This window comes from Proteus sp. PR00224 (assembly GCF_016238105.1).
Lineage (GTDB): Bacteria > Pseudomonadota > Gammaproteobacteria > Enterobacterales > Enterobacteriaceae > Proteus.
Window position 1 is genome coordinate 173,015 of record NZ_JAEHQU010000003.1, and the last position, 115,343, is coordinate 288,357.

Annotated in this window: 90 protein-coding genes and 1 other annotated feature (2 of these 91 running past the window's edge); of the genes, 59 read left to right on the forward strand and 31 right to left on the reverse strand. The window is 38.1% G+C overall.

Translation table 11 applies throughout. The features are described from left to right. Both sltY and trpR read left to right on the forward strand, forming a co-directional pair. Window positions 1-1,192, forward strand: the 3' portion of a protein-coding gene (gene sltY / locus JEP71_RS06830) for a murein transglycosylase (protein ID WP_198625962.1). It extends 728 nt beyond the left edge of the window; 1,192 of the gene's 1,920 nt are visible here — the last part of the coding sequence; its start codon lies off the left edge, out of view; its stop codon occupies window positions 1,190-1,192. A gap of 100 nt (window positions 1,193-1,292) precedes the next feature. Next, window positions 1,293-1,604 carry a trp operon repressor gene (gene trpR / locus JEP71_RS06835; protein WP_036911763.1) on the forward strand — a complete coding sequence of 104 codons (312 nt, stop codon included), beginning with the start codon at window positions 1,293-1,295 and terminating at the stop codon, window positions 1,602-1,604. 138 nt (window positions 1,605-1,742) lie between these two features. Here trpR and yjjX read toward each other — a convergent pair whose 3' ends face one another. Next, on the reverse strand, window positions 1,743-2,279 hold the full coding sequence (yjjX, locus tag JEP71_RS06840; protein ID WP_023580954.1) for an inosine/xanthosine triphosphatase: 537 nt from the start codon (window positions 2,277-2,279) through the stop codon (window positions 1,743-1,745). 51 nt (window positions 2,280-2,330) lie between these two features. Here yjjX and gpmB point away from each other — a divergent pair, with 51 nt between their 5' ends. Next, on the forward strand, window positions 2,331-2,978 hold the full coding sequence (gene gpmB, locus JEP71_RS06845; protein ID WP_109371869.1) for a 2,3-diphosphoglycerate-dependent phosphoglycerate mutase GpmB: 648 nt from the start codon (window positions 2,331-2,333) through the stop codon (window positions 2,976-2,978). A 43-nt stretch (window positions 2,979-3,021) separates the two neighbouring features. On the opposite strand, the gene robA is transcribed toward gpmB, so the two are convergent. Continuing rightward, on the reverse strand, window positions 3,022-3,930 hold the full coding sequence (gene robA / locus JEP71_RS06850; RefSeq protein ID WP_198619302.1) for an MDR efflux pump AcrAB transcriptional activator RobA: 909 nt from the start codon (window positions 3,928-3,930) through the stop codon (window positions 3,022-3,024). Between the two features lie 227 nt (window positions 3,931-4,157). Here robA and creA point away from each other — a divergent pair, with 227 nt between their 5' ends. After that, window positions 4,158-4,616 (forward strand): protein CreA, encoded by a 459-nt coding sequence (gene creA / locus JEP71_RS06855; protein ID WP_198619446.1) that lies wholly within the window; start codon window positions 4,158-4,160, stop codon window positions 4,614-4,616. 211 nt (window positions 4,617-4,827) lie between these two features. Here creA and arcA read toward each other — a convergent pair whose 3' ends face one another. Continuing rightward, window positions 4,828-5,544: a two-component system response regulator ArcA gene (gene arcA / locus JEP71_RS06860; RefSeq protein ID WP_006535263.1), complete on the reverse strand. Its 717-nt coding sequence runs from the start codon at window positions 5,542-5,544 to the stop codon at window positions 4,828-4,830. Window positions 5,545-6,207: 663 nt separating this feature from the next. Next, window positions 6,208-6,328: a sequence feature (Thr leader region), on the forward strand. A gap of 22 nt (window positions 6,329-6,350) precedes the next feature. Between arcA and thrA the strand changes: the two genes are divergently transcribed. From thrA to JEP71_RS17535, 5 genes are all read left to right on the forward strand, one after another. Beyond that, complete coding sequence (thrA, locus tag JEP71_RS06865; protein WP_198619303.1) at window positions 6,351-8,810, forward strand: bifunctional aspartate kinase/homoserine dehydrogenase I; 2,460 nt, start codon at window positions 6,351-6,353, stop codon at window positions 8,808-8,810. Then, window positions 8,792-9,742, forward strand: coding sequence for a homoserine kinase (gene thrB, locus JEP71_RS06870; RefSeq protein ID WP_198619304.1), 951 nt, complete (start codon window positions 8,792-8,794; stop codon window positions 9,740-9,742). The genes thrA and thrB overlap by 19 nt, the downstream gene beginning before the upstream one ends. A gap of 3 nt (window positions 9,743-9,745) precedes the next feature. Beyond that, the gene (thrC, locus tag JEP71_RS06875) at window positions 9,746-11,038 is read left to right on the forward strand and encodes a threonine synthase (protein WP_198625963.1); all 1,293 of its coding nucleotides are present in this window, start codon (window positions 9,746-9,748) and stop codon (window positions 11,036-11,038) included. 189 nt (window positions 11,039-11,227) lie between these two features. Beyond that, on the forward strand, window positions 11,228-15,136 hold the full coding sequence (locus JEP71_RS17530; protein WP_232797547.1) for a hypothetical protein: 3,909 nt from the start codon (window positions 11,228-11,230) through the stop codon (window positions 15,134-15,136). 59 nt (window positions 15,137-15,195) lie between these two features. Further along, complete coding sequence (locus JEP71_RS17535) at window positions 15,196-19,413, forward strand: calcium-binding protein (RefSeq protein ID WP_232797548.1); 4,218 nt, start codon at window positions 15,196-15,198, stop codon at window positions 19,411-19,413. Window positions 19,414-19,479: 66 nt separating this feature from the next. Here JEP71_RS17535 and yaaA read toward each other — a convergent pair whose 3' ends face one another. After that, complete coding sequence (gene yaaA, locus JEP71_RS06885) at window positions 19,480-20,262, reverse strand: peroxide stress protein YaaA (protein WP_109371857.1); 783 nt, start codon at window positions 20,260-20,262, stop codon at window positions 19,480-19,482. Between the two features lie 304 nt (window positions 20,263-20,566). Between yaaA and tal the strand changes: the two genes are divergently transcribed. From tal to dnaJ, 5 genes are all read left to right on the forward strand, one after another. Further along, window positions 20,567-21,520, forward strand: a complete 954-nt coding sequence (gene tal / locus JEP71_RS06890; protein WP_198619308.1) for a transaldolase — start codon at window positions 20,567-20,569, stop codon at window positions 21,518-21,520. A gap of 183 nt (window positions 21,521-21,703) precedes the next feature. Next, window positions 21,704-22,687, forward strand: a complete 984-nt coding sequence (locus tag JEP71_RS06895) for a tetratricopeptide repeat protein (RefSeq protein ID WP_109371853.1) — start codon at window positions 21,704-21,706, stop codon at window positions 22,685-22,687. A gap of 224 nt (window positions 22,688-22,911) precedes the next feature. Further along, the gene (gene mog, locus JEP71_RS06900) at window positions 22,912-23,499 is read left to right on the forward strand and encodes a molybdopterin adenylyltransferase (protein ID WP_198625964.1); all 588 of its coding nucleotides are present in this window, start codon (window positions 22,912-22,914) and stop codon (window positions 23,497-23,499) included. Window positions 23,500-23,983: 484 nt separating this feature from the next. Further along, window positions 23,984-25,909 (forward strand): molecular chaperone DnaK, encoded by a 1,926-nt coding sequence (gene dnaK / locus JEP71_RS06905; protein WP_198619310.1) that lies wholly within the window; start codon window positions 23,984-23,986, stop codon window positions 25,907-25,909. Between the two features lie 105 nt (window positions 25,910-26,014). Then, complete coding sequence (dnaJ, locus tag JEP71_RS06910; protein ID WP_196532347.1) at window positions 26,015-27,154, forward strand: molecular chaperone DnaJ; 1,140 nt, start codon at window positions 26,015-26,017, stop codon at window positions 27,152-27,154. 74 nt (window positions 27,155-27,228) lie between these two features. Here the strand turns inward: dnaJ and JEP71_RS06915 are convergent, their stop codons facing one another. Further along, entirely contained in the window at window positions 27,229-28,074 is an 846-nt protein-coding gene (locus JEP71_RS06915) for a DMT family transporter (RefSeq protein ID WP_196532346.1), read from the reverse strand. A 455-nt stretch (window positions 28,075-28,529) separates the two neighbouring features. Between JEP71_RS06915 and nhaA the strand changes: the two genes are divergently transcribed. After that, the gene (gene nhaA / locus JEP71_RS06920) at window positions 28,530-29,708 is read left to right on the forward strand and encodes a Na+/H+ antiporter NhaA (protein WP_196532345.1); all 1,179 of its coding nucleotides are present in this window, start codon (window positions 28,530-28,532) and stop codon (window positions 29,706-29,708) included. Window positions 29,709-29,898: 190 nt separating this feature from the next. Then, window positions 29,899-30,819: a transcriptional activator NhaR gene (nhaR, locus tag JEP71_RS06925; protein ID WP_196532344.1), complete on the forward strand. Its 921-nt coding sequence runs from the start codon at window positions 29,899-29,901 to the stop codon at window positions 30,817-30,819. A gap of 72 nt (window positions 30,820-30,891) precedes the next feature. On the opposite strand, the gene rpsT is transcribed toward nhaR, so the two are convergent. Then, window positions 30,892-31,152 (reverse strand): 30S ribosomal protein S20, encoded by a 261-nt coding sequence (gene rpsT, locus JEP71_RS06930; RefSeq protein WP_004248964.1) that lies wholly within the window; start codon window positions 31,150-31,152, stop codon window positions 30,892-30,894. A gap of 431 nt (window positions 31,153-31,583) precedes the next feature. On the opposite strand from rpsT, the gene ribF reads away from it, so the two are divergent. From ribF to JEP71_RS06975, 9 genes are all read left to right on the forward strand, one after another. Next, window positions 31,584-32,525 carry a bifunctional riboflavin kinase/FAD synthetase gene (ribF, locus tag JEP71_RS06935; protein ID WP_198619312.1) on the forward strand — a complete coding sequence of 314 codons (942 nt, stop codon included), beginning with the start codon at window positions 31,584-31,586 and terminating at the stop codon, window positions 32,523-32,525. Window positions 32,526-32,554: 29 nt separating this feature from the next. After that, entirely contained in the window at window positions 32,555-35,365 is a 2,811-nt protein-coding gene (gene ileS / locus JEP71_RS06940; protein WP_198625965.1) for an isoleucine--tRNA ligase, read from the forward strand. Between the two features lie 3 nt (window positions 35,366-35,368). Further along, window positions 35,369-35,884 carry a signal peptidase II gene (gene lspA / locus JEP71_RS06945; RefSeq protein ID WP_109371833.1) on the forward strand — a complete coding sequence of 172 codons (516 nt, stop codon included), beginning with the start codon at window positions 35,369-35,371 and terminating at the stop codon, window positions 35,882-35,884. A gap of 69 nt (window positions 35,885-35,953) precedes the next feature. After that, window positions 35,954-36,424 carry an FKBP-type peptidyl-prolyl cis-trans isomerase gene (fkpB, locus tag JEP71_RS06950; protein WP_075673711.1) on the forward strand — a complete coding sequence of 157 codons (471 nt, stop codon included), beginning with the start codon at window positions 35,954-35,956 and terminating at the stop codon, window positions 36,422-36,424. Next, the gene (ispH, locus tag JEP71_RS06955; protein ID WP_109371829.1) at window positions 36,405-37,358 is read left to right on the forward strand and encodes a 4-hydroxy-3-methylbut-2-enyl diphosphate reductase; all 954 of its coding nucleotides are present in this window, start codon (window positions 36,405-36,407) and stop codon (window positions 37,356-37,358) included. The genes fkpB and ispH overlap by 20 nt, the downstream gene beginning before the upstream one ends. A gap of 233 nt (window positions 37,359-37,591) precedes the next feature. Further along, a complete protein-coding gene (gene dapB, locus JEP71_RS06960) occupies window positions 37,592-38,413 on the forward strand; it encodes a 4-hydroxy-tetrahydrodipicolinate reductase (RefSeq protein WP_198619314.1) in 822 nt (273 codons plus the stop codon). A gap of 434 nt (window positions 38,414-38,847) precedes the next feature. Then, window positions 38,848-40,011, forward strand: a complete 1,164-nt coding sequence (gene carA, locus JEP71_RS06965; protein ID WP_198619315.1) for a glutamine-hydrolyzing carbamoyl-phosphate synthase small subunit — start codon at window positions 38,848-38,850, stop codon at window positions 40,009-40,011. Between the two features lie 17 nt (window positions 40,012-40,028). After that, window positions 40,029-43,256: a carbamoyl-phosphate synthase large subunit gene (carB, locus tag JEP71_RS06970; RefSeq protein WP_198625966.1), complete on the forward strand. Its 3,228-nt coding sequence runs from the start codon at window positions 40,029-40,031 to the stop codon at window positions 43,254-43,256. 478 nt (window positions 43,257-43,734) lie between these two features. Further along, window positions 43,735-43,884, forward strand: coding sequence for a Hok/Gef family protein (locus JEP71_RS06975; RefSeq protein WP_425036539.1), 150 nt, complete (start codon window positions 43,735-43,737; stop codon window positions 43,882-43,884). A gap of 227 nt (window positions 43,885-44,111) precedes the next feature. On the opposite strand, the gene JEP71_RS06980 is transcribed toward JEP71_RS06975, so the two are convergent. The 3 genes from JEP71_RS06980 to JEP71_RS06990 form a co-directional block, all read right to left on the reverse strand. Continuing rightward, window positions 44,112-51,245, reverse strand: a complete 7,134-nt coding sequence (locus JEP71_RS06980; RefSeq protein WP_198625967.1) for an Ig-like domain-containing protein — start codon at window positions 51,243-51,245, stop codon at window positions 44,112-44,114. A 170-nt stretch (window positions 51,246-51,415) separates the two neighbouring features. Further along, entirely contained in the window at window positions 51,416-52,246 is an 831-nt protein-coding gene (gene dkgA / locus JEP71_RS06985; protein ID WP_198619318.1) for a 2,5-didehydrogluconate reductase DkgA, read from the reverse strand. Window positions 52,247-52,274: 28 nt separating this feature from the next. After that, window positions 52,275-53,432: an iron-containing alcohol dehydrogenase gene (locus JEP71_RS06990; RefSeq protein ID WP_198625968.1), complete on the reverse strand. Its 1,158-nt coding sequence runs from the start codon at window positions 53,430-53,432 to the stop codon at window positions 52,275-52,277. Window positions 53,433-53,611: 179 nt separating this feature from the next. Between JEP71_RS06990 and JEP71_RS06995 the strand changes: the two genes are divergently transcribed. Then, window positions 53,612-54,394 carry a class I SAM-dependent methyltransferase gene (locus JEP71_RS06995; RefSeq protein ID WP_198625969.1) on the forward strand — a complete coding sequence of 261 codons (783 nt, stop codon included), beginning with the start codon at window positions 53,612-53,614 and terminating at the stop codon, window positions 54,392-54,394. A gap of 162 nt (window positions 54,395-54,556) precedes the next feature. Here the strand turns inward: JEP71_RS06995 and JEP71_RS07000 are convergent, their stop codons facing one another. Both JEP71_RS07000 and metC read right to left on the reverse strand, forming a co-directional pair. Beyond that, window positions 54,557-55,225 (reverse strand): DedA family protein, encoded by a 669-nt coding sequence (locus JEP71_RS07000; protein ID WP_198625970.1) that lies wholly within the window; start codon window positions 55,223-55,225, stop codon window positions 54,557-54,559. 125 nt (window positions 55,226-55,350) lie between these two features. Further along, entirely contained in the window at window positions 55,351-56,541 is a 1,191-nt protein-coding gene (gene metC / locus JEP71_RS07005) for a cystathionine beta-lyase (RefSeq protein ID WP_198625971.1), read from the reverse strand. Window positions 56,542-56,870: 329 nt separating this feature from the next. Here metC and exbB point away from each other — a divergent pair, with 329 nt between their 5' ends. The 14 genes from exbB to yedF all read left to right on the forward strand — a co-directional run bounded on the left by exbB (window position 56,871) and on the right by yedF (window position 71,549). After that, window positions 56,871-57,881 (forward strand): tonB-system energizer ExbB, encoded by a 1,011-nt coding sequence (gene exbB / locus JEP71_RS07010; RefSeq protein ID WP_198625972.1) that lies wholly within the window; start codon window positions 56,871-56,873, stop codon window positions 57,879-57,881. Window positions 57,882-57,887: 6 nt separating this feature from the next. Then, entirely contained in the window at window positions 57,888-58,316 is a 429-nt protein-coding gene (gene exbD, locus JEP71_RS07015) for a TonB system transport protein ExbD (protein WP_198625974.1), read from the forward strand. Between the two features lie 1,871 nt (window positions 58,317-60,187). After that, the gene (hybO, locus tag JEP71_RS07020) at window positions 60,188-61,312 is read left to right on the forward strand and encodes a hydrogenase 2 small subunit (protein WP_109371805.1); all 1,125 of its coding nucleotides are present in this window, start codon (window positions 60,188-60,190) and stop codon (window positions 61,310-61,312) included. Beyond that, complete coding sequence (hybA, locus tag JEP71_RS07025) at window positions 61,309-62,322, forward strand: hydrogenase 2 operon protein HybA (RefSeq protein WP_109371803.1); 1,014 nt, start codon at window positions 61,309-61,311, stop codon at window positions 62,320-62,322. Before hybO ends, hybA begins: the two co-directional genes overlap by 4 nt. Further along, window positions 62,309-63,490: a Ni/Fe-hydrogenase cytochrome b subunit gene (gene hybB, locus JEP71_RS07030; RefSeq protein WP_198625975.1), complete on the forward strand. Its 1,182-nt coding sequence runs from the start codon at window positions 62,309-62,311 to the stop codon at window positions 63,488-63,490. The genes hybA and hybB overlap by 14 nt, the downstream gene beginning before the upstream one ends. Then, window positions 63,487-65,190 (forward strand): hydrogenase 2 large subunit, encoded by a 1,704-nt coding sequence (gene hybC / locus JEP71_RS07035; RefSeq protein WP_064718974.1) that lies wholly within the window; start codon window positions 63,487-63,489, stop codon window positions 65,188-65,190. Before hybB ends, hybC begins: the two co-directional genes overlap by 4 nt. Then, a complete protein-coding gene (locus tag JEP71_RS07040) occupies window positions 65,190-65,678 on the forward strand; it encodes a HyaD/HybD family hydrogenase maturation endopeptidase (protein ID WP_023580916.1) in 489 nt (162 codons plus the stop codon). The genes hybC and JEP71_RS07040 overlap by 1 nt, the downstream gene beginning before the upstream one ends. Further along, a complete protein-coding gene (gene hybE, locus JEP71_RS07045) occupies window positions 65,675-66,169 on the forward strand; it encodes a hydrogenase-2 assembly chaperone (protein WP_196532329.1) in 495 nt (164 codons plus the stop codon). The genes JEP71_RS07040 and hybE overlap by 4 nt, the downstream gene beginning before the upstream one ends. Window positions 66,170-66,231: 62 nt before the next feature. Further along, a complete protein-coding gene (gene hypB / locus JEP71_RS07050; RefSeq protein WP_198625976.1) occupies window positions 66,232-67,479 on the forward strand; it encodes a hydrogenase nickel incorporation protein HypB in 1,248 nt (415 codons plus the stop codon). Continuing rightward, entirely contained in the window at window positions 67,470-67,736 is a 267-nt protein-coding gene (gene hybG / locus JEP71_RS07055; protein ID WP_006535180.1) for a hydrogenase maturation factor HybG, read from the forward strand. The genes hypB and hybG overlap by 10 nt, the downstream gene beginning before the upstream one ends. Then, window positions 67,723-68,859, forward strand: coding sequence for a hydrogenase formation protein HypD (hypD, locus tag JEP71_RS07060; protein ID WP_075674243.1), 1,137 nt, complete (start codon window positions 67,723-67,725; stop codon window positions 68,857-68,859). The genes hybG and hypD overlap by 14 nt, the downstream gene beginning before the upstream one ends. Next, window positions 68,856-69,875 (forward strand): hydrogenase expression/formation protein HypE, encoded by a 1,020-nt coding sequence (gene hypE / locus JEP71_RS07065; protein WP_109371795.1) that lies wholly within the window; start codon window positions 68,856-68,858, stop codon window positions 69,873-69,875. Before hypD ends, hypE begins: the two co-directional genes overlap by 4 nt. Window positions 69,876-70,083: 208 nt before the next feature. Further along, a complete protein-coding gene (gene yedE / locus JEP71_RS07070; RefSeq protein ID WP_198625978.1) occupies window positions 70,084-71,310 on the forward strand; it encodes a selenium metabolism membrane protein YedE/FdhT in 1,227 nt (408 codons plus the stop codon). Further along, window positions 71,307-71,549, forward strand: a complete 243-nt coding sequence (gene yedF / locus JEP71_RS07075) for a sulfurtransferase-like selenium metabolism protein YedF (protein WP_069368619.1) — start codon at window positions 71,307-71,309, stop codon at window positions 71,547-71,549. The genes yedE and yedF overlap by 4 nt, the downstream gene beginning before the upstream one ends. A gap of 71 nt (window positions 71,550-71,620) precedes the next feature. Here yedF and rdgC read toward each other — a convergent pair whose 3' ends face one another. Continuing rightward, on the reverse strand, window positions 71,621-72,529 hold the full coding sequence (gene rdgC / locus JEP71_RS07080) for a recombination-associated protein RdgC (RefSeq protein WP_198619327.1): 909 nt from the start codon (window positions 72,527-72,529) through the stop codon (window positions 71,621-71,623). A gap of 1,332 nt (window positions 72,530-73,861) precedes the next feature. Here rdgC and JEP71_RS07085 point away from each other — a divergent pair. The 6 genes from JEP71_RS07085 to JEP71_RS07110 all read left to right on the forward strand — a co-directional run bounded on the left by JEP71_RS07085 (window position 73,862) and on the right by JEP71_RS07110 (window position 80,463). Then, on the forward strand, window positions 73,862-75,046 hold the full coding sequence (locus JEP71_RS07085) for a porin (protein ID WP_232797549.1): 1,185 nt from the start codon (window positions 73,862-73,864) through the stop codon (window positions 75,044-75,046). Between the two features lie 87 nt (window positions 75,047-75,133). Continuing rightward, the gene (locus tag JEP71_RS07090; RefSeq protein WP_109371787.1) at window positions 75,134-77,089 is read left to right on the forward strand and encodes a bifunctional 2',3'-cyclic-nucleotide 2'-phosphodiesterase/3'-nucleotidase; all 1,956 of its coding nucleotides are present in this window, start codon (window positions 75,134-75,136) and stop codon (window positions 77,087-77,089) included. 86 nt (window positions 77,090-77,175) lie between these two features. Continuing rightward, entirely contained in the window at window positions 77,176-77,952 is a 777-nt protein-coding gene (locus tag JEP71_RS07095; RefSeq protein WP_069368615.1) for a ribonuclease T2 family protein, read from the forward strand. Window positions 77,953-77,971: 19 nt separating this feature from the next. After that, window positions 77,972-79,594 carry a bifunctional metallophosphatase/5'-nucleotidase gene (locus tag JEP71_RS07100; RefSeq protein WP_198625980.1) on the forward strand — a complete coding sequence of 541 codons (1,623 nt, stop codon included), beginning with the start codon at window positions 77,972-77,974 and terminating at the stop codon, window positions 79,592-79,594. Between the two features lie 337 nt (window positions 79,595-79,931). Beyond that, on the forward strand, window positions 79,932-80,162 hold the full coding sequence (locus JEP71_RS07105; RefSeq protein WP_198625981.1) for a ParD-like family protein: 231 nt from the start codon (window positions 79,932-79,934) through the stop codon (window positions 80,160-80,162). After that, entirely contained in the window at window positions 80,137-80,463 is a 327-nt protein-coding gene (locus tag JEP71_RS07110) for a type II toxin-antitoxin system RelE/ParE family toxin (protein ID WP_198625983.1), read from the forward strand. The genes JEP71_RS07105 and JEP71_RS07110 overlap by 26 nt, the downstream gene beginning before the upstream one ends. 144 nt (window positions 80,464-80,607) lie before the next feature. Here the strand turns inward: JEP71_RS07110 and JEP71_RS07115 are convergent, their stop codons facing one another. The 3 genes from JEP71_RS07115 to sbcD all read right to left on the reverse strand — a co-directional run bounded on the left by JEP71_RS07115 (window position 80,608) and on the right by sbcD (window position 86,296). Continuing rightward, entirely contained in the window at window positions 80,608-81,207 is a 600-nt protein-coding gene (locus tag JEP71_RS07115; protein ID WP_109371780.1) for a nitroreductase family protein, read from the reverse strand. 158 nt (window positions 81,208-81,365) lie between these two features. Then, the gene (locus JEP71_RS07120) at window positions 81,366-85,067 is read right to left on the reverse strand and encodes an AAA family ATPase (protein WP_198625985.1); all 3,702 of its coding nucleotides are present in this window, start codon (window positions 85,065-85,067) and stop codon (window positions 81,366-81,368) included. Then, window positions 85,067-86,296, reverse strand: a complete 1,230-nt coding sequence (gene sbcD / locus JEP71_RS07125; protein ID WP_196532321.1) for an exonuclease subunit SbcD — start codon at window positions 86,294-86,296, stop codon at window positions 85,067-85,069. Before sbcD ends, JEP71_RS07120 begins: the two co-directional genes overlap by 1 nt. Window positions 86,297-86,517: 221 nt before the next feature. Between sbcD and phoB the strand changes: the two genes are divergently transcribed. The 3 genes from phoB to brnQ all read left to right on the forward strand — a co-directional run bounded on the left by phoB (window position 86,518) and on the right by brnQ (window position 90,345). Further along, window positions 86,518-87,207 carry a phosphate regulon transcriptional regulator PhoB gene (gene phoB, locus JEP71_RS07130; RefSeq protein WP_075673984.1) on the forward strand — a complete coding sequence of 230 codons (690 nt, stop codon included), beginning with the start codon at window positions 86,518-86,520 and terminating at the stop codon, window positions 87,205-87,207. A 23-nt stretch (window positions 87,208-87,230) separates the two neighbouring features. Further along, entirely contained in the window at window positions 87,231-88,529 is a 1,299-nt protein-coding gene (gene phoR / locus JEP71_RS07135) for a phosphate regulon sensor histidine kinase PhoR (protein ID WP_109371774.1), read from the forward strand. 478 nt (window positions 88,530-89,007) lie between these two features. After that, window positions 89,008-90,345: a branched-chain amino acid transport system II carrier protein gene (gene brnQ, locus JEP71_RS07140; RefSeq protein ID WP_198619333.1), complete on the forward strand. Its 1,338-nt coding sequence runs from the start codon at window positions 89,008-89,010 to the stop codon at window positions 90,343-90,345. A gap of 61 nt (window positions 90,346-90,406) precedes the next feature. On the opposite strand, the gene JEP71_RS07145 is transcribed toward brnQ, so the two are convergent. The 13 genes from JEP71_RS07145 to JEP71_RS07205 form a co-directional block, all read right to left on the reverse strand. Then, the gene (locus JEP71_RS07145) at window positions 90,407-91,693 is read right to left on the reverse strand and encodes a type II toxin-antitoxin system HipA family toxin (RefSeq protein ID WP_198625987.1); all 1,287 of its coding nucleotides are present in this window, start codon (window positions 91,691-91,693) and stop codon (window positions 90,407-90,409) included. Continuing rightward, window positions 91,683-91,976 carry a helix-turn-helix domain-containing protein gene (locus tag JEP71_RS07150; RefSeq protein WP_198619335.1) on the reverse strand — a complete coding sequence of 98 codons (294 nt, stop codon included), beginning with the start codon at window positions 91,974-91,976 and terminating at the stop codon, window positions 91,683-91,685. The genes JEP71_RS07145 and JEP71_RS07150 overlap by 11 nt, the downstream gene beginning before the upstream one ends. 116 nt (window positions 91,977-92,092) lie before the next feature. Next, a complete protein-coding gene (gene ydhT / locus JEP71_RS07155) occupies window positions 92,093-93,058 on the reverse strand; it encodes a protein YdhT (RefSeq protein ID WP_198625988.1) in 966 nt (321 codons plus the stop codon). 25 nt (window positions 93,059-93,083) lie between these two features. Next, window positions 93,084-93,881 (reverse strand): thiosulfate reductase cytochrome B subunit, encoded by a 798-nt coding sequence (gene phsC / locus JEP71_RS07160; protein ID WP_109371768.1) that lies wholly within the window; start codon window positions 93,879-93,881, stop codon window positions 93,084-93,086. Continuing rightward, on the reverse strand, window positions 93,878-94,549 hold the full coding sequence (locus JEP71_RS07165; protein ID WP_109371766.1) for a 4Fe-4S dicluster domain-containing protein: 672 nt from the start codon (window positions 94,547-94,549) through the stop codon (window positions 93,878-93,880). The genes phsC and JEP71_RS07165 overlap by 4 nt, the downstream gene beginning before the upstream one ends. Before the next feature lie 66 nt (window positions 94,550-94,615). Continuing rightward, a complete protein-coding gene (locus JEP71_RS07170; protein ID WP_232797550.1) occupies window positions 94,616-95,329 on the reverse strand; it encodes a YdhW family putative oxidoreductase system protein in 714 nt (237 codons plus the stop codon). A gap of 22 nt (window positions 95,330-95,351) precedes the next feature. After that, window positions 95,352-97,454, reverse strand: coding sequence for an aldehyde ferredoxin oxidoreductase (locus JEP71_RS07175; protein WP_198625991.1), 2,103 nt, complete (start codon window positions 97,452-97,454; stop codon window positions 95,352-95,354). A 52-nt stretch (window positions 97,455-97,506) separates the two neighbouring features. Continuing rightward, the gene (locus JEP71_RS07180; protein WP_006535141.1) at window positions 97,507-98,136 is read right to left on the reverse strand and encodes a ferredoxin-like protein; all 630 of its coding nucleotides are present in this window, start codon (window positions 98,134-98,136) and stop codon (window positions 97,507-97,509) included. Window positions 98,137-98,767: 631 nt separating this feature from the next. After that, window positions 98,768-99,088: a HipA N-terminal domain-containing protein gene (locus JEP71_RS07185; RefSeq protein ID WP_198619339.1), complete on the reverse strand. Its 321-nt coding sequence runs from the start codon at window positions 99,086-99,088 to the stop codon at window positions 98,768-98,770. 3 nt (window positions 99,089-99,091) lie between these two features. Further along, a complete protein-coding gene (locus JEP71_RS07190) occupies window positions 99,092-99,343 on the reverse strand; it encodes a helix-turn-helix domain-containing protein (protein ID WP_198625993.1) in 252 nt (83 codons plus the stop codon). A gap of 298 nt (window positions 99,344-99,641) precedes the next feature. Then, complete coding sequence (ggt, locus tag JEP71_RS07195; protein ID WP_198625995.1) at window positions 99,642-101,402, reverse strand: gamma-glutamyltransferase; 1,761 nt, start codon at window positions 101,400-101,402, stop codon at window positions 99,642-99,644. Between the two features lie 358 nt (window positions 101,403-101,760). After that, entirely contained in the window at window positions 101,761-102,363 is a 603-nt protein-coding gene (locus tag JEP71_RS07200) for a peroxiredoxin C (protein ID WP_072069413.1), read from the reverse strand. A gap of 600 nt (window positions 102,364-102,963) precedes the next feature. Further along, window positions 102,964-103,551, reverse strand: coding sequence for an acyl carrier protein phosphodiesterase (locus JEP71_RS07205; RefSeq protein WP_109372071.1), 588 nt, complete (start codon window positions 103,549-103,551; stop codon window positions 102,964-102,966). A gap of 107 nt (window positions 103,552-103,658) precedes the next feature. Here JEP71_RS07205 and queA point away from each other — a divergent pair, with 107 nt between their 5' ends. The 10 genes from queA to thiL all read left to right on the forward strand — a co-directional run bounded on the left by queA (window position 103,659) and on the right by thiL (window position 113,342). Continuing rightward, the gene (gene queA / locus JEP71_RS07210) at window positions 103,659-104,732 is read left to right on the forward strand and encodes a tRNA preQ1(34) S-adenosylmethionine ribosyltransferase-isomerase QueA (protein WP_099074190.1); all 1,074 of its coding nucleotides are present in this window, start codon (window positions 103,659-103,661) and stop codon (window positions 104,730-104,732) included. 183 nt (window positions 104,733-104,915) lie between these two features. Then, on the forward strand, window positions 104,916-106,058 hold the full coding sequence (gene tgt, locus JEP71_RS07215; protein ID WP_036911729.1) for a tRNA guanosine(34) transglycosylase Tgt: 1,143 nt from the start codon (window positions 104,916-104,918) through the stop codon (window positions 106,056-106,058). An 85-nt stretch (window positions 106,059-106,143) separates the two neighbouring features. Continuing rightward, window positions 106,144-106,479, forward strand: a complete 336-nt coding sequence (gene yajC, locus JEP71_RS07220; protein ID WP_006535133.1) for a preprotein translocase subunit YajC — start codon at window positions 106,144-106,146, stop codon at window positions 106,477-106,479. Window positions 106,480-106,511: 32 nt separating this feature from the next. Continuing rightward, window positions 106,512-108,359, forward strand: coding sequence for a protein translocase subunit SecD (gene secD / locus JEP71_RS07225; RefSeq protein WP_109371754.1), 1,848 nt, complete (start codon window positions 106,512-106,514; stop codon window positions 108,357-108,359). A 10-nt stretch (window positions 108,360-108,369) separates the two neighbouring features. Then, window positions 108,370-109,338 carry a protein translocase subunit SecF gene (gene secF / locus JEP71_RS07230; protein ID WP_198619343.1) on the forward strand — a complete coding sequence of 323 codons (969 nt, stop codon included), beginning with the start codon at window positions 108,370-108,372 and terminating at the stop codon, window positions 109,336-109,338. Between the two features lie 116 nt (window positions 109,339-109,454). Continuing rightward, window positions 109,455-109,904 (forward strand): transcriptional regulator NrdR, encoded by a 450-nt coding sequence (gene nrdR, locus JEP71_RS07235; RefSeq protein WP_006535128.1) that lies wholly within the window; start codon window positions 109,455-109,457, stop codon window positions 109,902-109,904. 70 nt (window positions 109,905-109,974) lie between these two features. Then, window positions 109,975-111,129: a bifunctional diaminohydroxyphosphoribosylaminopyrimidine deaminase/5-amino-6-(5-phosphoribosylamino)uracil reductase RibD gene (ribD, locus tag JEP71_RS07240; RefSeq protein WP_198625997.1), complete on the forward strand. Its 1,155-nt coding sequence runs from the start codon at window positions 109,975-109,977 to the stop codon at window positions 111,127-111,129. A 213-nt stretch (window positions 111,130-111,342) separates the two neighbouring features. Then, complete coding sequence (gene ribH, locus JEP71_RS07245) at window positions 111,343-111,813, forward strand: 6,7-dimethyl-8-ribityllumazine synthase (protein ID WP_036932916.1); 471 nt, start codon at window positions 111,343-111,345, stop codon at window positions 111,811-111,813. Window positions 111,814-111,841: 28 nt separating this feature from the next. Further along, entirely contained in the window at window positions 111,842-112,255 is a 414-nt protein-coding gene (gene nusB / locus JEP71_RS07250) for a transcription antitermination factor NusB (protein WP_006535124.1), read from the forward strand. Window positions 112,256-112,358: 103 nt separating this feature from the next. Next, window positions 112,359-113,342 (forward strand): thiamine-phosphate kinase, encoded by a 984-nt coding sequence (gene thiL / locus JEP71_RS07255; protein WP_109371748.1) that lies wholly within the window; start codon window positions 112,359-112,361, stop codon window positions 113,340-113,342. 89 nt (window positions 113,343-113,431) lie between these two features. Here the strand turns inward: thiL and JEP71_RS07260 are convergent, their stop codons facing one another. The 3 genes from JEP71_RS07260 to rbsK all read right to left on the reverse strand — a co-directional run. Then, the gene (locus tag JEP71_RS07260) at window positions 113,432-113,767 is read right to left on the reverse strand and encodes a zinc ribbon domain-containing protein YjdM (RefSeq protein WP_109371746.1); all 336 of its coding nucleotides are present in this window, start codon (window positions 113,765-113,767) and stop codon (window positions 113,432-113,434) included. A gap of 387 nt (window positions 113,768-114,154) precedes the next feature. After that, window positions 114,155-115,162: a ribose operon transcriptional repressor RbsR gene (gene rbsR, locus JEP71_RS07265; RefSeq protein WP_196573924.1), complete on the reverse strand. Its 1,008-nt coding sequence runs from the start codon at window positions 115,160-115,162 to the stop codon at window positions 114,155-114,157. Window positions 115,163-115,166: 4 nt separating this feature from the next. Further along, window positions 115,167-115,343 carry the 3' portion of a ribokinase gene (gene rbsK / locus JEP71_RS07270; protein WP_198625999.1) on the reverse strand. The gene runs 750 nt beyond the window's last position, so only the last 177 of its 927 coding nucleotides appear in the window; its start codon lies beyond the right edge, outside the window; its stop codon occupies window positions 115,167-115,169.

Below are 115,343 nucleotides of genomic sequence, written 5' to 3' on the forward strand. Positions count from 1 at the left end.
TGCATTTTCACGTTGGGCAAGAAAAGACGCAGATGCAGCAAGAGCACAACTGGACAATATCGCGCATGCACAAAAAATGACAGCCAGTGAGCGCCAGTTAATGCGTGATACTGTGGCGTGGCAATATATGCCTTATGCGACACCAGAGCAGGTAAAATGGCGTGATAGCGTTATTCAAGATACAGCATCAGATACATTGCGTGAGCGCCGTGTACGCCTAGCATTAAGCCAAAACCAACCTGCTGAATTGGCATTGTGGTTAGAAAGGCTCTCTCCGGAAAGTAAAAATAAGGAAGAGTGGCGTTATTGGCGAGCAATGGTGTTGCAATCACAAGGTAAAAACAGTGAAGCACAAGCTATTTTAGAAGCGCTAACACAAAATCGTGGTTTTTACCCAATGGTTGCAGCTGCCAAATTAGGTAAGCCTTATGTGATGGTGATAGATAAAGCCCCAAGTGTTTCATCAAACATCCCTAATCAGCCAGAAATACAGCGTGTTCGTGAATTGATGTATTGGCAGATGGATAACTTAGCGCGATCAGAGTGGGCAAACTATGTTGCTTCACAGCCAGCGCAAATACAGTCTGAATTAGCGCGTTATGCGTATGAGCAAAAATGGGCTGATTTAGCGGTGCAAGCCACGATCACAGGGAAAATGTGGGATCATCTAGAAGAACGCTTCCCTCTTGCTTGGAAAAATGAGTTTGAGCAATATACGAAAGATAAATCGATCGACCGCAATTATGCGATGGCGATTGCTCGCCAAGAAAGTGCGTGGAATCCTCAAGCCCGTTCTTCAGCGGGTGCAACAGGTTTAATGCAGGTTATGCCAAAAACAGCAGAGTTTACGGTAAAACAAGCGGGGATTACGGGATATACAAGTAGTGCGCAATTGACAAATCCTGTGAAGAATATTGAGATTGGTACCGCTTATCTTGATTCTGTCTATCAGCGTTTTAACCAAAACCGTATTTTAGCAAGTGCTGCGTACAATGCGGGGCCTGCGCGTGTTGATCGTTGGTTATCTGATGCAAATGGTCAATTAGATGCAATTGCTTTTGTTGAAAGTATTCCTTTTGCTGAAACTCGTGGTTATGTGAAAAACGTACTCTCTTTTGCTGTTTTCTATAGCTATTTTGCGGGCGAACAGCAGCCAGTACTGACTGAAAATGAGTGGAATAGCCGATATTAAAGGATAAAAAAAGGATTTATTGTTGGAGCCTCTTTGTACATTAGCAAAGTATGATATAGTTTGTACTAGTTAATGAGTGTGGCAAAAAGAGGTTCCCACGATGCAAGATCCTGCATTATCACCTGAAGAGAATGAGCACTGGCTAAGATTTGTAGAGTTATTACAACATGCTTTTGAGCAAGATGTGCAATTTCCTATTTTACAACTTTTAATGACACCTGATGAACGTAGTGCTTTGGCAACTCGAGTTCGCATTGTGCAAGAGTTAATGCGAGGGGATTTAAGTCAGCGTGAGTTAAAAGAAGAGTTAGGCGTTGGCATTGCCACCATCACTAGAGGCTCTAATAGTTTAAAAACAGCGCCACATGATGTGAAATTATGGCTTGAAAAAGAGCTAATGACGAAAAAATAGTCGTGTTGTTACTCTCTAGACTAGAATAATAAAAAGCCATTTAATTATTTGATTAAATGGCTTTTTTTGTTTCTTTTTTATCTAACAGCAAACTTATCTAGAAGCTGGGTTATCTAAAAAAACGCATTAGATTAATTATTAATCTTCTTTTTGATTGAGTTCTTTATAGATATCATGAGTGACTGGTACTAATGCCAGCACTAATGCTTGTTGATACACAGAAGTACGACTGAGTAGGCCATCAGTAAAATAACCAATCGCACCGCCACGCTGTTTAATGTTGTCAATTTTTGTTAAGAAAGCCATTTCATCGCCAAGCTCACGACCTTCACGGATCCCTTTTAAGATCTGTTCTGGTAGCATAAGGCTTGCTGAGCGTGATTCTCCACGAATTTGACCATGTTCGACAACAATCCAAGCAAAGGTCATATCATCTTCTATACCGGCTTCGACGCCAACCCAAAAATCAGCTTCAGGGCGAACTTGACGAGCCGCCATCACACGTTGACGTGCGCCAGTTCTCGTTTCTGTATTTCCGATAGGTTGCTGTGGAACACGACTATCGACATTAATATCTTCAATATCAAAGGTATCTTTACCGAATACTTGCTCAAAGGCGAGTTTTATCGCGTTGATTTTTGCTGGATTCGTAGTGGCTGCAATGACATGATACATAATGAATTAATCATCCTTTGAAAAATTAGAGCAGTATAACGGAAAAAATGTATGTTACAGGTCTATCTTGTTCGCCACGGTGAAACTGAATGGAACGTGGCGAGACGTATTCAAGGGCAATCTGATAGCCCACTAACAGCAAATGGTGTGCGTCAAGCACAGCAAGTTGCTGAAAAAGTAAAATCAGCAGGCATTACCCACATTATCTCAAGCGATCTTGGCCGTACTCGTCAAACGGCAGAAATCATTGCACAAGCTTGTGGCTGTGAAGTGATAACTGACCCACGTTTACGTGAACTCAATATGGGCGTTCTTGAACAACGAGAGATCGCAACATTAAAGACACAAGAAGAGGCTTGGCGCAAGAGTTTGATTGATGGTACACCTGATGGACGAATTCCCCAAGGAGAATCAATGGCAGAATTAGCAAGTCGTATGCAGGCTGCGCTAAATCAATGTCTTGATTTACCCGCAAATAGCCGCCCACTCTTAGTCAGTCATGGTATTGCTTTAGGGTGCTTACTGAGTACGGTATTAGGATTACCTGCATATGCAGAACGCCGTTTAAGACTACGTAATTGCTCAATTTCACGCGTTGATTATCAAAATAGCCCTTGGCTTGCTAATGGTTGGGTGATTGAAACAGCGGGTGATGTGAGTCATCTTACTGATACTGCATTAGATGAAGTTCAGCGCTAAAAAATAAAAGCTCTCTTTCTCATATTACAAAGAGAGCTTTTTCTTATGCGGTTACATCTTCGCGTTTAATTGGAATGTAATATTCAAAACGTTCGATATGATCTTGTGGCTCAGTCACCATCTCATTGCTGTAACTCACATTTTTAAGATAGTATTTTTCAACGTCATAGCCTTTACGGCGCGTTAATCCCATATTAGGTAAGCAGACACCATAAATTAGGAATAAAAATTCCTGCATTGCACCACGTTTTGCCTCACCTTCAAAATCAAAGCGAATGTAATCACCGCCAGCAAGAGAGACTTCATTTGCTGCATCATCATCGATAAACGTTGCATAATCTGGCTCAACGGCAGTTGTGTAAAGCACACGTTGTTCGTCTTCATGCTCATCGCTATGTTGTGCGTGGTGAAGCCCATAAACTTGATGAGGGACAGCGCTTATCTTGCTCATGTAGTAACGCCAGAAGGTTTGGCGCATGTTAGAGCAGGCTTCAGCCCATTGCTCAAGGGTGTGGCTACAAGTTTGCTCAATACCAATTAATTTCTTCTCAGATAGCGTTACAAATTCCCATTTAGGTAAATTTTGAGGATCTAAGGTAATTGGTGGACAAATTCCTACCGCACACCATTCATCAGTACGACGATAAAGTGCGGGTGTTCTATCAAATTGCTTTTTAAAAGCGCGGGTAAAAGTCTGTTGAGAATCAAAACGATATTGCAAAGCAATGTCTAAAATAGGGCGGCTCGTTAAACGTAATGCAACGGCTGCACGAGATAGACGCCTTGAACGAATATAAGAACCAATCGCTTGTCCTGTAACTTCTTTAAACATGCGTTGTAGATGCCACTTGGAGTAACCCGCTTTGGTTGCGACATTATCGAGGGATAATGGCTTGTCTAGGTTATTATCAAGCCAAGCGAGCAAATCACGTATGATGTTGGTTTGATCCATACATCTCCCTTAGTCATATTCGTTTGTTTATTGCAGTAGAAGTAGATGGTAAAGAGCCTGAACATCTATAACAAGTTATATTGTTAGACAATCGTAAAATATAGTCTTTTTCATCGACTAATGTACACAAATTCTTCTATCAGTTAGTAATAGATTGTTTTATTCTAGACAAAACTATTTTCTCATCTTTTCAATGGAACTAGGTAAATATGTTAAATTTCAAAAAGATGCTAGCAATATCTATATTACTCCCTTTTTCTTTGATGGCAAAAGCAGAAGAAATTGGCTACGTGGATACGGTATTTAAGTTTTTTGGCGCTAACCATAAAATTGTGATTGAAGCATTTGATGATCCTGAAGTTAAAAATGTCACATGTTATTTAAGCCGAGCAAAAACTGGGGGCATTTCAGGGAGTTTAGGTCTTGCTGAAGATACTGCTGATGCGGCTATCTCTTGCCAGCAAGTAGGGCCTATTGAACTAAGCGAAAAGGTTATTAAAGGGAAAAATAATGGTGATGTTGTTTTCCAGAAAAGAACATCATTAGTATTTAAAAAGCTTCAAGTTGTACGTTTTTACGATAAACAGCGCCATGCTTTAGTTTATCTGACTTACTCTGATAAAGTCATTGATGGTTCGCCAAAAAATGCGATTAGTGCAGTACCTATTATGCCGTGGAAAGAGTGATTTTTATTTACTAGAGAAATTAATGGTTAATAAAATTAATACGAATAAGGTTTAAAATTTTTTTAAAAAAGAAGTTATATTTTTTATCAAAATAGTTGCTGAGATCAATTTTCACTATTTGTGATTTTATTAATCCTTCTTTAGATAAAAGAAACCCCCGAATGGTAATTCGGGGGTTTTTGTTAAGAAAGTGTTTGAGATAGAATCAAAATCACTCGTCTAAATCACCACAGAAGCGATAACCTTCACCATGAATTGTTGCAATGATTTCTGGTGTATCTGGTGTTGACTCAAAATGCTTACGAATACGACGGATAGTTACGTCAACCGTACGATCATGAGGTTTCAGTTCACGGCCTGTCATTTTCTTCAGTAATTCTGCACGAGTTTGGATTTTTCCTGGATTCTCGCAGAAATGTAGCATCGCACGAAATTCACTGCGTGGTAATTTATATTGTTCACCAGCAGGGCTGATTAGTGAGCGACTGTTAATATCAAGCTCCCAACCATTGAATTTATAGCTTTCCACTAAACGGCGTTCTTCTGTGCCATTAACTAAATTCATGGTACGTGACAGTAAGTTACGTGCACGAATCGTTAATTCACGAGGGTTAAATGGTTTAGTAATGTAATCATCGGCACCAATTTCTAGGCCTAAGATTTTATCAACTTCATTATCACGACCGGTCAGGAACATTAATGCAACACTTGCCTGTTCACGTAATTCACGAGCAAGTAACAGCCCGTTTTTACCAGGAAGGTTAATGTCCATAATGACCAGATTAATATCATGATCAGATAGAACATTGTGCATTTCGTTGCCATCAGTGGCTTCGTGTACGATATACCCTTCAGCTTCGAATATGCTTTTCAGGGTATTACGAGTAACAACTTCGTCTTCAACAATCAGAATGTGCGGGGTTTGCATATTTGCTACCTAAAATTACCAAAAATAGAAAAAGGAAATCTGTGTTTAACTTCTGTGTGCGCTTGTGTGGTTATTCATTTTTGTTATTAGCACGTAAAAACTAGACCCAGATTGAAATTCGATAAATAACCATCACGTTATTACAAAACTTGCAATTTTAATCGACAATGAACGCTAAAATCAGAATGCAAAACGCCCATAGTCTATTAACAGCAATATAACACCAGTTGTATTAAATACCATCTAAAAAGCTAACTTTTGTTGACACATATCAAAATCAAGATAACAGCTTAACCTTGATTTCAATAGTTAACTATATAATTTGATTTATGTAATGTAAAAGAAAAATATATGTTAAATATAGTGGGGGTTTATTTTTTTTCCAGTTTTGTTACACAATTTAAAGTAGCATAAAATACCTTATTCCTAATAAAAGTACAAATCCCCAAATAACTCTAAAATAGTAGCTTTATTTTCTTTGTTTATCCCTTTGTGATAGCAATATCTATACTACAATAGGAGTAAGGATCGAATAAATTTTATTTAAGTTGAGTTTATTTTTTGGTGCAAAAAAAGAAAAAATTTGACATCTCTCTCGCTTTGCTTTAACCAGTATATAGTCAAACTAAATTTGAGACAGACAGGATAGTTATGCGTATTTACAGCCCAGCTAAAATGACAATTATTACCACCACCACCGGAATCTTATATTGCGGGGCGGGCTGTCGCATATAAAAAACGAAAATCGAAAAAGCCCGCATTGAGAAATGCGGGTTTTTTTTTGGGTGAAAAATCAGGAGAGCTGTATGCGAGTGTTAAAATTTGGGGGAACTTCAGTTGCCAACGCAGAGCGTGTGCTGAATGTTGCTGATATCGCTGAGAAAAAAAGAGAGCAAGGACAAGTCGCTCTTGTATTATCAGCACCAGCCAAGATAACTAACTACTTGGTTGCAATGATTGAAAAAACGGCAGAAGGCGAAGATCCTCTCACTCAAGTACGAGAAGCCGAGCAAATTTTTGCCAACTTATTACAAGGTTTAAGAGAAAAACAACCTGGTTTTGACTATGAGCGCTTAAAAGATAAAGTTGAGCGTGAATTTGCAGAGATCAAACATATTCTTCATGGGATCTCTTTATTAGGCCAATGTCCTGATAGCATCAATGCAGCGATGATTTGTCGTGGTGAAAAGCTCTCTATCGCTATAATGGGATCCGTTTTGCAGGCTCGTGGCTATAATGTCACTGTGATCGATCCGGTCAAAAATTTACTCGCACAAGGTCATTATTTAGAATCAACAGTTGATATTCCTGAGTCTACTCGCCGCATCTTAGAACTCAATATCGCAAAAGACGATATGATTTTAATGGCAGGTTTTACTGCGGGTAATGAAAAGAATGAACTCGTGGTATTAGGTCGTAATGGTTCAGACTACTCTGCTGCTGTGTTAGCCGCTTGCTTACGTGCAGAGTGTTGTGAAATTTGGACTGATGTTGACGGTGTTTATACTTGTGATCCTCGTTTAGTTCCTGATGCACGTCTGTTAAAAGGCATGTCTTATCAAGAAGCGATGGAACTCTCTTACTTCGGCGCTAAAGTACTTCATCCTCGCACTATTGCTCCAATCGCCCAATTCCAAATTCCTTGTTTAATAAAAAACACAGGCAACCCAGATGCGCCAGGTACATTAATTGGTGATGGTCAAAAAGATGATAGTACACCAGTTAAAGGGATCACCAACCTTAATAATATGGCGATGATCAACGTATCAGGCCCTGGTATGAAAGGTATGGTGGGGATGGCCGCTCGAGTGTTCTCTGTTATGTCAAGAGCGGGTATTTCTGTTGTTCTGATTACACAATCTTCTTCTGAATACAGCATCAGCTTTTGTGTACCGCAAAAAGAACTTATTAGAGCGCAAAAAGCCTTATCAGATGAATTTTATTTAGAATTAAAAGACGGTGTACTTGATCCATTAGATATCATGGAAAACGTCGCTATCATCTCCGTTGTAGGTGATGGTATGCGTACTTTAAAAGGGATCTCAGCGCGTTTCTTCTCTGCTTTAACCCGTGGCAATATCAATATCGTTGCGATTGCTCAAGGCTCTTCAGAGCGCTCTATTTCTGCCGTTATTGCGAATGATTCTGCAACTAACGCGGTGCGTTTATGCCATCAAATGCTTTTCAACACTAATCAAATTGTTGAAGTCTTTATTGTCGGTGTTGGTGGTGTTGGCAACGCATTAATTGAACAAATCCATCGCCAGCAAGCATGGTTGAAAAATAAGCATATCGATCTTCGTGTATGTGGTATTGCTAACTCAAGAGCCATGCTGACAGATATGCAAGGTATTGATTTAGATAATTGGCAACAAGAACTTAAAGAAGCCAAAGAGCCTTTTAGCTTTAGTCAGCTTATTCGTTTAGAAAAAGAGTACCACTTCTTAAATCCAGTGATCGTTGATTGCACATCAAACGAAGAAATTGCGCGACAATACGCAAATTTCTTACAAAATGGCTTTAACGTGGTTACACCAAACAAAAAAGCGAATACGCTGTCGATGGACTATTACTACCAAATTCGACAAGCAGCGGAAGCTTCACGCCGTAAGTTCTTGTATGACACTAACGTTGGCGCAGGTTTACCGGTTATTGAAAACTTACAAAACTTGCTCAATGCGGGCGATGAGTTAGTTCAATTTAATGGTATTCTTTCAGGCTCCTTGTCATACATTTTTGGTCAACTAGATGAAGGTAAAAGCTTATCTGAAGCGACTCTTTCAGCAAAAGATAAAGGTTTTACAGAGCCTGATCCTCGAGATGATCTTTCTGGTATGGATGTTGCGCGTAAACTGCTTATTTTAGCGCGTGAAGCGGGTTATAAATTAGAACTCAGTGATATCGATGTAGAGCCTGTGCTGCCTGTTTCATTTGATAGCTCAGGTGATGTAGCCAGCTTCTTAAACCGTTTACCTCAAGTTGATGTTGAATTTGATGCAAAAGTCGAAGAAGCACAAAAAGCAGGTAAGGTATTACGTTATGTTGGCATCATCAATGAAGGAAAATGCCAAGTTAAGATAATGGCAGTTGATGCAAATGATCCTCTGTTTAAAGTGAAAAATGGTGAAAATGCTTTAGCCTTTTACACTCGCTACTATCAACCTATTCCATTGGTATTACGTGGATATGGTGCTGGTAATGATGTTACTGCTGCTGGGGTGTTTGCAGATGTATTACGTACCTTATCATGGAAATTGGGAGTTTAAGCGTGGTTAAAGTTTATGCACCGGCATCAATCGGCAACGTGAGTGTCGGATTTGATGTCCTTGGCGCGGCAGTTTCACCTATTGATGGGCAATTACTGGGTGATTGTGTCACCGTTGAAGCGGCTTCGGCATTTACACTTGAAAGTAAAGGGCACTTTGTTAGCAAATTACCTTCAGATCCTAAGCAAAACATTGTGTATCAATGTTGGCAGTTATTTTGTGAAAAATTAGGCAAAGAACTTTCTGTTGCAATGACGCTTGAGAAAAATATGCCAATTGGTTCTGGTTTAGGATCAAGTGCTTGTTCTGTTGTTGCGGCATTGGTTGCACTTAATGAATTTGCCCAAAAGCCTTTTGGTGAGAGACAATTGCTGCTGATGATGGGGGAGCTTGAAGGTCGTATTTCAGGTAGTGTGCACTATGATAATGTTGCACCTTGTTATTTAGGTGGGTTACAACTTATTTTGGAACAAAATGGCACTATTTGTCAGTCTGTACCAACATTTGATGATTGGTATTGGGTTATGGCATATCCGGGAATTAAAGTTTCTACGGCAGAAGCTAGAGCGATTTTACCAAAACAATACTCTAAAGCAGACATCATTAACCACGGTCGTTATTTATCGGGTTTTATTCATGCTTGCCATACTCAGCAATCAGGACTAGCCGCTAATTTGATGCAAGATGTGATTGCAGAGCCTTATCGTACCCAACTTCTTCCGGGGTTTGAAAAAGCCAGAGAGGCTTCGCAGAAGAAAGGTGCATTAGCTTGTGGTATTTCCGGCTCAGGCCCTACCATTTTTACGATTAGTGATTCATTAGAAATCGCACAAGAGATGGCCGAATGGCTGAAACAAAACTATGTACAAAACAGTGAAGGCTTTGTACATATCTGCCGTATAGATACGCGTGGCGCAAGACAGATAGGATAAGTCATGAAATTATATAATTTGAAAGATAATCAAGAGCAAGTCAGTTTTGCTCAAGCAGTAAAACAAGGTTTGGGTAAACAACAAGGGCTCTTTTTTCCACAAGACTTACCTTCGTTTTCTAAAGCTGAAATTGATGAATTATTAGCACTTGATTTTGCAACACGTAGTAGCCGTATTTTAACAGCCTTTATTGGTGATGAAATTCCTGCTGATGTATTAGAAAAACGTATTAGCACCGCATTTGCATTTCCTGCACCGGTAACCCAAGTTGAAGATGATGTAAGTTGTTTAGAGCTTTTCCACGGCCCGACACTGGCATTTAAAGACTTTGGTGGTCGTTTTATGGCGCAAATGTTGTCAGAAGTTGCTGGCAACCAACCTGTTACTATTTTAACAGCAACATCAGGTGATACAGGCGCTGCTGTAGCTCATGCTTTCTACAAATTAGAAAATGTACAAGTTGTTATTCTTTATCCTGAAGGCAAAATTAGCCCGTTACAGGAAAAACTGTTCTGTACATTAGGTGAAAACATTCACACTGTTGCAATTAAAGATGATTTTGATGCTTGTCAGTCATTAGTGAAACAGGCTTTTGATGATGAGTTCTTAAAGAAAACAATGTATTTGAACTCAGCGAACTCCATTAATATCAGTCGTTTGCTTGCTCAAATTTGTTATTATTTTGAGGCCGTTGCTCAAATCCCTGCGGAAAAACATGAGCAGCTAGTGATTTCAGTACCAAGTGGTAACTTTGGTGATCTAACGGCGGGTTTACTCGCTAAATCTCTGGGATTACCTGTAAAACGCTTTATTGCGGCAACAAACGTAAATGATACCGTTCCTCGCTATTTAGATAATGGTAAATGGGAACCTCATCGCACTGTGGCGACGCTTTCTAATGCGATGGATGTTAGCCAACCTAATAACTGGCCACGTATTGAAGAATTGTATCGTCGTAAAGGTTGGGATCTTTCTGATCTTGCTCATGGTTCAGTGAGTGATGAAACAACAGAAGAAACGGTGCGTGAACTCGCGAAGAAAGGCTATATTTCAGAGCCTCATGCCGCGGTTGCTTACCGTTTACTGCGTGATGAGCTGAAAGAGGGCGAATATGGTCTGTTCTTGGGGACAGCTCATCCCGCGAAATTTAAAGAGAGTGTAGAGCGTATTTTAGGTGGGGAGTTGCCATTACCTAAGGAGCTAGCCGAGCGTGCAGATAAAGAATTGCTTTCGCACTTCTTACCTGCTGATTTTGCGCAGTTACGTGAGTTTTTATTAGAACGTGCGCCTAAATAAAAATTAATAATTTTGAAATAATTAATTTCTAATTTAATTAATTATTTATCATAAAAAAAGCCCAACATTATGTTGGGCTTTTTTTATGAATGAAATTTTAAAAATAGGAAAATAAGGATTTAAAAAAGAGAATTTGAATTATATATTTTTTTTAGAGGGATATATCTATTCAATAAAAAGGAATGAAATATGATTGGATTCAGAAAGTTGATTTTTAAAGATGATATAAATAGAATTGCATTAATAATAGAAAATCATATAAAAGAGCATAGCGCAGAATTATTCTGTAAATTTGAATCCGTAAAAAGGGTATTAACTGAAAATTACACCTCGATCCTTATTTCTAAAAATGAGTATGAAGCAAATGAATTTCTTAGAAGAATAGAAAATAATTTTTCACTCTATAATAAGAATGAATTTACTAAAAATATTGATTTTGTCAGAGTAAAAATCAATTTAAGTATAGAAAATCTATTTTTAAATAGTGTTAAATTAACAGCTAGAGAGCCGATTAAAATAAAAAAAGAACGTATGAAGACTCTTCTTTTTCAGCATTCTTCGGGAACCTATTATGTGGAATTGGAGAACAAAATTTTTATTTTAGAAATAGATAATGAAAATAATATATTTAAAATAATTGATTTTGAAGGTGAATCCGTTTTTTTTTACAGTAAAGATGATTTGATTAATAGTATAGAAAATACAATTAAAAGAAATAATAATGACGATTTTTTATATTATCGCAATTATAATAAAAAAGAGTATTCTAATTACTTTAACTTAAATGAAGATTGGAATGTAAGTAATAACGATATAATAAATGAAATTATTAGTGATATAAAAATAAAAAAACAGATAGATATTGACTCACGTTTTTCGATTGAGCTTAATGAAAGCTACCCCTATAAAAATATTTTTATTATATGGGATAAGATAGAAAAAACCGAGAAAGTATTACATATCTATATTGATGATATAGAAGAGGCATTTACGATTGCGAAATCTAAATATAGCCAGATACCTGAAAATGGAGAGTATCTAATTTATAAATTGGGTACTGGCTGGTTTACGACTAAGATAAAAAATAATGTAGAAAAGCGATTTTCACAATATGAGGATCTACTTAAGCCGCTTGAGAAAATAATGAGCCGAGTTAATCTTATTGCTTCAACAGAAACTAATTATGATTTTAGTCATGTCCAATCACTTGCTGGATTATGCTATGGCTTGAGTTTGAGTTATTTATTAGAGATTAGAAATAGTGGATTAGAAGGGGGGCATAAATATTTATTTTGGCTAAAAGAAAATATTTCTTCTTATCAAAATGAAAAGGGAATTATACTAAATAAATTAGACTCTATTTTATTTAATAATATACAAGAGTATGAAGTATTAAATTTGATGAAAGAAGTAAAAAATATTATTTTTGCTCAACATTTTCAAATGGAAAGGTTATGTAATAAAGTTCAATATTTTGTTTTTGATTCGTTAAAGTCGGCTCAATATGATGAAGTATTAAATAAGAAAGGGTTGGGGAAATCAAATATTCATCAACTTGGTTTTAGTCAAGAAGAAGTCAGTCATCATATAGATCGAATTATACAAGGATATAATGATTATTATGCCATTATTGCATTCAAAGATCATGCTATAGCCATTGCATATAAAAAATATTCTGAAAACAATTACAAGTTTACATTATTTGATTCAAATAGTGAGTTATTTGAGTTTTCTGATCCTTTGCCTATAAAAGAAGTATTGGCAAGCAAAATGGATTTTTATGGAGCTCATGAAATAGAAGGTAAAAAATATATTAATTTTGATGAGTATAAAAAAACAGATTCATTAAATTATAGAAGTGTGTGGAATAATGATGATGTTGATATCAATAAAGGCATTGCTGAAAGTATAAAGAAAATAGGCTTTTCATTACCTTTTAGCGAGGGTGTTACAGGACGTGTTATTCATTATAGTGAACAGCGAGATCTTATTCTCGAGCTTAAAAAAGAGAATGTTTTAATAGAAGTTGTTGTAAAAAATTCATATGTTGATGAGGGTATTTACTTAGTTAAGCATCATATTAATGATATTCTTGGAAATAATCAGGCAAGTAAGATTATTTTGAATAAAAATGATGATAATAGTATTTATATTGACGTGGTCGAATTCAATAATTTCCAAGAGATCAAAAAAAGAAATGGATATGTTGAATTTAATGATATTTATTACAGGAATTTAATTGAAATAAATAGCTATTTAGTTAAAGGAAATAAATCAAAAGAATTAAAAGAAATCGTTTCTTTAATAGATATATTAAATGGAAATATCTATTTTGATAAATTAACGGCTAGTTTTTCTCTAATTAATAAAATAAATTTATTTAATTATAATAAGAATGTCTCACTTATTGGGGTTTTAAATAAGGTTAAAAATAAGTTAGAAGATAAATTGTTTTACGATAGATTGAGTTATGGAAAAGAAAAATTAATTACACTTGCTGAAAAAAATAGTTTAGTGGCTGCAAAGCTTTATCAATTAATGGTGAATGAAATTAATGATGGTTCTCATGGTGTTAGTAATTTTATTTATAATCAAATTATAGAGAGTCCCTATTTATTATTGGATAAAAATAGAAATGCTGGCATTGAGGGGTACGATTACACTATTGAATTTAAAAATAACTACCAATATTTAATTGAGATAATTGAACACATTGATATCCCTGAATTAAAAAACACATTTCTGATAGAGGATAATAATAAACTACATTTAAAAGAGAACTATCAAAAACTATCAAAATATAGAGATAATGAAGATATAAATAAACTGCTTGATTTAATTGAAATTGAAATAGATGTTAAAAAAGGTAATAATTTAAGCACTTATAGTGACTTATACTTTGATTACTTTAGAAATAATCAATTTTCAAATAGAATGATCGCCCATGAAATAAATCAGTTAGAAGCCTATTTTAATAATAATTATCGTGAGAGGAATTATGGTTATCATCCAAACAATTTTTATGTTAATGAAGAAAATATTCATATTCTTTTTGATAAATCATTAAATCAAAATAGAAATAAAATAGATTGTAGTTATTTATTATTTGACGATAATAAAGATAACTTTAATTTCTTATTTGATGATAAGAATTTATTTAATGGGAGGAATATTGATAACATTATTATAGATAGTATAGATGCTTACTATCAAGATGATATAATAATTTATTTTTATAATGGTGTTAAAAGTGAGGGTTTAAGTATTTACTTAAATGATAAACCAGAAATAAGCGATTTTCTTGATTATTGTTTAAAAAATAAAATAAGAATTATTGCAACAGGAAATGAAGATGATAGTTTTTTTCAGCAAGATTTTATTAGACAAAAAAATGATGTTGAAAAATTACATAATATTATTTTAGAAAATCAATTTTTTAATGAAAAAACGATTGTTTTTGCTAAAAAAGAAAAGTTATTGAGTTATCAATCGGGTGATTTTTTTATTGAGGGTATTGCTCAACGATTAAATATGCCGATCTACCAGATTATTGATAATAAGGTTTCTCTTTTAATAGACAACATTATTGTTAAGCCACTTATTGAGAGACAGTATATCGATAAACCTTTACTTGCCAGTGTGGTATCAAACAATGTAATTATATCTGAGGCGGAGTTTGATGATTTTATATCTATTTCAATAGAAGAAAAAATCAGTATTGAAAATAAAAATCACACTAAAGAGATCTATCAATTACTTTCTAACCTGTATCCTAACTATCGAGATAATGAAGAATTTAAATTAGGTTATAATAAAGATATTAAAACGGTTATTTTTGATTATTCAGATAAAATAACAATATCTGATGTTCTAGATTATATTAAACTAAATCATTACAATCTTAATATTTATCAAATTGGAACTATTGTTAATAAAGTCGATCACCTTAGTGCTGAACAGCATAGGGAAATATTAAAGGAACTTAGTCAAAAAATTATCAGTAATGATATTTCAATAAGTACCGCATGCAGAAAATATCTATATGAGCTATCTTCTTTTTTTAAAACTTCAGATGAAAATGATATAGAAAAAAATTAACACAAGTAATACATGATCCATTAGTTAATAAAAAATTCAATCAATATTTGATGAGCGAAATGACATATCAACAATGGCTATCATTGGACTCATTGTCAGAAGAAAAATTGACATTAACAAAAAAAACAAATCAAGCAATAGAAATTATTCATGCAATTTATGACAATCCAACATTAATTAAAAAATTAAGCTTACTTTCAAAAAATCTTCTGACTACATTTTTTGATAAAAACAAAAAAGGTATTTTATATCGAGTATTGCTAGAGAATGTATCAACATTTGAAAACTATAAAAAAATAATAAACAAACTTCAAAATATCATTTTTATGACTCGCAATAAAATGATACTTGAATCATCATCACCAGAAATAGCATTAAAGAAAGCAAGTGATTTAAATTCGTCAGATATTTTAGATGTGAAAGATAAGATCTTTGATTATAAAAATAAAGAGATAATAAAAATAAATGATTTCTTTTTTGATAAAAGTTTATTAGTCAGTTTAGGTGCTAAGGTAAGTGGAAAAAATATCGATGACATTGATCTCAGTAAGATAGAAAAGTGGGACTTAAAATTAACATTTGATCCTTATCACCTTAATGATTATTTTCTATCAATATCAGGTAGTGAAAAGGATAAAAAAGTCATCTCTTTGTTTCGTTATTTATTAAATAATAAAGAAGAGAAAATTAAATATCTCCTTTCTAATGATGTAAATAGAATCGACTATCTTGCTGCATCTGAACGATTAACTAAAATGATTAAGCTAGGAAATAAAGGCTACAGTGATAAAGATTGGAATTTATTAAGAAATGCATCATTAACACTTCCTCGACATATGAAAATAATTAGTAAAATTGGTTACGCTAATATTACTTATGGTATGTGGCAGTCAATTAATTCCACTTTTATGCTTGCTGAACAACTAAATAACCCATTGTTATCGCCTAAAGAGCGAAAAGAGATCATTAATAACTTAGCTATTATGTGGTCTGAGATGGCTTACAATGGTCTTTCTGAATTGATTGAAATTACATTAGCTAAAGGATTGCTAAAATATCGTCATAATCCACTTGAATATGTAAGTAAGATAAGTACAAAAGTAGGGATTGGACTTAATGTTCTTTCTATCGGATTTGATATTTATAATGCCTATGATAATTTTAGCCGAATTTCTGGTGAAAATAATGAAAAAAGGAAAATTGATTATATTGTTAATGGTTCCTTTGCTGTTGTATCTGGGTTGGTTACGCTAGGAGTTTCTATTGCAATGCTTGCAGGTTCAACGATTGCAGGCCCTATTGGTATTGTGGCGGGTGCAGTTATTGCACTTGCAACATCGATTTATAATGCAGCAAGGCTTATTGAAGAAGCAAAGATAAAGGTAAATTTTACGCCATCAGAAGAACTTAATAATGGTTTTTATGCCTTTTTAATGGGGGATTTACTGCCAAATAAAAAGAATGAAATCATCTATTTAGAAACAGAAACACAATTAGAAGAGATGATTGACAAAAATGCAGTCAATTATCTTGATGAGATAAAAAAACAAAATCATCAGAGCCGTTATTTTTATACAAATGAAAAACAGGTTTACCAAGAATATTATTATTATAAAGTCATACCAAACTTAATGGGAAAAACATTAGATTCAATTTTAAATCCATTAGGAGAATATGTTGCTCAACGGATATCTCAAAATATGAGCCAAGAAGTAGCTGAAAAAATAGCTGCACTTTCTTATCATCTTCGCTCAGAAAAAACAGAATATAAGTATTATCTTCCTAAAGAAGCAATAGCAACCCATGAGACACTGATTTTTGATGTTGATTTTTATGTTAATGAATTGAATCGCTATACAATGGATATTATTTCCGATGATGATTCTCCCATTTTTGATAATATGGTAGATAGCGATTTTTTAAAAAATATAAGAACAAATAGAGAAAATATAATTAATGTATTAGGTGTGGAAAATTTATCGGAAAGTTTAATAAAAGCTAATCAGTATGAAAAATATTATTTCTCAGATTGGAATGAGAATGAAAAATTCTATTTTAATACCTATCATGGTAATGATGTTATTGCAGCACCTTTAATTACTCAAAATACCTTTGATATTTATAATGGTACTAAACGATTAAGTGGAGGCGAAAAAAATGATATGTTCAATTTGTTTTCCTCTGAATCGCCACTTTATGCGAGTCGTTTTTATGGCAGAGAGGGAAATGACACACTTCGTATTATAAAAATAACAAACAAATATACGGGATATGAGGTTAGTTTATCTAATAACTATGTTAAATTCAGACAATCAGAAGAACAAACAAACAGTCAAAATTTTCATTCAAAGCTATTTCTTTATCAAGAGAATGGGCGTTTGTATTCAAAGCAATTAGTTGATTCTATGCCTAATATTGTCTTACAAGATCAAAATGTGATTGCCTATTTAGACAGTATTGAGAACGTAATTGGTAGCGAGGCTGGTGATGATATTATTTATGGTAACCAAGAGAATAATTATTTAGATGGTGCTGGCGGTACCGATTTATTATATGGGTTAGGAGGAAATGATACTCTGGTTTTACGAGAAGGTTATGCTGAAGGGGGGGAGGGAAATGATAGCTATGTTATTTTAAGATCTTCTTTAGAAAAAAATTATAATATTCAATTTCAAACAATTATTAATGAAGTGAGTCATATCGAGTCTAGTATTGTGCAATTAAACTATCATTTTGATGAAATTGCTGCTATTTCTCGTCAAGAAAAAGATATTATTTTTGATATAAAAGTAAATGATGGAAATGAAAATAATGAATTAATTTATCACTCTATAAAATTAAAAAATGTTTATGATGATTCTGTAAATAATACGCTTTCACATTGTTATACGTTAATAACTCAAGATGGTTTTTTACTCACGTTGGATGAAAATACTAAAGATAAAATATTATACAAATTTAGTTATTTAGAACAATATAATAAATCAAAACTCATTATTAAAGACTTTTATATTAATGAGATTGAAAAATTAATTATTACGGCTTTTAAAAGTAAGAGTAGAAATATAAAATTATTGCCTGAATTTGAATACAGTGGTTTCTTATCTGGAACAAATTTACGACTTGGTATTCACGGGAATAACCAAAATAATAATTATTTGGGTATTGATTCTAACTCATACATTAAATTGAGTCAGGGCAATGACAACTATCAAATAAAAACATTTTTAACAAAAAATAAGAATGAAAGAGTGAATATTTTACTGTCTGACTATATTGATAAACTAACTGATGATAATGTGAGCCATTTCTTTTTAACAGATATAAGTGGTTTTGATTTGACATTTAAAGATGGTCTTTTATCTCATCGCTATCTTCCAGATGATTATTTAACGCTATCTTTCGATCCAACGCTATTAAATAAAATTGTCGATACAAACGTGACTATTCGATTAATAGATAAAGACAATGTTGTTTTTACACTTCCTACAAAAGAGAGCCAACAACATTTATTAACACCAATGACGGATCTAAATTTTACTATTAGTGCAGGAAATGATGTGCTTATGATCCCTGAATCACTGACCTTAAATAAAGAGGCATTATCGACTTATTCACTTGATTCACCTTACTCTTTGTTAAGATCTATTTTAATGACTCAACAGAAACCACACAATCAATCAATTGAACACTTGCCTATTCTCGAGTTAATGGCAGGTGATGATATCGTCGTTAATCATAATAAATGTAGCTCGGTGATTGATGGCGGAGAGGGCGATGATCATATTGTGGTTAATCACGGACATCATATTTTAATTGCGGGAGAGGGGAACGATAATCTCAGTGCAGGAAGTGGAAATGATCTTTTGATCTCTGAATCAGGTCTTGATTATTTAAGTGGTGGGAGTGGTAGTAATATTTATATCGTGAACAAGCGTTATGGTGAAGTCACTATTTATGATGAAGGCGAAAATAGCCAACTTTTTATTTCAGGATTATCTGAACATGATGAATTCATTTCTTCTCAAGTGGGTGACGATTGGCAGTATAGAACAGAAGATGGTCAATTTATTTTAACCCTAAAAACAAAAGAAAATCAGACGAATAGCTCGGTTACAATTATCAAAACAGAAAACACACTTTCAATGCAATCCCTCGCTTCTATTATTCAAGAAATGGCGCAATTTAATGAACAACAATTGACAACAATGCAAGGTAGTGAATTTATTCCATCTCCAACATGGTCACCATTATCACTAGTGGCAAAACATTTGTGAGCCTCAATATAAAAAAACAGCACTGATTTTAGTGCTGTTTTTATTGATAGCTAATAGTTAATATTTTTATTTCGCCAGTGATTCTGCACGTTTAAATACGAGAGTGTTACCCTCTGATTCTGCTGAGTTAAATTGATAACCTTCAAGATCAAATTCTTTCAGTTGTGCTTTATTAGTTAGTTTTTCTTGAATAATAAAGCGACTCATTAATCCACGGGCTTTTTTAGCGTAGAAGCTGATAACTTTATATTTGCCATTTTTTTCATCAAGGAAAACAGGTTTAATAATATCAGCATTGAGTTTTTTCGGGTTGACGGATTTAAAATATTCATCAGATGCTAAATTGATTAAAACATTATCACCTTGTTCTTCAAGTGCTTTGTTTAGCGCTTCTGTAATGGTATTTCCCCAAAATTGGTATAAATCGCTTCCTTTTTTATTTTTTAGCTTTATTCCCATTTCAAGACGATAAGGTTGCATTAAATCAAGAGGGCGCAGTACGCCATATAAGCCAGAAAGCATACGTAAATGTTGTTGTGCAAATTGAAAATCATCTTCAGAAAAAAGCTCTGCTTGCATTCCGGTATAAACATCACCTTTAAATGCCAAAATAGCTTGGCGTGCATTTTCTGGTGTGAAATTAGGTTGCCATTCACCAAAACGAGCGGCATTTAATCCCGCGAGTTTATCACTTATTTTCATTAAGCTTGCGATATCGCTCGATGACAATTTTCGACATTCTTCGATAAGTTGTTGGGAATATTTTAGCAATTCAGGTTGGGTGAAGTGCGTTGTTGCTAAAGGCGATTCGAAATCCAGTGTTTTAGCTGGTGAAATGGTGATTAGCATAATTCCCTCGATACGTTATTTTAATGTTGACCAAATATAGCAAATTCTTTCGATTAAAGACTAAATTATAGTAATAGGAAAAAACAATGGTTTCTCTTATTTGTCGTAAAACTCGACGATTTAAACGATTCAGCCTGTAATTTTCTTCTGTTTTTTTCCGCTTTTGTTTTGCGAAAACGTTTGGCATTCAAATAATTGCTTTGTATGAATCTAAGCGTCTTGTAGTGTGAGCAGTCCATGTTATTATCAATAGATATCCGCAGGTGACTGCAAACAGATTTACCTAGTAGATGAGATAAACAAAATGACCAACAAATTGACTTCTTTGCGTAAGCTGACAACTGTTGTTGCTGACACTGGTGACATTGCAGCAATGAAACTGTATCAGCCACAAGATGCAACTACCAACCCATCTTTAATTTTAAATGCAGCTCAAATTCCTGAATATCGTAAATTAATTGATGAAGCGATTGAATGGGCTCGTTCACAAAGCGATTCTCGTGAACAACAAATCGTTGATGCTTGCGACAAACTGGCAGTGAATATCGGTTTAGAAATTTTAAAACTGATCCCAGGTCGTATTTCAACAGAAGTTGATGCACGTCTTTCTTACGACACACAAGCATGTATCGAAAAAGCACGTCATTTAATAAAACTTTATAATGATGCAGGTATCAGTAACGACCGTATTCTTATCAAATTAGCATCTACTTGGCAGGGGATCCGTGCCGCAGAGCAATTAGAAAAAGAAGGTATCAACTGTAACCTGACTTTACTGTTCTCTTTCGCTCAAGCGCGTGCATGTGCTGAAGCAGGTGTTTACCTGATTTCTCCATTTGTTGGTCGTATCATGGATTGGTATAAAGCCAATACAGATAAAAAAGAATTTGCTCCAGCTGAAGATCCAGGTGTGATTTCTGTTACTGAAATCTATAACTATTACAAACAACACGGTTATAACACTGTTGTTATGGGCGCAAGCTTCCGTAATATGGGTGAGATTTTAGAATTAGCAGGTTGTGACCGTTTAACTATTGCACCAGCACTGTTAAAAGAATTATCAGAAGCTGAAGGTGAAGTTGAACATAAATTATCTTACAAAGGTGAAGTGAAAGCGCGTCCAGAAGCTATCACTGAAGCTCAATTCTATTGGGAGCACAACGCTGACCCAATGGCAGTAGATAAATTATCTGACGGTATTCGCAAATTTGCTGTCGATCAGGAAAAATTAGAGAAAATGATTGCGGATTTATTATAATTCGTCGTTAAATTCTTATAAAAATCTTAAATACCCATCTTATACAGGTGGGTATTTTCATTTTTTGCTTCTCAAAATAACATTTAAGTAAATTTTAAGATTAAATTGATTGGAATATATTATTTATCCAGTAATAATTATAAAAATATATTATTAAAATACTCTATTTATTATTGGTGAATTATGAAAAAGATTGTCTTGGCAACGGTACTTGCATCGTTATTTTTTAGTGGCGCTGCAATGGCAGAAAGTAAAACGGCTTTCTCTTTACCTGCAATTGAAAAAAGTGCTGAAAGTGGAAATGCAGCATCTCAGTATCAATTGGGTGTGAAATATGAGAATGGTGAAGGTGTTGAGCAAGACTCACAAAAAGCACTAGAGTGGTATACCAAAGCGGCAGAACAAGGCCATGCTGAAGCACAGTTAAATTTAGCACTTATGTATGACATGAGTGATGATATTGACCGTGATGCAGAAAAAGCGGTTTATTGGTATAACAAAGCGGCTGTTCAAGGTGTCTCTTTAGCCCAATACAATCTTGCGGTTTCTTACGATGATGGTGATGGCGTAGCGCAAGATCATGAGAAAGCAGTGTATTGGTATACTAAAGCGGGTGAGCAAGGTGATAGTGATGCTCAATACAACCTTGGGATCTCTTATGATGAAGGTATCGGTGTAGCACAAGACCATGAAGCAGCGGTTGTTTGGTATACAAAAGCAGCAGAGCAAGGTCATGCAGACGCACAATATAACCTTGCTGTCTCTTATGATGATGGTGAAGGTGTAGAACGTAACGGCACTAAAGCGGTTTTCTGGTATACAAAAGCAGCAAACCAAGGTAATCGTGATGCGCAAAATAACTTAGGCGTAATGTACGATGAAGGCGACGGTGTCGCTAAAGATGCACGTAAAGCCGTTGAATGGTATAGAAAATCAGCTATACAAGGTAATGGTTTGGCACAAAATAACTTAGCTTTAAACTATTATTACGGTAAAGGCGTTAAACGCGATCTGAAAGAAGCTTATGCATGGTTCTCTGTTGCTGTTGAAAATGGTGATGGTGATGAAGCTATGCTAAAACGTACTGCTCGCGCATTAAATGCAGCACAATTAGCTGAAGCGAAAAAATTAGCAGCATCTTATATTACTAAATATATTGATGAGTAATATTAATTAATATTATTCAAGATTAAAGAGGGGGAGCTTATGCTCCCTTTTTTATTTTTAGCTAAAGCCAAATAAAAATAGATTATTATCATTTCTTTATTATCTATTCTCAATAATCAAATTTTAAATATCAATAATATATTGAGATTCTTTTTAATTCTCTTGTGTTCTCATGGTAATATCTGCGCGCAAGTTAGACGGTGATTGATTAATAGAGGTTTGATATGAACGAATTACGCATAGGGTTAGTTTCTGTTTCTGATCGCGCATCAAGTGGGATTTATGAAGATAAAGGCTTACCCGCTTTAGAAGCTTGGCTAAAGGCTGCATTAACAACGCCTTTTCATATCGAATCACGTTTAATACCTGACGAACAACTCATGATTGAGCAAACACTGTGTGAGCTAGTTGATGAAGTCGGCTGTCATTTAGTGTTAACAACAGGGGGAACGGGTCCCGCTCGTCGTGACGTTACTCCTGATGCTACGTTGGCTATCGCAGACAGAGAAATGCCAGGTTTTGGCGAGCAGATGCGTCAAATTAGTCTGCAGTTTGTACCCACAGCTATTTTATCTCGCCAAGTTGGTGTTATTCGTAATCAAGCGTTAATTCTAAATTTACCAGGACAACCTAAGGCTATTGCAGAAACATTAGAAGGGTTAAAAGATAACGACGGTAATGTGATTGTTAGTGGTATTTTCGCTAGTGTACCGTACTGCATTCAACTGCTTGATGGTCCTTATGTCGAAACTAATGAAGCTATTGTTGCTACTTTTAGACCTAAATCAGCCCGCCGTTCCACTTCAGTATAAATAATGTAAGAGGTTATTTTTGTCACCAAACTTCTGGCTAGGAAAAGCTTTGACTAAGTTTGGATAACGCAAAAGTAACCCTATATTTATTTGATATTTTTATTATAAAAGTTAAAAAACATTATTTTTCAAATAGTTATTCTCTTATTCTAAGCATGGTCTTAAAAATACACTTTAGATAAGTCATAATGTTATTTGTGAATGATGTAACGTAATGAAAAATAACAAGTTTTAATTCTCGTTTTATTCTCAGCTACAAAATTTTCGCATTTTTTGCATTTTTTTTCATTATTCCCCTTGATGAATGTATTTATGACCCCATCTTCTTTTTCAACTGCAATTACCACTATTGAGTTGCGTTGATTTTGTATCCGCTTGGAGATGATGTTGTTTAGTCTATTAATTTATGACTTGAAAAATGAATATTCATCCTCATATAGATTGGTAATCAAATTGATAAAGAATTCTCTTTGGAGGCGTTTAAATGGGTAAAATTATTGGTATTGACCTGGGTACAACTAACTCTTGTGTTGCTGTAATGGATGGCAAAGCTGCCCGGGTTATTGAAAACGCAGAAGGCGATCGTACTACTCCTTCAATCGTTGCTTATGCACAAGATGGTGAAATCTTAGTTGGTCAACCTGCAAAACGTCAGGCTGTGACTAACCCACAAAATACTTTGTTTGCCATCAAACGTTTAATTGGTCGTCGTTTTGAGGATGCCGAAGTTCAACGTGACGTTGCTATCATGCCTTACAAAATTGTAAAAGCAGATAACGGTGATGCTTGGGTTGAAGCACGTAACGAAAAAATGGCTCCACCACAAGTTTCTGCTGAAGTCCTGAAAAAAATGAAGAAAACAGCAGAAGACTATTTAGGTGAAGCAGTTACTGAAGCTGTTATTACTGTTCCTGCTTACTTTAACGATGCTCAACGTCAAGCAACTAAAGATGCTGGTCGTATCGCTGGTCTTGAAGTTAAACGTATTATTAACGAACCAACAGCGGCTGCTCTGGCTTACGGCTTAGATCGTGAAGTGGGTAACCGTACTATCGCAGTTTACGACTTAGGTGGTGGTACATTCGATATCTCTATCATCGAAATCGATGAAGTTGATGGCGAAAAAACCTATGAAGTTCTGTCAACCAATGGTGATACTCACTTAGGTGGTGAAGACTTCGATAGCCGTTTAATTAACTATTTAGTTGATGAATTTAAGAAAGAACAAGGCATTGATCTACGTAACGATCCATTAGCAATGCAACGTCTGAAAGAAGCAGCAGAAAAAGCGAAAATCGAATTATCTTCTGCACAACAAACAGATGTTAACTTGCCATACGTTACAGCTGATGCGACTGGTCCTAAACACTTAAATATCAAAGTCACTCGTGCAAAACTGGAATCTTTAGTTGAAGATTTAGTTAAACGTTCAATGGAACCAGTACGTGTTGCATTAGAAGATGCAGGCCTGAAAGTTAGCGAAGTTAGCGACGTTATTCTGGTTGGTGGTCAAACTCGTATGCCAATGGTTCAAAAAACCGTTGCTGATTTCTTCGGTAAAGAGCCACGTAAAGACGTTAACCCAGATGAAGCTGTTGCAATGGGTGCGGCTGTTCAAGGTGGTGTGTTAGCGGGTGATGTTAAAGACGTTCTGTTACTTGACGTAACACCACTGTCTTTAGGTATCGAAACAATGGGTGGTGTAATGACTTCCCTGATTGCGAAAAATACCACAATTCCAACTAAACATAGCCAAGTGTTCTCTACCGCAGAAGATAACCAATCTGCTGTAACTATTCACGTATTACAAGGTGAACGTAAACGTGCAAGTGATAACAAATCACTGGGTCAGTTTAACTTAGATGGTATTCAAGCTGCGCCACGCGGTATGCCACAAATCGAAGTTACTTTTGACATCGATGCTGATGGTATCTTGCATGTATCAGCGAAAGATAAAAACAGTGGTCGTGAGCAAAACATCACAATCAAAGCTTCTTCAGGTTTAAATGAAGATGAAATCCAAAAAATGGTTCGTGATGCAGAAGCAAACGCAGAAGCTGACCGTAAGTTTGAAGAATTAGTACAAACTCGTAACCAAGCTGACCAATTAGTTCACGGTACACGTAAACAAATTGAAGAAGCGGGTGATAAATTACCAGCGAACGATAAAGAAGCTATCGAAAAAGCGGTAAGCGAGTTAGAAATCGCTTCTAAAGGCGAAGATAAAGACACTATTGAAGCAAAAATTAAAGCATTAGTTGAAGCTTCTGAAAAACTGCTAGAAATCGCACAACAACAAGCTCAAGCAGGCGCCGCAGGTAATGCGACGGGTGCTGATGCAAGTGCGAAGAAAGATGACGATGTTGTCGATGCAGAATTTGAAGAAGTTGACGGCAAAGACAAGAAATAATGCCCTTAACGGGCCGCGGTAACTCACCTGTGAATAGTTACTGATACCGAACACGGGCGTCGAGGAAACTCAACGCCCGTGTGCTTATGTCAAGGGTAATCTAGAATGGCGAAAAGAGATTTTTACGAAGTACTCGGTTTAAGTAAAACTGCCGACGAAAAAGAAATTAAACGCGCATATAAGCGTTTAGCAATGAAATATCACCCAGACCGTAATCAAGGTGATAAAGAGTCAGAAGCAAAATTCAAAGAAATCAAAGAAGCCTATGAGATCTTAAGTGATGCTCAAAAACGTGCTGCTTATGATCAATATGGTCATGCTGCGTTTGAACAGGGTGGATTTGGTGGTCAAGGTGGCGGCGGCTTCGGCGGTGGTGCTGACTTTGGTGATATCTTTGGTGATGTATTTGGCGATATTTTTGGCGGTGGTCGTCGTCAACAACGTGCAGCGCGTGGTTCTGACTTACAATACAACATGGATCTAACGCTTGAAGAAGCGGTTCGTGGCGTCACTAAAGAAATTCGTATACCAACACTGGAAACATGTGACAAATGCCATGGTAGCGGTGCTAAAGAAGGCACATCAGCAGAAACCTGTTCTACTTGTCATGGCGCTGGTCAGGTTCATTTACGTCAAGGTTTCTTCACTGTACAGCAAGCATGTCCAACTTGTCATGGTCGCGGTAAAGTGATCAAAGAGCCTTGTTCTAAATGTCATGGTGATGGTCGTGTTGAACGCTCTAAAACGCTGTCTGTCAAAATTCCAGCCGGTGTTGATACTGGTGACCGTATTCGCTTAAGTGGTGAAGGTGAAGCAGGTGAAAACGGCGCGCCAGCAGGCGATTTATACGTACAGGTTCATGTTCGCCAACATCATATTTTTGAACGTGATGGCAATAATCTTTACTGTGAAGTTCCTATCAACTTCGCCATTGCTGCTTTAGGTGGCGAGATTGAAGTCCCAACACTTGATGGCCGTGTGAAACTTAAAATTCCAGCAGAAACACAAACTGGAAAAATGTTCCGCATGAAAGGCAAGGGCGTTAAATCAGTACGCAGTAGTAGTATTGGTGACTTAATGTGTCGCGTTGTGGTTGAAACACCCGTCAAACTGAATGAGAAACAAAAAGAGTTAATGCAACAACTGGGTGAATCATTCGGTGGCAAGAGTGGTGAGAAAAATACCCCTCGTTCTAAAAGCTTCTTAGATGGTGTGAAAAAATTCTTTGATGATTTAACCAAATAATTTTTCTTATCACCTTCAAAAGGCCTGATGATAAATTCTGTCATCAGGCTTTTTTATTTGAATTATGTTTTGTTCTATCCCATCTTGATAGCGACAATACCGGCTAAAATCACTAAACACGCCAATAGCTGTTTACGGTTAAATTGCTCTTTTAACAGATAAACAGATAAGATCATGGCAAATAACACGCTGGTTTCCCTTAGTGCAGCGACAAGCACAATAGAGGCATGACTCATCGCCCATATCACTATGCCATAACTTACCAATTGCATCACGCCACCAAAGAAAGCTGGCTTCCAATAATCCTTTATCTTGGTTTTTAAATGTTGGCGATAACGAAGCCAAGCAAGTAAATACATTGCGATGCCATTTAAAAAGAAGAGCCATAAAATATAAGCAAACGGTGTTTCACCTACACGAGAGCCATTACCATCAGATAGGGTATAACTTGCGGTAAATAATGCGGTAAGTAGCGCAAAAAAGAGTGCATCTTTACGTAAATTAAACTCTGCTATTTTTCTACTACGTGAGATAAGGATAATACCCAAAATGATAAATAAAATGCCAATGAGCCCAGCAATAGGTAGTGTTTCATGGAAGAGAAAAAAACCAAGAAAAGCAGTCATTAATGGCGCACTGCCACGAGAGATAGGGTAGACCTGATTAAAGTCAGCTAGGGTATAACAGCGACTTAAAGAGAGTGTGTAACCAATATGAAATAAAACAGAAAGAATAAGCCATTTCCAAGCACCGACATCAGGGAGCCCAACCCAAAACAGGGCGGGTAGAGTTACAGCACCCGAAAAAAAAGTCAGTAACGAGATCCCTAAAAATCGATCACTACCTACTTTAACTAATGCATTCCAACATGCATGAAAGATAGCAGCAAATAAAACGGCAATAAAAACAGTAATCGACATATTGATAGAAACCTTAATGTAACGAGAGTATTCACTATCTATAGGACAATAACACAATGGTTAAATAGTGAAACATGCAACATTTTCTTTTTATTTATAATTGCGGGGTATATTTTAATATGAAGAATAACATTAGCATTATTTATGTAGATAAGAAAAATTGATACTTTTGATCTATTTTGTTGATTGGTGTTAATTATTAAATTAGATGCTTATTTTTATTGTTTTTTAAATAAAGTATTATTAAATCAATATGATAAAAATAACTTTTATAAATCTACTTTTATTCTATTTTTTTCGATATTTTGTTGATTGACGACGATTATTTGCTTTGTTTTTCTTGATATTTTCTCTTTATTTCGGAAATATCGATTTATTATCCATAAATAATCTGTTTTTTACGAATTCATAATTAGCATATTATTAACAAAATTAGTAATTTTGAGGTTAATATTATGACGGCAATTATTAGACAATTTTTGAGATTAGAGGCATCAGGCGGTATTCTTCTGATTATTGCTGCTATTATCGCATTGATTATGGCGAATACACCTCTAAGTGCTTTGTATAATGAGTTTTTATCTATTCCAATTATGATCAAATTCGGTGCATTCGAACTTGATAAACCATTATTACTTTGGGTAAATGATGCCTTAATGGCGATCTTTTTCTTAGTAGTCGGATTGGAAGTTAAACGTGAATTAAAAGAAGGCTCTTTGGCTCAGCGTGATAGAGCCATTTTCCCTGCGATAGCCGCAGTAGGTGGTATGTTAGCACCCGCATTGATTTATTTGATGTTTAATCATGCGGACGCAATTGGACAGCAAGGTTGGGCAATTCCAGCGGCAACTGATATTGCTTTTGCACTGGGGGTTATGGCGTTACTGGGTAAGCGTGTTCCTGTCGAGTTAAAAGTCTTTTTGTTAGCGTTAGCTATCATTGATGACTTAGGTGTGATAGTCATTATTGCGCTCTTTTATTCAAAGAGTATTGCATTAATGCCTCTCGCTTTGGCAGGTTTAATCGTGATTGCTCTGGGCATAATGAACTGGCGTAAAGTGGGTAATACGGCTGCTTATTTAATTCTAGGGTTCATCTTGTGGGTGTGTATTTTAAAATCAGGTATTCATGCAACGATTGCAGGTGTGATTGTTGGATTCCTCATCCCATTAAGAAATAAAGAAGGTGATTCTCCTTCTGAAGAATTAGAGCATGTGCTACACCCTTGGGTTGCCTATTTTATTTTACCGCTGTTTGCATTTAGTAACGCAGGGGTTTCTTTAAATGGCGTAACGCTTGATGGCATGTTATCTGCCTTACCGTTAGGTATCGCGTTAGGCCTATTTTTAGGTAAGCCGATTGGAATTTTCCTCTTTAGTTGGGTTTCGGTAAAACTAGGCATTGCAAAATTACCAGATGCGATTAATCTTAAGCAAATATTTGCAGTATCTGTGCTATGTGGTATCGGTTTTACTATGTCTATCTTTATCGCAGGGTTAGCATTTGATGGCGCGGATGAAGCTTATAATACCTACGCTAAACTTGGTATTTTAGTCGGTTCAACAGTAGCCGCTGTTGTGGGATATTTGTTACTTCATTCTGTTTTACCGAAGTTAAAGACAAAGTCAATATAGGGAAATTTATTACGGATTTGAGTTTCTCAACACAATAAATACCGAGCTATATATTTAAACCTACGGTGCAATACAGTGTATTGTGCCGTAGGTGTTTTTATGAGGATTGGGTGCAAGGAAAGCCAATCGCAAACTAATGCGTTATTACATAGTCTGTGTATGAAGCACAGAAGTTGAAAGGAAGATAACTATGCGGGTGTCACATCTCAATTTTAACCATCTTTATTATTTTTGGCATGTGTGTAAAGAAGGCTCTGTTGTGGGTGCAGCGCAAGCGCTGTATCTGACACCTCAGACAATTACAGGGCAAATTAAAGCATTAGAAGAAAGATTGGGTGGCAAGTTATTTAAACGCCAAGGAAGAGGATTAGTTCCTTCAGAATTGGGTCAGCTCATTTTTCGTTATGCCGATAAAATGTTTATGCTCAGCCAAGAAATGCTGGATATCGTCAACTACAGTCGTGAGTCGAATTTACTGTTTGATGTCGGTGTTGCTGATGCGTTATCAAAACAATTAGTCAGTCGCGTATTAGAAACGGCTGTCATTGATAATGAGCAAATCCATTTGCGTTGTTTTGAATCTACTCATGAACTATTACTAGAACAATTAAGTCAGCATAAGCTGGATATGATCTTATCAGATTGCCCCGTGGATTCGTCACAACAAGAAGGTCTGTTCTCTGTAAAACTTGGCGAATGTAATATGAGCTTTTTTTGCAGTCATCCGCTTCCTGAAAAGCCGTTTCCTGAATGTTTAGAAGAGCGAAAGCTCCTCATTCCAGGGCGTAGATATATGTTAGGTCGCCATTTATTAACGTGGATACGTAATAAAAACCTGCAAGTAGAAATATTGGGTGAGTTTGATGATGCGGCATTAATGAAAGCATTCGGCTTAAATTATAATGCTATCTTTGTCGCGCCTTCACTGTATACCGACGAAACTTTTGCTCATAGTAATATCGAAGAGATTGGGAAGCTTGATACGGTAAAAGAAGAGTACTACGCGATTTTTGCAGAGAGAATGATCCAACATCCAGCGGTTCAACGTGTTTGTAATACTGATTTTTCAGAACTCTTTAATGGAGATAAAAAGAGCGTTGTAAACCCATAAAGTGTTTGCGGTTAAAAAGTAGAAAATAAAAAACCGGCATAAGCCGGTTTTTTATAACACAAGAAAGCAATATTACATTGCTTTGATTTGTGCTTGCAGATTAGCTTTATGACGTGCAGCTTTATTCTTGTGAATTAAGCCTTTAGTTGCCTGACGGTCAACAATTGGTTGCATGTCATTAAATGCTTTTTGTGCTGCTTCTTTATCACCTGAAGCAACTGCTGCGTATACTTTTTTGATGTAAGTACGCATCATAGAACGACGGCTTGCGTTGTGCTGACGACGCTTTTCAGACTGAACCGCACGTTTCTTAGCTGATTTGATATTAGCCAAGTTCCAACTCCCAAATATATTCTAGCGAGGACAAATACAAAGGTGAAGGAATATGCCTTTTCAACCTAAGTTTGTCAATGGATTTATACAAAATTAGCGTCGTTGTACGCGACACTTGTTTCGTTGTGATGGCGCAAGATTTTATCAGTTAAGACGGGTAGAATACAGTCTTTTGAGTGAAAAAATCATCAAAATCGTGTATATGAGTAATAAATAATAGATTCTAATAGGATCTATGCTTGATTTTATGCGATTTTATAACCAAGAAGTGAGTGATAGTCCATTTTTTGTTTGATGTGAGCAATCAAATTTAAGAATAACAGTGAATCGACTTGTCGAGATATTACTCATCAATAAACATTGATATATTGGGTTACTCTCAAGCCTTTGACAAGGTATAATCCAATAATTTCCACGGTATTGAGCCAGTTATGGAGCTAATTCGCGGTATACAAAATATTAGAGCGCTACACCACGGTTGCGTTCTGACAATTGGGAATTTTGATGGTGTCCATAGAGGCCATCAGGCATTATTGAAACACTTGAAGCAAGAGGCATCGCAGCGAGGATTACCCACGGTTGTGATGACATTTGAGCCTCAGCCACTTGAGTTCTTTTTACCAGAAAAGGCACCAGCACGTCTGACTCGTTTACGAGACAAGATTAAGTATTTAGCTGAATGTGGTATTGATTACCTTTTGTGTGTCAAATTTGATAAACAATTTGCGGCACAAACACCGGAAGAATTTGTTTCATCACTGTTGGTGAATAAATTAGGGGTGAAGTTTCTTGCTATTGGTGATGATTTTCGCTTTGGCAAAAATCGTGAAGGTGATTTCCATTTTTTACAACAAGCCGGTGTTAGATATGGATTTGAAGTCGCTAATACTGAAAGTTATTGCGATAAAGGATTGCGTATCAGTAGCACTGCGGTACGAGAAGCGTTGCTCAATGATGATTTAGATCTTGCTGAATCACTACTAGGACACCCTTACAGCGTTTGTGGGCGTGTTGTTCATGGTAATGAATTGGGTAGAACCATTGGTTTTCCGACAGCCAATATTCCTATGAAACGCTTAGTTGCACCAGTTAAAGGCGTTTATGCCGTTGATGTCTATTTATCAGATAATCAATCACCTTTACCCGGTGTGGCAAATATCGGAAGTCGTCCTACTGTACAAGGGAAGGGCGTACAATTAGAAGTGCATTTAATCGACGTTAATATGGATTTATATGGACGTCGTATTGATGTTGTGTTACGAAAGAAATTACGTAATGAACAGCGATTTGCATCATTGGATGCATTGAAGCAGCAAATCGCAGATGATGTGGCTACTGCTAGGGATTTTTTATCGCAGCGGTCGGAGTCATAAACTAGCGGAAAATTGGAACTGAGAATCGAATGAGTGACTATAAAAATACCCTGAACTTACCAGAAACAGGGTTCCCTATGCGCGGGGATTTAGCAAAGCGCGAGCCAGAGATGTTATCACGTTGGTACAAAGAAGGTTTGTATCAAGCAATTCGTCAGGCTAAAAGTGGTAAGAAAACATTTATTTTGCACGATGGCCCTCCATACGCCAACGGCAATATTCATATTGGTCACTCAGTAAACAAAATTCTCAAAGATATTATTATTAAATCCAAAGGGCTGTCAGGCTTTGATTCTCCGTACATTCCAGGATGGGATTGTCACGGATTACCTATCGAACTAAAAGTTGAACAAATCGTAGGTAAACCAGGAGAGAAAATATCTGCAGCGCAATTCCGCGAGGAATGCCGTAAGTATGCTTACGAGCAAATTGAAGCACAGAAAAAAGATTTTATTCGTTTAGGTGTTCTAGGAGATTGGGAAAAACCTTATCTCACTATGGATTACAAAACCGAAGCGAACACTATTCGTGCGTTAGCGCGTATCATCGCAAATGGTCACCTGTTAAAAGGGGCTAAACCTGTTCACTGGTGTACTGCGTGTGGTTCATCGCTGGCAGAAGCTGAAGTTGAATATTACGATAAAACTTCACCGTCGATTGATGTGCGTTTCACCGCCGTTGATCCAAACGCCGTTGCCGCAAAATTCCATGCAGTAACAGATAAGCCTATTTCTTTGGTTATCTGGACAACAACGCCTTGGACATTACCTGCTAACCGCGCTATCGCATTAAATGCTGAATTTAATTACGCATTAGTCTCTTTTAACGATGAATGCGTGATTTTAGCCGCTGATCTTGTTGAAGGCGTAATGAAGCGAATTGGCGTAACAAGCTGGGCTGTTTTAGGCGAATGCAAAGGTGCTGATTTAGAGTTATTGCGCTTTAATCATCCATTTATGGGCTTTGATGTACCAGCAATTTTAGGTGATCACGTTACTTTAGAAGCGGGTACAGGTGCTGTGCATACTGCACCAGGCCACGGCCCTGATGACTTTGTTGTCGGTCAAAAATACGGTTTAGAAGTGGCAAATCCTGTTGGGCCTAATGGTTGTTACTTGCCGGGCACTTATCCAGCATTAGATGGCGTTTTTGTTTTCAAAGCAAATGATGTCATTGTTGAGCTGTTAAAAGAAAAAGGTGCTCTGTTACATCACGAAGCCATGCAACACAGTTACCCATGTTGCTGGAGACATAAAACGCCAGTTATTTTCCGTGCTACACCACAATGGTTTATTGGCATGGATAAAAACGGTTTACGTCAGCAATCATTAAAAGAGATCAAAGGTGTTAAATGGATCCCTGATTGGGGTCAAGCACGTATTGAATCAATGGTTGAAAACCGCCCTGACTGGTGTATTTCTCGTCAACGTACTTGGGGCACGCCAATGTCTCTGTTTGTTCACAAAGAGACTCAAGAGCCACATCCACGTACTTTAGAGTTGATGGAAGAAGTCGCAAAACGTGTTGAAGTCAGCGGTATTCAAGCATGGTGGGATTTAGATATCCGTGAAGTGTTGGGTGATGAAGCTGACGATTACATGAAAACGCCAGATACACTGGATGTTTGGTTCGATTCAGGATCAACACACTCAACAGTGGTTGATGCGCGTCCTGAATTCCACGGCAATTCAGCAGATATGTACTTAGAAGGCTCTGACCAACATCGTGGTTGGTTTATGTCTTCACTGATGATCTCGACTGCAATCAAAGGCAAAGCGCCTTACCGTGAAGTTTTAACACACGGTTTTACCGTAGATGGACAAGGCCGTAAAATGTCTAAATCCATCGGTAACACAGTAAGTCCACAAGATGTAATGGATAAGCTGGGTGCTGATATCCTACGTTTATGGGTTGCATCAACAGATTACACTGGTGAAATCGCCGTATCTGATGAAATCTTAAAACGCTCGGCTGATACTTATCGCCGTATTCGTAATACTGCACGTTTCTTCTTAGCGAACTTAAACGGTTTTGATCCTGCAAAACACCAAGTTAAGCCAGAAGAGATGGTCACGTTAGATCGCTGGGCAGTAGGTCGTGCGAAAGCAGCACAAGCTGATATCTTAAAACACTATGAAAATTACGATTTCCATAATGTTATTCAACGCTTAATGCAGTTCTGTTCAGTAGAAATGGGTTCTTTCTACTTAGATATCATCAAAGACAGACAGTACACTGCGAAAAGCGATAGCGTTGCTCGTCGTAGTTGCCAAACAGCGTTATTCCATATCTGTGAAGCATTAGTTCGTTGGATGGCGCCAGTTATGTCATTCACAGCAGATGAGATCTGGAATGAGTTACCAGGCGAACGTGCAAAATATGTCTTAACTGAAGAATGGTATACCGATTTATTTGGCTTAGATGCGTCAGAAACCTTAAATGATGACTACTGGGCTGAATTACTTGCCGTTCGTGGTGAAGTCAACAAAGTATTAGAGCAAGCACGCACAGATAAACAACTGCGTGGCTCTTTAGAAGCATCAGTAACTCTGTATGCAGATAAAGCTTTAGCAGATAAGTTAAATGCGTTAGGTAACGAATTGCGTTTTGTTTTATTAACTTCTCAAGCGAAAGTGGCAGATATTAATGAAGCGCCAGAAACAGCATTAGCTTCTGATATGGCGGGTTTAAAAATCGCCTTTAACAAAGCAGACGGCGAAAAATGCCCTCGTTGCTGGCATTATGCGACAGATATCGGTCAAGTAGCGGAACACGCTGAATTATGCGGACGCTGTGTTACTAACGTAGCCGGTAACGGTGAAGAACGTAAGTTTGCTTAATTAATGAAGAAAACACTTTGCTCTACAGGTTTACGCTGGCTATGGCTAGCCGTCGCCGTAGTGGTGTTGGATTTAGGAACGAAACAGTATTTCATGCAGACATTTCGTCTGTATGAATCTGTTGCCGTGATGCCTTTTTTCAACTTCACTTACGCCCATAACTATGGTGCTGCCTTTAGCTTTTTAGCAGATAAAGGAGGATGGCAACGTTGGTTTTTTGCACTGATTGCATTGGCAATCTGCATTACTTTATTGGTAATGATGTATAAAAACAAAGCGAGCGCTAAGCTAAGTAACGTTGCTTATGCGCTAATTATTGGCGGAGCATTGGGTAATCTCTCTGATCGTCTGATCCACGGGTTTGTCATCGATTTTCTTGATGTTTATATTGGAGATTGGCATTGGCCTACCTTTAATATTGCTGATATGGGGATTTGTATCGGTGCAGGGCTTATCATTATTGAGAGCTTTTTCCCTGATAAAAATGTCAGTCCTCAAGATACAAAAAAGCAAAAGTAATCAGACAAGAAGTTAACTAAAATAACCCCTGCCTTATGGCGGGGGTTACGCTTAATAGAAGGTATTAGTATGGTTATGCAGGTACTCAACGACAGCGCAGTGTTGCTGAATTTCACTTTAAAGTTAGCAGATGGCTCTGTTGCTGAATCTACACAAGCGCATGGTAAACCCGCTCTTTTTCGTTTAGGTGATGAAAGTTTATCGCCAGCCTTAGAAGCTGAATTATTGGGATTATCAACGGGAGATAAAAAAACTTTTACGCTTGCGGGTGAACATCTTTTTGGTAAATACAATCCTGACTTGATCCAATACTTTATGCCTTCTGACTTCGCAGAGTCTGGTGTGCCTGAGGCTGGCACTATCATGCTATTTACAGCAATGAATGGCAGTGAAATGCCAGGCATTGTAAGAGATGTCACTGAAGATTCTGTAACTGTTGATTTTAATCATCCGTTAGCGTCAGAAGAAGTGACATTTGATATTGAAGTTGTCAGCATCAATCCTGAGGAGGAAACAACACATGCAAATACTGCTGGCTAACCCACGAGGCTTTTGTGCGGGTGTTGACCGAGCTATCAGCATTGTTGACCGCGCTCTGGAAATCTATGGCGCACCTATTTATGTTCGTCACGAGGTCGTTCATAACCGCTATGTCGTTAACGACTTACGTGAACGAGGTGCTATCTTTATTGAAGAAATTTCAGAAGTACCCGATAACGCGATTTTAATTTTTTCAGCTCATGGTGTTTCTCAAGCTATTCGTCAAGAAGCTCGCTCACGTAATTTAACAATGCTTTATGATGCAACTTGTCCACTCGTAACCAAAGTGCATATGGAAGTGGCAAGAGCGAGCCGTAAAGGCAAAGAAGCTATCTTAATAGGTCATGCAGGACACCCTGAAGTTGAAGGCACTATGGGGCAATACAACAACCCTGAGGGGGGAATGTATTTAGTTGAGTCGCCTGCTGATGTGTGGAAATTAGAAGTCAAAGATGAAGATAATCTTTGCTTTATGACCCAAACAACGCTTTCTGTTGATGATACATCTGAAGTGATTGATGCTTTAAATGCACGCTTCCCCAAAATTATTGGGCCTCGCAAAGATGATATCTGCTACGCAACAACCAATCGCCAAGAAGCCGCAAGAGAGCTTGCTGAAAAAGCGGATGTTGTATTTGTCGTTGGCTCTAAGAACTCATCAAACTCTAATCGCTTAGCGGAGCTTGCACAGCGTGCAGGTAAGCCTTCTTATCTGATCGATAGCTTTGAAGATATTGATGAGTCATGGGTGGCTAATGCAAATATTGTTGGCGTTACAGCAGGGGCTTCAGCACCAGATATTTTGGTTCAACAAGTATTAGAACGTTTAAAAACCTTTGGTGCTGATGACGTGATTGAATTATCAGGGCGTGAAGAAAATATTGTTTTTGAAGTGCCTAAAGAGCTTCGCCTAGATTATAAAGTTATCGAATAATCTCACTTAAATGTGATAGTGAATTTAAAAAGCAGAGTGAATGACTCTGCTTTTTTTATGTATAAAGTAAAGTTAAATGAATAATCATGCTGTTCATCTCTTTTACTGATAATGACTACGGTTTTGTGTGTTTTTCTTATCTCGAACGTTAAATGCTGGCATCAAGTGGATGACATCGTTAATCTGTAAACAATAAATAGAGACAATAAGTATTGTTAAGGAGAAATTGAGTTATGTCTGCAAAAGAACTTCGTCTTGCCGTTGTTGGTGCGGGTGGTCGTATGGGGCGCCAATTAATTCAGGCAATTTCTCAACAAGAAGGAACCGTTTTAGGTGCTGCTTTTGAGCGTACTAATTCTTCATTGATTGGTGCTGATGCTGGAGAATTAGCGGGTATTGGGCATATTGGTGTCACAATCACCGATAACTTGCTGTCTCAAGCGAGTGAATTTGATGTGTTAATTGATTTTACACGCCCTGAAGGCACGCTTTCTCATATTGCATTTTGCGTAGAACAGAAAAAAGGCATGATTATTGGTACGACAGGCTTTGATGATGAAGGTAAAAAAGCCATTGAAAATGCCGCCAAAATGATCCCAATAGTGTTTGCTGCTAACTTTAGTGTTGGTGTTAACTTGGTGCTTAAATTACTTGAAAAAGCGGCGAAAGTGATGGGTTCTTACAGTGATATTGAAATTGTAGAAGCGCACCATCGTCATAAAGTTGATGCACCATCAGGCACAGCATTAGCAATGGGAGAATCTATTGCAGATGCGTTAGGCCGTGATCTTAAAGAGTGCGCAGTTTATGAACGTGTAGGACATACTGGAGAGCGAGATCCTCAAAGCATTGGTTTTGCCACTATTCGTGCAGGTGATATTGTGGGAGAACATACTGCAATTTTTGCCGATATTGGTGAGCGTGTAGAGATAAGCCACAAGGCTTCTAGCCGAATGACATTTGCAAATGGCGCAGTTAAGGCTGCTATTTGGTTAAAATCCAAAAAAACGGGTCTTTATAATATGAAGGATGTTCTTTCATTGGAAAATTTGTAGTTTTTAAAAAGATGTAATTTATTGAAAACTCATAACTATTTTTATAATTATGAGTTTTTTTATGTTTGTTTTATAAATTATTTTATAAGGTTTATTTTTATATCTTATCTCTATTTTTTCTCTGTTTTTTTCTCTCTAAAAAGAATAAATCATCTATTTTTCCTATTTAAACTCTAATTTAAAATTATCTTGGTAAGCAAACGGTTAAATTTGTAAGATTGATTATATAAATTGTCACTTGGCTAACTAAATTGCTAATGACTGATATTTTTTTAATTAAAAAGGTGTTTTTTCTAGACATCTGCTCGTTCGATCTTTAGAATGCGCCCAATTTGCCAAAAATTTGCCCAATTTTATGTTTTTGGCATTGATTTAGAGTCTTAAATCTGAATTAATATGCATGAAATGTGATTTATTATTCTCTGGAGGGCGTTTTGATTAAATCAGCTATACTGGTTCTAGAAGATGGGACCGAATTCCACGGCAAGTCGATTGGCGCAGAAGGCGCCGCCATCGGTGAAGTCGTTTTTAATACTTCAATGACCGGTTACCAAGAAATATTAACCGACCCTTCTTACTCCCAACAAATTGTTACTCTCACTTATCCCCACATTGGCAATACCGGCGTTAATCGTTCAGACGAAGAATCAGAAACAATCCATGCTCAAGGCTTAATTATTCGCGACTTGCCATTAGTGATGAGCAACTATCGTGCTGAAGAAACGTTATCTGATTATCTTAAACGTCATAACATTGTTGCGATTGCGGATATTGATACACGTAAGTTAACGCGTTTGCTGAGAGAAAAAGGCGCGCAAAACGGTTGCATTATCGCAGGCAATCATCTTGATGCTCAACAAGCTCTCGAAAAGGCCAGATCATTTCCTGGTTTAAAAGGAATGGACTTAGCAAAAACGGTGACAGTGAAACAGCCTTACCAGTGGACTCAAGGAAGTTGGACGCTAGAGAATGAATTACCAGAAGCTAAATTAGCGACTGAGTTGCCATTGCATATTGTGGCGTATGATTTCGGTGTAAAACGTAATATTTTACGTATGCTGGTGGATAGAGGATGTCGCGTTACTGTTGTACCTGCTCAAACGTCAGCTCAAGATGTTTTAGCCCTTTCGCCAGATGGTATTTTCCTTTCGAATGGCCCCGGAGATCCAGAGCCCTGTGATTATGCCATTAACGCCATTCAAACCTTTTTAACCACTGATATTCCGGTATTTGGTATCTGTTTAGGACATCAGCTATTAGCATTAGCTAGCGGTGCAAAAACCATCAAAATGAAATTTGGTCACCACGGTGGTAATCATCCTGTTAAAGATTTAGATAAAAATACGGTGATGATCACAGCGCAAAATCATGGATTTGCCGTTGATGAAACCTCTCTGCCTGCCAGTTTACGTGTGACACATAAATCTCTATTTGATGGTTCTTTACAAGGTATTCATCGCACAGATAAACCTGCATTCAGCTTCCAAGGCCACCCAGAAGCCAGTCCTGGCCCTCATGATGCGGCACCTCTTTTTGATCACTTTATCGAGCTTATCGCGCAATATCGTCAAAACCTGCAATCAGTGACAACAAAATAAATCAGGAGCGAAAGAAAATGGCTAAAAGAACAGATATCAAAACAATCCTGATTTTAGGTGCTGGGCCTATTGTTATCGGACAAGCGTGTGAATTTGACTATTCAGGCGCTCAAGCATGTAAAGCCCTACGTGAAGAGGGATATCGAGTTGTTTTGGTAAATTCAAATCCTGCAACCATTATGACCGATCCTGAAATGGCCGATGCAACGTACATCGAGCCTATTCACTGGCAAGTTGTGAGAAAAATTATTGAAAAAGAGCGTCCTGATGCAGTGTTACCGACAATGGGCGGGCAAACAGCCCTGAACTGTGCGCTAGAGTTAGAGCGCCAAGGTGTTTTGGCTGAATTTGGCGTTACCATGATTGGTGCAACAGCCGATGCAATTGATAAAGCAGAAGATAGACAACGCTTTGATAAAGCGATGAAAAAAATTGGTTTAGATACTGCTCGTTCTGGTATCGCTCATAATCTTGAAGAAGCTTTTGCCGTTGCTGAACAAGTCGGTTTCCCTTGTATTATTCGCCCTTCATTCACGATGGGCGGAACCGGGGGCGGGATCGCCTATAATCGTGAAGAATTTGAAGAAATCTGTACGCGAGGCTTAGATTTATCACCCACTAATGAACTGTTAATTGATGAATCATTAATTGGTTGGAAAGAGTATGAAATGGAAGTGGTACGCGATAAAAACGACAACTGTATTATCGTCTGCTCCATTGAAAACTTTGATGCCATGGGCATTCATACGGGTGATTCCATCACTGTTGCACCTGCACAAACACTGACCGACAAAGAATATCAAATTATGCGTAATGCCTCGATGGCAGTATTACGTGAGATAGGTGTTGAAACTGGCGGTTCGAATGTTCAGTTTGCCGTTGATCCTAAAACCGGGCGCTTGATTGTTATCGAAATGAACCCTCGAGTTTCTCGTTCATCAGCGCTTGCATCTAAAGCAACAGGTTTCCCAATTGCAAAGATCGCCGCTAAATTAGCCGTGGGTTATACCCTTGATGAGCTAATGAATGATATCACTGGAGGGAGAACGCCAGCTTCTTTCGAACCTTCTATTGATTATGTTGTGACAAAAATTCCTCGCTTTAACTTTGAAAAGTTTGCGGGAACCAATGACAGATTAACAACACAAATGAAATCTGTCGGGGAAGTCATGGCGATAGGTAGAACACAGCAAGAGTCGATGCAAAAAGCGTTACGTGGTCTTGAAGTTGGCGCAACAGGTTTTGATCCTAAAGTTGACTTAGATGATCCTGAAGCATTAACGAAAATTCGTCGTGAACTAAAAGAAGCGGGTTCTGACCGAATTTGGTATATCGCAGATGCTTTCCGCGCAGGGTTATCGGTCGATGGCGTGTTTAATCTGACTAATATTGACCGCTGGTTCTTAGTGCAAATTGAAGAAATTGTACGTCTTGAAGAAAAAGTGGCAAAAGTGGGCTTAAAAGGCTTAACCGCAGATTTTTTACGCCAGTTAAAACGTAAAGGCTTTGCTGATGCGCGTTTAGCTAAGGTACTCAATGTAAAAGAACAGGCTATTCGCCAATTACGTGAGCAATATCAACTCCATCCTGTCTATAAACGTGTTGATACTTGTGCCGCAGAATTTGCCACCGATACCGCTTATATGTACTCGACTTATGAAGAAGAGTGTGAGGCGAACCCTCATCAAGATAAGCCAAAAGTGATGATTTTAGGTGGAGGGCCAAACCGTATCGGTCAAGGAATTGAATTTGATTATTGTTGTGTTCATGCGGCACTAGCACTGCGTGAAGACGGTTACGAAACCATTATGGTGAACTGTAACCCAGAAACGGTTTCAACAGATTACGACACCTCTGACAGACTCTATTTTGAACCCGTCACATTAGAAGATGTACTTGAAATTGTGCGTATTGAAAAACCGAAAGGGGTGATTGTGCAATACGGCGGACAAACTCCGCTAAAACTAGCCAGAGCGCTAGAAGCTGAAGGCGTGCCAGTTATTGGTACAAGCCCTGATGCTATCGATAAAGCAGAAGATCGTGAACGTTTCCAAAAAGCAGTGGATAAATTAGAGCTTAAACAGCCTGAAAATGCCACTGTAACAGCGTTAGAAGAGGCTGTAGAAAAAGCACAATTGATTGGTTATCCGCTGGTGGTTCGTCCTTCTTATGTACTTGGTGGACGCGCAATGGAAATTGTTTATGACGAAGTTGATTTACGTCGCTATTTCCAAACTGCGGTTAGTGTGTCAAACGATGCTCCCGTGTTGTTAGACCGTTTTCTTGATGATGCGATTGAAGTCGATGTTGATGCGGTTTGTGACGGTCAACAAGTCGTGATTGGTGGCATTATGGAGCATATCGAACAAGCGGGTGTTCACTCTGGTGACTCCGCTTGCTCATTGCCTGCTTATACCCTAAGCCAAGAAATTCAAGATGTGATGCGTAAACAAGTCCGTGAGCTTGCGTTTGAGCTTGGAGTCAAAGGGCTAATGAACGTACAATTTGCGGTGAAAGGTAACGATGTTTATCTTATCGAAGTCAATCCTCGTGCTGCTCGTACTGTTCCTTTTGTCTCAAAAGCCACAGGTGTGCCATTAGCGAAAGTCGCTGCGCGTGTCATGATTGGTCAAAGCCTTGAAGAGCAGGGAGTTACAAAGGAAGTTATTCCACCTTATTACTCTGTAAAAGAGGTGGTTTTACCTTTCAATAAGTTTGCAGGTGTTGATCCGATTTTAGGGCCTGAAATGCGTTCAACAGGTGAAGTGATGGGCGTCGGTGCAACCTTTGCTCAAGCCTTTGCTAAAGCGATGTTAGGCAGCAGTTCTACCATGAAGAAAAAAGGCAGAGCGCTTCTTTCTGTGCGTGCTGGTGATAAAAAGCGAGTTGTTGATTTAGCAACGAAATTACTAAAAAGTGGATTTGAATTAGATGCTACACATGGTACAGCCATTGTATTAGGTGAGGCGGGAATAAATCCACGTTTAGTGAATAAAGTTCATGAAGGACGACCGCATATTGAAGATAGAATTAAAAATGGTGAGTATGACTATATTGTCAATACCACTTCAGGTCGCCAAGCCATTGAAGATTCTAAAATTATTCGTCGTAGTGCATTAAGATATAAAGTCCATTATGACACGACATTAAATGGCGGATTTGCGACAACGCTGTCATTAACAGCGGACCCTACAGAAAGTGTTATCTCAGTTCAAGAAATGCATAAAAAGATAAGTAAATCTTAAGATTTACTTATTGTTGTAATAATGATCCCGAATATGAGGAGACTTGTATTCGGGATTTTTTATTTTTCTATTTGATATAAAAAAGATAGCCCCAAATAAATTTATTTGGGGCGAGTGCAAAACAAAGAGGTGGGTGCGGATCTTTTTTTCAAGTAAGGAGTCAAGAAAATAAAACAAGTTAATTTCTTTGTTTTAGCGGGTTGATTTTGTCTTTTTTTGTCGCTTGAGTCAAGAGGAAATTATTTCACGAGGTTGAGTAACGTATTGTTTTAATTGATTTAAATTTGTTATTTACTACGGATAAGGTATAGGGAATAGAGAAATTTCTGTTACTATATTGGCGGGTGCTTGGATCATTTTGGTTCAAGCATTTTGTAAGAGCCAAAAAGAGAAAAGCCCCGAATTCTATTTTCATAAAATCCGGGGACAGACTCAAACATCAACAACTTGATTTTGTCTCCTTTTCCGAAAGGAGTCAATGAAATTGACGAAAATAACCTTATTTGGCATTACGGTTATCTGTGTGACTGTTCTATGTTTTACAATAATTGTAGGCGAACGATTATGTTCACTTAACATTAGTAATGGAAACACAGTCGCTCAAGCTATTTTGATGTGTAATAAATAGCTTGGTTGGGGGGAGGTTTTCTCCCTCCCAATTTTTTCTTCAAGTTGTCAGAGTTTTGGTACAAGCACCCTATTATCTGAAATCAATGCGATCCAAATTGCGGGGGTAATGGGGGGACTTTTCTTAGGAGGCGCAGGAATGATGATATTAAACGATACATTAGAAAAACAGCTTTAAATTAATAAAGAGCCTCGAGAGGCTCTTTATGGTTAATCGAATGATTTTAACTAAAGTTGGCTAATTTTCGTTATATTATTTTGTGATGGAGCACCATCTCCATCCCAATTAACATGTTGTTTAAACTCATATGTTTTACCTGCGATAGTGACAGAGGTAATTAACGTTGCATTACCATGATGGGCAGAAGCACCGGCACCACTCCCCCAACAGTTTTCTTCTATTGCCAGTGAATGACTATTAGATGGGAAACGTTGGTTCTCAATTATAGATGTATAAGTATCTTCATCGTTGTAATCGACTGAATCTCGAGTAGAATCGCCTTGTATATCAATAAGTTTGTGAGATACCGTGACTGGCTCAAAGAAATCACTTGCGTGGTTTCCTAATGTAAACATCGGCCTTGCAATAACATGAACCATCTCATCCAATCCACTCATTCTACATGAATTTCTCGGCACACTAGCATTATTAGTAGTAATAAATGAAATAGAGCCGTTTAATTCTAAATCCATATACATAGGATGAATCGGTTTTACATCTAGTGGATAATAAACCGCATATTCTCTACTTCTATTTGTACTTGGATCATGATCGTGAATGTCAAACACAATGACTTTGATTTTAAGTTGAGTACTTTTAAATAAATTTTTATCAAGCTTAAATGAGCTAGTGATTTTTGGTCTACTAATAAGCTGATTTTGGTCATAAGCAAGGATTTGACTGGTTTTTTGATTTCCATCCCATAATTCAAGATTAACTGCATAATCACTTGCTGCTGTATCTGGCGGTAACCAAGAAAAAGTTAACGAATCATCTTCATAAACAGGAGTCCAATTTATCGATATATTATCATGAGGTATGATTTGTGCATTTTTATTGTTATCAACCCTTCGTGTTACTGAGTTAATAGTGATATGAGGTACTTTTCTGACATCGACAGAATAAGAACCTTGAGATTGATAAAAGTAGTCATTTTCTTTTGATGTCAAAATGATATCTGTTTTACCTGGAGTGACTTTAACAATAACCCCACTTTCTTTTATTGCTACAATATTAGGATCTTTTGCTGACCAGGTACCTAGAGCTTCTTTAGGCAATGGAATTGTTGGTTGTTGTACATCAATATTAGTATCCATTTCAGATAAAATAATGTCTTTTCGTGCAAAAGTGATTTGGAGTGTTCCTTTACCTTGCTCGTAATCCACTGCCACTGCATCTGCTAGAAATTGATCAGTCGCATCACTTTTGATGTGTATTTTCGTTTTGCCTGGTTTTACTTCTGTAATACTGCCTTGTGTATCAACAGTGGCTACACGTTGATCATCACTGATATAATACAAAGGAATATTTTTTACGTCTGTATTGCCAAAAGTGGCGTTAACGTTATGCACTACTCCATCATTCCATACCGATTTAATCGTACCCGATGACGCTAATTGCAAAATAGGTTTCGCTTTTTCAATGACTAAAGGATAACTACTTTGCGCTGGTTGATATTGATCATTACCTGATGTTTGTAATGTGATAACTGCAGTACCCGCTTTTTTCATCGAAATACGACCGCTAGTTGTATCAATAGAGGCAATAGTCGGATCGGAACTAGACCACATCATATTAATATTATTAGGTAATCCTGTATAACCTAGTGCGCTGATTGGTGCTGAAGCGTAGGTTTCTTGTTGGATTTGTTTGTCAAAAATAATATCAGGTTTAGGAATAGTGACTTTAATAATAACGGGTTTAGCAACAGCGATCCCTTCAGCTTCTGCGGCTAATGTAATATCTGTTTTAACATTAGAAGTTAGTTTGGTTTGATATTGACCATTTCCTAATGGTTTTAATGGATTATCACTAAAATGCGCAGTACCCGTTGTGGCTGTTAAGCTAACCGTTTTGCCATCAATCGTGTTGTCATATTTATCAACTAATTTTACTGTTAAAATAGCTTCGTCTTTATCATCGCCGCCAATAGACTGGCGACTTGTTGTCAGTGTTGACTTATTGGCATCAATATCTGCAGGGAGCACAGTCACATCTTGAATTGGCTTATAGTTGCTTAAATCAAGATAAGCACTCATCTTGATGATACCCGCAACATGGCTAGTTACTTTGGTTCTTGCGACACCTTTAGCATCTGTATAGGTACTAAAATCATAATCATCAGCTAAACCTTGTAATTTCCATGACACAATAACGTTTGGCAAAATATTATCATTAGCATCAACAATAGCTGCTTGATAATTAACGCCTTTATCACCTGCAATTATGCTCGTTCTATCCACATCAACAGATTTTACTTGCCATGTTGTTGCATCGGCACGAAGTTGTAAGGTTTTTTGCTTTTTAAAATCAACGCCATTGATATTGACACTTAACTGCGCTGAGCCTGATTTTTTTCCTGTTGCTTCAATTTCATAATGGCCAGGAGAGACTTGTTTCGCTGGGCTAAATACAATGGTTGGGTTATCCGATATTCCTTTCACTTGTTGATCTGGCAGAATATTACCGCCTTTATCTTTAATGATTAAACTCAATAGGGCTTTTTCTTTACCATTAGCTACGATATTCGCTGGGATTAATGTGATTTCTGAACGGTTTTCATCAACATCATCCGCGACAAAGTTAACATCTTTAGCGTGATAAATACCTGATTTTAAAACCACATTAACTTTAGCTAACCCAGCAGGCCCTCGTGTTAATTTTGTTTGGGTAACGCCTTTATCATCTGTAAAAGTCAATGCAGAGCTTAAGACACTGACATTGTCAGATGTCCATGTGACAGGCGTATCTTTACTGACTGGATTATCATATTTATCAATTAAATAAGCGGTATAGGTGATAGTGTCTCCGGCTTTAGGCGTTAGATCACTGATAACAATATCACGCACTTTGGCACTGATATTATCTGGAATAACGGTCAATGAAACCGATTGAGTTAAGGTGACACCGCTAATGATGGCATGAATTTGCGTTGTACCCATTTTTTGTGCACTGATTGTGGCTTTATAAACACCTGTGCTGCTCTCGGTAAATTTACTCTCTTTAATATTAAGCTGAGTAGAATATTGAAGTTTAATATCATCTTTCAATCCAGGGAGTAAATTCCCTTGATTGTCTTTTGCAATGACCGTAATTTCGGATTGATCATAAGTCCGAGTACCATCCCCCGCTGTAATAATGGAAGGGGAAAGAGCAAGAGTTGAGTGCGTTGGGGATATGACATCCGTTGTAAAGACAATGTCATGATCAGCTTCAAGAAACTCTTGCGCATCTAGCATAGCAGTGACTTTTGCTACACCTGCTTGTGTGCTTGCCAGCGCAATCTCTGCAACCCCATTTTTATCTGTTTTACTAATTGGTAATGGTGAAAGTTGACCTAATGATGTTTGCCAACCTACCGTAATGCCTTCCATGCTTGGGTTGCCTTGCTTATCTACAATATGGGCTTTAATAACGACACTATCTTTCCCATTTGCAGTGACAGTATAAGGCGCAATGACATTAACTGATTGAATCATGGCATTTTGTGTATCAGCAACAAAACCAAGAGGTTGTGTTAATACAAATGGATTCGCTGCACCATATTTTGCTGTTATCTCACTAACACCTTCTTTTTTTCCTTTAACCTCAAATTGATAAAGTCCGTTATTTTTATCAATAACATTACTGAATGTAATAGTGGGATTATTGCCACTAAGACTGATATATTTTTCTTGTTTAGGAACTGGGTTATCAAATTGGTCTTTTAATTCGACTGTACCAGTAGAAATACTTTGTCCATTAGCCACGATAGTTTGCGGATCCAATTTAAAGTGGCTATGGTTTTTATCTACTTCCCCAGGTTTAAATAAAAGATTAATTGATGCGCTTTGATTGTTATTTAGACGGCCAGTTAATGTTACTGCCTGTGCTATTTTTCCTTTTATTTCGACTTGTGCATTACCATGAATATCTGTTTTTACCATTTCTCTATTTGGATGATTGGGTGATGCATTCCAAAAAACAGATTGTTGGATTAACGGATTATTATTAGCATCAACGACATGTGCTGTGACGGTAATAGTGTCATTATCATCAGCAATGGCTTCTGTTTTATTATTAGCCGATAAAGAAATTGTTGCACTCTTTGGATCAGAAATGGCGTTTATTGTGGTCTGTGCTTTATTCCCATTTTTAAGTGAAGCAATGGCGGTAATAGTTCCCGCTTGAGCGGTATTAATCGAAATAGCTGTTTCACCTTGTTGGTTAGTTTTTGTCTCTTTTTGATTCGCTGTTCCACCGTTAATATCCCAATTTACGGTAACGTTAGGTAATTTATTGCCGAATTTATCTTTTACAACTGCGGTTAATATGGCTTGCTCTTTATTATCCGCAATCAATTGGGTTTTATTAGCGGTTAAGGTAATTAAACCTTTCTGGTTATCAGCAATAAAAGTAATAGGTGATGCATCCAGTGACCCATTACTGATACTGGCAGTAACAATAACATCAAAGGCTTGAGTACTGGTCACTGTAGTTTGAGCGATACCTTGGTTATTGGTGGTTGAAACTTCATTAATAGAAACAATCTGTTGGTCACGATTAGTAGACCAAATGACTTTTGCATTTGGCAAGATGTTGTGATTGTTATCTTCAACGACCGCGGTAAAGGTTACTGCTGTTTTACCATCAGCAATATAAGGTTTTGCCGATGGCGTTAATGAAATAATTTTACCGTTGGATAGATCGGCAATAAATTGCGTTGTCTTTTTGGTGACTATTTTATTAACTAATGCACTTACAGTGGTTGTGCCTGATATTTGGCTGGTCATCGTTGTTGATGCATTACCTTGATTATCAGTCAATAATTCAGTTTCTTTGAGCAGGGCTTGGTTATCAGCAGATAATTGTATTTTAGCGTTGGGAACAGGATTATTGTTTTTATCAATAACATTGAAAGCAATATGTTTTTCATCTTTTCCATTAGCGAATGAACTGTTTGGATTGATGGTAAAGGTATTTATTTTTGCTGAGTTAATATCGGCAATAAAATCAACATTGGTTGAATAGGTGATTTTTTTAACGCTAACACCAATCATACTTTTACCAATATGGGTATTGGTAATAGGAACAATGATTTTACCGTCTGAGTCTGTATTGGTTTGCTTGATTATCGTTGCGCCATTATCGGCAGTAAATGAGACTGGATAGTTAGGAATTCTATTCGCATTAATATCAGTCACAATAACTTGTATTTTATTTTGGCTTTTACCATCAGCAGGGGCATTATTTTTGATTACGGTTAATCCCCCTTTTGCAATAATGGCGGAATGTGTATCAGCGACAAAAGTGACTTGTGCTTTATTAAATGTGTTATCCCTAAATTTAGGTGTTAATGTCACAATTTCAGGAGAACTTCCCGCGGTGACAGTGATTTGATATTTCCCTGTATCTATTCGGTTGAAATTGGAAACTTTGCTACTACTGGCAGGGTTATCAGATTGAACCTGTAGTGAGAGTTCTTTGAGATTGATATCAACAGGAAGATTATCATTATCTAAAATTGATAAAGTCAGATTTTGTGCAGAGTAATTGTCTGCGGGCAGTTGTGTGGCTTTCGGCGTAAATTGGCTATTTTGTGTATTGATAGCGGATTGATCAACTATAATTTGACTTTGTACGGGATCAGAACGATTACCTTGTTCATCAATAGCAACAGCACTTATTATGTAGCTGTTTTTTTCAGCTGAACCTGAAATATGACGAGGAAGGATTATCGAGTAGTTAAGATTATTATTATGATTAATTTTACCCCCATTGGCGATTAAGCGACTTGCTGACCACTCAATCTGTTTAACGGGATATTTTGAACGAACTTGTACACCTAAATCTTTTTCTTCTTTTGCGTAACCGTTAAGGGTTGGATTCATTGAAAGGAAGACTAAGGTTTTCTTTTTATATTCCAAAACAATGTCATTATTTCTATCAACAAAATCATAGCGATTTCCCGACATTAAACGCATTGCTCGCACATTATCTGAATTGAGCTGTGAAGCGATTGATTCACCAAGGCGATACTGGATATTTACGTCAAATTTATTATCACTATTGTCATTTAAACCAAAACGACGTTCAGCGCCAAAGGTAATTAAAGGCACTGGTGTATAAGTTAATCCCGCAGTATAAGCGTGGGGATTTTCTTGGCGATTATCTCTGCCAAATAAACCAACTTCTTTACCATAATATTGCTCAAAAATAAGCTTTGCACCTAATTGCGGATAAGCAGGTAGATAGCCCTCGGTTCTAATATCCCAACCATTGGCAGGGCGTTCATTATAATCCATGACATCATCGGAAGTGCGCCAGTTGGATAAGCGATGATAGTGGTTTGCACTCAGTTTAAAGTAATCTCGCCACACTTCGGCACCCACACCAAAGCGACTGTGATAGCGACTTAAGTCATAGTCATAAAAGGCATTAAGACCCACCATAAATTTATCAGTAAAATGCCGGTAACCAATCCCTTGGTTTAATTGGCTACGAGAATCTTTACGGTGATAACTGGTTTGAGAGAAAACTAAGTTTTTTTCTTGATCGTATAATGGGATCAAGAGATCTGCTGAGCTATTTTCTAATGTGAAATTTTTATCAGTAGAAAGTGACACACGAGCATGGCCAAATTGATTAAGCCACTGTTCTATTTGTTGATTGGCTTTACTTGAAACTCGGCTTATTGCGTATTGAGTTGCATCAGTATCTCTATTTAATAAAGATGAATTATCGACAATAATCTGTGCCAGTTCTTGCCCATTAGTCGAAGGGATCGGAATATCTTGACTGTTATTATTTAGCCATTTTTTTGTTAATAAAGGCTCATCGGGGATATTAAGTGTTATGCCCACCTTTATTTTTAATTTACCCACTAAAGAGACATAATCAGGATTAGCTTCTATAAGTTTAAATAATTTTATATTAAATTGCTTAGCGATAGATTCAGGTGTATCGCCCGCTTTAACCTGATAAGTTTTCTGTTTTTTTAATAAATTAATAGCCTGTTTTTCTTGGCTGTTTCCATTAGCAAATACATTGGCTGGAAGGGTTGCTGAGATAGGAAATGCCAGTTGAATAAAAATATTAAACCAAGCAACTTTCTTTGTAATAGAAGAGAGTTGAGGCGTTAGTCCACTTTTAAATTTTGTCATTTTTAAACTCACCGTAACAAATAATGATGAGATTCTCGTATTTATAGATGTTTTAGATATCAGAAAGTGAACTTGAATTAATTAATTATTCAATATATAAAAATAAATGATCAAAAAAATAAAATAAGTTTAGAAATAAAAATTGAAAGGGAATTTTAGGTATAAAAAAATTAGATATCAACAAAAATATCAGGATCAGGACCTAAACGTTTTTTCTGATCAAGTGCTGCCATTTCTGCAACTTCCTCTTTCTCCAATTTAAAATCAAAAATATGGAAGTTTTCTTCTATGCGAGAAGGTGTGACAGATTTAGGGATCACCACAAGCCCACTATCTAGATGCCAACGTAAGACAATTTGTGCTGGGGTTTTATGATATTTTTCGGCAAGTTTTTGAATGATGGGTTGGTTAAAAACACCTTCACCCCCCTGTGCTAAAGGGCTCCAAGATTCGGTCACAATATTATGCGTTGTGTTCCATGCTCTTAATGGTGCTTGTTGCATTAAAGGGTGAATTTCAATCTGATTAATAACAGGGGTTACACCTGTTTCAGTAATGATACGTTCAAGATGTTCTTCTTTAAAATTACAAACACCAATACTTTTTACCAAGCCTTCTTTTTGCAAAATAATCATCTGTTTCCACGCTTCAACATAAAGTTCGCGTGAGGGGGCAGGCCAATGCATTAAATAAAGATCAATATAATCAAGTTGCAAACGCTGGAGACTTTCTAAGACAGCACCACGAGCATGCGTTTGATCGTTGTTCCATAATTTTGTTGTGATAAAGAGTTCATCACGAGGAACCGTAATCTGTTTTAGCGCTTTACCAACACCTTCTTCATTATGATAAATTGCCGCAGTATCAAAAAGGCGATAGCCTGTATCAAGTGCGTGATGAATAGCGTTAACAACTTGATGATTATCTGCTTGCCAAACACCCAGCCCCAGTTGTGGGATGGCATTTCCATCAGATAATTTGATCAGTTTAGGTTTATCCATTTCTGTCTCCAAAGTCGCATTAAGGTACTTAGAGTGCTGCTGTATAAATGCGTTGACTGACTTCTAATGTGATATCTTGATGCTCGCCTAGTGCGGTTTGTCCATGCTCTTCCAATTTTCGCACTAAAGCTGGAATATCTTCTTCAGTAATTTTGAAATCAGCCAGTCGAGTTCTAAGTCCCATTAATTCAAAGAATTTTCGAGTTTCATTAATCGCAGTTTCAATTTTAAAAGCGTCAGAACCTTGGTTTATACCCCAAACTTTTTGTGCATATTGGATTAACTTCTCATATTTAGCCTGCCGTTTTTCATTTAATAGGGCAGGTAAAACGATGGCGAGAGTTTGTGCATGATCAAGCCCGTGTAATGCCGTGAGTTCGTGGCCTAATGCATGTGTAGCCCAATCTTGAGGAACACCAACACCAAGAATACCATTAAGGGCTTGTGATGCTGTCCACATTATATTAGCACGGATATCATAGTCTGTAGGTGATGCCAGCGCTTTTGGTCCTTGATCAATCAAAATCCGTAAAAGACCTTCTGCATACTCATCTTGTACACGAGCATTCACAGGATAAGTGAGATATTGCTCTAATATATGAATAAAAGCGTCAACAACGCCGTTTGCTGTTTGTCTTGGTGGTAAAGAATAAGTGGTTGTTGGATCTAAAATCGCGCAATGAGGATAAACATAAGGAGAGGCGAAGCTTTGTTTATCCATTGTCTGTTTTTTACTGATCACGGAAAAACTGTTGGTTTCTGTTCCTGTTGCTGGAAGTGTTAATACACAACTTAGAGGAATGGCTTTTTCGACCACTTTACCGCGACTGGTTACGATTTCCCAAGGTTCACCTTGATAAGGTATCGCGGCTGCAATAAATTTGGTGCCATCAATAACCGATCCACCGCCGACAGCCAATAGGTGTGTAATACCATGATATCGGGCGTAAGAAACGGCTTTCATCAGTGTTTCATAAGAGGGATTGGGTTCAATACCACTAAATTCATGAATTTGATAACCAGGAAGAGCCGTATAGATTTGGTCTAAAACGCCGTTGCGTTTAATACTGCCACCGCCATAAGTCAGCAAAATTCTTTCATTTTTTCCGATTTCAGAACGTAATTTTTCTATTTGCCCTTGACCAAAATGAAGGCGAGTGGGGGAGTAATAAGTAAAGTTTTGCATTTTGTATCCACCTTGATTTGATGTTCTGCAATATGACAATTAATCAGGAAAAAGTTTTTCACTGTGTCTAGACGAAATAGCATGACATAACTATAACTGTAAGGTTGTAGAAATAAGAGATGAATTATTTTCTTAATGACTACAACAATTCAAATTGTAGCTAATTTATAAGGAGTGATATGGAAAGTCATTATTTAACATTAAACCAAGAACATTGGGATAAACAAGCCACAATGGAAAATCAGTGGTCTAAACCTGTTAGCGACGAAGAAATTATCGCTGCAAAACAAGGAAACTGGAAAGTCCATTTAACACCTAATCCGGTTAAAAAAGAGTGGTTAGCAGATATTAAAGGTAAAAAAATACTCTGCTTAGCTTCTGCTGGTGGGCAACAAGCGCCTATTTTAGCTGCTGCTGGTGGCATTGTGACGGTATTTGATTTATCAGAAGGCCAATTAAGCAAAGACCATCAATTGGCACAAAAGCATCAGTTAGATTTGGTTACAGTACAAGGTGATATGGCGGATTTAACTGCATTTGCTGATGAAAGTTTTGATATTATTTTTCACCCTATCTCAAACTTATATGTAGCGGATGTTAATCCCGTTTGGCAAGAGTGCTACCGTGTTTTGAAAAAAGGCGGTGTACTTATGGCGAGTTTTTATAATCCTGTTGTTTTTATTGATGATAGAGATCCGCAATTGCGCTCACAGGGATTAATAAGACCGACTTACCGATTACCATATAGCGATCAAGGTTCACTACCTTCGGATATTCTGCAAGAAAAAGTCGCAAGAGGTGATGGACTTGTATTTGGTCATTCTTTAACTGACCTTATTGGTGGGCAGCTAAAAGCGGGTTTCTTATTACAAGATTTTGTTGAGGATTTTGCTCCTCATGCTCGCTTTCTCGTTGATAGTTATATTCCAACGTTTCTTGCGTCAAAAGCCATTAAGCTTTAACGACAAATAGATTAAGGTAAAAGATGACGGTGATAAATATCAACGGATTTTTACTAAGACATTAATAAGATAGGAGATAAGAAAATGAACAACTGAACTTTTGAGGTATTAGATGATTAAAAAACGCCATTATGATGATTAATATAATGGCGTTTTTTTTAATTACTTATTACCCGTACTATTTTTACGATGGCGAATATACATCACAATCGAGCCAATTAAACCTGCACTTAAGAGTAATACAGGTAATGTCATCAAAATATTCATGACTAAGGTTTCATGCTTTTGAATAAAGGGAATAAGATTTAGCACATAGCCTAAAGAAACAATAATCCCCACCCATAAGAAGCCACTTAACCAGTTAAATATTTGAAAACGACGTTGTTGTAATTCTGATAAGCCAGCCAGAGTAGGTAATAATGTACGCACGAATCCAATAAAACGACCCAGTAATAGTGCATATAAGCCTTGGCGATGGAAGAGATCATTTGCCTTATGATGATATTGCTCTGGTAATTGAGCCATCCAACGTTTAACCACTTTTGTATCACTTAGCCAACGGCCTTGCAAAAAGCCGAGCCAACTCCCAATACTCGCGGCAGCGCCTAATATAATGATAGTTGGGAAAAAGTGTAAAACACCTTTTGCAATTAAGGCACCGCAAAGAATAAGCAGTGTATCTCCTGGTAAAAATGCGGCGGGTAATACCCCGTTTTCCAGCATAATAATAACAAAAAGAACAATATAGATAACCCACAGCACATTTGGATTAGCTAACACCATATAATCGTGTTGCATTAGTGCGTGAATGATCTCTTTTAATGTACCCATTAGCGAACTCGCATTAAAAAAGGACTTTATGTTCGCTATTCTAACGCAAAATAAAGAGAACAGTTTGATTTAATCCCTGTGGAACCACAGGGATAGATTTTTTTTAATAAAAAATTCATTCTTTATTAAGAAATACGTAAAAAGGCTTGTTCTAGATCTTCAATAAGGTCATCTACATTTTCTAATCCAATATGAATGCGAAATAGTGTTCCTGTAAATGTTGGCTGAGTTTCATATTGGCGCATCGCTTTAATATCATTAGGTTGATAACCCAAAATTAAAGATTCAAATCCTCCCCATGAAAATGCCATCTTAAATAATGAGAAGTTATCCAAGAAAAGTGAAAATTCTTCAGTGGTTAGGATTTTCTTTAAACTAAAAGAGAATAACCCATTGCTACCGGAGAAATCACGTTGGAAATATTCATGTCCTGGGCAAGAAACTAAAGCAGGGTGATAAACATTATCAACTAAAGGATGTTGTTTTAACCAGCGAGCGACTTCTAATGCACTTTGTTCGTGTTGTTTCATCCTGACGGGTAATGTTCTTAATCCTCTTGCTGTCATATAAGCAGTATCAGGATCAACACATTGACCTAATAAATAGGTATTTTCACGTAACTTCGCCCAGCAACGTTCATTAGCTACAGCAAAACCTAACATGCCATCAGAGTGACCATTAATATATTTTGTGGCAGATTGGATTGAAATATCAGCACCCAATGTTAGTGGTTTAAGCAGTAATCCCGCCGCCCAAGTGTTATCAATCATAATAATGATTTCAGGGTTATATTGGCGCACTGAATTGACTATTCTTTGTAGATCTTGAATTTCCATCGTGATTGATCCTGGAGATTCAAGAAAAACGATTTTTGTTTCAGGAAGTAGCAATTGGCTGATCTCTTTGCCGATTAAAGGATCAAAATAAGTCGTTGTCACTGAGAATTTACGTAAGATCTGATCACAAAAATTTTGAGTTGGATCGTAGGCAGAGCCTGTAACAAGAATATGAGCACCTTGCTCAATAAATGCGAGTATAGATTGCGTAATCGCAGCTGCACCTGAAGGAAATAATGCGCAGCCTGCACCTTGCTCTAATTCAGTTAAAGCTTCTTGTAAGGCAAAATGTGTGGTTGTACCTCGACGTCCATAAAAAAGGGTACCTTCCGCTCGTTTTTTCGTTGCTTCACGTTTTTGTGCAACGGAATCAAAAATAACGGATGATGTTCGTTGTATAATTGGATTTACTGCGCCTTGGGAATATTTTTTAGCTCGACCAGAAAGGAGGAGTGAGGTTTCTTGTTTTTTTAGCGTCATCCTTAATACCTTCTTTTAATTGATGGTGTGTTTACCTCAAGTTAATTCATTTTTTGGATAAGTACAAAAGGCTTGCAGGGTAGTTGATAAAATTTCACGTTACGTGAAAGAACGATAATTTGTCTTAAAAATCGACAAATGAAAAAAAAATAGCCAAATAGTAATGATAATTACTATCAAAATGCTTCATGTTTGATATCATTTGAGCGTTTTCTCTTTCCTGATGGCAAACAGGATGATTGTAAGCGAACGATTTTGGGTAAGTAGTGAAGAAAAAGCTTCATTACTGAATAAATAAATAGATAAAAAAGAGAGTAAAAGGCCAACTGATGCGTAATTTGACAGCTTCTATTCTATTGGCAATCGGTCTGACAGGCTCTGCTTTTGCGGATACGACTCCTGCCACACCAACTGAACAGCCAACTACTGCTGCCGTTTCTTCAACAGCTTCTACACCGGGAACCGCTACACCAACAACTGCTACTGCTTCAACGACCTCTACAACGGGTAATGAAGTGAAAGCAGTAGGTACTGAAACCACTAAGCCTGAAGGTGAAAATACACCTGTAACAACGGCTGAGAATTCAGAAAATGTACCTTCAGCGACAGAAAATACACCATCAGAAGTACAACCTGAAATGGTTGCTGGTGGTGGATTCGCTGAAGATTTATCTGTAATGGGCATGTACCGTAATGCAGACTTAGTCGTTAAAAGTGTCATGATTGGCTTATTGTTAGCCTCTATTGTTACTTGGGCACTGTTTTTCGCGAAAGGAAGTTACTTGATCTCACTGCGTCGTCGCTTAAGAAATGAGACGGCTCAGTTAGTTGAAGCTAAATCACTTAACGATGCGTTAGCGATTAGCAAAAAATTTGGCAATAAGAGCGCAACCGCTGATTTCTTTAATGATGCAGAATTAGAGCGTACTTACTCTCAAGAAAGTAAAGTGGCATCAGGCATTAAAGAGCGTGTTGAAATGCGTATGGAACGTCGCGTTGCAGCAATTATTCGTGAATTAGGCCGCGGTAATGGTTACTTAGCCACAATCGGTGCAATTTCTCCTTTTATCGGCCTTTTCGGTACGGTTTGGGGGATCATGAATAGCTTCATCGGTATTGCACATTCTCAAACGACAAATCTTGCTGTTGTTGCACCAGGTATTGCAGAAGCGCTATTAGCAACCGCGATTGGTCTGATTGCGGCGATTCCAGCGGTTATTATCTATAACATTTTTGCTCGTATGATCGCAGGTTATCGTGGTGAAATTGGTGATATCGCAACAGGTGTGGTGACATTAGTCAGCCGTGATTTAGATATCGAAAACAGCAAAGCAAGGTAATGAATTATGGTAATGCGTCTTGGTGATGATTCAGGTGATGATAATGAATTGCATGATATCAATGTGACGCCTTTTATTGATGTCATGTTGGTTCTACTCATTATCTTTATGGTGGCTGCACCTTTAGCTACTGTTGATATAAAAGTAAATTTACCCGCTTCAAGTGCTAAACCACAGCCTCGCCCTGAAAAACCGGTTTATTTAACGATTAAGTCGGATAAACAAATTTTCATTGGTGAAGAGATGGTCACACATGAAACGATGGCGAGTGTGTTAGATACCATGACACAAGCTAACAAAGAGACAACAATCTTTTTCCAAGCTGATAAAACGGTTGATTATGAAACGTTAATGTCTGCAATGGATTCGCTAAGAAAAGCGGGTTATCTCAAAGTTGGACTAGTGGGAATGGAAACCGTCTCTACGGGTGGTTAAATTTTAGCAAATAAGCTATTTATTTAAGTATTATTACGCTATTTTAAAAGCACTTTATTTGTCGTTGTGAAATGATGAATAAAGTGCTTTTTTATTGTATAGAAGAAATCGCGTTTATATTTTTACCACTTTTAATGGTTATCGATATTATTAATAAAATTGAGTTAGAATAAAATTTAACTTTAGTGTTAAATAAGATTAATAATAAGTAGATTAAGTTTATGAGTAAACGATTAATTAAGTTTATTGAGTAATAGCGGGCTGAATCAATTAATGCTAAGTAGATATCATTATTTGAACTCCTATAACATTAATATTCATTAACTCTTCATTTTTTTTCATTTTTAGATTTGTTTAGCTCGACATTTTAAAGTTAAATATATCTATAACCTTGTGATTTATAATGTCTTTATGCAAATTTGATTTAAGTGTAAAAAAACTTGCGCAAAAAATCTTATTGGATATAATGCACTCACGTTACAAATTGAAATATTTTGTAACGTGTTATAACGCCTAATTTATTTATTATCTAAGTTATCCGTATTTGGGTACTTATTTTTTATTGCACCAGGTAGACCGTTGTTTTCAGTCATTCCAATTTCTGGTAAGTAGATTTTATTTACTTATTCAAACCACTACTTATCTTTGATAAGCAGTGAGTAAAATAAAACGTGAAAGGCAGAGAACTACACATAGCATTTTATTATTTTAATAAATTTAGAAGCCATAACATTTCGGTGTTATGGCTTTTTATTTTTATCAACTGGGGTTTTGCTTTTATCATTATTTTACCTGTCCTGTCTTTCTCATCACTTTAGAGGGCATACACCTCATTACCTGCTGATTTTCACAAGCACTTGCCGTACTGAATACTACAAACAGTTAACAAAGCATATTTCAATTTTTTAGATTTATGACCACTTCTTTTATCTATTCTCACAAAAAAAAGAAATCAGCTCTATTTAGGGATTATTTATCGATAAATTGTATTTTTTTTATCCACAAAAATAACAGGGATTTAACATGAAATTTTATTTACGTTAATTTCGTTATAAATTCGATATGTTATAAAATAACTTAATGAAACTATTGCTACTGTGTACTAATTAGTAATTATTAATGATCTTATCTTTTTGATGATGTCCATATTGATATGTATTTAATTTTATAGCGATTTTATACTAAAGGAAATTCTTATTCCAAAAATGTATATACTTATAACTATATGAAAAACGATAAGAAAAACAGGTTAACTTTTGTCTATTAAATAAACGTAATTATGGTGATTAAAAATTAATAACGAAAGAAGATTAGCTAAATAGGTAATGAAAATAAGCTGAAATTAAATATATTAATGTAATCATTTCTTGTTTATGAAATGCAATTTTTAACATTACTTATGATGTAATATAAAGGTTGATATTATGAAAACAAGAGTCATCATTATAATTAAATAATATATTGAAACTTATTTTTAATAATTCTTATTGGAATATAGGAATAATGGATTATTAATTTTGTATTATTTTAAATATATTGTCTTATAATTTGAATGTTTTTTGTATTTTTTGTATCTCGTTGATTAATATTGATTTTAAAAATATCTTCATCTTATTTGTTGAGATAATGAGAATTATTTCTATTTAAATTATCATTATTAAATAGAGTTTAAATAAATTTAAAATGACGAAATATATAAAAAATAGACATTAAACCTTATATTGCTGAAACGTTTTTACTCACATAAAAGCGTAATTTATTTTTTAATGAATTATCGCTTGATAATGATCAAGTCATTATTGTGTCGTAGTGTTAAAAAGGCGGTGTTTTAAAATTATTCCAATTAAAAATCATCATATCAGGAGAGATATATGGCCTTGGGGAATAATGTTTTTTCCCATCATGGTATTAACCGACGCGATTTTATGAAATTGTGTGCTGCGTTGTCAGCTACCATGGGATTAAGCGGCAAAGCTGCCGCAGAAATGTCAGATGCAATGGCATCATCTGAACGTCCACCCGTTATTTGGATTGGCGCTCAGGAGTGTACAGGGTGTACGGAGTCTTTATTACGTGCAACTCACCCGACTCTGGAAAACCTCGTTCTTGATGTTATCGCACTCGAATATCACGAAGTGCTTTCTTCGGCCTTTGGTGAACAGGCTGAAGAAAATAAACACAATGCGATGGAGAAATACAAAGGTAAGTACGTCCTCGTTGTTGACGGTTCAATCCCAGACAAAGATGGCGGTGTTTACTGTATGGTTGCAGGAAAACCAATTCTTGAGCATATCAAAGAAGCCGCTGAAGGGGCTGCTGCGATTATTGCTATTGGTTCATGTTCTGCATGGGGTGGTGTACCTGCTACTGGGGGTAACCCAACAGGCGCTAAATCACTGGAAGCAATTTTACCGGGTAAAACCGTTATCAATATTCCAGGGTGTCCACCAAACCCACATAACTTCTTAGCAACTGTTGCACATATTATTACTTTCAACAAATTGCCTAAGTTAGATAGCAAAAACAGACCGCTTTTTGCTTATGAGCGTTTAATTCACGAAAACTGTGAACGTCGCCCTCATTTTGATGCGGGTCGTTTTGCTAAAGAATTTGGTGATGAAGGTCATCGTCAAGGCTGGTGTTTATACCATTTAGGCTGTAAAGGCCCTGAAACTTATGGTAACTGCCCAACATTAGAATTCTGCGATGTCGGTGGTGGGATCTGGCCTGTCGGTATCGGTCACCCTTGCTATGGCTGTAACGAAGAAGGTATCGGCTTTACTAAAGGTATTTTCCAATTAGCGAACGTTTATCAGCCAACACCAAAAGCACAAGTACCTGATGTTAATGCAAAAGAAGGTGGTGGTGTCTCTTATGGTGCTGCTGGCTTACTGGGTGCTGTCGTGGGTGCAGTTGCGGGTGTCAGTGTGATGGCTGTGCGTCAATTAGGCCGTGACAAGAATGCCACAGGAGCCTCACAGGAGGATAAACGGTGAATAGGCGTCATTTCTTTAAGCTGGCATCAGGTGGGGTTCTCCTTGCGGGAATGGCACCCACTGCGAGTCATGCTGCGGCGCAGAACCGTCCCCCAATTCCTGGGTCTCTCGGTATGCTCTACGACTCTACACTGTGTGTAGGCTGTCAAGCATGTGTCACAAAATGTCAGGAAATTAATCACCCGGAGCCAATGGAGCGTGGTGATACTTACGCTAATGGTGATCCGATTTGGTCAAACAATGACAAATTAAGTCCTTACACAAATAACATCATTCAAATTTGGCGTGATGGTACTGGTGAAAATAAAGATCAACTGGAAAACGGTTATGCCTTTATTAAGAAACAATGTATGCATTGTGTTGATGCAAACTGCGTTTCTGTTTGTCCTGTTTCTGCGTTAACCAAAGATCCAAAAACCGGTATTGTCCATTATCACGCGGATATCTGTACAGGTTGTCGTTATTGTATGGTGGGATGCCCTTATAACATTCCAAAATACGATTATGATGATCCATTTGGTAAGCTCTATAAATGTGAGCTTTGTAACCAAAAAGGGGTTGAGCGCTTAGATAAAGGCTTATTACCAGGCTGTGTTGAAGTTTGTCCTACTGGCGCGGTTATTTTCGGTACACGCGAAGAGTTGTTGGAAGAAGCAAAACGTCGTTTAGCGAAAAAAGCGGGTGAAGAGTATCATTACCCACGTCAAACCATTAGTGGTGGCGATACTTATTTACATAAAATTCCTGAATATCAAGATCATATCTATGGTGAGTTTGAAGGTGGCGGTACGCAAGTCATGGTACTTTCTGCTGTTCCTTTCGAAAATTTAGGAATGCCAGAAGTGGCACCATTATCAACGGGTGCGCGTTCTGAACATATTCAACATACGCTTTACAAAGGCATGGTATTACCAATAGCAGCCCTTGCAGGGATCACCTATTTGGTTAACCGTAATAGTAAAAAACAAGAGCAGGAACACCACAAGGAGGATAACGATGTCGAGTCATGATCCTCGTCCACTTGGCGGTAAGTTATTTACTCTAGCAGTAAGAGTATTTTTACCGTTTGCTGTGCTCGGTTTTATTCTTATTGGTAAGCGTTTGGTATTAGGTCTGGGCGATGTCTCTGATCTGAATGGGGGATATCCTTGGGGTATTTGGATTGCCTTTGACTTATTGATAGGGACGGGCTTTGCATGTGGTGGTTGGGCACTTGCATGGGCTGTTTATGTCTTTAATAAAGGGGAATTTCACCCATTAGTGCGACCTGCATTGTTAGCGAGCTTGTTCGGCTATTCATTAGGTGGTTTATCTATCGCCATTGATATCGGTCGTTATTGGAACATGCCTCACTTCTTTATGCCGCAATACTTCAACGTTAACTCAGTGTTGTTTGAAACAGCGACCTGTATGACCATCTATATTATGGTGATGGCATTAGAATTCTTACCTGCGTTATTAGAACGTTTAGGTTGGAAAGTGTCGTTGAAACGCCTTAATAAAGCGATGTTCTTTATTATTGGTCTTGGTGCTTTACTGCCAACCATGCACCAATCTTCAATGGGATCATTAATGATTTCAGCGGGTTGGAAAGTACATCCACTGTGGCAATCTTATGAGATGTTACCGCTGTTTTCTCTGTTAACAGCCTTTCTCCTTGGTTTCACTATCGTTATTTTTGAAGGTTCGCTGTTAAAGGCAAGCCGCACCATGAACGATGATGAAACACCGCTATTTACCAAGTTAACCAAAGTGATTGAAGTATTACTGATTGCTTTCTTGGTCTGTCGCTGGGGCGAAATTATTTGGAACGGTAAACTGAGTTATATCGGAAATGGGGATATGTTCTCGTGGTTATTTATTGCTGAAAGTGCATTATTGTTACTTCCTCTTATTTTGATGCATTTAAATAATAACCGCCGTAGTCCAAAAATGTTGTTTGTCTGCGCTGTATTTATCTTAATTGGCGCAGCAATGTGGCGTATGAACTACTCTTTAGTTGCTTACAATCCAGGCAATGGTTACCACTATTTCCCAACAGCAAGTGAATTGCTGATTTCTATTGGTTTCGTTGCATTTGAAGTAACAGCTTACATTCTTATTATCCGTTTACTGCCGGTTTTACCTGCACAAACAGACTCAAATATACAATTAAAAAAGGCTGAGGTTAAATCATGAGCCAACGCATTACTATTGATCCTATTACCCGTATTGAAGGGCATTTACGCGTCGATTGTGAAATTGATAACGGAAAAGTTGTTAAGGCTTGGTCTTCCGGTACCATGTGGCGCGGAATGGAGGAGATCCTAAAAGGAAGCGATCCTCGTGATGCATGGATTATCGTGCAACGTATTTGTGGGGTTTGTACGACAGTTCACGCAATTGCCTCAGTACGTGCTGTTGAAGATGCCTTAGGTATGGATATTCCTGTCAATGCGCAGTATATCCGTAACATTATTTTGGCTTCGCATATTCTTCATGACCATATCGTCCACTTCTATCAGCTTTCTGCGATGGACTGGGTTGATATTACTTCAGCGTTACAAGCCGATCCTGAAAAAGCGTCAGCGATGCTAAAAGGTGTTTCTCAGTGGCAATTGAACTCTGCTGAAGAATTCAGAAAGGTTCAGAAGAAAATTCAAGGTCTGGTTGACAGCGGTCAGTTAGGTATTTTCGCTAATGGCTACTGGGGTCACTCAGCCATGAAATTACCACCAGAAGTTAACCTGATTGCTGTTGCTCACTATCTGCAAGCACTTGAATGTCAGCGTGATGCTAACCGTATCGTAGCGGTTCTGGGTGGTAAAACACCACACATTCAAAACTTGGCAGTAGGGGGGGTTGCTAACCCAATTAACCTTGATGCACCAAGTGTTCTTAACTTAGAACGTCTGATGTATGTGAAGCACTTTATCGATAATCTTGGCGATTTTATTGAACAAGTTTATAAAGTCGATACTGCGATTTTTGCTGCTTATTACCCAGAGTGGCTAAAAATTGGTAAAGGCGCGAACTACTATTTATCTGTACCTGAATTACCTATTAACGGTAATAACACTGAGTTTTTATTGTCTGGTGGTTATATGGAAGGCGTTGATTTCTCAACGTATCGTCCAATTAAAGACTGGAAAGATGAAAACCTGAAAGACGGTATCGAAGAAAGTGGTAAACACGCATGGTATGAAGATGATGAACCATTAAAACCGTGGGAAGGTTTGACTCGTCCTAAATATACAGGTTGGGATGAGAACGAAAAATACTCATGGGTTAAATCACCTACATTCTATGGCAAACCTGTCGAAGTGGGTACGTTAGCATGGTTAGTATGTGGTTTAGCAGGTAAGCATGAAGGAACTGTTAAACACTATAATGAAATCAATGGGATATACACTAAATTAACGGGTGAAACGCTGGTTAATGAGCAGTTAGAGTCAACTTGGGGACGCATTATTGGACGTACTGTTCATGCGTGTGTGTTACAAGATTCTCTAAACTTCTTGTGGCAATCACTGGTTGATAATATTGGTCGTGGCGATACTGCTGCCTTTATTAAACCAGAGTTTGAACCAGGTAAAGAGTACCGAGGTGTGGGGTTTGAAGAAGCCTCTCGCGGTATGTTATCTCACTGGATCGTGTTTAAAGACGGTAAAATCACTAACTATCAGGCGGTTGTTCCATCAACATGGAATGCGGGTCCTCGTAACTTTAATGATGAGCCAGGTCCTTATGAGTTATCACTTGTTGGTACACCTGTTGCTGATCCGAAAAAACCATTAGAAGTGGTAAGAACGATCCACTCCTTTGACCCATGTATGGCGTGTGCTGTGCATATGGTTGATTTAACAGGTAAAGAACTAAGTAAGGTGAAGGTATTATAATGCGAACTCTCGTCTTAGGTATTGGTAATTTATTACTAAGCGATGAAGGCATTGGTGTTCGTATAGTAGAAGCGCTCGAAGAGCGCTTCTCTTTACCAGAGAACGTCGATGTTATTGATGGTGGCACATCAGGTATGGAAATTTTGCAAGATATCGCTGCAAGAGATCTCCTGATTGTTGCCGATGCGGTAAGAAGCAATCATGAACCTGGCAGTATTTTTGTGTTACATGATGATGATGTTCCCGCACTTTTTACGCAGAAGATCTCGCCTCATCAGTTAGGCTTATCTGATGTGCTTATGGCATTGCGTATGACAGATGAATTTCCACGCAAGCTTATTTTAGTGGGTATTGAACCTGCGTCATTAGAGCCAAGCATGTCACTGTCTGACATTGGTCAAAAATCAATGGAAATTGCGTTGGAACATGTCGTCAATATTTTGCGTGAATATGGTATTCCTGTCACACCCAAAGAGGTAACAGCATGAGTGAAATAAGCTGGGATATCGTAGGATACGATGAACCGCCTGTTGAGCAACTTGAAGCGCGTTTTAGTGAAATTGCTGAAAAAGAGATGAAAGGGCTTCCTTTTTATCGAGAAGGTATTCCTGTAAAAGCAGGGGGCTTTACCTTATTTGAAAACCAGTGGATTGGAGCTGTTCTTACTCCTTGGATGCTAGAGCTTGTCGTTTTCCCAGGGCCTTCACAAGAATGGCCACATCGAAAAGTAGGCGATCGCATTGGGTTAGAATTGCCTTGTGGTCAGATTAAATTCGTTGTGGGTGAGCTTGCTGGTGATATGCAATATCTCGCGTGTTCATTAATGTCGCCACTTGATAGACACCTTTCAGGGGAACATGCTGTTGAGTTGGTGGAAAATAGTGTAAAAATGGCACTTTCTCTTCCTGTTCAGACACAATCCGTAGCAGAAGTTGATTTAAGTCGTCGTTCTCTCTTCCGTGGTCAGTTAAGATCATAGTGTAGAAATTTTACGCGACACAGAGTCACATTCTTCTTATTGAATAGTACAGGAGTCAGAATATGTGTAGCACTTGCGGTTGTGGCGAAGGCAATGTCAGAATTGAAGGCGTAGAGCCTCATTCACATGAGCACCACCATCATCACTCTCATGACCATGATCATCACGACCACGGTCATCATCATGATCACGGCCATCACGGGCATGATCATCATCATGAACACAATGCTACTCCAGCGAATACTGTTCATAAATATATTGATAAGTCTGAACAAAAGCATAAACATAACTACGAAACACATGGTCAGCCTATCATCGTTCATCACCACTATTACCATAACAGTGGTGATGTTCATCTCCATTTTCATAACGATGCACAGCTAAACGAAGCGCCTGTTTTCCATGAACATCATCATGGACATGACGATCATCATGAGCATGATCATTCACACAATCATGACCATGCTCACAGTCACGATCATTCTCATGATTATAACCATGAGCATTCACATCATCATTCTCACAGCCACGATCATGCACATGATCATGACCACGATCACGAACATGAGCACGAAGAGCAATTTAGCCCTGTGATTGAAAATCAGAATATGCATTATGGCCAAGGTGAAGCGGGAACACATGCTCCCGGTATTAGCCAAAAGCGTATGCTGAAAATTGAAATGGATGTGCTGGATAAAAATAACCGCATTGCTGTTCATAACCGTGAACATTTTGAACAACAAAATGTATTGGCATTAAACTTAGTTTCAAGCCCAGGCTCCGGTAAAACAACGCTATTAACACAAACATTAAAACAGTTAGCTCAACGGGTGCCTTGCGCGGTGATCGAAGGCGATCAGCAAACCACTAATGATGCGGATCGCATCCGTGAAACTGGTGTGCCAGCGATCCAAGTGAATACAGGAAAAGGTTGTCACCTTGATGCACAAATGGTGCATGATGCGACACATCAATTAGGTTTACAAGATAACAGCGTTCTCTTTATTGAAAACGTGGGTAACTTAGTTTGTCCTGCCAGTTTTGATCTGGGTGAAAAGCATAAAGTTGCGATTCTTTCTGTCACTGAAGGTGAAGATAAACCACTGAAATACCCGCATATGTTTGCTGCGGCTGATTTAATGATTATCAACAAAATTGATTTAGTGCCACATCTGAATATTGATGTTCAAGCCTGTATTGAATCCGCTCGCCGTGTTAACCCAAATATCGAAATCATTGCGTTATCAGCAACAACGGGTGAAGGCATGGAAGAGTGGTTAGCTTGGTTGGAGAGTCGTTTATGTGCTTAGGTGTTCCAGCTAAGATTGTTGAGGTGGGCGAAGACGTCCACCAACTCGCTTATGCCGAAGTCAGTGGCGTCAAACGTGCTGTTAATATTTCGATGGTATGTGAAGGCGAACCTAGTGAATTATTAGGCAAATGGGTACTTATTCATGTGGGATTTGCCATGAGTATTCTTGATGAGCAAGAAGCACAAGATACCCTTGATGCATTACAGCATGTCTATGGTGTGACCCTCGAAGAGGCTGATGATGCAGTACGTTGATGAATTTCGTGATCCCGAACTTGCGAAAGCCTTACTAGCCCAAATCCGTGAAACTATTTCACAATGGCCTCATCCTATTAAACGGCCATTACAAATTATGGAAGTGTGTGGTGGGCATACACATGCCATTTTTAAATTTGGTCTAGATCGCTTATTACCAGAAGAAATTGAATTTGTTCATGGACCGGGTTGTCCTGTTTGTGTATTACCGATGGGGCGAATTGATGCTTGTTTAGAAATTGCAGCCCGTCCTGATGTCATATTCTGTACTTTTGGTGATGCAATGCGAGTACCGGGACGTAATGGCTCAATGCTGGATGCGCGTCGTCGTGGCAGTGATATTCGTATTGTCTACTCACCGCTCGATTCCCTCAAAATTGCACAAGATAACCCAGATAAACAAGTCGTCTTTTTTGGTTTAGGTTTTGAAACTACGATGCCAAGTACTGCAATGACGCTACAACAAGCGAAATTGCGTGGACTCAAAAATTTCTCTCTGTTTTGTCAGCATATTACTATCGTGCCTACTTTACGTTGTCTACTAGAACAAGATGATGTTCGCATTGACGGCTTTATTGCTCCAGGGCATGTGAGTATGGTGATTGGCTGTACGCCATATCAACCGCTATGTGACGAATTTGAAAAGCCTTTTGTCGTGACAGGATTTGAACCATTAGACTTATTACAAGCTATACTGATGGTCATTAAACAACTTAAAGCAAAAGCAGAAAATACAGATTATGTTTTAAGTATTGAAAACCAATATAGTCGCATTGTACCGAATGAAGGTAATAAGTTGGCTCAAAAAGCACTTAGCGAAGTGTTTATGTTAAAAGAAACCAGTGAATGGCGTGGATTGGGTGAAATCCCAATGTCAGGTATTCAATTAACACCTGCTTATTCTGAGTTTGATGCTGAATTACGTTTTACTCCCGCCCCGCAGAAAGTGGCTGATAATCCGCAATCTCGCTGTGGCGATGTATTAACAGGACGATGCAAACCTTCCGATTGCCCACTCTTTGGTAAAAGTTGTACACCAGAAACGGCATTGGGTGCCTTGATGGTATCATCTGAAGGTGCATGTGCGGCTTATTATCAGTATCGCCGTGAAGGTAATATATGAAACAACCTGATGAAATCACCTTAGCCCAAGGAAACGGCGGGCAAGGTATGCAGCAACTTATCGAAGGACTATTTTTAAAAGCGTTCGATAATCCATTATTAAATGAAAAAGAAGATCAAGCGCGGATCGCCTTAAATGAGTTAACCACACTGGGCGATCGTCTTGCTTTTAGTACAGATAGCTATGTCATCGATCCCATTATTTTCCCTGGTGGAAACATTGGTAAATTATCGGTCTGCGGGACGGCTAACGATCTTTCTGTTGGTGGTGCAGTTCCTCGTTACCTTTCATGTGGTTTTATTTTGGAAGAAGGACTTCCTTTTGAAACCCTAGAAACCCTTGTGATGGCAATGGCAAAAGCCGCGCAACAAGCGGGCATTCAAATTGTTACGGGTGATACGAAAGTGGTTCCTCGTGGTGCTGCGGATAAGATTTTTATTAACACCGCGGGTATTGGTGTGATCCCAACCAAAATTCATTGGGCTGCATCAAACATTAAAGCAGGCGATAAGATCTTAGTGAGTGGCACTATTGGCGATCATGGTGCAACAATCCTGAATCTTCGTGAAAATTTAGGGCTTGAAGCGGATCTGCAAAGTGACTGCGCGGTTCTTGAGCCAATGATTGCCCCTTTACGCCAAATCGAAGGAATTAAAGCATTACGTGATGCAACTCGAGGCGGTGTGACAGCGATTTTGCATGAGTTTGCTCAAGCCAGCGGTTGTGGCATGAACGTGCATGAAAGCAAATTACCTATGAAACAATCCGTTCGTGGTGTATGCGAATTATTAGGACTTGAAGCGCTTAATTTCGCTAACGAAGGAAAAATTGTTTTAGTGGTTTCACCTGAAGCGGAAGCACAAGTACTTGAAGCACTGCATCAACATGCTTTAGGCAAAGACGCTTGCACGATTGGCGAAGTCACAACGGATAATTATATTCGTTTAACAGGCATTTTCGGTACTAGTCGTATCCTCGACCTACCTTATAACGAGCCTTTACCTCGTATCTGCTAAACACTTATTCCCCACTTATAAATGGAAATGTTCACTGAATTTATAAGTGGGATAAGTTACCCACTTGTTACAAAAAATTGTTATAACGCAAATTTCTCTCATTTATCTGAATACTGACTCTTTGATAAAAAAATTATTGGAGTAACATGTTCGCCTCATCCTACTGCGTGGAGAGTGTCTCTCGTAGAGGTTAGTTCTAGGAAAAAACATGTCTTGGTCAGAATTTAAATCTCAATACCTGATCCGTTTTTGGAAGCCTCTTCCAGCAGTTATCGCGGCAGGTATCTTATCAACTTATTACTTTGGTTTAACCGGCACTTTCTGGGCTGTCACTGGTGAGTTTACCCGCTGGGGTGGTCACGTTATGCAATGGTTCGGTGCTCATCCTGAAGAATGGGGTTATTTTAAAATCATCGGTCTTGAAGGTACGCCATTAACGCGTATTGATGGCGTGATGATTATCGGGATGTTTGGAGGTTGCATTATGGCGGCTCTTTGGGCCAATAACGTCAAACTTCGTCATCCTCAACATAAAATTCGTATTCTTCAAGCTGTTCTAGGTGGGATCATCGCAGGTTTTGGTGCTCGTTTAGCAATGGGTTGTAACCTTGCTGCCTTCTTTACGGGTATTCCTCAGTTCTCTTTACATGCTTGGTTCTTTGCGGTTGCAACGGCAGTCGGTTCCTATTTCGGTGCCAAGCTGTCATTGATGCCACTGTTCCGTATTCCAGTAAAACTGCAAAAAGTCAGCCAAGCGTCACCTATCACTCAAGATAAACAACGTGCGAAACGTCGCTTTAGATTGGGAATGGTTATCTTTTTTGCCATGATTGCGTGGTCTTTAATTATTCTCTTTGATTCACCCAAACTGGGTTTCGCCATGCTAGGCGGTATTGGTTTTGGTATTTTAATTGAACGTGCACAAATCTGTTTTACTTCTGCTTTCCGTGACTTATGGATAACAGGCAGAACCCATATGGCAAAAGCGATTATCATCGGTATGGCAGTGAGTGCCATTGGGATCTTTAGCTATGTCCAATTAGGTGCATCACCTAAAATTATGTGGGCGGGTCCTAATGCCGTAGTTGGCGGCTTACTCTTCGGTTTCGGTATTGTGCTTGCTGGTGGGTGTGAAACTGGCTGGATGTATCGCGCTGTTGAAGGTCAAATTCACTTTTGGTGGGTTGGATTAGGCAATGTGATTGGTTCGACGTTACTCGCTTATTATTGGGATGATTTTTCAGCCATCTTAGCGACTGACTACGACAAAATTAATTTACTTGATACTTTTGGGCCTGTAGGCGGATTAGGCGTGACATATCTGATGTTGGGTCTGTCATTTGTGTCGCTACTTTGGTGGGAGAAACATTTCTTTCGTAAAAAAGCACAACAAGCACACTCTATTTCAACCCAGATTAATAAGGAAATCGCATGAGCCAGAAAGACACCATTGTTCCTGATTATCGTCTAGATATGGTCGGTGAACCTTGTCCTTACCCTGCGGTGGCAACGCTTGAAGCTATGCCATCACTGAAAAAAGGCGAGATTTTAGAAGTGGTCAGTGATTGCCCTCAATCAATCAACAATATTCCACTTGATGCGAAAAACTACGGTTATACCGTGTTAGATATTCAACAAGATGGTCCAACTATTCGTTATTTAATTCAAAAATAATCTTTATTTTTCATTAAATAAAAAACAGCCTATACATAGAGAATGATAGGCTGTTTTCTTGAATAATATTATTACTCTGCTTCGCCGCCTAGGACTTCGGTGACTCGTTCAATTAAAGCGCTGAGTTCACCGGTCATTAAAATAAAGTCGGCATCAAAACGTTGGGCAAAATCGGCTTTATCAATATCATCATTTTGCTCACGTAAAGTTTCACTGAATTTAATGCGTTTGATAGAACCATCATCACAAAGCATAAATTGCAGGCGATCTTCCCAATCTACAGAGAGTTTGGTGACAAATTTACCCGCTTCAATATGCGTCGCAATTTCATCAGAGACTAATTCCTGTTTCTTACAACGAATAACGCCACCTTCATCTAAGACCGCTTTTAGTTCTGCTTCATCCATCAAGGTAAAGCCAGCTGGGAGTTCTCCAGAGCGTACCCACTCTGTCATTTTTAATTCAACGGATTCATTGAAGTTCAAAGGAACAACAGGTAATGAACCTAAGGTCTTACGCAGCAAGGCTAAGTTATCTTCAGCGCGTTTTGCACTGCCCGAATCAACAATAACGAGTTGTTTTTCTAAATCGAGCCAAATAAATGTTTGTGAGAATTTACTAAAAGCACGAGGAAGCAGAGTGTGCACCACTTCATCTTTTAAGGTGGCTTTCTCTGTTTTTTTCAGTTTACGTCCTTGCTCACCTTCAAGTTTTTCAACTTTGTCTTGCAGTGCTTGTTTAATAACTGTCGCAGGTAAAATTTTGTCTTCTTTCCGTGCACACATCATGACTTGTTTGCCAGCAACATGGATAAGCGCTTCACCGCGATCACCCATCGGCGAAACCCAACCTGTCCGAGTCATATCTTGGCTACTACAAGGTGTGAATGCCAATGAGGCAAGCTGTTGTTCTAACTCATCCATTGACAGTGCTATCCCTTTATTTAAGCGATAGACTAAAATATTTTTAAACCACAGCATCTGACATTCCCCTTAATCATTATTTACCACAATATGATACTGAATGTTTAGGGTATCTAAAAGGTAATATCCTTTAAAAGAAAATCTATACCGTGTTATTTAATAAAAAGATAAAAAAAGCTGAAACGAATAATTAGTAAATCTACTCTATGATAATGAGTTTTATTCTTATCTGAATTAGATTGATTAAGAATATTAATAATGAAATAGCATGATTTTTATTACAAACCATTATGTGACAATAATCACAAGATTTTATTTTTACACTCTTTTTTGTTTACAAACTGAAATCACTTTCAGATTTATCTCTGCATTAATTTACAAAACAAAAATATTCTTGACGCTCTTGTGTGATTATTATCACAAAATAAGGAAAATATATGAGGGGATTTTTCACAATCAACAAAGTGATTAAGATCACAAATATTGATATTTTTTTTTCAAATATCGTTAAAAGAGCACGATTGGGCTTTTTATATTAACCAGTGTTATAGTTTAGATTTTGTAATGTTTCATTGGGTTTTGTTGTTACTTGTACGTATTGATTAGATATTGTAATTGAATAGCATTCTTGTGCTTCTCTTTTGAATATTTACAGATAATTATTCTTTTTATGATGGGGTGTTACTCGTTACCACTAGTTAAATTGTATTTAAATTCGACTTTGCCTTTATTTAAATAAGAAATAAATATAAAGATAAAAAATTATTAATTAGGAATAACAATATTTAAATCTTTAGTGTTATTTATTTAGTGGTTAAAATTAATACTTCCTTTTAAATATATTAAATAGGGGGATAAATTTTTTATTAGCAAAAAAAAGAGTCTTATAAAGAAATGAAATATAAAAGAAAAATCTAAAAGTGCTATTTTTAAAAAGTTGATTAAGTTCAAAAAACACGTATCTTTACCTTTAATTGTGATACCTATCACTTGAGTATGTAACCATGAAAATACACATTGGTGTAATTGTGGACTGTATCACGAAAGTTGGGCTTTTTTTTGAGTAACATGCCATCGAAAACTCAACGACCTATTTCTTTTCCTGACAGAAATAAAAGCAATGCCCTTATTTAAATATAATGAGGATATTATTTTTGTGTCTTATTGGTGATTACGTCTGTGTCAAGGAAATTAAAGCCTTTAAGAAAATTTTGTAGAGTCATAATTAGTAGCTATAAAAATTATCAATTGTGAGAGCGATTTTCTTTTTCGAAATTCGTGGCAGGGATCTTTTGCCTGAATCTCAGGTCAACTATATACGGCGGTATTATTTTTGACCTTAAAGAAAGTCATAAAACTATAGAAAATAGATAGATGGGTATTTTAATCATGAAAAGCTTGAAGCCTCTAGCAGCACTGGTTGGTTTGTTGGTTCTTTCTGGATCGGCAAACGCGGTAAACGTGTATAACGATAAAGGTACACGTTTTGATGTAAATGGTCAGTTCCGTTTAAAAACACAAGTGACCAGCCAAAATCACGAAATGAAAATGACGGATGATGGTAGCCGTATCGGTTTCTTCGGTTCACACGAACTGACTAACGATATCAAAGTCTTTGGTAAATTAGAGTGGGGTTCAGACACTCAAAAAACAAACAGTGACAACCCTAAATCAAACTTTGAAATGTACAACCGTGTGGGTTATGTCGGTTTCTCTCATCGTGATTATGGTCAAATCCAGTTTGGTCGTACTTATATTCCAATCGACTGGGTGAAAAAATCAAGCTACGGCTATGGTAACACGGGTGTGTTCTACTTTAGTGATGTATTAGGTCGTGCCGTAGGTTATAGCAATGGTTATGCTGATGGTAAAGGTGTTGGTAAAAACAACTTTATGACCCGTTTACCACAAACTATCTTTATTGAAACTAACCGTTATGAAGGCTTTAAATTAGCCGGTACTGTAACAGGTAAAACAGGTGATGATAATACTCGTACCACTGGTGATATTACTCGTGCATATTCAGTAGTGGGTTTCTATAAATCAACTTTCGGTTTAGAGCTTGATGGTGGTTACTCTGCCGCTAAAGGTGAAGCGACTCATAGTAGTAAGAGTACAGTTCAAGGGAAAACTCCTGAAAACAGTATCTTAGCATTTGGTGCCGAATACTTCTTCCCAGGTCGTGAATTTTCTATCGGTTTAGACTATGGTCAATCTCGTGGTAAAAATTCAGGTTTAACTTTAGCAAGTAATGCAGTTTCAAAAGATTATAAATGGAACTCTGTTAAAGGTGACTGGAAAGCAGATTTATATGGTGTTGGTGTGAAATGGCACTGGGATCGTATTGAAAGTGGTATGTATGCGGGTTACTACCTGCGTGATGGTGATGCCAACACTTTCAACTACAAAAAAGAAACCTATACTGTGGGTGTAGATAAACGTTTTGCGGTATCTAAATACAACAACTTACGTTTATTTGCTGAAATGGCATATGATGATGCACGCAGTGACAACGAAGCATATAAAGACACTAAACAATATATCTTCGAAACGGGTATGCGTCTGTACTTCTAGTCCTGACAAAAGCATTACCGTTTGATAGAAGTAACCAAAGGAGAGCGATTTCGCTCTCCTTGTTAACCAATATATAAGGGGTGTGTAATGGTTAAGAATGTGTTGAAAATTTCAACATTAGCAATGTTTGTCGCATTCAACGTGAATGCTGCGACAGTCGATCTTCGTATTATGGAGACGTCTGATGTTCACAGTAACTTAATCGACTTTGACTACTTCAAAGACAAACCAACAGAACAGTTTGGTTATGTCCGTACTGCTAATTTAATTAAAGCAGCAAAAGCTGAAGCAACCAATGCGATTTTAGTTGATAACGGCGACTTGATCCAAGGTAGCCCGCTGGCTGACTATCAAGCAGCTAAAGGCTTAGAAAAAGGCGAATCTCATCCAGCTCACCAGCTGATGAACACCATGGGTTACACAGTAGGTAACTTTGGTAACCATGAATTTAACTATGGTTTAGATTACCTGAAAAAAGCCATTGCCGGTGCTAAATTCCCTTACATCAACGCCAACGTGATGGATGCGAAAACAGGCAAAAACTATTTCACACCTTATATCATTGTTGATACACCAGTAAAAGATCGTGATGGTAAAGAACACACTATCAAGATTGGTTATATCGGCTTCGTTCCACCACAGATCTTAATCTGGGATAAAGCCAATCTGGATGGTAAGGTCGTTGTAAACGATATTACAGAAACAGCGAAAAAATTCGTCCCTCAAATGAAAAAAGAGGGTGCTGACCTGATTGTGGCTATTCCTCACTCTGGTTTTGCGTCAGAGCCGTACAAAGCAATGGCTGAAAACTCTGTTTATTATTTAAGCGAAGTTGAAGGCATCAATGCAATCATGTTTGGTCACGCTCATGGCGTATTCCCAAGCAAAGAATTTGAAGGCATTAAAGGTGTTGATGTTGCTAAAGGTACTGTAAATGGCGTTCCTGCTGTTATGCCTGGCCAATGGGGTGATCACTTAGGTGTCGTTGATATGGTTATCAACAACGACAGCGGTAAATGGGTGATGACACAAGCAACAGGTGAAGCGCGTCCTATCTTTGATAAAGCAAACAAAAAAGCATTAGTTGAACGTGATGCTGAATTAGCGCAAATCATCGAAAAAGCACACCAAGGTACTCGTGATTTTGTAGGTAAACACATTGGTAAAGCTTCTGCCAACATGTACAGCTTCTTAGCATTAGTACAAAGCGATCCAACTGTACAAATCGTGAATGATGCACAAGTTGATTACACCAAACACTTTATTCAAGGTGATCCGAACTTAGACGGTTTACCAGTATTAGGTGCAGCTGCGCCATTTAAAGCGGGTGGTCGTAAAAATGCACCAGCAGACTTCGTCGAAGTTGAAAAAGGTGACTTAACATTCCGTAACGCTGCAGACTTATACCTGTATCCAAACACATTAGTGGTCGTTAAAGCGACCGGTGCTGATGTTGTTGAGTGGTTAGAATGTTCTGCGGGTATGTGGAACCAAGTTGATCCAAATTCAACTAAACCACAAGAACTAATCAACTGGGATGGTTTCCGTACTTATAACTTCGATACCATTAGTGGTGTGAACTATAAAGTTGACCTAACTCAACCAGCTAAATATGACGTTGATTGCCAAGTCGTTAATAAAGATGCGAATCGTATCAAAGACGTGACTTATGAAGGCAAGCCAATCGATCCTAAAGCAACATTCCTGATCGCAACAAATAACTACCGTGGATACGGTGGTAAGTTTGCAGGTACTGGTGAAGCAAATATTGCGTTCGCATCTCCAGATGAAAACCGTGCAATCTTAGCGTCTTACATTGCTAAACAAACGAAAGAAAAAGGCGAAGTTGCAACTAAAGCTGCTAACAACTGGTCATTCTTACCTATTAAGACTGACAAAGCGTTAGATGTACGTTTTGAAACGTCACCAAGTGAGAAAGCGGCTGCATTTATTAAAGATTTCTCTCAATATCCAATGACCTTTGTGGAAAATGATGAAATCGGTTTTGCAATTTACAAAATTGATTTAACAGAGAAGAAATAAGCCATTAAAGCCTGTCCATTCTGGGCAGGCTTCTCTTACCTTTTTGAACCAAAAGAGTAAAACTTATTGCTCTTTAAGGGGATTTTATGCGCTTTATGAAGCTATTACCTGCTGCTTTTGCTTTAGTGTTAGCAGGATGTGCAACGCAAGCACCTGAAATTACAGAACCATTAAAACCTCAAGCTAAATTAGTTGAAGGCGTATCTTGTATTTTACCTGATGCACCAACAGCACCTTACGACTACATTGCTTCTAATGATCGCTATGGTCAAAACAGTACAGCATCAACAGATTACTTTAAGTTAGCGATTAACTACTCACCCGCTTTTTGTGATTATAAAAGTAATAACATTAAGCGGTTAAATAACGACAATGAAAAAGATCGTGCAAAACGTGAGTATGATAAATTTGAAATCCAATGCTTCTCAGATAATAAATTTGGTTGGATTGTTCATGGGCTGTGGGCTGAAACCTGTGATGGTAAATCATGGGAAGAGTGCCGTGATTGGAAAGACATACGCAAGCATCCTCGTTTATGTAAAGGCGATTTACCACCTTTAGAATACTCTGCTATCAAACCTTATCTGTGTGATTCTCCGGGTATCGACTTACTACAAGGTGAGTGGGAAAAACACGGTGTATGTGCGTTTGATACACCAGATGCATTCTTTGGTAAACAAAAAGAGTTGTATGAAGCGTTAGTATTACCAGAAGGCCGTCCTTCAAACAGTGCATTGATTAAGTTCTTAAAAGAACACAATCCATCATTGAAGGATAAGGAAATTCAAATTAATCGAGATGAATTCTATATCTGTTATAGCAAAGATTTCGAAGTCATTGATTGTCCGAAACGTGAATTTTGATCTTAGGGATAAATTTTAAATGAACCATAAATATAAACTCGTTGCACTGGCAGTAAGCTCAGTCTTATTAGCTGGTTGTGCAAAGAACTACGACGAAGCTAATGTTGTTGATGTGCGTGTTATCGCAATGAACGACTTCCACGGTGCGCTAAAAGCGCCAGGTCCAAACAAACCTGGTGGCATCGAGCACATGGCAACATTAATCAAAGAAATGAAGAAAGATAACCCGAACAACATCGTTGTTGCCGCGGGTGATATGGTTGGTGCAAGCCCACTGTTATCTTCAATGTTCCATGATGAGCCTTCTATCGAAGCATTATCATTAGCAGGCTTAGAAGCAACGTCTGTGGGTAACCACGAATTTGATAAAGGCATGGGCGAGTTACTGCGTAAACAGAACGGTGGCTGCCACCCTGTGACGGGTTGCCAAGGTCCAACTGAATTTAAAGGGGCTGATTTCCAATACTTATCAGCAAACGTAACTGTTAATGAAACAGGCAAAACGTTATTCCCTGAATATGTTATCAAAGAATTTAACGGTATCCCTGTTGCATTTATCGGTGTCACACTGGAAGGTACTGCGGCAATCGTAACACCTAAAGGTACTGAAGGTTTAAGCTTCCATAACGAAGCGAAAACAATCAACGCATTAGTGCCTCAGTTAAAAGCACAAGGTGTTCAAGCGATTGGTGTGTTAATTCACGAAGGTGCTGCACAACGTCGTGACGGTGGTCCTGTGAATATCAACGCATGTAATGGTATTACGGGTAAAGTATTAGGTGTTGTTGATCAATTAGATCCTGCGATTGACTTTGTTGTGACTGGTCATACTCACCAAGCTTATAACTGTACTATCAACGGTAAATCAGTGACATCTGCGCAATCAAATGGTGCAATGTTAACGCGTATCGATCTGAAACTAGACAAAACAACAAAAGACGTTGTTGACGTTGAAGCACGTAATATTTGGGTTGATAACCGCAAATATGAAAAAGATCCAGCCGTTACCAAACTGTTAGAAGCTTACGAAAAAATCGCAACCCCATTAGCTAACCGTATCATTGGTAAGCTAGAAGGTAATTTAACGAAGCAAACTAACGACGCGGGTGAATCTGCACTGGGTCAAGTGATCGCTGATGCGCATTTATACACTGCAAAACCAAAAGATGCGGGTGGCGCACAAATCGCATTTATGAACAGCGGTGGTATTCGTGCTGATATGACTGGTGGTGACGTTTCTTATAACGCAATCTACACAGTACAGCCATTCTCTAACGTACTGTTAACTCAAACATTAACAGGTGAGCAAATCAAACGCCTGTTAGAACAACAATGGGATCGTTCACGTCCACAAGTGTTAGCAATTTCAGGTAACTTCCAGTACACATGGGATAGCAAAGCATCTAATGGCAACCGTGTTATCGTTGAATCAATGAAAATTGACGGTAAACCAGTAGATATGAAAGCGAACTACCGTGTTGTGGCTAACGAATACTTAGCAACAGGTGGTAGTAATTTCTCTGTACTGAAAGAAGGTAAAGATCCAGTTTACAGCGTGCCAGATGTTGATGCAGTCGTGAAATACTTTGCTGAGCAGTCTCCAATTGCTCAACCAAAAGCGAATAACATCACACGTAAATAACGTATTTTCATACGCCTTGTGAAAATCGCACCTCTTACGGGAGGTGCGTAAATAAATAAAGAGAGCAAAGTGTTGAACACAAAGGGTCCATCCCTACCTTTGTATTCATTACGCACTTTGCTCTTTTTTATGCTTTTTATTGGAGAATAAGTATTTTTTTAGTGAGCATGAAGGCATAAGCAACAAAGTTGGAATCTTTACAACATATCATCTGTGGTGTATTGTTGCGTTTAGCGACAAAAGATTTCATTTTTTGTCGTGAGTTATTAACATAAAAATTTATAGCGTTTTAATTCTATAAAGTTGTAACACCCGATAGGTATTAGGAGTGTAAATCATGGCTATTTCCGTAAGATTAGATGAAGACTTTGTCTCTGATGCTAAAATTCATGCGGAAGCGAAAAGCAGAAGTGTTCCTAAACAAATTGAACACTGGGCTAAAATAGGGCGTATAGCTGAAGATAACCCTGATCTGCCATATAGCTTTATCCAAGAATTGTTACTGGCACAGGCGGAAGTCGAAAACAAAAAGGTTTCTCGATATGTCCGAACTACAAAAAGAGATTGATGTCTATCAGTCTGTACGATTTGAAAAGGCAATGAAAAAGTTGCCTGAATCAGATGTGAAAATTATTGAAGATGAAATTGATCAAATAATTGATAATCCATTGATTGGTGAACAGAAAAAAGGCGATCTTACTCATCTTAGAGTACATAAATTTAGGCTTAATGATTTAACGGTATTGTTAGGTTACTCATGGGTTGCAAACAAGCTTGAACTGTATTTATTGCATATAGGTTCTCATGAGAATTTCTATGATGCTCAGAAGAAACAGCGAAAGACTGATCTAAAACTGATTAAAACATAAAAGAAAGGTGGCCTAATGCCACCTTTCTTTTATGTTGTATATGGGTAAAAAAAAGCCCACAGTGGCTGTGGGCAAGGAATGAAAGTAAAAAAAAGAGGGTATTACTTATTGCTAGGGTCTTTTGTCAGATGTCTGTTCTAACACTTATTTGAAGATTTTAAAGCGTGCATCATCTTCCATATAATTCTTTTCACCAGCCTCTTGTTCAATTGAACCAAAGACCATTTGAGCTCTTAGTTTCCATGTTTTTGGCAGATCCCAAGTTGCATGAACTTCGTCATCAATAATTGGGTTGTAGTGTTGTAATGAAGCACCTACATTCTCTGCTGCTAATGCAGTCCAAACAGAGAGTTGCGCCATACCACTTGCTTGTTCTGACCATACAGGGAAGTTATCCGCATACAGTGGGAATTGTTCTTGAAGACCTTTTACGATATCAGTGTCTTCAAAATAAAGAATTGAACCTGCGCCTGCTGCAAAGCTATTAATTTTCGCTTCTGTTGCACTAAATGCTTCTGCGGGTACTAATTTTTTCAGGGTATTTTTAACGATATCCCACAGTTTTTGATGTTGTTCACCAAACAGAACAACAACACGAGATGTTTGTGAGTTAAATGCAGTTGGGCTCTCTTTAACCGCTTCTTTGATAACTTCAGTGACTCTGTCTTCGCTAATTGGAAGTTGATTACCTAAATGATAAATTGTTCTACGTTTTTTCATTAAATCAGTAAATGCGTTAGACATGATTGTCTCCTTGATAAATTTAAGCGCTTAAAGCGTGTCTTAGCTTGAGCTAATCTATGGACATACTATAGGGCTTAGTAGTGATTTATTGATATATAAAAAATTTAATCAGTTACGTCAAAATATTCGACCTAGTTTTTAACGACTTGATTTAGATTCTATTTATCTACATATCTAAACTCAGGAGCAAGCTGGCTAATACCTAATCCTCCCGCTTTCTTCACTTTAATTTGCACTGGAATACGCTCTTTCATGGCTTCTACGTGACTAATTACGCCAATAATTTTTCCAGATGCGTTAAGGCTATCAAGAGCGTCTAATGCAATATCTAAGGTATCAGGATCTAATGTGCCAAAGCCTTCATCTAGAAATAGTGATTCGATTTGAGTTTTGTTACTGACCAAATCTGAAAGCGCTAAGGCGAGCGATAAGCTGACTAAAAAACTTTCGCCACCAGAGAGCGTGCGAGTATCCCGTAGCGCATCAGCTTGCCATGTATCGGCAATTTGTAATTCAAGGCTTGCCGGTGTTTTACGTTGCAAGAAATAACGACCATGAAGCTTTTCTAAACGACGATTAGCCAAATAAATTAGATGATCAAGCGTTAAGCCTTGAGCAAAACGGCTGAACTTATCTCCTGATGCAGATCCCACCAATTCGTTTAAGTAACTCCAATCATCAAAGTGAGATTGCTGTTTCGTTATTTTGTCGAGTAAGGCTTGTTGTTCTTTGCGTTTTTCTTCATCAGTACGCAGCTGCTCTTGAATGCGAAATTTGGTTTCTTGTATATGAGCCAGCTGTGTTTCTAGTGCTAATAAATGTGTAGTGATTTGTTCAATATTTTGCTCAGTCGATAACAACGGTTGTTGTAACAAGTGCTGCTGATATGCCTTTTCTTGAGTGTCTAAGCGAGTTTTTTCTTGCAATAATCTATCAAGTCGTTGTTTTTGCTGTTCTTGTAAACAGTTTCTTTCTTCGACTGATAACAGAGAGGCTAAAAATGCATTTTCATCAGCAAACGGACTGTTTTTTAACGCATGTTGATATTGTTCAATAATGTTTTGTGAACGCGTTTGTAACCGTTGTAGTGATTTTTCATTTTCCTGATATTGACCAATAAGCTGATTTAAACGGATTTCGAGTCGGTTTTTTTCTTCGCTATATTGCTCAATTTGTTTTTGTAACAATTGACTCTGTTTATCTAATTCATTACGCGCATCTTCGGTGGTTTGTGTCCCGAATAACGCTTGGCGTTGTGCTTTGAGCTGTTCTTGTTGCTGATGTAGTTGTTGTAAATGGATTAAAACAGCATCAAGTTCTTTTTGAATTTCAGATAAATAGCGTTTTCTTTCTTGCAGTGTTGATAACAATTCGCGGATTGTTTGTTGTAATTCGTGATGTGTTTTTAAGGTTGATTGATATTGTTGGCTCTCTTTTTTACGCGCAATAAGCCATTGAATTTTATCTTCACATTCCTGTAATTCATAACCTTGCTGTTTGACAAGAGATTGAAGCTCCTGAGTTAACTGGGTTTGTTGTTGAAGATATTGCGTTGTTTGTTGTTGTTTATTGATGACTTCTTTTTGTTGTTGCGCAAATTCATTTTGCTGATGAAGGATCGCTTGCTGTTGTTGATTAAATTGCTCTTTGGTATCAGATAGCAGTTTGTATTCTTGCTGAATTTTGGTTTCTAACGCTTTATATCTGGATTGTTTTTGTGTGAGTAAATTATCTTTTTTCTCAAGCTCTGCATCCAATTTAGCCAAAGCATCTTCTTCGCAATCAACATCAGGTATTGTGTGCGTTTGTGCTAAGGTTCGCCATTGTTGTTTTAATGTCGCTATATCTTGGGTGAGTTGCTCAAGATCTTCATTAAGCTTTTCGTTTTGAGCTTGATAGCCAGCACACTGTGTTTTTTGTTCCACTAACTCTATAGTTAATGCATGTACTTGCTTTGTTAAGGTATCTAACCGTAATTTTGTTTCATCAGTTTGAATTTCTTTATATTTTTCAACATAAGGATGCTCGGTCGAACCACAAACAGGACATGGGGTATCTTTAACTAAACGTTGTCTCTCTTCTTCATATTCTGCTAACTTTCGTATTAGCAGATAATTATCGTTTAAGTCTTTAAGATGTTGTTCTTTCTCTTTTAAAGCAATGTCATTTTTATGGATGCTTTCAGTCAGCATTGCTATTTTTTGCTGATTTTCTGAATAGCTTTTTTGGTATTGATATTCAGTTTTGATATTGCGTTGTAATTGGGTTTGTAATCCCATTAGTTTAGCGAGTGCATTTCGTTGTTGTGAAATTTGTTGCAAACGATAAGGGATATCCGCAATAGCATCAGCTTTATTTTGTTGCTCAAGTTGTGTTTGTAATTCGCTTAATTGTTGTTGCTGTAAGTTAAGATTGTACTGTTGCACTTCTAGCGCTTTGGTCGCTTTTTCTAATTTGAGTTTAAGTAAGCATTCTTTTTCTTGTTCTGCTTTTTCACTTTTCTGGCTAATTAGATATTTCTCTGTAATTTCATCATATTGCTCAAAATAACGTTGCCATAACGGTAAATTTTCAGCCAGTTGAGCATGAGCTATATGCTGATTTAAATATTCGTCTAATTCATTAAATTGTTTTTGTGAGCCAGCTAATTTGGCTTCTGTTAACTGTATTTTTTCCAGATATTCTGATTGCGTTTTTTCTAGCGTATTTTTTTGCTGTGTTTTTACTGAAATATCTTGTTGTAGCAAGATTAACTGATTATCTAATGGTGCTACTTTTTCACGTATAAGCTGCAATATTTGCTGTTTTTTTTCATCGTGCTGTTTAAATGTGTTACGAGCCTCGATTAAATGCTGATTAATAGGTTGGCTCTGTTGTTCAATAAGCTGTTTTTCTGCTGTTAGTGTTGAGAGTTGTGACTCAATATAGGTTTGTTCTTTTAATAGACGATCCTTTTCATCATAAATTGGGCGGATTTTTTCTGCTGGTTCGCTATTTTCAAGACGTTGAATATCGGGTTTGGCAGCAATTAACGCTTCTTGTGCTAAGTTAACTTCGGTTTGTGCTAATACTTTGTTTTTATTAAGTTCAGTTTCTTTTTCTTGCCACTGTTTTGCTGCTTGATATTCCTGCTGTTCTTTTTGTAATCGGCTCTCTTTGGCAAAAAGATCGGTTTGTTCAGTTAATAATGCTTGGCGAGCATTTTCATCTAATAACGCCATCATTTCGGCTTGCTGTTTTAGTGTTTTTAATGCTTGTTCTTCTTCACGCCAATGTTTAAAGATAGATTGGGAGATATGGCGATAAATATCTGTGCCAGTGAGTTCTTCAAGTAATTCAGCACGAGATTTATCATCTGCATTTAAAAAAGCCGCAAATTGTCCTTGAGAAAGCAACATAGATTTAGTGAAACGATCAAAATCAAGGCCCGTAATATTAATGATCATCTCTTTCACTTGGCTTATTTTGCTTGCTAATATTTTGTCTTCGCCTCCTGTTGTATTTATTTTAACAAGTTCAGCCTGTGGCGCTTGAAGATTGCCATCTTCTTTATAATTAGCTCGGCGTTGTTCCCAAAATGCTCGATAAGCCACACCTTTGACTTCAAATTCGACTTCGGTCAAACACTCTGCGGTATGACGTGTCATTAATTCATTTTGTGATTGCGTGACTTTATCTAATCGTGGAGTTCTATGATAAAGCGCCAAACTAATCGCATCTAACAGCGTGGTTTTTCCTGCACCCGTGGGGCCTGTAATGGCAAATAATCCATTGCTGATAAAAGGCTCTTGGTTAAAGTTAATCTTCCACTCGCCTTTTAAGGAGTTAATATTTTTAAATCGCAGACTTAAGATTTTCATTATGCTTCGTTATCCTCTTTCTCTGCCATTTCAACTGCTTGTTTAAATAATGTTGTTAAACGAGTTTTAGTTTCTTCTGAATCAAACTCATGCTGTTCTAAACGTCTTTCAAAAACATCATAAACGGTTAATTCGGTCAGTGTTTCGTTCTCATTTTGAGTGAACGCTTGGCGTTGTTTTCTCGCTCTTCTTAATAAGATCACATCAAAAAGCGGATCGTTAGTTAGCTCTTGAATACGGGTTTGTATATCACTGAGATAATCTTGTGTTGAAACTTCGATATCCAACCAAATAGTGGTATCTATTTCACCGTATTGTTTTTTTAAATCCTCAAGTTGTATCGCTATCTCTTTTAATGAACCACTGATAGTGCGTAGTAACTGAAATTCAGGAATAGGTAATAGTGTGAGGTTAGTTAATTTTTCTTGCTCAAAGTCGATAAGACAGACACTTTTCTGTTGTCCGCATTCATCAAAACTTAACGGAATAGGAGAGCCACTATAACGAATATGACCTGATTTATTCACCACTTGAGGGCGATGAATATGACCAAGAGCAATATAGTCAAATTCAGGAAATAGGGTTGCTGAAAAGGCTTCTAAGGTGCCGATATAAATTTCACGGACGGAATCGGTCACACTCGCTCCAATTGTGGTGAGGTGACCCGTTGCAATAATGGGAATATCGACATTTAATTGCTGACGTAATTCGAGAGCTGCTTGATATTGAGCTTGATAATATTCAGCAATCGCTTCTTTTAAGGCTGTTTGTTTTTCAGCACCTGATTGCCCACTTTTACTGCTGATCATGTCTCTAGGGCGTAGATAAGGGATTGCACAAAGTAATGCTCCTGGAGTGTTATCTTTTTGAGGAAGAATTAACGGAGCTTGTGGTGTTTCAGCATGAACATTGGCAATAACGGTCGTATTTAAACACGCCAACAGTGATTTTGATTCATTTAGTGTTGCCACCGAATCGTGATTACCACCTAGAATAACGAGCTGACATTGTGTATCTCTAATAGCAACAACAAAACGGTTATAAAGCTCTCGGGCGTAGCTTGGAGGGGAGCCAGTATCAAAAATATCACCCGCAACAATTAGAGCATCGACTTGGTAATGTTTAATTTGTGCTAATAACCAATCAAGAAACTGTTGGTGTTCTTTAGCTCGAGTCTTAGTAAAAAAATATTGCCCTAAATGCCAGTCTGATGTGTGAATAATCCGCATTGCTATCCCTCTTTTTTATCTGGTGAAGAGTATAGCGCACCTTGCTTTTTTAGTGAAAACTCAACAATAACTCCCTTTTTTGAGTGATATTTCACCAAAAAATGATTTATTTACCTTAACAACGGGGATCTATTTCAGTAATGTTAAGGCTAGTCATAAATCTGTCATAAAAGTGCATCATAATCATTTTGACCCTCTATATACATTACACAGGATAGAGTATGGCAAGGCGTATTCTTGTTGTTGAAGATGAGACCGCAATTCGAGAGATGATCTGTTTTGTTTTGGAACAAAATGGTTTTCAACCTATTGAAGCAGAAGACTATGATTCTGCATTGAGTTTTCTTATCGACCCTTACCCTGATCTGGTTTTATTAGATTGGATGATCCCTGGTGGATCAGGCTTGCAGGTAATAAAACAGATGAAGCGGGAAAGTAATACCCGTGATATTCCCATTATTATGCTAACGGCAAAAGGGGAAGAAGAAGATAAAGTCCAAGGCCTAGAGACGGGTGCTGATGATTATGTTATCAAACCGTTTTCACCTAAAGAGCTTGTTGCCCGAGTGAAGGCGATTTTACGGCGTTTATCGCCGATGTCAGCGGAAGATGTTATTGAATTCAATGGACTCGGTCTTGATCCTGTTTCTCATCGAGTGACAAGTCAAGATAAGCCGATTGATATGGGCCCCACCGAATTTAAACTCCTACACTTTTTTATGACACATCCTGAACGCGTATATAGCAGAGAACAGCTGCTAAACTACGTTTGGGGAACCAATGTTTATGTCGAAGACCGTACTGTTGATGTGCATATTCGTCGTTTACGTAAGGCTATTGAAGAAGATGGCCATGACAGAATGATACAGACAGTACGTGGAACGGGATATCGTTTTTCTGCCCGTTTCTAAGTCAATATGGGAGTAATCGTCAGGTGTTAGAACGACTATCGTGGAAAGCCCTCGTTTGGGGGCTATGTCTATTTTGCTTGCCTGCCTTTATATTATCGCTTTTTATTGGGCATCTTCCTTGGTTGCTGGTGGCATCGCTTCTCAGTGCCCTTGTGTGGCATGCCTATAATTTGCTGAAATTATCTAAATGGTTATGGTTAGATCGCTCTGTATTGCCTCCGGAAGGGAGAGGGGGATGGGAGCCTATTTTTTATGGTATTCGACAGACCCAACAACGTAATCGTAAACGACGCAGAGAATTAGGCGACTTAATTAAACGTTTTAGAAGTGGGGCTGAAAGTTTACCCGATGCTGTTGTGATGATGACAAATGAAGGGAATATTTTTTGGTGTAATAGTCTAGCTCAACATCTATTAGGCTTTCGTTGGCCTGATGATAATGGGCAAAATATTTTTAACTTATTACGTTATCCTGATTTTTTGCACTATTTTACCGCAGGTGATTTTAGTCGCCCCTTAACTATTTCACTAAATAATGGCTCTATTGTTGAGTTTCGTGTGATGCCATATAGCGAAGATCAACGCTTGATGGTGGCGCGCGATGTAACAGAAAAAAATAAACTAGAAAACTCACGACGTGATTTTTTTGCTAATGTCAGTCATGAGCTAAGAACACCACTAACCGTTATTCAAGGTTATCTTGAGATGATGGAAGAAAATAGTGTAGCAAAACCCGCAGAGCATAAGGCTATCGTTACGATGCAAGAGCAGGCTAAACGTATGGATACGCTTGTTCAGCAACTCTTACAGCTTTCTCGTATCGAATCCGCTCCTCATATTGATTTAAACAAAATTGTTGATATTCCTGCCATTTTGGCTTTATTACAACAAGAAGCGAACTCACTAAGCCAAGGTCAACATCAGATTGTTTTTGATGTTGATGAAGAGTGGGCTGTTCGTGGTAATGAAGAGCAACTGCGTAGTGCTGTTTCTAATTTAGTGTATAACGCCATTAATCACACTGAAGAGGGCACAACAATCAAAGTGAGTTGGAAGAAAATACCCCAAGGTATGTTATTTAGTGTTTCAGATAATGGGGCGGGGATCAGCGCTGAACACTTAACACGTTTAACAGAGCGTTTTTATCGCGTAGATAAAGCTCGCTCTCGTCATTCTGGCGGTACTGGTTTAGGTTTGGCGATTGTGAAAAAATCGTTGCTTCATCATCACTCTCAATTGAATATTGAAAGTAAAGTAGGTGTTGGGAGTACGTTCTCTTTTATCCTTCCTCAAACATTGCTTACTGCTAAAAAAACACACTAGCAGAATGTCTTTTTTAAAGCCTTTATCACTTCTATTCAATCAGTGATAAAGGTTTTTTTGTCCTTTTTTAATCTTTTTAATATCAATAAAAACTAATATCGTAGCGTTAAATTTTAATATTATTAATTAATGGTAACTTTAAATGACGCTAATATTCAACATTATTGGTGATAAAATGCACAAATCATATCATGCATATTCGATGATATATGACAGTTATAACTAGCTCTGAAAAATAGTTTAGATGATTCTTCTGGTTTTTAGATTGGCTATTGCCTTTTTTCATTATAAAAGTTTTACTTGTGACCAGTTATCGGCAATTTTTTCTATTTAGCACCTAATTGCTCTACATGAAATGATTATATATGGATATTATCCTGAATAATGATGGTATGAGCCTAAATAGATATTGTTGATTTTATGTTGCGCTATATTGGCGTAATTTAACCATTATTGTAACTATATATTAACAAAACTTATGGCACATAGATTAACTTCCAGAGATATTCTGGCATTAGGGTTTATGACATTCGCCCTCTTTGTTGGCGCTGGCAACATTATTTTTCCTCCAATGGTGGGGTTACAATCAGGCGAATTTGTTTGGACAGCAGCAATTGGCTTTTTGATCACAGGGGTAGGTTTACCTGTTTTAACGGTTGTCGCATTAGCAAAAGTCGGTGGTGGTATCGAGGCATTAAGCACACCTATTGGTAAATCAATGGGATTATTATTAGCTATTGTTGCCTATCTTGCTGTTGGACCTCTTTTCGCAACTCCTCGTACTGCAACGGTTTCTTTTAAAGTGGGTATTGCCCCTTTAGTGGGTGATACAGAAATGTCATTGCTGATTTATAGCATTGCCTATTTCTTAATTGTGATTGGTATTTCACTTTATCCCGGTAAGTTATTAGATAGTGTTGGTCATATTCTTGCGCCTATTAAAATTCTGGCATTAGCAGTATTAGGTGTGGCTGCGGTGTTTTGGCCTGCTGGTGGCGTGATCCCTGCCACAGATGCTTATCGTGAAATGGCTTTCACTCAAGGGTTTATCAATGGTTATCTCACCATGGATACCTTGGGGGCGATGGTTTTTGGTATCGTGATTGTTAATGCTGCCCGCTCTCGTGGAATAGATAACTCTTCATTATTAACACGTTACACTATGTGGGCGGGTATTATTGCGGGCGTATTATTAACAGCTATTTACTTAAGCTTGTTTAAATTAGGCTCTAGCAGTGGGAGCATTATTCCAGGGGCGCAAGATGGTGCCGATATTTTACACGCCTATGTTCAGTACACTTTTGGTGACTTCGGTAGCTTCTTCCTTGCTCTACTGATTTTCTTAGCCTGTATGGTGACGGCAGTTGGTTTAACTTGTGCATGTGCTGAATTTTTTAGCCGTTATTTGCCTATCTCTTACCGTACATTAGTGTTGATTTTAGCGATATTCTCAGCGGTTGTTTCAAACTTAGGATTAAGTAAACTGATTGCGTTTTCGATTCCTGTGCTGATTATGATTTATCCACCTTGTATTGTGATTATTTTGATGAGTTTCACTTTACGTCTGTGGAATAATCCAAGCCGTATTATCGCGCCAGCGATGGCTGTTAGCTTATTTTTCGGTATTTTTGATGCAATAAAAGCCTCTGATTATCTGAAACATTTATTACCAGAGTGGGCAACTAAATTGCCATTAAGTGAGCAGGGATTAGCATGGCTCATTCCTGTATTGGTGACAATTGTTGTGTGTGGTATTTACGATAAGGTTGCAGGCTCACCGAGTAAAAAAGTGATCCAGACTGAAGTGACTAAATAAGCGATAAAGTACATTGATTTAAACATAAAAAGGGAAACGAAAGTTTCCCTTTTTGTTGGAATTAAAGTAAGTGCTGGTTCTCTTTTAAACGGTCAGCCAGTGTTTTTTCTATATCTGTTTGTACTAATTTTGATACATCATATTCTTTGGCAAGTGATGAGAATCGAGCAATAACATCAACGGTATGATGAATATACGCTTGTGCTTGTTGCCAACTTTCAAAACCAGCTATTTCAGCAAGCTGCTTTATTGTATTTAATGGTGGCTTTTTACCATACCCGCCAAATGAAGTGATATGCTCATTTCTTGGATTGGGATTATAGGTCACATCATAAAAAGGTGCCGGCTCCCAGTGCCCATCATCATATTGTAGAAATGACCAGTTTTTACTGTGATCATCTTGATTAGAAGCGAATAGATTAAAAATAGCTCGTCTAAACTGGAGTTGTCCGGCTGAAACTGATTTGCATAGTACGCGGTTTACTTTGATTAAATCTTCGTAATCCAAAGAAGGTAGCCTAAAATCAGCATCTAATAATCCGCATGCACTGTGCATGATTAAACGCCCTGATTTACCTGAGCTATTTGTGACACGATCAAAGCGTTTTAGCGCTAACCAAGATTTTCCATCACTGTTTTTAGGAACATCAATAAGTTGCCATTGTGGGGGATTGAGCTCTAGCTCTTTTGCTAGGATGAGATAGATCGCTTCACATAGCCCTTCATCGTGGCCAAGAGGTAAGTTCTTAGACGTAAATTTGATCAGCCATGATTCATCACCTTCTTCTTCATACGTTTTACATTGATTAAAATCCCCTTGCTTAAAATAAAGCAACGCTTTAGGTCTAGCTCCGCCGGCGCTACCAACAATAGCAAGTTCAGATAAAACAATTTCCGTTTGACCATCAAATACAGCTTGTGCTTCTAAACCTAAATTAATTAAATCAACTTCAAACTGTTCATCTATTTGATAGTCAGAGACTGGTAAATAAGATAATCCTCCCATACCTTTATTACCAACAAAGGCTAACCTATCCATCGTTGTAATTTCATGCGGTTGTATACCATGTTGGCGGAATATTCTATCTTGCAATAAGCGTCCCCATCCATCAGGTAAACTATCTGAGAAAAGCCCTTGCAAATTGCCATGAGGTTTTTTAGGTGCTATTTGTAAATCCGTATTATTCTGTAGATTAAAAGGTGAACTATTACCAAATTGTGTTAGGTAATGCGCATCATATTGAAAAAATACACCACTATGGTTTTGTACCAATGTTCCCATTAAAACAGAGTCACCTGTAGATAACGTCCGTGTCACATTTAGCTTTTGGATTGGCTTAAAACTCATCTTGTAATACCTCTTCAATAGTCCTTGGCATACGTGGTTTATTCACTTTCTTAGGATCAACAACCGCATAAAGATTATTTAAATCATCAAGGCATTGCCAAAGTAACAGTAACTGGCGTAGTGAAATTTTACCTTGTAATTCAAACTTTTTGATAGTTGAAGCAGGAACTGTACTACGCTCGGCAAGTTGTTCGCGTGACCATTTTTCTTTTTCACGCAACTTTCGTAAATGAGAGGCAAAGGCTCGACTAACATCGAGATCAGTAAGTAATGTGAGTTTCATTTGTTAGCCTCAAATAGATACTATAATGTCTAATTATAGCAAAAAATAGCTATTTTGGACATTATAGTATCTATTTGATTTAAGAGTAGAGCAAACAGTTTAGCTTAGATTGCTCATTAATTTTTATCTGTAGAATACTGTTTTTCTGCCACAGGCTGTTGGTTTTCATCTAAATAATAATGAACTCCAGCAACAATATCATCTTCACCTTCATAGAAAATTTTAAAACGAGTACGATTGCCATCATGATAAGCAATAACTGCACTACCGCCTTTTCCTAAGCAGAATTGATGTAGATTACCTGTTGAGATACAAATACTGTCGTCGCCAGATACCGTGACTTTACAATTATCACCAGTATTAATCGCGACAGAGTTTTGTCCGGTTACGTTGATTTGTGCTAAATCACCTGTGTTAGTGACTTTTGCTCGATCTTGCGAGGCAGTAATAAAATTACGCATGCCACTGTTTGCGATATGAACACCATTACCAGAGGCATAAATTTTGACATCATTGCCGCTATTACAAATGCGAGAGCGTCCACCTAAGCTGCCAATACGACATTGATTACCCGTATTACATACTTTTCCTGCAAAACCCGTATTCATCAATTGATTACTATAACCTGTGTTGGCAATGCTGTTTTCATCGCCAGAAAAAGCCACAATATTATTACTCCCACACAAAGCAAGATCGGTACTTAATTGCTGACTTTTTAAGATCAATTGATGCCATTCGGTAGAAAATTGAATATTTTCAGATGTTGGCAAAGTATTGTGATATGGCAGGCGTTGTAATGACACGCCTTGTTGTTCATTGCCGAGCAGGAACAAGATGTTTTCCATGACTTCTTGTTCCTGTTTGGCAAAGGATGCTTCACTAAAATGACGTAAATAAATATATTGAATAAAACTCTCTATCCACTGTGTACGGCGCTGTTTTATTAACTCACTATGGATAGCACTGTAAGTGCCTCCATCAGGAAAATAACGTAAAAACCAACGATAAAGTGAAGTTGAAACATGCAGTTGTCGTAAGTCTTCTTTTGTTAATGTGATATTTTCCTTTGAAGGGACTGACATATAAGCTCCTTAATCCATGTATCAATTAGTGTCTGTGGTAACCGTCAACCATACTGCGAAATGTTTGGAACGGGGTTCTGCCTGTCGTACACAGATACAGGTGACCAAGAATAAAAAAGACACTACATACGGCTAATACTTGGTGTGCGATCAATAGCCATGCTTTAAACATCACTGCATCAGCAGGAATAAATGCTGGATTTTGCAGTAAAACGCCCGTTATCAAAAGGAGTGGGACTAATGCGTACATCACACCTAAATAAGCCATTTGTTGCAGTGGATTAAATTTAACATTCGGTGTTGCTGGGAAGGGGTGATCTTCGCCTTTGATAATGCCGTAGAGGTAAAAACGAACTTGCATTAAGGTGCGTTGTAACCAATTTTTGCCATCAATGCGGTAAAACTTGCCATTACCACCAACAAGGTTAATCAGTACGAAGGATAACCAGCAAACTAATAGTAGATAACCACAGATTTCATGCACGCTAACTAATAATGCCGTATCGTGTGCAGAAAGTAGGGCGAAATGGTTAATGCCACCACTGAGAAGCAACAGAATAAATAAAGAGGCATTACTCCAGTGCCACAAACGCACTGCTTTAGAGTAAAGATAGAGCTTCTCTTCTTTATGAGACTCACCGTGTGGTGTGGCAAAGCGATAACGCAAGAAGCCATGCAGTGCGAGAACAAGCAACATCCCCACTAAGAGCACCCCTGCAACAATTAACCAAAGTGGTAAATAGTCAGGCGTATAGATTAAGACATACTCTTTTAGTGAGGCTTGAAATTGCTCGGCATTTGGCATGATATTAACTGCACTCATACTTTACCCTCCTCTTGAGAATGAGGCCCTACACGACGATAGAGATGTGGTTTTCCTACGCCATCGAGTTGATAGATATAGTAATCATGTGTTTTGAGCCATTCTTGAATTTGAGGGCTGTCTTCTCTACCAAATAACAAGGCATTTTGTGGACAAGCGCTCACACAAATCGGTGGGAAACCTTTTTGTAATCGAGACTCAAGACAAAAATCACATTTATCAGCAACATGTGTCACAGGGTTAAGATAACGGACTTGGTATGGGCATGCTGATATACAATAGCTACAGCCAATACATTTCTCTTTATTAACACGAACAATGCCATTGGTTTCATCACGCCAAGAAGCACCCGTAGGACAAACTGGGATACAAGGGGCGTCTTCACATTGCTGGCAAGAGTGTCTAAAGAAATGGTATTTATCGTTATCTTCTTTGAGGCTTAATGGAATATGAGCAATATCCATTCGAGCCATTCCATTGGGTACTTTATTTAATCGACGACATGCAGTGGCACAGATATTACAGCCATTACAGAGCGTCTCATCGTGGATCATGGCATAGCGGATAGGTTTTTTTTCTGCAGTTGCTGCAAGCGCACTTCCTAGTGGCGCACTGAAAAAAATGACCGATCCCATACCTGCTACAAATTTACGGCGAGAAACACGCATTATTTTTGCTCCTCAGTCTGATGATGTTGTAATACCCACATCGAATTTCGTTGATAAGGCAGAACGTTAAGGATTTTCATGTTGTTCTACCTCAATCCATTCAGTTAAGCCTCGTGCTTTGCCGTAACTCATTAACGTATTGCTAAAGAGATAAGGGGCATCGTTGGACGCTAAAACTTGCTGAATATCCTGAAAATCAGGGTGAGTTTTCATCAGTGTCAGTGCATCTTCAATCTCTGAAGCCGTGTACTGAAAAGGTTCAGACATCAACATGCTTTGTTTCAATGGTCGAGGATAGGTTTCACATTCAAAACGAACCACACCTGCAATTGCTGTACAAATATCCGCATAGCGGTTTAGTAATTGCAGTTGTGCGAAGTTATCTGACATAAATTCATCTGAGTAGAAATAATCCTCGCCATAGAGACTTAAATGGGCGATATCAATAAACTCGTCGCTCTTTAACGCGGTTTCTAACTGCGCAATATCTTCTTCTGTTAGAGAATAGGGCGCATCATACAGCGTTGAAATTGCTAATAGTTCACCTTCTTTTGAACATTGACGTATCGCATTCGCTAGATGTTGTTCGGCAGATAATTCTGCTATCTCTGCAACGGGTTCTTCTACGATATCCGTTGAGGTGTTAGCACTACGTCCAACACCGGTTTCTGATAGTGGCAGTAACCAACGGCGACGAGAAATATCAGGTTGCTCTAAAGCAATATCTGCATCATCAGCGATATCTTGTGGTATAGAAGCCGATGCACTTTGTTCTATCATCATGATCTCCTTCTTTTACCTATTAACTTGGTAATAAACCACGAGACGCTAAATCATCTGCAACATCTTGTAATCCAAGGCGAACTAAAGTTTCTTTTGTTGGGCAACCTAATTTAGGGTCCCAGCCCATTTCTTCATAGAACATGGTGAGAGAAAGCTGCATATCTTCTCTGTCCATTTTGTCTGTACCTTCAGTAAAGACAGGAATATCAGGATCTTTATCAAATACCCATGAACAGATTTGGTCATGCTCATTGCGCATATCCATAGTGTTCATTAATTTAACGGTATAAGCACGGTGTAAGGTGAAGATACGCTCTGAGGCTAAATCCAAATCTTTAGATGTGGTTGGTTCACCTGTGATCGCCGTGAAGAATTTGGCTTCCATTTCAAGATCACCACGATAGTTACGGCTCTTATGAGGGGAAACCGTCATCGGCCATACCCAGTTACATAAAGTGACGGCATCGTGTAAGCAACTACGTAAGAGAGTCCATTTGGTATAAGCAATTTTTGCTTTATTAATTGGTGTGTAGTTTTTGGTTTCATCAAAAGCATCACCAGAGCCAAATAGCTCACCTGCAATCTCTTTTTGCAATTTCAGCGGTAAACCACTACCGATATAGTTGATATGGGTATGTGTCATCGCGTCGCGGTTAAACATACAGTTAACGATAGAACCAACTTGTGCAGAGGCTTCATTGGCGTGGTGAATTGGGAAGCCCATTGGTGACCAAAGTTTATTTTTCTTGTTACCCCAATACTCTTCACCTAAATTCCAACGCTGAGCCATCAGGTAAGATCCATCGGCAAGGTGGCTAAATTCACCTTTACGATGCGCTAAACGGTAATAGAAATCTTTGATAAATTCTGGGTTACCTTCTTCCAGTTTATCCCAAGGAATATCGTTATATTCTTCTTCAGAAAGCACACGTTTAAAGACGCCGTGGGTATAACAATAAGTGAAGTCACGATGGAGTTGACCGTAGTTACACCATAATCCCATATCATCAAAAATATTCAGACCAACAAGATTACCAACAACGTTGCCATCCCCTTTTTTCTCAACATCTTTAGGGCCATTAGGGAAAATGGTGGTGTGAACAAAGTTTGCAACGCAGGTATTACCCCCAGTTTGCGGTACACCAAATTTTTTCGCTTGTGGAACATTAAGCTGCGCCATACAACGAATAGGACAAGAGTGGCAACCTCCCATTTTGACCGTGTATTCTTCAGCTTCAGGACCAAGGTCAAAGGTGGATTTCATGGTTCTAAAACCAACGGTATTGATATCACCAGGAGGAATTTCACCCGTTTCGATAGGTCCGCCTTCAGCCGCACCCCAGAAAAGTCCTTTGCGTGCAGTCCAGCGAGAACCTGGATGAGAATATTCAGCCCATGATTGTGGTGTGCTTGGTACAACGTGGTTATTATTAGAACCAATTAATTGCGTCATCATGTAGTCGTTAAGTTCTTTTAACGCTTTACGATCTGCAACGTTAACGCCTCGGCTACCTTCGACAACAATCGCTTTTAATTTTTTTGCGCCTAACACTGCACCAACACCCGCACCACCACTGTGATTACGGCTATTAATAATGCCAGATAACGGGACTAAGTTTTCACCCGCAGGACCAATTGTGGCAACACAGGCTTCAGGGCTAGTTTGTGCGCACAGCTCTTCTGTGGTTTGACGAACGCCTTTACCCCATAAGAAAGAGGCATCTTCAATAGAAACTTGGTCATCATCAATATGGATCCAAACAGGTTTATCTGATTTACCTTCAATAATCAGAGAGTCATAGCCTGCAAACTTCATCCATGCTGCGAAAAACCCACCCATATGAGCGTCAACAACGAGGTTGCCACGAGTAAAGGTAGAAAGAGAGGTGATATTGACGCGAGAGCTACAAGGTGCGCCAGATCCAGTTAAAGGACCTACTGCAAAAACAACTTTGTTTTCTTCATCAAAAGGTTTAACGCCGGGAGCAACCTCTTCGTACATGATTTTGTAGCCAAAGCCCATACCACCAATCAAGAATTTATACTTGCTTGAGCTTTCACGTGTGATGGCACCGGTAGTTAAATTGATTCTTAGAATATTTCCAGTCCAGCCGTTAGTCATAATATTGCTTCCTAATCTAAATGTGGTTCAGTGATGTGATTGTCTGGATTTATTAAACAGTAATTTCTTTCCATTCAATGATTTGCAGAGCACCTGTTGGGCACGCTGATGCACACTCACCACATAAATTGCATTTGCCGGATTTTTTAGTTTGTGGGTTGACGGTTGCCATCATCCACGGACAAGCTGTTGTACAGGCGGCACAACCAATACAACGACGTGTATCAACGACAATACAGCCGAACTCTTCTTGATAACGGATAGCTTTGACTGGGCAGACCTTCATACATTCAGGATCTTTACATTGGCGGCATGTATCCGTTGTAAAGTTTAAATCGCCATAAAGTCCACCACCGGAGCCAATACCTTTATCACCAAAATAAAAGTGACGATGGATTTTGGTACGTGAGAAGAATGATCCAACGCTTCCATCATTCCATGTTGTACATGCTGTTTCGCAGCGGTGGCATCCTGTGCAACGCGCTCTATTTGTGACTAAAACGCCTTTAGGTGTTGTGGTTAATTGAATTATTCCGCTGTCTATTTCTTCTTGCTTACAACCTAAAAGAGAAAGCAATGCGGGTGCTATCGTGATCCCTGCAAGCCCTTTACCGGATATTCGCAGAAACTCTAGTCTTGATAGCCCAATATCTAATATTGGACGATGATGTGTATCAGACATTAATATTTATCTCCGCTTAACTAATTTTATTAAGAAATAAGTTGTGATGATAAATTCTTTATTTACCCGCTTGCCTTATCGTTATATAAAAAATATAATAACGGTATCGTTAGCAGATAGATTATAGATTTCAACTCTTTTTATGATTAAAAAACACGTTGTAAGAAAATGTTAAATATTTGTATTTACAATGTGTTATATCATTTTTTTACGTATTTTTATTATCCTTTCTGATAGTGTGGTTATTAAAAAATTTATTCTGTGATTACTATCATAGAAATAAAAACAATTCGTGTTATTTAATTTATTTAATTAAATGATTATTATTTTTATCTGTAATTACGAAAGAGAATAACTACTATTTATATATATTCTATTATTGAAACTAAATTAAAGGTGATTTGTTCTTGTATTTTATTTGATATTATTATTTTAATAACAAATTGATATTCGATATTAATTATCGATTAAATTAAATATGAGTTTTGATTATTATTAATAGCTGTAAATATGAATAAATTGTAAAACCATGACTAGATCATTTTTATAATAGAAAAACCTTATCTAATTAAGAGAAGGTTTCTTTTGTGGTAACAACACAACAAAGAGATATTGATAAAGCTAAAAATCACTAAAGCGTTTGGTTTAAAGCCCCACATTCACGACCCACGGCGGCGAGCAAATCAAAAGGATGGTCAGTCTTTACTTGAAAGCGAGCCTGTATTCTGTCAATAATCGCCTCGGAATCAGGCAGGAGGTTACTAAAAAAGTTGTAAACTGCACTTCCGGTGATACGTCCGTGTTGCAAAGGCAGTGATAATGAAATTGCTCGTGAACCAGGCTCTTCTAACCATCCCTCTGCGTACTGGAATGACATTCCACCATCAGTATTTTTGTACAGAGTACCAACCAAATCCCCATTCATTGCAACAGACAATACCTGAGTTCTCATTACTTACCACTCCTTACTCCAAGCTTTACCCACATTCAGGGTTGAACCTCGCTTCACGACATGAAGCTCCAGATCCAAAGACGCGAGAATTTTGAATAACGTTTCGAGTTTTGTTGATTCGGGTTTGTTCTCAAAATCAGAGACGGTGGTTTGCTTGATACCGACTTGTTTTGCGGTTTGTGCTTGGGTAAGTTTACTTTGCTTGCGTTTATCACGCATTGCAGCAGACAGCATCGCTGGTGTTGTCACCTTCATTTTGACCTCCGATGATATATCCCCTATAGGAGATAAAATCAATATATCCCTTATAAGGGATAAAATCAATATATCCCTTGTAAGGGATAAAATGAGTCTCTAAAGCGGATAAAGCGGTTTTAACCTATTCAGGGGCGTTATGATGAAGGTTTTAGAGATGTTTCGACTGCTATGCATTGATTCGCAAAGGTGATTTTCAAATATCGATTGTATTTGGGTATGAAAACCCCCAGTAATTGGTTGTCCAACTGCTGGGGAGACTTCATTTTTATTTTTTTGAAATTAGTGAATTTAGATATTAGTAACCCACAGCTTTACCAGCAGGGCGGCGCACATCATTTGATCCATAAATATAACCTTCACGCACTGCTCCAGAAACAGCAGAATCATTGCCTGATGAAGTTGGGATCACGCCTTCTTCTCCGGGGAGTCCAACCATAATCAATTCAGCAGCTCCCCATGGGGTTTGTTCTACCATTTTATATCCCATGGTAGAAAGTTTTTCTAACGTGTCTTTTGATAACCCTCGTTGTTCATAATAAACCTCATCAGGTAGCCATTGATGATGAATACGAGGGCTATTAACGGCTTCTTGCGGTGGCATACCAAACTCAATGATATTAAGTGCTGTTTGTAAGGTGATTGAGATAATTCGTGAGCCTCCCGGTGATCCTAATATTAAGAAGGGTTTGTCTTCTTTCGTTACAATGGTTGGGCTCATTGATGATAATGGGCGTTTTAATGGGGCAATGCTATTACGTTCACCTTGTACTAAGCCATAGAGATTTTTCTCGCCAACTTTGGTTGTAAAATCATCCATTTCATTATTGAGGAAAAAACCTGTTCCAGGCGCAATAACAACGGCACCGAAACGACCATTTATAGTATAAGTGGTTGAAACTGCGTTACCATTTTTATCTATAACTGAGTAGTGTGTTGTTTCAGGGCTTTCATGAGGTGCAATACCAGGTTGTACATTTTCTGATGGAGTAGCTTTATTGGGTTTTATTTGTTGGCGAATTTCAGTGGCATAAGTTTTACTGAGTAACTTTTCTGTTGGATTATTAATAAATTGAGGATCGCCAAGAAAAGTGTTTCTGTCCATATAAGCATGACGCATTGCTTCCGTTAGTGTATGAACATATTCAGCTGAATTAAAGCCCATCGATTTAAGATCATAGCCTTCCAAAATATTCAATGTTTGGCAGATAGTGACTCCGCCTGAGCTGGGTGGTGGTGCAGAAATAAATTCATAACCCCGATAAGTACAGGTGATAGGTTTGGTCTCGGTGATAGTGAAGTTTGCGAAATCATCTTTAGTTAGCATTCCCTTATGCTGTTTTGAGGCTTCTTCTACTTTTTTAGGAATTTCACCTTGATAAAAAGCCTCTGCACCTTGCTCTGCAATAAGCTCAAGCGTATTGGCTAAGTCAGTCTGAATTAAGCGATCACCAGGTTGCCATGGTGTTCTATCTGGTTTTAAGAAAATTTTTGCCGATTCAGGATCTTGTTTAAAGCGCTCTGTTGTTGTTTCTAATACATCGGTATCAGCACGCGTTAAAATATAGCCTTCTCTTGCAAGTTTAATCGCAGGTGCCATCACTTCTTGGCGTGAAAGGGTGCCGTATTTTTCTAATGCAGCATCAAGCCCTTTTACCGTACCAGGTACACCTGAAGCGAGATAGCCATATAAACTGGCACCTTTAATTAAGTTACCTTCTTTATCTAAATACATATTTTTAGACGCTGTGGCAGGCGCGGTTTCCCTGAAATTAATAAAGGTATTTGTGCCATCAGCAAGGTGTATTGTCATAAAACCACCGCCACCAATATTACCGCAGCAGGCATTTACGACAGCTTGCGCATAACCAACTGCAACGGCGGCATCAATCGCATTCCCCCCTTTTTGTAAAATATCATTCCCGACTTGTGATGCTAAATGTTGAGAAGAGACAACCATACCATGTTGTGCTTCAACCGCGGGTTCATAGGCAGCATAAAGTGAATGTGAAAAAAGGGCGGTGAGTAACAGCAGGTGAGTCTTTTTTATAGTAATCATTATTATCTCCATTTATAACAGGGAGTTATATTTAATAAATACAAATATAGAGTTTTACGCTGTTATTAATACGAATTAACAATTGCGTAACAATAAGTATAGAGAGAGGTTATTGGTGATGAGAATTTTTTTTGATGTGATGATCACAAAACTATCTTTAAGCAGGTAAACAATAAGCTTGAGTATAACTAATTGCAGTAATAAATAGAGTTGATAAGAAATAAATAGAGTTGATAAGAAATAAATAGAGTTGATAAGAAATAAATAGAGTTGATAAGAAATAAATAGATAAGTGCTGAATAAATAAAAAAAAGCCTGTTTTCACAGGCTTTTAGAAAAATAGTAGCTTACTGGAATATTACAGTTTGCCAGAGTTTGCTTTCAGGTATTTAGCAACGCCGTCTGGAGATGCGCCCATACCTTCTTGACCTTTTTCCCACTGTGCAGGGCAAACTTCGCCGTGTTCTTCGTGGAATTGCAGTGCGTCAACCATACGGATCATTTCATCGATATTACGACCAAGTGGTAGATCGTTAACGACTTGGTGACGAACAACACCTTCTTTGTCAATCAGGAATGAACCGCGCAGAGCAACGCCTGCTTCTGGGTGTTCGATGCCGTAAGCTTTGATGATGTCATGTTTGATATCAGCAACCATTGGGTATTTAACTTCACCAATACCGCCATCATCAATTGGGGTTTTACGCCATGCGTTATGAACGAATTCAGAGTCCATAGAAACACCGATGATTTCAACGCCACGTTTTTTGAATTCTTCAAAACGGTGATCAAATGCAATCAGCTCTGAAGGGCAAACAAAAGTGAAATCCATTGGCCAGAAGAAAATAACGGCAGGTTTGCCTTTGATAAATGAATGCAGGTTGAAATCATTAACGATTTCGCCATTACCTAAAACGGCAGCAGCTGTGAAATCAGGGGCTTTGCGAGTAACCAGAACCATAATGTACTCCTGTAGATTGAAAGAGTTTGTACTCGTCATATTTCAAGTTGTAGCGTTGTTGACTGCGTTCATTCGCACTAGTCACATACTATTGTATGCTCTTAGCGACTCATTCACTTGTCGCCTAGCTACACCTCGAACTATTTAGAGTAAATTCAGGATGTGTACCCTGTTTTTATTCGTCATATTTCAAGTTGTAGCGTTGTTGACTGCGTTCATTCGCACTAGTCACATACTATGTATGCTCTTAGCGACTCATTCACTTGTCGCCTAGCTACACCTCGAACTATTTAGAGTAAATTCAAGGGGTATACCCTGTTTTTAAATGATGCATACAGCATAAATAATCAATCGCTATTGATAAAGTTAAACAGAACAATCTATTTGATAGATTATAACTATCAACTTAATACAATAAAGTAGGATTATTTATGACTCCTTGTATAACGATTCATTCTAATCAACTTTGGAAATGAATACTATGCTTGTTAACAAATCGTTACGAATAACATGATAAATTGACTTAGCATCTCTTTGATATATCAAATGTAATTCTACAATATGACAAAAAGATGAAACTCAATATGGTAGTTAAATGTATCAGTCATCAAGTTGGTGATGTTGTGCTCTTTCTAGCAATTGTGGATAAAACTGCCAAAAAATTTCACTTAGTTCGTCATAGTGGGTTTCAAGAACAATATAAGAGCCAGCTAGTGCACTTAATCGTGGTCTTCTTCTTGCCATTCCTTTCAATGTTTGAGCAATATATGCCTTGTCAGCATAACGAATTAACCAAGATTGTGACCATAGATACTCATTAAGCTCTTGGAATTTTTCTGGTGTTTGCCATAAATCAGGTTCAATAATATTTCGGGTCTTGGTAACAAATTCAATCAACGGTAAATCTGGTTCAAATTTCAACCAATTTAAAGAAAGAAAATGATCCCAAAAAACATCTAAGGTAATTGGTGAAACTCGGCGATATTCATCAGGAAATAAAAGGCGAGCTTGCTTGACTAATGGGTGAGTGTCTGTAAGCACATCAATGCGTCTATGCATGCGAATGCCCTCAATAACAGCTTGGCTGTAATCAGAGCTAGGTGCGCCTTTAACGTAATCTGCCATCATATTGCCTAATAGAGAGCTTTTTGCCCTAAAGGCCAGATGTAAGTGAGCAAGATAATTCATCACATCATCATAGCGCTTTTTGAATAAAAAAGGGCTTCTTTCTTGCACTGATAAGCTGGCAGCACTAGACTAGTCCGCCTGTTTTTTATGAAAGTAGTCGTTTAATTATGCGTGTATCAGACTTTACATTTGAATTGCCAGAAGCCTTGATTGCTCACTATCCACAACCTCAACGCAGTGGTTGTCGTTTGCTCTCTTTAGAAGGTGAGACTGGTGCTTTATCACACGGTATTTTTACCGATGTGTTAGATAAAATAAATGCCGGTGATCTACTGGTTTTTAATAATACGCGGGTGATCCCTGCGCGTATTTATGGGCGTAAAGCGTCAGGTGGTAAAATCGAAGTACTAGTTGAGCGTATGCTTGATGAACATCGCGTCCTTGCTCATGTTAGAGCCTCCAAATCACCGAAAGAAGGTGCTGCGCTTGTGCTAGGTGAAGATGAAAGTGTACAAGCAACTATGGTTGCGCGTCATGATACACTTTTTGAAATTCGCTTCGATGATGAAAGAGATGTTCTAACTATTCTTAATAGCATTGGGCATATGCCTTTACCTCCTTATATTGATCGTCCGGATGAAGAATCCGACAAAGAGCTTTATCAAACGGTTTATAATGAGCGTCCAGGCGCTGTTGCAGCACCTACTGCGGGATTACACTTTGATGAACCATTACTTCAAGCCTTAAAAGAAAAAGGTGTTGAGATGGCGTTTGTCACACTGCATGTAGGGGCGGGAACTTTCCAACCAGTGCGTGTTGATAATATCGAAGAACACACAATGCATTCTGAATACGCAGAAGTACCACAAGAAGTGGTTGATGCTGTATTAGCGTGTAAAGCGCGTGGTAATCGAGTGATCGCTGTGGGGACAACCTCTGTTCGTTCGTTAGAAAGTGCGGCTAAGGCAACAAAAGATGCGTTAATAGCACCTTTCTTCGATGATACCCAAATCTTTATTTATCCGGGTTATCAATATCAAATTATTGATGCATTGATTACGAATTTCCATTTGCCTGAATCGACTTTAATCATGCTGGTTTCTGCTTTTGCTGGGTATAAAAATACCATGAATGCCTATAAAGAAGCGGTTGAGCAAGAGTATCGTTTTTTCAGTTATGGTGATGCGATGTTTATTACTTGTAATCCTTTAGCTATCAATGAAAAAGTAGGACAAGAATAAAGATTTATTATTCTTTTTAACGTTTTTCTTCATTTTATGAATTGTTATTTCAATTTTATTGCTTAATCCCTTTGACTAAGCACGGGTTTTTGTTGAAGTAACATATACAGCCGTCTAACAAATGATTAGAATGTGCTGTTTTTTATTGCGCATTGGACTGTTTTTCTGATGCTTGGAGGATTAGTGAAATACGAATTAGACAAAACCGACGGTAATGCTCGCCGCGGTCGCCTTATTTTTGAACGAGGTGTTGTTGAAACACCTGCATTTATGCCAGTGGGTACTTACGGCACAGTAAAAGGAATGACTCCTGAAGAAGTAAAAGCAACAGGTGCACAAATTCTTTTAGGCAACACTTTCCACCTATGGTTACGCCCGGGTCAAGAAATCATGAAGTTACATGGTGATTTACATGATTTTATGCAATGGCAAGGCCCTATTTTAACGGACTCAGGCGGCTTCCAAGTCTTTAGTTTAGGCGCAATGCGTAAAATTAAAGAAGAGGGTGTGCATTTCCGTAACCCTATTAATGGTGAAAAGATTTTCTTAAGCCCAGAAAAATCAATGGAAATCCAATACGATTTGGGTTCTGACATTGTGATGATTTTTGATGAGTGTACGCCATATCCTTCCGATTGGGATTATGCGAAAAACTCAATGGAGATGTCATTACGTTGGGCTAAACGTAGTCGTGCGCGCTTTGATGAACTTAATAACAAAAATTCATTATTCGGTATTATTCAAGGCGGTGTTTACGAAGATTTACGCGATATCTCCGTAAAAGGACTAGTCGAAATTGGTTTTGACGGTTACGCTGTCGGCGGCCTTGCGGTCGGTGAACCTAAAGAAGATATGCATCGTATTTTAGAGCATGTCTGCCCTCAAATTCCTGCGAATAAACCGCGTTATTTAATGGGTGTCGGTAAACCAGAAGATTTAGTTGAAGGTGTTCGTCGTGGTATTGATATGTTTGACTGTGTTATGCCAACACGAAATGCACGAAATGGTCATCTGTTTGTAACTGATGGTGTGATTAAAATTCGTAATGCGAAACATCGCTCTGACACATCAACGCTTGATGAACATTGTGACTGCTATACCTGTAAAAATTATAGCCGTGCTTATTTACATCATCTTGATCGTTGTAACGAAATTTTAGGTGCAAGGCTGAACACTATCCACAACTTGCGTTATTATCAGCGTTTGATGGCTGAAATTCGTCAGTCTATTGAAGACTCGCGTTTTGAAGAGTTTGTACACGAATTCTACGAACGTATTGGAAAACCCGTCCCACCGCTAAATGGCAGTGCGACTAAGTGTGAATAATGTATACGAGAAAGCCCAATTCTGTGTATGATATTGGGCTTATAACTTGAATATCGTCGATATCGACAACAATGAGGAAAAGTGAATGAGTTTTTTCATTTCTGATGCTGTTGCTTCTGCTGGACAAGCAGCACCTGAAGCTAGCTTTATGTCTATTTTACCGATGTTAGTGATCTTTATTCTGATTTTCTATTTTATGATCCTACGTCCACAGCAAAAACGTACTAAAGAACATCGTAAACTGATGGATTCTATTGGTAAAGGTGATGAAGTTTTAACGACTGGTGGTTTAATTGGTCGTGTTGTTAAGGTTTCAGATAACGGCTATATCGTTGTTGCTCTGAATGAAACAACTGAAGTAACTATCAAACGTGACTTTGTTGCCGCTGTATTACCTAAAGGCACAATGAAAGCTATTTAATAACATTTCCCCAAAGGGAAAAGGGAACTGCCGTGCTAAACCGTTATCCTTTGTGGAAGTACCTGATGTTGATAGCCGCTATCCTCATCGGTCTGCTTTACGCACTTCCTAACCTATATGGTGAGGATCCGGCTGTTCAAATCACTGGCGCGCGGGGAACCGCCGCCAATGAGCAAACACTGGATCAAGTTCGATCTTTATTAGATAAAGAAAAAATTGAAGCGAAATCTATTGCACTTGAAAATGGTGCGATTTTGGCTCGTTTCGGTAATCCTGATATTCAGTTACGTGCCCGCGAAGTGTTGTTGCCTGCATTAGGTGACCAGTTCATTGTTGCACTTAACCTTGCACCGGCAACACCAAAATGGTTAGAAGCCATTGGCGGTGAGCCGATGAAACTGGGGTTAGACTTACGTGGTGGTGTTCACTTCTTGATGGAAGTCGATATGGAAACCGCGTTAGGTAAACTTCAGGAACAAAATGTTGAAAGTCTACGTACATTATTACGTGATGAAGGCATTCCGTATTCATCTATCCGTAAAACGGATAACTATGGCGTTGAAATCCGTTTCCGTAATTCGGATGATCGCGCTAAAGCTTCAGATTACTTAACTCGTCGTAATCAAGATCTCATTTTTAGAGATGGCGCAAATAACTCGTTAAGAGCTATTTTTACTGACGAACGTTTACGTGATGCGCGTACTTATGCAGTACAGCAAAACATCACTATCTTACGTAATCGTGTTAACCAGTTAGGTGTTGCAGAGCCATTAGTTCAACGTCAAGGCGCTGACCGAATTGTTGTTGAATTACCAGGTATCCAAGATACCGCTCGCGCTAAAGAAATCTTAGGTGCGACAGCAACATTAGAATTCCGCTTAGTCAATACCACTGTTGATCCTTCTGCTTTAGAAACGGGTCGTATTCCGGGTGACTCAGAAGTGAAATATACCCGTGAAGGTATGCCAACCATTCTCTATAAACGCGTTATTTTAACGGGTGACCACATTACTGACTCAACTTCTCAAGCTGATGAATATGGTCAACCTCAAGTGAATATTTCACTTGATAGCGCGGGTGGTTCTATCATGTCTAACTTTACGAAAGACAACGTCGGTAAACCGATGGCAACATTGTTCGTAGAGTATAAAGACAGCGGTAAACGTGATGAGAATGACCGAGCTGTATTAGTTAAAAGTGAAGAAGTGATCAACGTTGCGAATATTCAAAGTCGTTTAGGAAATAGCTTCCGTATTACGGGTATTTCAAATGCGAATGAAGCACGTCAATTGTCTCTATTATTACGTGCTGGTGCGTTGATTGCACCTATTCAAATCGTTGAAGAAAGAACGATTGGTCCAACTTTGGGGCTACAAAATATTACCCAAGGTTTAGAAGCGTGTTTATGGGGTCTGATTGCGTCTGTTGCCTTTATGATAATTTATTATCGTAAATTTGGTGTGATTGCGAGTACTGCATTAATGGCAAACTTAGTGTTAATCGTTGGGGTAATGTCACTATTACCAGGCGCAACACTGACCATGCCGGGTATTGCAGGTATCGTATTAACACTTGCCGTCGCCGTCGATGCCAACGTACTGATAAACGAACGTATCAAAGAAGAGTTACGTAATGGTCGATCAGTACAACAAGCAATCCATGAAGGTTATAAAGGTGCCTTCTCCAGTATTATTGATGCGAACTTAACCACATTAATTACAGCTGTGATCCTTTATGCAGTTGGCACCGGCTCAATTAAAGGCTTTGCTATCACAACTGCAATCGGGGTTGCAACATCCATGTTTACCGCTATCGTCGGTACTCGTGCGATTGTAAACCTGTTGTATGGTGGTAAACGCGTTAAGAAACTGTCTATTTAAGGAGCACGTTGTGGCACAGGATTATACTGTTGAACAATTAAACCATGGTCGTAGAGTCATTGACTTTATGCGTTGGGACAACGTCGCCTTTAGTATTTCGTTTCTGCTTTTGATAGCGTCAATTGCTATCATTTCCGTGAAAGGATTTAACTGGGGACTGGATTTTACAGGTGGTACAGTAATTGAGATCAATCTCAGTCAACCAGCCGACCTTGATAAAATGCGTGATAGCCTAGATGCAGCAGGCTTTAAAGATCCTCTATTACAAAACTTTGGTAGCAGCCGCGATATTATGGTGCGTATGCCTCCTGTTGAAGGACAGGCTGGTCAAGAATTAGGTAAGCAAGTCATCGATGTCATCAATGCTAAAGTTGATAACGATGCTGTGGTAAAACGTATTGAATTTGTGGGGCCAAGTGTTGGTAGTGAATTGGCTCAAACAGGTGCAATGGCGTTGTTATCTGCACTTATCTGTATTCTTATCTATGTTGGATTCCGTTTTGAGTGGCGTTTGGCGTTAGGTGCAGTTATTGCACTTGCGCATGACGTGGTGATAACACTGGGTGTTCTTTCACTGTTCCACATAGAAGTTGACTTAACCATTGTAGCGTCATTGATGTCTGTTATCGGTTACTCACTGAACGATAGTATCGTTGTATCAGACCGTATTCGTGAGAACTTCCGTAAAATTCGTCGAGGAACATCATATGAAATTATGAACGTTTCTCTTACACAGACATTAAGCCGTACCATCATGACATCAGCAACAACATTATTAGTTGTATTAATGCTGTACATCTTCGGTGGTTCAATGCTTCAAGGCTTCTCTTTAGTTATGTTAATCGGTGTTTCAATCGGTACTATTTCTTCTATTTATGTGGCTTCTGCATTAGCACTGAAAATGGGAATGAAACGTGAACACTTGATTGTACAAAAAGTGGAAAAAGAGGGTGCAGATCAGACAACACTCTTACCATAATAGAGCGTTTTTCTGATAAAACATCGCAAACACCCTGCCAGTGTATACTGACAGGGTGTTTTTTGTTCACTGAACAGGTACACTGTTTATGAGTATTGTCAAAAGTAGGAATAACTATGCATTGCCCATTTTGTGGAGCCGTAGATACCAAGGTAATTGATTCCAGACTTGTTGGTGATGGTTCACAAGTGCGCCGTCGTCGCCAATGTCTTGTTTGTCATGAACGTTTTACTACCTTTGAAGTAGCAGAGTTAGTGATGCCTCGTGTTGTGAAAAGTGATGAAATACGTGAGCCTTTTGATGAAGAGAAACTTCGTCGAGGCATGCTTAAAGCGCTAGAAAAGCGTCCAGTGAGTTCAGACGATGTTGAAGCTGCGATAAGTCATATCAAATCACAATTAAGAGCGACGGGTGAAAGAGAAATCCCTTCAAAAGAAATTGGCAATTTTGTTATGGAACAACTAAAGAAACTCGATAAAGTGGCTTATATTCGCTTTGCTTCTGTTTATCGTAGTTTTGAAGATATCCGTGATTTTGGTGAAGAAATTGCAAAATTACAGGATTAATACATTAATACTGTGCTTTATTTAATGATTTGAAAAATAACGATAAATAATAAAATTACATGTAATTATTATGATAAATAACAACAGCAACAATCCAAGTGAAAATGAAAGCCTGCAGGATGAACACTACATGCGTCGAGCTATTGAGCTTGCAGCATTAGGTCGTTTTACAACATCGCCTAATCCTAATGTGGGGTGTGTGATTGTAAAAGAGGGTGAGATTATTGGTGAAGGTTATCACCATCACGCAGGTGGCCCTCATGCTGAAGTCAATGCATTAAAAATGGCAGGAGATAAAGCAAAAGGGGCAACAGCTTATGTCACTCTTGAGCCTTGTAGCCATTTTGGTAAAACACCGCCTTGTGCTGATGCTTTGATTAATGCAGGTATAAAACGCGTTGTTGCTGCGATGCAAGATCCGAATCCTCAAGTTGCTGGACGAGGCTTACATAAGTTATTAACAGCAGGAGTCGATGTTTCTCATGGTGTTTTAATGCAAGAAGCTGAAAAACTTAACGTTGGCTTTTTTAAACGCATGAGAACGGGTTTTCCTTATATTCAGCTCAAAATGGGCGCATCTTTAGATGGTAAAACGGCATTAGCATCAGGTGAAAGCCAATGGATAACCTCTAAAGCATCTCGTCGGGATGTACAAAATTTCCGAGCTCAAGCTAGCGCTATTTTAACGACAAGTGCAACCGTGCTTGCCGACAACCCTTCTATGAATGTACGTTGGGATGAGCTTTCAGATGAGATAAAAGCCATTTATCCGGAAGAAACATTACGCCAACCTATTCGTATTGTGGCTGATAGCCAAAATAGAGTGACTGAAGATCATAAAATCACTCAAATTGAAGGCGAATGCTGGTTGGCGCGTACAAAATCACACCCAAGTGACTGGCAGGGGAATGTATCAGAAATCCTATTACCAACGAATGGCAAAAACAGCGGTGTGGATTTAGTTTTATTAATGATGCAATTGGGTAAACGCAATATCAATACTGTATGGGTTGAAAGTGGGGCTCATTTTGCTGGCGCATTATTAGAGGCTGGGCTTGTTGATGAGCTTATTATTTATATTGCACCTAAAATTTTAGGCAATGATGCGCGTGGATTATTTACACTTTCTCCACTATCGTCATTATCAGAAACACCTGAATTTACAGTAGATTCTCTTCAACAAATTGGCTCTGATATCAGAGTTTGTTTAAAACCTCGTTATTAATAGACGCAAATAAGTGTGTCTACGGCGCTATTTGTAGTAAAATGGCGCCGTGTGTGTTATTTCCTGTCGTTACGACATCGTTATCAGCCAACTAAATACCTTGATTTATCAAGGGTTTTTGGCTCCTTTACTGTGTAATAATAAAACAGAGCGCAGTAAGGGAAAGAATATGATAAAATCCGCGCCCCCGCGGATAGGAGAAAAAAGTAACCTATGAACGTAATCAAAGGTGTTGTCGCGGCGCCAAACGCACGCGTAGCAATTGCAATTGCCCGTTTTAATAACTTCATCAATGACAGCCTATTAGAAGGTGCGGTTGATGCATTAGAACGCATTGGACAAGTTTCCTCTGAAAATATTACCGTCGTTTGGGTTCCAGGCGCTTATGAGTTGCCATTAACGGTTAAAGCATTAGCCGAAAGCGACAAATACGATGCAGTTATCGCATTAGGTACTGTTATCCGTGGTGGAACCGCACATTTTGAATACGTTGCTGGCGAATGTAGTTCTGGTTTATCTCAAGTTGCGATGCAAAGTGAGATCCCTGTGACTTTTGGTGTTTTAACCACTGAAAATATTGAACAGGCTATTGAACGCGCTGGAACTAAAGCGGGCAACAAAGGTGCTGAAGCGGCAATGACAGCACTTGAAATGATCAATGTACTTAAAGCCATAAAAGGCTAATCATCTGTTTTAACTTAAGGGGAATTTTGTGAAACCTGCTGCTCGTCGTCGTGCTCGTGAGTGTGCTGTTCAAGCTATCTACTCATGGCAATTATCCGGAAATGACATCGCGGATGTGGAATTGGAGTTTTTATCCGAGCAGGATACCCAAGGTGTAGATATTGCTTATTTTCGTGAGCTTTTAGTGGGTGTTGCCATTAATGCAACACGTTTAGATAAGGCGATGGAACCTTATTTATCCCGTCAACTTGAAGAATTAGGTCAAGTTGAAAAAGCAATTTTACGTTTAGCAATGTTTGAACTTAGCTTCCGTGAAGATGTTCCTTACAAAGTTGCGATTAACGAAGCGATTGAACTGGCTAAGGTATTTGGTGCTGACGATAGCCATAAATTTGTTAATGGCGTGCTTGATAAAGCTGCACCAACTGTACGTAAAAAATAACGTTTTTCACGTTTCCTCTATGGTAAATAATTCAAGGCCGGTATTTCCGGCCTTTTGTTTAATAAAACTCATTTAGTATGCACAGCTAAATAGGAAATAGATAATGCCTTGTGGTGAATTCTCCCTTATTAAGCAATATTTCACTTCACAGCCTGTAAAACGAAAAGATGTGAGTACAGGAATTGGAGATGACTGCGCAATATTAACGGTACCTGAAAAGCAACAAGTTGCTATTAGCACCGATACTTTAGTGAGTGGTATTCACTTCCTTCCTTCTATCTCACCTGAAGATTTAGCGTATAAAGCACTGGCTGTAAATATTAGTGACTTAGCTGCCGTTGGTGCAGATCCTTCTTGGGCTTCATTAGCTTTAACACTTCCTGATACAAATAGTGAATGGCTCGAGGCATTCAGCCGCTCCTTCTTTGCATTAGCTGATTATTATGCAATCCAGCTAATCGGAGGTGATACTACTCGTGGTCCTTTGAGCTTAACAATCACAATACAAGGGCTTGTTCCACAAGGAACCGCATTACTTCGTTCTGGCGCTAAAATTGGCGATTGGATCTATGTTACGGGTTTTTTAGGTGATAGCGCGGCAGGGCTTGCTGTATTACAAAATAGATTACAGCCGACAGAAAAAGAGCATAGTGACTATTTTGTTGCAAGGCATTTGCGTCCTCAACCTCGTTTACTGCAAGGTCAAGCATTGCGCCATTTAGCGACATCTGCGATTGATATTTCTGATGGGCTGATTTCAGACTTGGATCATATTCTCACAGCAAGTGGTTGTGGTGCGCGCTTAAATTTAGATGCATTACCTTATTCGCCTGCAATGAAAGCAGAAGTGAGTGAAGAACAAGCGGAGATCTGGGCATTGAGTGGTGGTGAAGATTACGAGCTTTGCTTTACAGTACCAGAAATCAACCGTGGTGCTTTAGAGATCGCATTAGCGCATACAGGTGCAGATTTTCATTGTATTGGTCAAATTATGCCGATTAGCGAAGGCATTCGTTATTTACGAAATGGTGAAGATGTTTACCCTAATCTTAAAGGCTTTGATCACTTTAGTGAGAGTAACGAGTAAGGTTTACTGAAACAAAAAGGCGCTTAATAAGCGCCTTTGAGAATGCTGATAATATCTGAATGAATTAATAAAGGTATTATTAATTTATCTTAGTTTTTCTTCACAAATTCAGATTTTAACTTCATTGGTCCAAAGCCATCAATTTTACAATCAATATTATGGTCGCCTTCCACTAAACGAATACCTTTTACTTTAGTACCAATTTTCAGCATGGTTGAGCTACCTTTGACTTTGAGATCTTTAATCACAGTCACTGAATCGCCATCAGCTAATAAGTTACCGTTAGCGTCTTTAACAATCAATTCATCACTTTCAGCAACAGGCTCAGCATCGTTCCACTCATGAGCACATTCAGGGCACACATACATTGCACCATCTTCATAGGTGTATTCTGAATTGCACTTAGGACAAGAAGGTAATGACATAATAATACTCTCAAATTTTATCAAAATGGGAAGTGATTAATCGTCAAAATGAGGATAACACTTGCCCCATAAATTAAAGGACACATTATCATTTAAGCATGAAAATTCTAAAGCAATACCCTAAATGGCGCTGCATCAGATAATGCGAAAGGGCAATAGTATAATAGATTTGATGGAAATTTGCATCCTTCATGGTCTATGGCGTAAATAACGAGGGAAAGTAGCTAAAATATAGAGGGTTCAATAGGAAATAAAGATAAATAGACATAGTTTTAAAAATTATTTAACTAGTTGATTTTAAATCTTTAATTTTATAAATATAACTAGAAGTAAATGCCCTCATCTTAAAAGAGAGCATCAGTAATAATAGTGCTAACTTTCTTGTTGTTATTTTATGAAATCTATCACCGAGCCACGCTCTATAAGTTTGGGGGTAAGCACCAGAACATTATCATCGGCATCAATGTTTTCCATACGATGCAATAATTGGCTGACAGCGAGTTTTCCCAATTCATCTTTAGGTTGGTGAATAGTCGAAAGCGGTGGGATCATATAAGAGGCTAGGTCGATATCGTCATAACCCATGACGGAAATATCATCAGGTACACGCAAACCTTTTTGGTAAATGGCTTGATAAGCGCCAACAGCCATCGCGTCATTACAGGTAAAAACAGCTTGTGGTAAGACAGAAAGTGAGAGTAATTTTTGCATTGCGCTAAATCCACCTGCAAATTCAAAATCACTGGTTAACACAAACTCGTTTCGAATAGCTAATCCTGCTTTTTGCATCGCATTATAATAACCTTGCAAACGATGTTTTGCTGGAAGCTTATCTTGTGGGCCTGCGATACATGCAATTTCAGTAAAGCCTTTTTCAATCAGATAATTGGTTGCGATTTCTCCCCCGAGCAGAGAGTTATCTTGAATAATATCTCCCCCATATTCAAACGGGGACCAATCCATCATCACCATCGGTAAACGAGGATAACGGTTTAGCACTTCATGAGAGGGCGCTCTGGCTTCCGTTGACATCAATAATAAGCCATCAACACGTTTTTGCAGCAAGGTTTCAAGGCTGCTATCCATGCGCTCGTAATCCCCTTCGGTGTTACACAAAATAAGGCTATAGCCTTTTTCATAACAACTGCGTTCAACACCGCGCACAACTTCTGCATAGAACGGGTTACTACTGGCTGTGACTAACATACCGATAGTGTGAGTACAGTTCATTTTTAAACTACGCGCTAAAGCAGAAGGCGCGTAATTTAAGGTTTCGATAGCGTCGTTAACCTTTTTACGAATACCTTCGCTAACATAACGGTTGTTATTGATAACGTGAGAAACAGTTGATGTCGAAACGCCCGCCAAACGGGCGACATCTTTCATTGTTGCCAAAGTACTATGCTCGCTCTGCTAAAAATGATTCGATTTCATGACGCCAAGGAACTGAAGATTGCGCACCATGACGTGTAACTGCAATTGCAGCTGCTGCGTGAGCAAAACGGATAGCCTCAACGGAAGGTTTCCCTTCTAATATTGCAGTGACAAATGCACCGTTAAATGTATCACCTGCGGC

Excerpts from the sequence above, each read along its gene's own strand:
- trpR (WP_036911763.1), top strand. The coding sequence starts at position 1,293 with ATGCAAGATCCTGCATTATCACCTGAAGAGAATGAGCACTGGCTAAGA.
- yjjX (WP_023580954.1), bottom strand. The coding sequence starts at position 2,279 with ATGTATCATGTCATTGCAGCCACTACGAATCCAGCAAAAATCAACGCG.
- gpmB (WP_109371869.1), top strand. The coding sequence starts at position 2,331 with ATGTTACAGGTCTATCTTGTTCGCCACGGTGAAACTGAATGGAACGTG.
- robA (WP_198619302.1), bottom strand. The coding sequence starts at position 3,930 with ATGGATCAAACCAACATCATACGTGATTTGCTCGCTTGGCTTGATAAT.
- creA (WP_198619446.1), top strand. The coding sequence starts at position 4,158 with ATGCTAGCAATATCTATATTACTCCCTTTTTCTTTGATGGCAAAAGCA.
- arcA (WP_006535263.1), bottom strand. The coding sequence starts at position 5,544 with ATGCAAACCCCGCACATTCTGATTGTTGAAGACGAAGTTGTTACTCGT.
- thrA (WP_198619303.1), top strand. The coding sequence starts at position 6,351 with ATGCGAGTGTTAAAATTTGGGGGAACTTCAGTTGCCAACGCAGAGCGT.
- thrB (WP_198619304.1), top strand. The coding sequence starts at position 8,792 with ATGGAAATTGGGAGTTTAAGCGTGGTTAAAGTTTATGCACCGGCATCA.
- thrC (WP_198625963.1), top strand. The coding sequence starts at position 9,746 with ATGAAATTATATAATTTGAAAGATAATCAAGAGCAAGTCAGTTTTGCT.
- JEP71_RS17530 (WP_232797547.1), top strand. The coding sequence starts at position 11,228 with ATGATTGGATTCAGAAAGTTGATTTTTAAAGATGATATAAATAGAATT.
- JEP71_RS17535 (WP_232797548.1), top strand. The coding sequence starts at position 15,196 with ATGACATATCAACAATGGCTATCATTGGACTCATTGTCAGAAGAAAAA.
- yaaA (WP_109371857.1), bottom strand. The coding sequence starts at position 20,262 with ATGCTAATCACCATTTCACCAGCTAAAACACTGGATTTCGAATCGCCT.
- tal (WP_198619308.1), top strand. The coding sequence starts at position 20,567 with ATGACCAACAAATTGACTTCTTTGCGTAAGCTGACAACTGTTGTTGCT.
- JEP71_RS06895 (WP_109371853.1), top strand. The coding sequence starts at position 21,704 with ATGAAAAAGATTGTCTTGGCAACGGTACTTGCATCGTTATTTTTTAGT.
- mog (WP_198625964.1), top strand. The coding sequence starts at position 22,912 with ATGAACGAATTACGCATAGGGTTAGTTTCTGTTTCTGATCGCGCATCA.
- dnaK (WP_198619310.1), top strand. The coding sequence starts at position 23,984 with ATGGGTAAAATTATTGGTATTGACCTGGGTACAACTAACTCTTGTGTT.
- dnaJ (WP_196532347.1), top strand. The coding sequence starts at position 26,015 with ATGGCGAAAAGAGATTTTTACGAAGTACTCGGTTTAAGTAAAACTGCC.
- JEP71_RS06915 (WP_196532346.1), bottom strand. The coding sequence starts at position 28,074 with ATGTCGATTACTGTTTTTATTGCCGTTTTATTTGCTGCTATCTTTCAT.
- nhaA (WP_196532345.1), top strand. The coding sequence starts at position 28,530 with ATGACGGCAATTATTAGACAATTTTTGAGATTAGAGGCATCAGGCGGT.
- nhaR (WP_196532344.1), top strand. The coding sequence starts at position 29,899 with ATGCGGGTGTCACATCTCAATTTTAACCATCTTTATTATTTTTGGCAT.
- ribF (WP_198619312.1), top strand. The coding sequence starts at position 31,584 with ATGGAGCTAATTCGCGGTATACAAAATATTAGAGCGCTACACCACGGT.
- ileS (WP_198625965.1), top strand. The coding sequence starts at position 32,555 with ATGAGTGACTATAAAAATACCCTGAACTTACCAGAAACAGGGTTCCCT.
- lspA (WP_109371833.1), top strand. The coding sequence starts at position 35,369 with ATGAAGAAAACACTTTGCTCTACAGGTTTACGCTGGCTATGGCTAGCC.
- fkpB (WP_075673711.1), top strand. The coding sequence starts at position 35,954 with ATGGTTATGCAGGTACTCAACGACAGCGCAGTGTTGCTGAATTTCACT.
- ispH (WP_109371829.1), top strand. The coding sequence starts at position 36,405 with ATGCAAATACTGCTGGCTAACCCACGAGGCTTTTGTGCGGGTGTTGAC.
- dapB (WP_198619314.1), top strand. The coding sequence starts at position 37,592 with ATGTCTGCAAAAGAACTTCGTCTTGCCGTTGTTGGTGCGGGTGGTCGT.
- carB (WP_198625966.1), top strand. The coding sequence starts at position 40,029 with ATGGCTAAAAGAACAGATATCAAAACAATCCTGATTTTAGGTGCTGGG.
- JEP71_RS06975 (WP_425036539.1), top strand. The coding sequence starts at position 43,735 with ATGAAATTGACGAAAATAACCTTATTTGGCATTACGGTTATCTGTGTG.
- JEP71_RS06980 (WP_198625967.1), bottom strand. The coding sequence starts at position 51,245 with ATGACAAAATTTAAAAGTGGACTAACGCCTCAACTCTCTTCTATTACA.
- dkgA (WP_198619318.1), bottom strand. The coding sequence starts at position 52,246 with ATGGATAAACCTAAACTGATCAAATTATCTGATGGAAATGCCATCCCA.
- JEP71_RS06990 (WP_198625968.1), bottom strand. The coding sequence starts at position 53,432 with ATGCAAAACTTTACTTATTACTCCCCCACTCGCCTTCATTTTGGTCAA.
- JEP71_RS06995 (WP_198625969.1), top strand. The coding sequence starts at position 53,612 with ATGGAAAGTCATTATTTAACATTAAACCAAGAACATTGGGATAAACAA.
- JEP71_RS07000 (WP_198625970.1), bottom strand. The coding sequence starts at position 55,225 with ATGGGTACATTAAAAGAGATCATTCACGCACTAATGCAACACGATTAT.
- metC (WP_198625971.1), bottom strand. The coding sequence starts at position 56,541 with ATGACGCTAAAAAAACAAGAAACCTCACTCCTCCTTTCTGGTCGAGCT.
- exbB (WP_198625972.1), top strand. The coding sequence starts at position 56,871 with ATGCGTAATTTGACAGCTTCTATTCTATTGGCAATCGGTCTGACAGGC.
- exbD (WP_198625974.1), top strand. The coding sequence starts at position 57,888 with ATGGTAATGCGTCTTGGTGATGATTCAGGTGATGATAATGAATTGCAT.
- hybO (WP_109371805.1), top strand. The coding sequence starts at position 60,188 with ATGGCCTTGGGGAATAATGTTTTTTCCCATCATGGTATTAACCGACGC.
- hybB (WP_198625975.1), top strand. The coding sequence starts at position 62,309 with ATGTCGAGTCATGATCCTCGTCCACTTGGCGGTAAGTTATTTACTCTA.
- hybC (WP_064718974.1), top strand. The coding sequence starts at position 63,487 with ATGAGCCAACGCATTACTATTGATCCTATTACCCGTATTGAAGGGCAT.
- JEP71_RS07040 (WP_023580916.1), top strand. The coding sequence starts at position 65,190 with ATGCGAACTCTCGTCTTAGGTATTGGTAATTTATTACTAAGCGATGAA.
- hybE (WP_196532329.1), top strand. The coding sequence starts at position 65,675 with ATGAGTGAAATAAGCTGGGATATCGTAGGATACGATGAACCGCCTGTT.
- hypB (WP_198625976.1), top strand. The coding sequence starts at position 66,232 with ATGTGTAGCACTTGCGGTTGTGGCGAAGGCAATGTCAGAATTGAAGGC.
- hybG (WP_006535180.1), top strand. The coding sequence starts at position 67,470 with ATGTGCTTAGGTGTTCCAGCTAAGATTGTTGAGGTGGGCGAAGACGTC.
- hypD (WP_075674243.1), top strand. The coding sequence starts at position 67,723 with ATGCAGTACGTTGATGAATTTCGTGATCCCGAACTTGCGAAAGCCTTA.
- hypE (WP_109371795.1), top strand. The coding sequence starts at position 68,856 with ATGAAACAACCTGATGAAATCACCTTAGCCCAAGGAAACGGCGGGCAA.
- yedE (WP_198625978.1), top strand. The coding sequence starts at position 70,084 with ATGTCTTGGTCAGAATTTAAATCTCAATACCTGATCCGTTTTTGGAAG.
- yedF (WP_069368619.1), top strand. The coding sequence starts at position 71,307 with ATGAGCCAGAAAGACACCATTGTTCCTGATTATCGTCTAGATATGGTC.
- rdgC (WP_198619327.1), bottom strand. The coding sequence starts at position 72,529 with ATGCTGTGGTTTAAAAATATTTTAGTCTATCGCTTAAATAAAGGGATA.
- JEP71_RS07085 (WP_232797549.1), top strand. The coding sequence starts at position 73,862 with ATGAAAAGCTTGAAGCCTCTAGCAGCACTGGTTGGTTTGTTGGTTCTT.
- JEP71_RS07090 (WP_109371787.1), top strand. The coding sequence starts at position 75,134 with ATGGTTAAGAATGTGTTGAAAATTTCAACATTAGCAATGTTTGTCGCA.
- JEP71_RS07095 (WP_069368615.1), top strand. The coding sequence starts at position 77,176 with ATGCGCTTTATGAAGCTATTACCTGCTGCTTTTGCTTTAGTGTTAGCA.
- JEP71_RS07100 (WP_198625980.1), top strand. The coding sequence starts at position 77,972 with ATGAACCATAAATATAAACTCGTTGCACTGGCAGTAAGCTCAGTCTTA.
- JEP71_RS07105 (WP_198625981.1), top strand. The coding sequence starts at position 79,932 with ATGGCTATTTCCGTAAGATTAGATGAAGACTTTGTCTCTGATGCTAAA.
- JEP71_RS07110 (WP_198625983.1), top strand. The coding sequence starts at position 80,137 with ATGTCCGAACTACAAAAAGAGATTGATGTCTATCAGTCTGTACGATTT.
- JEP71_RS07115 (WP_109371780.1), bottom strand. The coding sequence starts at position 81,207 with ATGTCTAACGCATTTACTGATTTAATGAAAAAACGTAGAACAATTTAT.
- JEP71_RS07120 (WP_198625985.1), bottom strand. The coding sequence starts at position 85,067 with ATGAAAATCTTAAGTCTGCGATTTAAAAATATTAACTCCTTAAAAGGC.
- sbcD (WP_196532321.1), bottom strand. The coding sequence starts at position 86,296 with ATGCGGATTATTCACACATCAGACTGGCATTTAGGGCAATATTTTTTT.
- phoB (WP_075673984.1), top strand. The coding sequence starts at position 86,518 with ATGGCAAGGCGTATTCTTGTTGTTGAAGATGAGACCGCAATTCGAGAG.
- brnQ (WP_198619333.1), top strand. The coding sequence starts at position 89,008 with ATGGCACATAGATTAACTTCCAGAGATATTCTGGCATTAGGGTTTATG.
- JEP71_RS07145 (WP_198625987.1), bottom strand. The coding sequence starts at position 91,693 with ATGAGTTTTAAGCCAATCCAAAAGCTAAATGTGACACGGACGTTATCT.
- JEP71_RS07150 (WP_198619335.1), bottom strand. The coding sequence starts at position 91,976 with ATGAAACTCACATTACTTACTGATCTCGATGTTAGTCGAGCCTTTGCC.
- ydhT (WP_198625988.1), bottom strand. The coding sequence starts at position 93,058 with ATGTCAGTCCCTTCAAAGGAAAATATCACATTAACAAAAGAAGACTTA.
- phsC (WP_109371768.1), bottom strand. The coding sequence starts at position 93,881 with ATGAGTGCAGTTAATATCATGCCAAATGCCGAGCAATTTCAAGCCTCA.
- JEP71_RS07165 (WP_109371766.1), bottom strand. The coding sequence starts at position 94,549 with ATGCGTGTTTCTCGCCGTAAATTTGTAGCAGGTATGGGATCGGTCATT.
- JEP71_RS07170 (WP_232797550.1), bottom strand. The coding sequence starts at position 95,329 with ATGATAGAACAAAGTGCATCGGCTTCTATACCACAAGATATCGCTGAT.
- JEP71_RS07175 (WP_198625991.1), bottom strand. The coding sequence starts at position 97,454 with ATGACTAACGGCTGGACTGGAAATATTCTAAGAATCAATTTAACTACC.
- JEP71_RS07180 (WP_006535141.1), bottom strand. The coding sequence starts at position 98,136 with ATGTCTGATACACATCATCGTCCAATATTAGATATTGGGCTATCAAGA.
- JEP71_RS07185 (WP_198619339.1), bottom strand. The coding sequence starts at position 99,088 with ATGAGAACTCAGGTATTGTCTGTTGCAATGAATGGGGATTTGGTTGGT.
- JEP71_RS07190 (WP_198625993.1), bottom strand. The coding sequence starts at position 99,343 with ATGAAGGTGACAACACCAGCGATGCTGTCTGCTGCAATGCGTGATAAA.
- ggt (WP_198625995.1), bottom strand. The coding sequence starts at position 101,402 with ATGATTACTATAAAAAAGACTCACCTGCTGTTACTCACCGCCCTTTTT.
- JEP71_RS07200 (WP_072069413.1), bottom strand. The coding sequence starts at position 102,363 with ATGGTTCTGGTTACTCGCAAAGCCCCTGATTTCACAGCTGCTGCCGTT.
- JEP71_RS07205 (WP_109372071.1), bottom strand. The coding sequence starts at position 103,551 with ATGAATTATCTTGCTCACTTACATCTGGCCTTTAGGGCAAAAAGCTCT.
- queA (WP_099074190.1), top strand. The coding sequence starts at position 103,659 with ATGCGTGTATCAGACTTTACATTTGAATTGCCAGAAGCCTTGATTGCT.
- yajC (WP_006535133.1), top strand. The coding sequence starts at position 106,144 with ATGAGTTTTTTCATTTCTGATGCTGTTGCTTCTGCTGGACAAGCAGCA.
- nrdR (WP_006535128.1), top strand. The coding sequence starts at position 109,455 with ATGCATTGCCCATTTTGTGGAGCCGTAGATACCAAGGTAATTGATTCC.
- ribD (WP_198625997.1), top strand. The coding sequence starts at position 109,975 with ATGATAAATAACAACAGCAACAATCCAAGTGAAAATGAAAGCCTGCAG.
- ribH (WP_036932916.1), top strand. The coding sequence starts at position 111,343 with ATGAACGTAATCAAAGGTGTTGTCGCGGCGCCAAACGCACGCGTAGCA.
- thiL (WP_109371748.1), top strand. The coding sequence starts at position 112,359 with ATGCCTTGTGGTGAATTCTCCCTTATTAAGCAATATTTCACTTCACAG.
- JEP71_RS07260 (WP_109371746.1), bottom strand. The coding sequence starts at position 113,767 with ATGTCATTACCTTCTTGTCCTAAGTGCAATTCAGAATACACCTATGAA.